We start from the raw sequence: 112,166 nt of genomic DNA, 5'->3' as shown, positions 1-112,166 counted from the left end.
GCCCGGCTGCCGCCGTCAGCATGACGTAGTAGACCGGCGCCAGCGCGAAGACCAGGCCCACCGCCACCAGCAGGGCAAAGAACACTCCCTGGAACAGACCGATGTACAACCGGTCGTGGTGGCCCCACAACACGGCGGTGGATTTCACACCGATGCGAAGATCGTCATCACGATCGACCATCGCGTAGATGGTGTCGTAGACCAGTGCCCACACCAGCACCGCCGCGAACAACAGCCAGGCACCGCCGGGCACCGCGCCCGTCTGCGCCGCGAATGCCATCGGCACCGCCCAGGCGAAGGCCGCGCCCAGCGCCGCCTGCGGCCAGTGGGTATAGCGCTTGGTGAAGGGATAGGCCGCCGCCAGCCCCAAGCCGCCGAACGACAGCGCGATGGTCAGCGGACTCAGCAGCAGCACCAGGCCGAATGCCGCCAGCGCCAGTGCAGCGAACAGCGCCAGCGCCCCGGCCTCGGACACCTCGCCGGTGGCCAGCGGCCGTTCGCGGGTGCGTTTGACGTGGCCGTCGATGCCGCGATCGGCGTAATCGTTGATCACGCAGCCGGCCGAGCGCATCAGGATGCAGCCGAACACGAACACCATCAGCACGCGGATATCCGGCAATCCGTCCGCTGCCAGCCACAGCGCCCACAGCATCGGCCAACCCACAAGGAAGATGCCGATCGGCCGGTTCAGCCGGGTCAGCCGCCAGTAGGCGGTCACCCGCGGCGGCAAAGCAGAATCCGCCTGCATGGTCACTCTGTCCCGTCAGCCTGCTCGATCGCCTGCACCAGCGTATCCAGCAGCTTGCGGCCCCGCTCGCCGGCCAGTTCCACGTACTCGTCCCGCACCGGCAGTGAGCGTTCGCGGAAGGCCGCCCGCTGGCTGTCGTCGAGTTCGATGATCTCGATATCGCTGCTGTCCTCGATCATCGCCAGGCGCTTGTCGTTGAGTTCGCGCTGCTTGTCGAAGATGAAACCAGCCAGCTCGCCCCGGATCTCGTCGAGCATGGCGCGACGTTCCGCCGACAGCCCGTCGATGAAGCCGGGCGCCGAGGCCACGGTGGCGATGAACTGCGCGTGCCGGGCCCGGGTCATGGCGTCCTGGACCTCGTGAAAGCTCATCTCCTGAATGGCGAACACCGGATTGACCTGGGCATCGATCATGTCCATCTGCAGGGCGCCGTAAACCTCACCGTAAGGCATCGGTGACGGCTTGGCCCCATAGGCCTTGTACGAGGACAGCAGCAACGGCGACACCATGGTCCGGATCTTGACCCCATCGAAATCCGCCGGATTGCGCAGCGGCTTGCCCGCGGTCCACACCATCCAGCCCTCGGGCACGATCGAGTACAGCGTCAGCCCGCGCTCGCGATAGGCCTCGTCGAGCAGCTCGTTGAAGCGCTGGTTGCCGGTAAGCACCTCATGGTTGACGCGGTTGTCGTCGGACAGAATGAAATGCAGCGTGAGTAACTGTACCTCCGGCACCACCGAGCCCAGATGCCCCGGGGACGCGAATGTGAACTGCAACGCTCCCTGCCGCACCTGCTGGGTGAGGTCGGCGGAGGTGCCGAGGCTGCCGTAGGGGTGAATCCGGACCGTGACCTCGCCATCGGTACGCGCCTCCACCATCGACTTGAATTCGCGGGCATAGGCCCACTGCACGCTGCCCTCGACTTCCTCGAGCGCGAAGCGCCAGACTTCGCCAGCGTCACCGCCATCGCCGCAGCCGGCCAGGCCTGCCAGCAACAGCAGCGTCACGCATCGAAACCGCATAGCCAGGCTCCCGGTGATCATTGAATGGATGGCCCTGCCACAGCACTGCCGGACCGACGAAAACGTTAGCACGAGCTGCCGGGGCACGGCAGCGCCGCACCCTGCGCCGGCCGGTTTCGGCAACGTCGATTACCTTAGGCCGGACCCGGGAAACCATGCTAGTTTCTGCGCTCCGTCAATCCCGGAGTGCGCGATGTCCGCACCCTCACAGTCCGGCGGCGAGCCGATCACCGACCGCCGCCAGCTGATCGAATACTTCGAGGCCGCCTGCAAGCCGCGGGATAACTGGCGCCTGGGCACCGAGCACGAAAAATTCGTGTTCCGACTGGCGGATCACGCCGCAGTGCCCTACGAGGGCGAACAGGGCATCGGCGCGTTCCTGGCCGGTCTGCAACGCTTCGGCTGGTCGCCCATCGAGGAGGACGGCCACACCGTGGCGCTGGCCTCCAACGGCTGCCACATCACGCTGGAACCCGGCGGCCAACTGGAACTGGCGGGGGAACCGCTATTCACCATCCACGAAGCCTGCAACGAGGTGCACGAGCATCTGCGGCAGGTCAAGGCGGTGGCCGCCGAACTGGGGCTCGGCATGCTGGGCCTGGGTTTCGTGCCCACCGGCCGGCGCGAGGACATGCCCTGGATGCCCAAGTCCCGCTACCGGATCATGCGCGAGTACATGCCCAAGCGCGGCAATCTCGGCCTGGACATGATGCTGCGCACCGCCACCGTCCAGGTGAATCTGGACTACGGCGACGAAGCGCACATGGTGAAGAAGCTGCGGGTGGGATTGGCGCTGCAGCCCATCGCCACCGCCCTGTTTGCCAACTCGCCGTTCACCGAGGGCCGGCCCAACGGCTATCTGTCCTACCGCAGCCAGATATGGACCGATACCGATCCCGACCGCAGCGGCATGCTGCCCTGGGTGTTCGCCGACGGCATGGGCTTCGAGCGCTATGCCGACTACGCCCTCGATGTGCCCATGTACTTCGTCGTTCGCGACGGCCGCTATATCGACGCCTCGGGTCAGTCATTCCGTGATTTCCTCGCCGGCAAGCTGCCGGCGCTGCCCGGCGAGATTCCCACCATCGGCGACTGGGACGACCACCTGACCACCATCTTCCCCGAGGTGCGGGTGAAGAAGTTCATGGAAATGCGCGGCGCCGACGGCGGCCCCTGGCGCCGGCTGTGCGCCCTGCCCGCGCTGTGGGCCGGGCTGTGCTACGACGACGCCGCGCTGGAAGCGGCCTGGTCGCTGGTGCGGGACTGGACCAACGAGGAACGTCAGCGCCTGCGGGATGAAGTGCCGCGTACCGCCCTGAAGACCCCGTTTCGCAACACCACGCTCCAGAGCCTGGCCAAGGACGTGGTGGCCATCGCCACCGACGGGCTGCGGGCCCGCGGCTACCTCGACGCCAACGGGGATGACGAAACCGGCTATCTCGACCAGATCGCGGAAATCGCCGAAACCGGGCGCACGCCGGCGGAGGAACTGCTGGAACGCTACCACGGCCGCTGGCATCAGTCGGTGGCGCCGGTTTACACCGATTTCGCCTATTAGCGGCCCACCCGCTCGTCCGATTCAGTCAACCACATGCCGACCGTAGTCGGGCGGCAGCAACTGGATCTCAAGCCGCCGGTTTTCCGCCCGGCCCTCGGCTGTGTCGTTGTCGGCGACCGGCTCGTAATGACTGCGGCCGACCACGTGAATGCGCGCCGGGTCGATGCCGGCCTCGTCGATCAGGAAACGGGCCGCACTCGCCGCCCGAGCCGATGACAACTCCCAGTTGCTGGGAAACCGCCAGCGCAGCCATTTGCTAATGCCCAGATCGTCGCTGTGGCCGACGATCCGGATGATGCGTTCCGGGTAGTTCTCGAAGATGTAGGCGATCCGGCCCAGGGTCTCGGCGCCGCTGTCCTTGAGCCGCGCGGCACCGGAACTGAACAGCAGGTCCGCGCCCAGGCGCACCACCGTGAGCCGTTCCTGCAGCCGGTCGATGGTGACATCCCGGCGTTCCAGTTCCGCCTTGAGTTCCCGACGCTGGCGATCGAAACGAACCTTCTCGGCTTCGCGCTCCTCCCGCAGGGTCTCGATACGCTGTTCCAGCGAGGTGACCGACTGGTTCGCCGAATCCAGTTCGCTTTCCAGCGAGGCGGCCCGTTCACGGACCTGTGCCACCTCGTCCTCCTTGGTGCGGATCGCCTCGTCGGTTGCCGCCACCTCGTCGCGCAACTTCGACCGGGCCTGCTCGGCGGTTGTCAGCTCCGCTGCCAGGGCCTCGCGTTCCTCGGCCAGCGCGGCGCGCTCCGCCTCGGTGATTTCGAGTTCCGACGACTGGTTGTCGATGCGCTCGTTGACCGCCGCCAGCCGCTCGGACAGCGAGGTCCGCGCCTCGCGGTTGCTTTCCAGCTGGTCGGCCAGTTCGGCGCGTTCGGCCACGATGGTGTCCAGCTCCATGCGCAGCTGTTCGCGCACGTCCAGCACGTCGCTGAGTTCGCTCTGGAATTCGTCACGCTGCTCGCTGACGGTGTCGAGTTCATCAGCGAGCTCGCGGCTGCGGGCTGCCAGCGCCTCGTACTCCTGCTCCAGCCGGGTATTGAGATCTCGCTGAACCTCGAGCTCCCGTTCGCGTTCGCTGGCCACGGACGTCACCTCGTTCAGCCGCTCGTCGCGGTTGTCCAGCCGGGAACGCAGACGTTCCTGACGCCACTCGGCGGCCTCGAGTTCCTCGTCCACCGTGCGAAGCGTCCGGGTGCGCTCTTTCAGGGTCGCCTCGCGTTCGGCCAACTCCTGCTCGACGCGATCGATGGTCGCCTGCCGCTCCTGCAGCGCCTGTTCGCGCGCGGTCAGCGATGCCTCGAGTTCGGCCTGCCGGGCCTGGGCCTGCGACCGGGTGTCCTGGAGTGATTCGCGCTCGAAATGGAAGAACGTCCAGCCGGCCACCGCCATGGCCGCCATCACCCCGGTCAGCCCCCACGGAATCAGTCCCCGCATACCTCGCCTCCGCACGTCGTCACCGCATTCGCGATTGTGGTCGGATGGTTGCCCCGGCCCCGTTGTTACCGAAATAAGACAGCCGGGTCCAGTAATCCAGCGAACCGATCGTCATGCCGGGCCGCGAGACGATGATGCAGGTGCCGGTCCCCTAGAGACCGCGCAAACCGGAAACGCATGATGAAACGATCACTCCCCCTAATACTGGCCCTGACCCTGCTTGGCGCCACCGCCAGCGCGGCGGTACACGCCGCACCCGCGGCCGGCACCGACCGGTATTCGCCCGCCCCGGCCTTCACCCACACCGCACCCCGCGACTGGCTCAACAGCGACCCGCTGACCTGGGCGGACCTGCGGGGCCGGGTGGTGCTGCTGGATTTCTGGACCTTCATGTGCTGGAACTGCTACCGCTCCTTTCCCTGGCTGACCGCGCTGGAGAAAGCGCTTTCCGATCGGCCGTTCACGGTAATCGGGGTGCACACCCCCGAGTTCGAGGCGGAAAAGGACCGGGCACGCATCCGGGAGCGGGCCGATCACTTCGGGCTGCACCACCCGATCATGATCGACAACGATCACTCCTACTGGCAGGCCATGAACAACCGCTACTGGCCCGCGTACTATCTGATCGACAAACAGGGGCGGTTACAGGCGCTCTATATCGGCGAAACCCACGCCGGTTCCGCCCAGGCCCGCAAGATCCGGCATCGCATCGAGCGGCTGCTTGACGAGCCCGCGCCCGAGTAACCTACTGCGACAGGTTGTGGGCGCAGTATTCCTCGGCGTCCTTGTAGCCGTCGTAGTCGCCGTGTTTCGAACGCGGCGCCCGGCCATCGCCGAAGCGCGGGGTGTGGTCGTCGGTATCCGCGGTATCCAACTGGTCAGCGTTGGCGCGCGGTGGCGGTATCTCTTCCACCGCGAACAATGGCGTGGCCGCGGTCGCCGCAACCGTGAGGCCGGCCAGCGTGAGACGGCCGAGCAGGCGGGAACTGGAACGAGTCATGGTGTGGCTCCGGAAATCGTGTAACGACCCGGAGTTGACCGACCGCGAGGCGCTCCGCTTGCGCGGCGAATCCGGTGCTAGCGAAACAGCGGACGAATGGCGCGCACGCCGGGCACTTCCCGGGCAACGGCCGCGAAGCGGCTGCGCACCATGGCCACGCTACCCACCAGCTCCACCTGTTCGAAGGGCAGCAGCACTTCGACGTCGACCGCATCGTTGAGATAGTGCAGCGTCACCCGCTCGATGTGGCCAGCGATCGGCAGGTCAGCCCAGGCCGCGCGCAGCCCCGTCATCAATTCGGTGCGCAGGGGCAGATCGAACGCGGCCGGGGCATCCTCGTGGCCATCGGGCTCGATATGGATGCAGATGTCGGCGATCTCGTCGACATGGGAAACCAGCCGATCGCTGATCTCCTCACTGATGCGGTGGGCCTCGCTCAGGCTGATGTACGGGTCCACCATCACGCCCACATCGGCATAGGCGGCGTGGCCACCCATCGTTCGGGTGCGCAGGCGGCGCATCCGCCGTACGCCGGGGACGTCACCGATGTGATCCCGCACCACCGACAGCCGATCCGGGGCCAGGCCGGTATCCACCAGTTCGCGCAGGCTCTGCCAGCCGTAGCGCCAGCCGAACGCCGCCAGCATGGTGGCAATCAGCACCGCTCCGACCGCATCCAGCAACGGCATCCCGGCCATGCTGCCGGCCACCGCTACCACCGCGACCACCGACGACGCCGCGTCCGACCGGTGATGCCAGGCATTAGCCTCCAGCAGCAGCGAACGTGTCCGGCGGGCCTGATGACGCGTGTACCAGAACAGGGCTTCCTTGAGGATCAGCGAGGCAATGGCCGCGGCCAGCGCCGGCCAGCCCGGCACCACGGGTGTGGCGCCACCCAGCAACACCACACCCGCGTTCCAGGCAATGAATCCGGCGGTGACGATCAGCAGCATGCCCACGAACGCCGTGGCCACCGTTTCGATGCGGGCGTGACCGTAGGGGTGGTCATGGTCGGCCGACTTGGCGCCGACCCGAATGGCCGCCAGCACCACCGCGTCGCTGACCAGATCGGACAGCGAGTGAACGCCGTCGGCAATCAGCGCCTCCGAGCGGCCGAAGTAACCCGCTACCAGCTTGAGCAGCCCCAGCGGCAGGTTGACCGCCGCGCCTACCAGCGTGGCCCGCTGCTTGCGGCGCACTTCCAGACGCAAACCGCCACGCGCCGGGCGGCGTTCGCCCTCGGCCAGGGACTCACTCATGTCCGGAGGTTAAAAAAGACCATGACGGTACCGATTATACCGTCAGCCCGGGCTGGCCGTGTGAGCAGCTGTCCGATTCGGCGTTCGCGTGCTAGCCGGGGTCGTCGACGGTACTGATGACCGCGTCCCGCGCTTCCGCCGACGGGACCGCCTGCGGCCCGGCCGCTGGCGCGGGTGCCGCACCAGCCGGCGTCGGCTGATCCGGCCCCGCCACCTGGATGGGTCGGGTCGACGACGGCCGACGCGAGTTAACCGCCAGGGTGGTGAGTCCGGCGACGTCCTGTTCGCCCACCAGCGCGTATTGCTCGCCGGCCGACTGCCAGGTGACGACGTTCAGCCCCTCGCCCCGGAGCACGCGGTAGGCGGCCGCGTCGACATTGTCACGCGGTGCCACATACAGCCCGACCCGCTGACCCGAGGCGTTGCGGAAGCGATACTCGGTGACACTGGCGGCACCCAGCATCCGGGCTCCCGCGAACTCGAAACCGATGGGTTCGAAATCCGGCCGCGGGCCGGCATCTGCCGACACCGAGGGCGACTCCCGGAACGAATCCAGCGCTACCTGCGTGAGCGCCGGCTGCCCGGACTCCGACAGCGACCAGAAGACCACCGTCGCGGTCAGCAACAGCAATGCGGCCGCGGCCAGCCCGGACCTCGGCAAGCGGCGTTTGTCACCAACCGGGCCGGCCGGCTGCATCCGGGCCGGCACCGGCGCCTCGAGGGCGTCGGCGAACGACCGGGCGATCAGCCGGTCCTGGTCGATATAGGCATTGACCTGCGCCTGCGCCGAGGGATCCCGGCGCAGATAGGCCGCAACCTCTGCTGCCCGCCGCTGCGGCAGATGGCCGTCGGCAAAGGCGCTGAGCTCCTCGTCGCTGATGTTGTCCCTGGTACGCATCACTTGACCCTCCGCAGTGCGCGAGGTGCCTCGCGCTGATCCTGCATGTCGCGCAGCGCTTCCCGGCCCCGCGCCAGGCGCGACCGCAGCGTGCCCACGCGGATGCCCAGAATCCTGGCCGCATCCCGATAACTGGGCTGTTCCAGCGCCATCAGCAGCAGGGCATCGCGCTGCGGTGCCGGCAGCCGATCCACCAGCGCCAGAACCTGGCGGCAACGCACGTCCATCTCACCGGTTGGCCAGACCTGCTGGTCACGGGCCGGGTCCGGGTGCGTGCTTTCGCGACGCGCGGTCGCGGTCTGGCGGCTGTTGAGATAGAGCCGGTACAACAGCTTGAACAGCCAGGACCGCAGGCGACCGATCGGCTGCCAGAGATGGCCCTTGCGCATGGCCCGCTCCAGGCAATCCTGGACCAGGTCGTCCGCGGCCGATGGATCCCCGCACAGGCCGCGCGCATAGCGGCGCAGGTGCGGGATCTCGGTCGCCAGTCGTTGCTCGAATGTCACGGCCCTGCATTTCCTGTGGCGAACACTGTGCGTAACAACAGTCATGGGGCCGGTTGGGTTCCATTTAAATCACCGGGAACCGATCCGGCATCCGTCCTGTTGTTCTCGTGACCACGCCTCGTGGCGGGTCGCAATTTTCAACTGGAGAGTTAATCCATGACTTCCAACAATCGCATGATCCGCAATATGGCACTGGCCACCGCCCTCGGCCTGGGTGTGAGCGGTATCGCCGTGGCACAGCAGGAGCCGGCGCAGCAGCAGGCGCCCCAGGCCAAGGACTTCGAAAAGGCTGAACTCGAGTCCTTCGTGGAGGCCCAGTCCGAAGTGAGCACCATCAGCCAGGATTACCAGAAGAAGATGCAGAACGCGGACGACCCTGAAGCCCAGGCCAGCATGCGCCAGGAGGCCAATCAGGAGATGGTCCAGGCCGTGAATGATGCCGGCCTCGACCCGTCCACCTACAACGCGATTGCCCAGGCGGCGCAGAGCGATCCGCAGCTGGCGCAGAAGATCGAGGGTATGCGCTAAACGCGCCACCTGGATGCCGGTGCGCGGCGCCTGCCGCAGCCGGCATTCACCGACTTACCTGTCTGTCCCTCGCTCGCCCGCGGTCGCCTATTGGTCGCGGGCTCTTTTTTGCGCGTTTGTAACGCCGGCCAACCCGCCCGTCATCAAGGCGGCTCCGCCTCAGTTGCGGCCGATCTCGTCGCGACCGTAGAACTTCACCCCTTTCTGGATGCGCTCGCGCCCCGATGCCAGCCGGTGGCGGTTGGTGTCGCGCAGGGAGTACACGCAGCCGCAGTATTCCTGCTGATAGAACGCCTCGCGCTTGGCGATCTCGATCATGCGCTGCGACCCACCCTTCTTGCGCCAGTTGAAGGTCCAGTAGTCCACCTGGCCGTAGCGCGAGGCTGCCCGTACGCCTGACTGGTTGATCTGCTGCATGTTCTTCCAGCGTGAAATACCCAGGGTGCTGGAGATCAGCGGAAAGCCGTGCTCGTGGGCATACAGGGCGGTGCGTTCGAAGCGCATGTCGAAGCAGACGGTACAGCGCCGGCCCCGTTCCGGTTCCTGCTCCAGGCCCTGGATGCGGTCGAACCAGTTGTCGGTGTCGTAGTCACCATCCACGAAGGGCACGTCGAGGGCCTCGCAGAAGCGGATGTTCTCGTCCTTGCGCTGCTCGTACTCGCTGCGGGGATGGATGTTCGGGTTGTAGAAATACACGGTGAAATCGATGCCCGACGCCTTCACCGCCTCCATCACTTCGCCGGCGCAGGGGGCACAGCAGGAATGTAGCAACAGCTGGCGGGCGTCATCCGGCGTGTCCAGGGCGGGACGCTGATAATCCTTTTCGTTATAGGGGTTCATGCACGTTGTTCGAGCCGCGAATTGGCGACAATGATGCCAGTAGGCCGGCACGCGGAAAAGCGCTGGCACCCCGTCAGGCAACCGGCTAAGGTGCCCGGGCTGAATAAATTGCGAAGGAGACAGCGACATGGCGGACAACGAAGGCAGCATCCTCATGGGCATGATCTGGATGGCAGTGATTTCGCTCCTGCTGTTCTGGCTGCCCCTGCTCGGCCCGCTGCTGGCGGGCATCGTCGGCGGCCGCACGGCCGGTGGTGTCGGCGCCGGGCTACTGGCCGCGGTGCTTCCGGCGCTGGCGCTGTCCGGCCTGCTGTTCCTGATGGGCACGGCGCTGACCGGCCTGCCGGTCATCGGGCTGATCGCCGGGGCCGGGGTGTTCGTGCTGATCGCGGTCCAGATGGTGCCGTTGCTGATCGGTGCCTTCATCGGCGGGCTGCTGACATGAACGACAACACCGGCCGCATCGATCCGCTGATCGACGAGATCCTGGATGCCTGGCGGCCGGCTCTGGGGGACGCCTTTACGGCCTACCGCAACCATGCGCAGCGGGTGCTGGCCCTGACCCTCCGGCTGGATGAGTTCGACGACGACCAGCGCCGCAGCCTGGCGGTTGCGGCCGCCTTCCATGACCTGGGCATCTGGAGCGACGGCACGCTGGATTACCTGGAGCCGTCCGTCGACCGGGCCCGGGCGTGGCTGGCGGATCATGACGACAGCCAGCGCGGCGATGCCGTGGCCGCGGTGATCCGCAATCACCACCGGGTGCGCGGCTGCCGCGACAAACACGCCACCCTGACCGAGCCGTTCCGGCGGGCGGACCTGATCGACGTCAGCCTCGGCCTGATCCGTTTCGGCATTCCCCGTCGCGACTACCGGGCACTGGTTGCCGAACTGCCCTATCACCGCTTCCATCGCCGGTTGATCCGCCTGTTCGGGGCTCACATCGTGCGCCATCCGCTGCAGCCGGCCCCGATGTTCAAATGGTAAGGACACCACCATGACCCGATACGCCTTCGTCACCGGCGGCAGCGGCTTCATCGGCCGCAATCTGATCCGTGCCCTGATCGATGCGGGCTGTTCCGTGCGCGCCCTGGCGCGCTCGGATACCGCCGCGGACGCGGTCACGGCGGCAGGGGCCGAACCCGTGCGCGGCGATCTGCACGACCGGGCCGCGATGACACGTGGCATGACCGGCTGCGACTGGGTGTTCCATGCCGCCGCCAAGGTGGAGGAATGGGGCGATCCCGCCCACTACGAGTACATCAATGTGGACGGCACGAAGGCGGTTCTGGCCGCGGCGGCGGAGGCCGGCGTCAGGCGGCTGATTCATGTTTCCACCGAGGCCGTGCTCGCCGACGGCAGTCATCTGCACAACGCCGATGAAACCTGGCCGCGGCCGGACAACCCCCTGCCCCGCTATCCGCGCACCAAGGCCCGGGCCGAGGCGGCGGTGGAAGCTGCCAATGCAGACCACGGGCTGGAAACCGTGATCGTGCGGCCCACCTCGGTGTGGGGCGCCGGAGATACCTCGGTGCTGCCCAAGATCGCGGCCGCGGTGGCCAGCGGGCGCTTCATGTGGATTGGCGGCGGCGACTATCCGCGCGCCACCACCCACGTGCGCAATCTCTGCGAAGTCCTGCTGCTGGCCGCGGAAAAAGGCCGCCCGGGCGGCTGCTACTTCGCCACCGACGGCGAGCCGGCCCGCTATCGCGATTTTCTCACCGCGGAACTGGCGACCCTGGGCGTCGCACCGCCCGCCCGTTCCATCCCGCGGCCGGTGGCGAAAGCGGCAGCCAATGCCTGCGACACCATCTGGAACACGCTGGGCCTGGCCAGTCCCCCGCCGGTCAGCCGGCTGCTGGTGACGCTTTTCGGCTCGCCGGTGACCATCGATGACTCGCTGGCCCGCCGCGAACTCGGCTACGTCGGCCGGGTCACCCGGGAAGCCGGTCTGGCGGAAATGGCGAATCAGTCCACGGGCGGGGCGTAAACCGCCAGCAACCCCGGATGCACGCGAAAGCTGGCCGGCGTCTTGCCGCCCGGTTCGCCGTCCACCGCGATGGTCTTCGGTTGCCGCGTGCGCACTTCGATGCGGGTGGCGGCCAGGGTTTCGATCTGGTCGTGGCCGCGGGTGCGCCCGACCCGCAGGGCCGGAATCATCGCCAGCAGGGATCCGTCCCGGTGGGCGGGAATGGCGTAGAGATCGAGCCGGCCATCATCGATGGCGGCGTCCTCGGCGATCGGAATGCCGCCGCCATAGAATCGTCCGTTACCCACGGATACCTGAATGGCTTTCAGCCGTCGCCAGGGGCCGTCGTCGCCGCGGATTTCCACCCTGAAGCGCCGTCGGGTGCGAAACGCGGTCCAGGCGGCATAGGGATAGGCCAGCGGTCCCATCAGTTTCTTGGTGTCACCGTCGGAGCGGCGCGCAACCTCCACCGCGAACCCGATATGGGCCACGTTGACGAAGTAGCGGCCGTTGCACTCACCCAGGTCGATGCGGCGGACGTGATCCGCGGCAATCACGTCGCAGGCGGCGGCCGGGTCAAGCGGTACGCCCAGCGAGCGGGCGAAGTCGTTGGCGGTGCCCAGCGGCAGCACGCCCATGGGCAGCTCGCTGGCCGCAATGCCGGGCAGCGCGGCGTTGATGGTGCCGTCGCCGCCGCCGACAATCACCCGGTCGACGCGGCCCTGATGCTCACGGATCACGGCGGCAATATGATCCGGCCCGTCCGGCGTAACCCGGGTCACTCCCAGCCCCGCCTGCTGCAGACGCGTGATTAAAGTCTCGGCATCTTGCGAGCCGCTGCGGCTGTGGGGGTTGATCAGGAGAAGCGCCTGTCGCTGGGTCACGCGGGTTCCTTGTCGGCGCGGGCACGGCCGCAGGTAAAGCGGCGCACAGTCAACCCCACCCAGCATCCGGCGTCAATCCGGGCGCCGGATTTGCGCAAACCGGTCCCCGGCCGGTTAGGCTTGTGCGGTAACCCATCACGACGAGCCCGATGACAACATCCGCGCGGGGATTCGCCCCGCTCCGCCTGCTCGACCGTGCCGTGGAGCGCCTGGAACAGGGCATTCTGGTGGGCGGCATCCTGGCGATGGCCCTGCTCAACATCGCCAACGTGATCAGCCGCAACCTGCTGGGCGGCAGCATGTCGTTCGCCGAGGAAGCCAATCAGGGGCTGATCGTGCTGGTGACCTTCATGGGACTGGGCTACGGCGTGCGCCGGGCCCGCCACATCCGCATGTCGGCGTTTTATGACCAGCTCGGCGGACGGGCGCGCAAGACCCTGATGGTAGTGATCGCGGCGGGAACCGCAGTCCTGCTGCTGATGCTTGCCTGGTTCGCCGTCGCCCACGTGCAGCAGCTTTATCAATCCGGCACGGTCACCCCGGCCCTGCGGGTGCCACTGTTCCTGATCCAGCTATCGGTGCCGATCGGCTTGTTGCTGGGCGCCGTGCAGTATCTGCTAACGGTCTGGCGCAACCTGACCACCGAAGGCACCTGGCTGTCGTTCACCGAGCCGGATGTCTATCACGAGGCGGAACCGGAGTCCGCGTCATGCTGATTCTGGTGGTCACGGTGATGCTGGTGCTGCTGGCGCTGGGTTTTCCGATGATGGTGCCGCTGGCCGGGGCGGCGCTGGCGCTGCTGTTCGGGTTCTTTTCCGGTATTCAGCCGGCGCTGCTGGTGCAGCAGATGGTGGGCGGCGTGCAGCCGGTGGTGCTCACCGCGGTGCCGATGTTCATTCTCGCCGCCGACATCATGACCAAGGGCCATACCGCCAATCGCCTGCTGGATCTGGTGGATACCTTCGTTCGCCACCTGCGCGGGGGGTTGCCGATCACCACCGCCGCCAGCTGCACCCTGTTCGGCGCGGTCTCCGGGTCGACTCAGGCCACCGTGGTCGCCATGGGCGCACCGCTGCGGCCGCGGCTGCTCAAGGCCGGCTATCGCGACAGCTTCGTGATGGCGCTGATCATCAACAGCTCGGACATTGCCCTGCTGATTCCGCCCTCGATCGGCATGATCATCTACGGGGTGGTGGCCGGGGTGTCGGTGGGCGAGTTGTTCATCGCCGGCATCGGACCGGGCCTGCTGGTGCTGGCATTGTTCTCGCTCTACTGCTGGTTGGCCGCTCGCCGACAGAACATTCCCCGCGAACCCCGGGCCGGCTGGGGCGACCGGCTGCGGGCGCTGCGCTGGGCCAGTCTGCCGCTGGGGTTTCCGGTGATCGTGGTCGGCGGCATCTATTCCGGATACTTTTCCCCCACCGAGGCTGCGGCGGTGTCGGTGCTGTACGCGCTTATTCTGGAGGTGGGCGTGTTCCGGGCAGTGCGCCTGTCCGAGATTCCCGGCATTGCCCTGTCCACCGGGCTGATCACCTCGGTGGTATTCATCCTGGTGGCGGCGGGGGCGGCGTTTTCCTGGATGATCTCCTTCGCCGGCATTCCGGACATGGTGCTCGGGGATTTCATCAGCGCGGCCGGCGACAGCCCGTGGCTGGCGCTGGCGGTGATCTGTCTGGCCTATTTCGTGGGTTGCATGTTCGTGGACCCGATCGTGGTGATTCTGGTGCTCACGCCGATTTTCGCGCCGCTGATCGCCGCATCCGGGCTGGACCCGGTCCACGTAGGCACCCTGGTTGTATTGCAGGCGGCCATCGGGTCGGCAACGCCACCCTTCGGTTGCGACATCTTCACCGCCATCGCGATCTTCCGGCGACCCTATCTGGACGTGATCCGGGGCACGCCGCCGTTCATCGCGATCCTGGCCATGGCCACGGTGCTGCTGATCGCGTTTCCGTCGATTGCGCTGTTCCTGCCCAACCTGCTGTATTGACCACGCTCGGAGGCCTGTCCGTCATGCGCATTCCCGGTTGTTGTCTGCTTTTCGTCTGCTGTCTGCCGATGGCGGCATTCGCGGAGGGCTACGTGTTCAGCTACGGCTTCGATGGCGCCGACGCGCCCGAACCCCGCGGCGGCACCACCCGCGGCGCGCCGGTGGACATGGCCGCCGCGCCCGACCCGCGCTTTGATGCCGTGCGGGCCGCGGACCTGACCGCCAAACAGCGCGACCGGCGTGCCATTCTGGCCCTGGCCGGCGAATTCAAGACTACCTTCGAGTTCGTGGAAACGGCCACGCTGGTGCCTGACCTGGCGCGCGACGACCAGCCCTATCGGTCCTGGGCCACGGAATACGTATTCGTGCTGGAGGATTCCCCCGATCGGATCCGCCTGCAGCACGTCCTGGTGATGCGGTTCGTCGACGACGACGGCGACATCAGCGACCCGATGGTCACCAAGCACTGGCGCCAGGACTGGCACTGGCAGCCCGAGCGGATCTGGCGGTATCAGGGCGACCGGCGCTGGGTCAGTGAGCCGGTGGATGACCCCGAGGGCGTCTGGAAACAGGCGGTGTATCAAGTGGACGATGCCCCGCGTTACGAGGCCCTGGGCCGCTGGCAGCACGAGGCCGGCGCCTCGTACTGGCAGAGCGACTCATTCGCCCGCCCCCTCCCCCGGCGCGAGCACAGCGTGCGCGACGACTACGACATCCTCGCCGGCCGGCACCGCATTACCCTGACGCCCACCGGCTGGCTGCACGCCCAGGAGAATCACAAACTGCGCCGCGACGACAACGGCGATCGGCAGGCGATTGCCGCCGAAACCGGACTGAACCGCTATCAGCGAATCGAGGGATTCGACATGACACCCGGCCGCGAGCTCTGGGACCGCCAGTCGGCGGTCTGGGCGGCGATCCGAGCCGAGTGGCGCCGTCTGCAACAACAGCACGAGGTGCTCGAGATTCGGCGGGAGGTAGACGGCCAGTCGCGCTTTGCGCGGCTGTTCGGCCTGGCCGAGGAGATCGCGGAGGCCGACGACGAAACCATCGCCAGGCGGGTGCGCGATGCGATCCGGCCTTACATTACCCCCGGGGACTAATCCGTGTCGGGCAGGTAGGCCCCATCCTCGTCGTGAATCTCGCGCCCGGACACGGGCGGATTGAAGGTGCACACCAGCTTGAGTTCCTCGATCGCCTTGAGCGTGTGGCGATCGTGGTTGTCCAGGGCGTAGAGCGTGCCCGGCACGATGTCGAACTGTTCGCCGGTATCCCGGTTGGTCAGGATGCCGCGGCCCTGGTAGCAGTACACCGCTTCAAGGTGGTGCTTGTACCACATGTCGAACTCGAGGCCCGGCGGGAAGGTGGTCTCGTGCATGGAAAAGCCCATGCCGTCCTTCTTCAGGATGAACCGAACGCTGGTCCAGCCGGCGGGACTGACCACTTCCTGGTCGGTGCCTTTGAGGTCTTCGAGGCGCACGATCTTCATCGGCAAGACTCCTGAATGTCGAGGGCAGTCGAGGTCACCGGCCGCCCGTCACGGGCAGCCGGCGAGATGAGGTTGGCGATCAGGCCACGCCCTGCAGCAGGCCGTGATCCTGCAGCGCGGCATCCACCGCCTGTTCCAGCAGGTCGAGCCCGCGCGCGAGGTTGTCGTCGCTGATGATCAGCGGCGGCATCACCTTGAGTACGTTGTCGTCCGGGCCGGCGGTCTCGGCGATCAGGCCTAGCTGGAAGCAGTGTTCGCCGATGGCATCGGCCAGGCCCTCGGTCTTGCAGTCCATGCCGATGAACAGGCCGCGTCCGCGCACCTCGGCATCCAGCCCGGGCCGCGCCTTCACGATGGCGCGCAGTCGCTCCTGCACCCGTTCGCCCTTGGCCAGCACGCTCTTCTCCAGCGCATCATCGCGCCAGTAGTGGTTGAGCGCGGCCGAGGACGTGATGAAGGCGTGGCAGTTGCCGCGGAAAGTGCCGTTGTGCTCGCCCGGCTTCCAGATGTCCAGGTCCGGACGGATCATGGTCAGCGCCAGCGGCAGCCCGAAGCCGGACAGCGACTTGGAAATGGTGATGATGTCGGGCTTGATACCCGAGGGCTCGAACGAGAACAGCGGCCCGGTACGGCCGATGCCGGCCTGGATGTCGTCCACGATCAACAGCATGTCGTGCTCGTGGCAGAGGGCCTCGATCTTCTGCAGCCACTCGTTGCTGGCCACGTTGATACCGCCCTCGCCCTGCACCGTTTCCAGAATGATCGCGGCCGGCTTGTCGAAGCCGCTGGAGCTGTTTTCCAGCAGCATGCGCAGATCGTCCGCGGTGTCGCGTCCCGCGCCGAAATACTCGCAGAACGGCAGCGGCGAGGAATTGTTCAACGGCACCCCGGCGCCGCCGCGCTTGGAACTGTTGCCGGTGACGGCCAGCGCGCCCAGCGTCATGCCGTGGTACGCGTTGGTGAAGAACAGCACCCGGTCGCGGCCCTTGACCTTGCGGGCCAGCTTGAGGGCCGCTTCCACCGCGTTGGTGCCCGTGGGCCCCGGGAACTGGAGCTTGTACTCCATGTTGCGCGGCTTCATCACCACTTCTTCGAAGGTGGCGATGAAATCTTCCTTGGCCTGCGAGGCCATGTCCAGCGAGTGGGTAATGGCATCCGAGTGGATGTACTCCAGCAGCGCCGCCTTCATGACCTCGTCGTTGTGCCCGTAGTTGAGCGCGCCCGCCCCGCTGAAGAAATCGATGTACTGCCGGCCCTCGGCATCGTCGAGCAGCTCGCCCTTGGCGGTGGTGAATACCGTGGGAAACGAGCGGACGTAGCCGCGAACTTCGGATTCGAGACGATTGATGTATTCCATGATGACTCCTGGGCGTGACGCCGATCAGGCTTGGGCGGCCTCGCGATCGAACGGGCCGATGCGGAAGAGGATTTCGGGTTCGTGCTCGCCATCGCCGGGGAATGCCGCGGCCGGGAACAGTTCGGTTTCGTTGACGTCGGCATTCATGCGCCGGGCAAAACCGCGGAACAGCGCCATCGAAGCGTCGTTGCTCGGGCCGATCGTGGTGTCGAGATACGACACGCCGTCACAGGCCGGACGCAGCACGATGTCCTGCAGCATGCGGGTGGCGATGCCGCGCCCGCGTCCGGCTTCGGCCACACCGACCTGCCACACGAACACGGTATCCGTCTTGTCCGGCGGGCAGTAGGCGGAGATGAAGCCGACGACGCGGCCGTCGAGTTCGGCCACCACGCTGGTAGCAGCGAAATGCTCGGCGACCAGGAGGTAGGCGTACGGCGAGTTGGCGTCGAGAACGCCGGTGTCGACGACCAGCTGCCAGATGGCGGCACCGTCGTCGAGGGCCGGGGAACGGAAGATGACCCCGTCGTTCTCAGATTGCTCTATCGGATTGGAAATGGCGTTGAAAAGCGCTTAAAACCGATGCGCAGTATAACGGTTTTGCCTAGGCCGTGCCCGCCGGGCGCAGCGACGCGTGCAGCGACCGCAATGGGTGAACCGACATATTTTCGAGATATGTCAATGCGTTACACGACGCTTTTGCACCCGCGATGGTGGTGAAATACGCCACCTTGTAACGCAGGGCGGTGGTGCGGATGGATTGGGACTCCTCGATCGCACGCTTGCCTTCGGTAGTGTTGACGATGAACTGGATTTCGTCGTTCTTGATCATGTCCACGATGTGCGGCCGCCCTTCCTTGACCTTGTTCACCGTCCGCACCTCGATGCCGGCCGCCTGCAGCGTGGCCGCCGTGCCGCGGGTCGCCACCAGACTGAATCCGGCTTCCGCCAGCTGGGCCGCCAGCGCGGCCACATGGGCCTTGTCGGCCTCGCGCACGGTGATCAGTGCGGTACCGCTGCGCGGCAGGCCGGCGCCGGCCGCGAGCTGGGACTTGGCAAACGCCTCGCCGAAGGAGTAACCCACCCCCATCACCTCGCCGGTGGATTTCATTTCCGGCCCCAGCAACGGATCCACGCTGGGGAACTTGGTGAACGGGAACACCGCTTCCTTCACCGAGAAGTAGTCCGGTATGCGCTCCTCGCCAATGCCCTGATCATCCAGCGACCGGCCGGCCATGCAGCGGGCGGCGATCTTGGCCAGCGGCAGGCCGGTGGCCTTGGACACGAACGGCACCGTGCGCGAGGCGCGCGGGTTCACCTCCAGCAGATAGACGTCACCGTTCTTCACCGCGAACTGCACGTTCATTAGCCCTACCACTTCCAGCCCGCGGGCCAGGGCCGCGGTCTGGGCGCGTATCTCGTCGAGCACTTCGCCCGACAGGCTGTAGGGCGGCAGGGAACAGGCGGAATCACCGGAATGCACCCCGGCCTGCTCGATGTGCTCCATCACCCCGCCGATGAAGGTGCGGTGGCCGTCGCAGATGGCGTCCACATCCAGTTCGATGGCGTCGTCTAGGAAACGGTCCAGCAGCACCGGCGCATCTTCGGACACATGTACGGCGACCGCCATGTAACGCGCCAGATCCTCGGGACCAAACACGATCTCCATGGCCCGGCCGCCCAGCACGTAGGAGGGCCGCACCACCATCGGGTAACCGACTTCCTCGGCCAGTTCCATCGCCTCGGCTTCCGAACGCGCGGTGCGGTTGGCCGGCTGCTTGAGCCCGAGCTTGTTGACCAGATTGAGGAACCGGTCGCGGTCCTCGGCCAGGTCGATGGAATCCGGTGTGGTGCCGATGATGGGCGCCCCGGCCGCCTCCAGGCGGCGCGCCAGTTTCAGCGGCGTCTGCCCGCCGTACTGCACGATCACGCCTTCGGGCTTCTCGACATCGATCACGGACATGACGTCCTCGAACGTCAGCGGCTCGAAGTAGAGCCGGTCCGAGGTGTCGTAATCGGTGGACACGGTTTCCGGATTGCAGTTGACCATGATGGTCTCGTAACCATCCTCGCGCATCGCGAGCGCGGCATGCACGCAGCAATAGTCGAATTCGATGCCCTGCCCGATCCGGTTCGGGCCGCCGCCCAGGACCATGATCTTCTTTCTATCCGAGGGGTTGGCCTCGCATTCTTCATCGTAGGATGAATACTGATAGGCGGTGGCGGTGGGAAATTCCGCGGCGCAGGAATCCACCCGCTTGAACACCGGGGTCACCCCGTGGGCCAGCCGCGCGTCGCGCACCGCGAACTCCCCGCTATCCAGCAACCGCGCCAGACGCCGATCGGAAAAGCCGGCCCGCTTGTAGCGGCGCAGCTCGCCGGCGTCCAGGTCGCTCAGGGCGCGGCCGGCAAGTTCGCCTTCCATCTCGATCAGTTCGGCGATCTGGTCTAGGAACCAGGGATCGATCCAGGTGAGTTCGAATACCTCCGCCACCGTCATCCCGGCGCGAAAGGCCTCGCCCACGTACCACAGACGATCGGCACGCGGGGTGGTGAGTTCGTTGCGAAGGGTGGTCAGCGCTTCGGCGGAATCATAATCCGCCAGCTTCTGCTCGAACCCGTCGGAGCCGATCTCCAGGCTGCGCATGGCCTTGTGCAGCGATTCCTGGAAATTGCGGCCGATGGCCATGGCCTCGCCCACGGATTTCATCTGGGTGGTGAGGCGGTCGTCGGCGGTGGGGAATTTCTCGAAGGTGAAGCGCGGAATCTTGGTGACCACGTAATCGATGCTGGGCTCGAACGAAGCCGGGCTGAGTCCGCCGGTGATCTCGTTGCGCAGTTCGTCCAGCGTGTAGCCCACCGCCAGCTTGGCGGCCACCTTGGCAATGGGGAAGCCAGTGGCCTTGGACGCCAGCGCGGACGAGCGCGACACCCGCGGGTTCATCTCGATCACCACCATCCGGCCGGTAGCCGGATCGACCCCGAACTGGACGTTGGAACCACCGGTATCCACCCCGATCTTGCGCAGGCAGGCCAGCGAGGCATCCCGCATGCGCTGGTATTCCTTGTCGGTCAGCGTCTGGGCCGGGGCCACGGTGATCGAGTCACCGGTGTGCACGCCCATGGGATCGAAGTTCTCGATCGAGCAGACGATGATGCAGTTGTCCGCGTGGTCGCGGATCACCTCCATCTCGTATTCCTTCCAGCCCAGCACCGATTCTTCGAGCAATACTTCATTAGTCGGTGACAACTCGATGCCACGGCTGACAATATCGTCGAATTCCTCACGGTTGTACGCGATCCCGCCGCCGGTCCCGCCCATGGTGAACGAGGGCCGCACGATGATGGGAAAGCCGAGCCTGGCCTGGGCCGCCGTGGCTTCTTCCATGCTGTGTGCCAGCGCGGAATCCGGGGTATCCAGGCCGATCTCGTGCATCGCTTCGCGGAAGCGTTCGCGATCCTCGGCCATGTCGATGGCGTCCTGCGACGCACCGATCAGCTCCACCCCGTGCTTGTCGAGCACGCCCTCGCGCCACAGGTCCAGGGCACAATTGAGTGCCGTCTGTCCGCCCATCGTGGGCAACAGCGCATCGGGCTTTTCCTCCTCGATGATCCGCGCCACGGTCTGCCACTGGATCGGCTCGATGTAGACCGTATCCGCGGAATCCGGATCGGTCATGATCGTGGCCGGGTTCGAATTCACCAGGATGACCCGGAAGCCCTCCTCGGTGAGCGCCTTGCAGGCCTGGGCGCCAGAGTAATCGAACTCGCAGGCCTGCCCGATCACGATCGGGCCGGCGCCGATGATGAGGATGCTCTTGATGTCGGTGCGTTTGGGCATTCGTTGGAACTATCCGCAGATTACGCAGATTACGCAGATTGCGCTGATTGGTCAGAGACGGAATAACGGTTAATACCGGGATTCAGCCCACTTGTGTCTACCACTGGTGTCGCCCGTCGGCACCAGCCAGGTATACCGAAAACTGCATTTCGCCCGCCGAACCGTGATTCATGCAGCCACCCGAATCTGTGCAATCTGCGAAATCTGCGGATCATGACTTCGCGGTTTCCATCAGACGAATGAATTTTCCGAATAGCGGCGCGACATCATGCGGCCCGGGGCTGGCCTCGGGGTGGCCCTGGAAGGAGAATGCCGGGGCATCGGCCAGCGCGATGCCCTGCAGGCTGTGGTCAAACAGGGAGCGGTAGCTGGCGCGCACGCCCTCGGGCAGGCTGGCCTCGTCCACCGCGAACCCGTGGTTCTGGCTGGAGATCATCACCGCGCCGGTTTCCAGGTCCTGAACGGGATGGTTGGCGCCGTGGTGGCCGAACTTCATTTTCACGGTACGCGCACCGGCGGCCAGGCCCAGGATCTGATGGCCCAGGCAGATGCCGAGGGTGGGAATCCGGCGTTCGATCAGGGTTCGCGCGCTGGCGATGGCGTAGTCGCAGGGGTCCGGATCACCCGGCCCGTTGGAAAGCACCACCCCGTCGATGTCCAGCGCCAGCACTTCGTCCACCGGCATGCGCGGCGGCACCACCGTGACGCGGCAGCCGTAATCGACCAGCCGGCGCAGGATGTTGTGCTTCACGCCGTAATCGTAGACGGCGACGTGATGGGCTGCCGCCGGAGCGCTCCGGGTCCAGCTCGGTTCCGACCAGGCGTAGGTGCTGGCGGTACCGGCTTCCGCCGCCAGGTCCATGCCCTTGAGCCCGGGGAATTCGCGCGCCACGCGCAGCGCCTCGTCGGCGTCCACGTCGCCGGCCATGATGCAGCCGTTCTGGGCGCCCTTCTCCCGCAGCAGCCGGGTCAGACGGCGGGTGTCGATATCGCCGATGGCGACCAGCCCCTTCGCTTCCAGGTAGTCGATCAGGCTGCCCTGGCTGCGCCAGTTGCTGGGCGCGCGCGGTACTTCGCGCAGGATCAGGCCGGCCGCCTGAACGTTCCCGGATTCGGTGTCGTCGGCATTCACGCCGACGTTCCCGACATGGGGATAGGTCAGAGTCACCATCTGACGGCGGTACGAGGGGTCCGTGAGGATTTCCTGGTAGCCGGTCATCGCGGTATTGAAGACCACCTCACCACTGGAAATGCCTTGTGAACCGATGGCAAGCCCGTGGAAAAGGCTGCCGTCCGCGAGTGCGAGCAGTGCCGGTGGACGCAAGCAGATCTCCCGATGGCGCTTCAGGGGACTCGCGGGTCGGGCCGGTGACGGCCTCAGAGCGAGCGGCGCGGATTATAGCGGGCGAGCCGGCCAGCGTCTAACTGTCTGCCGGATAGCGCCCGGAATCAGGGCTGCAGACAGAGGCCGTCCTCGGCGACCAGGGTCGCGCCATCGTAGTGTTCGGCGATGGCGGCGCGACTGGCCGCCAGGTGATCGAGGCTGCGCCGCATCAGATGGGACAGCACCAGCTTGCCGACGCCGGCATCGCGGGCGAGTTCGCCGATGGCGGATGGCGTGGCGTGCAGATTGCGCGCAACCCGGCCGGCGTCCTCGGGGATGGCGTGGTGCATGACCAGCAGGTCGACGCCCTCGATCATCGCCGCGAATGCGGGATTGTCGCTGTTCTGGTCGCCGCTGAAGGCAATCGTGCGATCACCGACGCTTACCCGATACCCGAGCGCCGGTACCGGCCCGTGCGTCACGCCGATCGCGTCCACCCGCAGGCGATCGTTCTTCCACACCGTCCGGGGCTCGCGCAGGCCATGATCCACTTCGATCCGGTCCAGCGGAAACAGCCGGCCGCCGTCGTCCTCGAGATAGGCCGAGAGGTAGCGGTAGGGCCCGTCGGTGTCGTCCAGCAGGCTTTGCGTGAACGCCCGAAGGCCCGGAAACCCGTCGTTGCCGTCGGGGCCGATCAGTGCCAGTGCCCGCCCGCGCTCGCTGAAGGAGGCGGTCTTGAGGTAGGCCGGCAGATCATTGCTGTGATCGGTATGCAGATGGGTCAGCGCGATCACATCGAGATCATCCATGCTCGCCCCGGCCAGACCGAACTGGCGGGCGGTGCCGCTGCCGGCATCCACCAGCAGGCGGGCTCGGCCCTCGATCCAGACCAGATAACCGCTGGAAGCCCGGCCGTCGTCGGCAATCGGCCCGCCGGAGCCCAGAACCTGCACCGCCACGGGCCCGGGACAGACCGCCGCCGCGGTGCCCGACAGGGTCAGCGCCAGCAGAATGGCGACGAATCGCATGGGCATGGTTATGGCCTCCCCTTTTCCGACTTTTACCGATGGCAGACCGGATACCGGCCCGATCTATCTCAGACCGAGCACATCCGGCATGTCGTAACGGCCCGGTGCGCGGCCCGCCACCCAGGCGGCCGCCCGCATTGCCCCACTGGCAAAGGTGGTCCGGCTGGAGGCCTTGTGGCTGATCTCCAGGCGCTCGCCGTCGCCGGCGAACAGCACCGTGTGCTCGCCCACGATGTCGCCGGCGCGGATGGTCTCGAAACCGATGGTCTTGCGATCCCGTTCACCGGTATGACCCTCGCGGCCGTACACCGCACAGTCATCGAGCTTCCGACCCAGGGCCTCCGCAACCACTTCGCCCATCTTCAGCGCGGTGCCGGAGGGGGCATCGACCTTGTGGCGGTGATGGGCCTCGATGATCTCGATGTCGACCGTGTCACCCAGCGCCCGAGCGGCCATCTCGAGCAGCTTCAGGGTCAGATTGACCCCGGCACTCATGTTCGGGGCGAATACCAGCGGGATGTCGCCGGCGGCGGCGTCGATCTCGGCGATCTGGGCCTCGTCGAAGCCGGTGGTGCCGATCACCATCGCCGCCCCCATGGCACGGCAATCCGCCAGCGCGATCAGCGACGGCTCAGGCCGGGTGAAATCCACCAGCACGTCGAAGGCATGATCACGCCGGGTATCGGCCGCGGCAATCGCCACGTCCAGGGCCTGCTCGCCCGCCAGACTCCCGGCGTCGGTCCCGATGAAGGGCGAATCCGCGGCCTCGAACGCCGCGCTCAGGCTCAGCCCGTCGGCCGCCACACAGGCGCTCACCAGATTGCGGCCCATGCGGCCGCCGGCGCCATTGATCGCGACTTTAATGTGACTCATTCGGGCATTCCAGACAGGTAAATGGGGAAGACAGGAACCGCAGATTTCGCAGATTTACACAGATTTCTGATTGCGTCAGTGGCAGTCGCCACGCCCCGGCAACCGGAGGCGGAAAACCCGCGGAAGCAATAGGCGTCAAGTTCAGGCATTTCCCGCCATCCAATCTGCGTCCATCTGCGAAATCTGCGGTTACCTCTTCATCTTCTACCCCAGGTGCTCTTCGAAGAAGCGCTTGGCCTTGTCCAGCCAGGAGCTGGATTCCGGGTTGTGGCGGGAGCCGCCCTTGTCGAGGCTGGCGGCCAGCTCTTCCATCAGCTCCTTCTGGTGCTTGGTGAGGTTCACCGGCGTTTCCACCGCCACCTTGCACAACAGGTCGCCCGGGGCCGAAGCCCGCACCGATTTCACGCCCTTGCTCTTGAGCCGGAATACCCGGCCGCTCTGGGTTTCCGGCGGAATCCGCAGGCTGACCTTGCCCGCCAGCGTCGGCACATCGATTTCGCCGCCCAGCGCCGCGGTAACCATGTTCAGCGGGACGGTACAACGCAGGTCGTTGCCGTCGCGGGTGAACAGATCATGCGGCTTGACGTTGATCTGCACGTAAAGATCGCCCGGCGGGCCGCCCATGTCGCCGGGTTCGCCCTCGCCGGACAGGCGGATGCGATCGCCGTTGTCCACGCCGGGCGGTACTTTCACCGACAGGTTCTTCTGACTCTGGGTGCGCCCTTCCCCGCGGCAGCGCATGCAGGGGTTGTTGATCACCGTGCCGCGGCCGCGGCAATCCGGGCAGGGCTGCTGAATCGACAGGAAGCCCTGCTGCAACCGCACCTGACCCACGCCGCCACAGGTGCCACAGCGCAGCTTGTCGGAGCCGGGTTCCGCCCCGTCCCCGTCACAGTGCTCGCACTCTTCAAGGGTGGGAATGCGGATCTTGACCTCGTCGCCAGCCACGGCGGTTTCCAGATCCAGACTCAGGTCATAGCGCAGATCGGCGCCGCGCGCCGCGCGCGACCGGCCGCCGCCCATGCCGCCGCCGAAGATATCAGAGAAGATATCGCCGAAGATGTCGCCGAAGCCGCCGCCGGCACCGCCGCCCCCGGCCGCGCCGCCCAGGCCGGCGTGGCCGAACTGGTCATAGGCCTGACGCTTGCTGGCATCCGAGAGCACTTCGTAGGCTTCGGAGGCTTCCTTGAATCGGGCTTCGGCTTCCGCGTCATCCGGATTGCGATCCGGATGATTCTTCATCGCCAGCCGGCGATAGGCCTTCTTGATGTCGGCTTCGGAAGCATCCCGGGAGACCCCGAGAACCTCGTAGTAGTCGCGTTTGCTCATTGTCGGGCCGTGGTCGGTAATGGGTTTCTAACAACGAAGTCGGCAGCCGTTGCCGGCTGCCGACTCGATCCGGGCTATCCGCCCGGAGGGCACCGATTCGCGGTTTGCCCCGACCACCCGGGATGCGGGCGACCGGTGGGCAATCGCGAATCCCGAATCACATCAGTTGTTGGTGCCGGATTTCTTTTCCTCGTCCACTTCCTCGAACTCGGCATCGACGACGTCCTCGGAATCGGAGGAGCCGGTCTTGCCGGCCTCGGCGTCCTGTCCCTCGGCCTGCTCGCCGCCGGCGGCCTCGGCATAGGCCTTTTCCAGCACCGAGCTCGAGGCCTCGGAGAGCTTCTGCGTCTTCTCGTCGATGGCGTCCTTGTCATCGCCGTCGAGCACTTCACGCAGCTCGCTGATGGCCTCCTCGATCGGCTTCTTCTCGTCGTCGGTGACCTTGTCGCCGAGATCCTTGAGGCTCTTCTCGACGCCGTGGATCAGACCGTCGGCCTGGTTGCGGGCGTTGATCAGCTCGTTGAACTTGCGATCGTCCTCGGCATGCTCCTCGGCATCCTTGACCATCTTCTCGATTTCCTCGTCCGACAGGCCCGAGGACGCCTTGATCACGATCGACTGTTCCTTGCCGGTGGCCTTGTCCTTGGCCGACACGTTGAGGATACCGTTGGCGTCGATATCGAAGGTCACCTCGATCTGTGGCGTGCCGCGCGGCGCGGACGGGATGTCCGCCAGGTCGAAGCGGCCCAGCGACTTGTTGGCGCTGGACATCTCGCGCTCGCCCTGCAGCACGTGCACGGTCACCGCCTGCTGGTTGTCGTCAGCGGTGGTGAACGTTTCCGACTTGCGGGTCGGAATGGTCGAATTCTTCTCGATCAGCTTGGTCATCTTGCCGCCGAGCGTTTCGATACCCAGGCTCAGCGGGGTCACGTCGAGCAGCAGCACGTCCTTGGTGTCGCCCGAGAGCACCGAACCCTGAATCGCGGCACCCACGGCCACCGCCTCGTCCGGGTTGACGTCCTTGCGGGCTTCCTTACCGAAGATCTTGGTCACGGCTTCCTGCACCGCGGGCATGCGGGTCTGGCCGCCGACCAGGATCACCTCGTCGATGTCGGAGGCCGACATGCCGGAATCCTTGAGGGCGGTCTTGCAGGGGCCGACGGTGCGCTGGATGAGATCGTCGACCAGCGATTCGAGCTTGGCCCGGGTCATCTTCATGTTGAGATGCTTGGGGCCGGCCTGGTCGGCCGTGACATACGGAAGGTTGATCTCGGTCTGCTGGGTCGAGGACAGCTCGATCTTCGCCTTCTCGGCGGCCTCCTTGAGGCGCTGCAGGGCCAGCTTGTCCTTGCGCAGGTCCACGCCCTGCTCCTTCTGGAACTCGTCGGCGATGTGGTCGATCACCGCCATGTCGAAGTCCTCGCCACCCAGGAAGGTGTCGCCGTTGGTGGCATGCACCTCGAACTGGTGCTCACCGTCGACTTCCGCCACCTCGATGATGGAGATGTCGAAGGTGCCGCCGCCCAGGTCGTAGACCGCGATCTTCTTGTCGCCCTTCTTGTCCATGCCGTAGGCCAGCGCGGCCGCGGTCGGCTCGTTGATGATGCGCTTGACCTCGAGCCCGGCGATGCGGCCGGCGTCCTTGGTCGCCTGGCGCTGCGAGTCATTGAAGTAGGCCGGGACCGTGATCACGGCCTCGGTCACCTTCTCGCCGAGATAGTCCTCGGCGGTGGACTTCATCTTCTGCAGCACCTTGGCCGAGACTTCCGGCGGCGCCATCTTGTTGCCGCGGGCCTCGACCCAGGCATCGCCGTTGTCGGCCTTGACGATGTTGTAGGGCACGATGTCGATGTCCCGCTGGGTGGTGGGGTCATCGAAGGTGCGGCCGATCAGACGCTTGATCGCGTACAACGTGTCGGTGGGGTTGGTGACCGCCTGACGCTTGGCCGGACGGCCCACGATAATCTGGTCGTCATCGGTGTACGCCACCACGCTCGGCGTGGTGCGCTCGCCCTCGGCGTTCTCGATGACCTTCGCCTTGTCGCCCTCGAGCACGGCAACGCATGAGTTGGTCGTGCCCAGGTCGATGCCAATAATCTTGCCCATGATGTCTACCTGTTTGATCCGTTATGAGTCGAATGGCGCAAATTGCTGATTAACCGCAATGGTTGGGGCCGCGGCGGGCTTTTCAAGCACCCTGCCCGGCATCGCCGTCGGCGGCCTTGCTGACCACCACCATCGCCGGCCGCAGCACCCGGCCGTTGAGCAGGTAACCGCGCTGGACCACCTGCACCACGGTGTTGGGTGCCACATCACTGGTCGGCTGGGTGGAAATGGCTTCGTGGAAATCGGGGTTGAAGGCTTCGCCCTCGGGATTCACCGCCTCGACGCCGAACTTCTCCATCGCCTGCGCCAGCATGCGACGGGTGAGCTCCATGCCCTCGTGCAGCTTGGTCGCGTCGGCGCCGTCGTCCTCGGCCGCCGACAGGCCCATCTCCAGGCTGTCGCGCACGCCGAGCAACTCGCCGGCAAAGCGCTCCAGCGCGAACTTGTGTGCATTGGCCACGTCGCGTTCGGCCCGCTTGCGCACGTTTTCCAGCTCGGCATGGGCGCGCAGAGCCTGTTCCCGGCAACGCTCGGCTTCCTCGCGGAGTTCGTGCAGGGTCGCATCGTCGTCTGCGGGTGCCTGGCCGGCGTCGGCGGCCTGCTCGTTTTCCGGTGGCGTCGGCTGTGCCGGCTCGTCGTCCGGCTGCGGGCCGGACTGGCGTTGCTGTTCGCTCATGCTGCTCCTAGCGCCTTGGATGGTGGATTGGGCGGGCGGTGTGTCGCCCGTTACTCGGCGCTAGATAGGGGTCAGTTGGCTCTTTTCAAGGCCGTGCCCAGCAGGCTGGCCGTGGCGTCCACCAGCGGGATGATGCGGTTGTAGGCCATGCGGGTGGGGCCGATCACCCCCAGCGTGCCCACCACGTCGCCGTCCACGGTGTAGGCCGCCGACACCACGCTGCACTCATCCAGCACCCGGTAGCCGGATTCATCACCGATGAATATCCGCACGCCGTCCGCCGACAGGCAGTCATCGAACAGCGACAGCAGATCCCGTTTGCGTTCGAAAGCGTCGAACAGCCGCCGCAAGCGATCGACCTCGGCGAACTCCGGGAAGCCCATGAGATTGCTTTCCCCGGCCATCCGGTAGTCACCGCGATCGGCGGTGCTGCCGCCGAAGGCACTCTGCGCGATGTTCAGGGCATTGAGCAGGCCCTGGTTCACGTCATCCTGGGCCTCGTGCATGTCCCGCATCAGGGCCCGCCGGATCTGCAGCAGCGGCTTGCCGGCATAGCGTTCATTGAGAATCGCCGCCGCCCGTTCGAGCTCGCGGCGCGAGTAGTCGCGTTCGGTCTGCAGGATGCGGTTCTGTACCTCGCGCTGGTTGATCACCAGAATCGCCAGCACCCGCCGGTCCGACAGCGGCAGAAACTCGATCTGCCGCAGGCTGGCGGTGTCGGTGCGCGGCACGGTGACGATGCCGGTCATGTCCGACAGCGACGACAGCAGACGCGAGGCCGAGGCCAGCACGTCGTCGCCGTCCCGGACATGGGTACGCAACTGCTGTTCGATGTCATCGAGTTCGCGCTCGGCCAGCGGCTCGGGCGCCAGCAGCGCGTCGACGAACAACCGATAGCCGCGGACCGTGGGAATGCGGCCGGCGGAGGTATGGGGCGAGGCCACGAAGCCCATGTCCTCGAGATCGGCCATCACGTTGCGCACCGTGGCCGCGCTGACCTGAAGGCCGGAGGAGCGTGCCAGCAGCCGGGAACCCACCGGCTGACCGTCGTGGATATAGCGCTCGACCAGCGTCTTGAGCAATGCCCGGGCGCGGTCGTCAAGCTGTTCGTGTTCCGTTTCGCCGGTCATGCAGGCAGAATGCGCTCCGGGTATCAATCGGGTCAGGCGGGCACGACTGGAGACTGCAGCCGCCCCCGTGGGCTGTCAAGGCGCGCGGCCGGCCGGTCCGGTCCGCCGCCGAGGAAACTGCATGGCGCAACCATTTCCGGTCATCGGCATTGTCGGCAAACGCGGTGACCCAGGCGTTGCCGATACCGTGCGGCGGGTTGCGCAGGCGATCCGCGACCGCGACCGCCAGGTGGTGGTAGATGCCGCCACCGCCCATCACCTGCCCGACTGGTCCGGCGACGTGGTGGACCGCCATGCCATCGGCGAAGCCTGCGACCTGGTCATGGTGGTCGGCGGCGACGGCACCCTGCTCGACGCCGGCCGTGCCGTGGCGCTGCACGACACGCCGCTGCTGGGCATCAATCTCGGCCGGCTGGGATTTCTGGTGGACATCCTGCCGGAACAGATGGAACGCACCCTGGATCAGGTGATGGCGGGCGATTTCGTGCGGGATCGCCGGCTGCTGCTCACCGCCCGGGTCGAACATACAGACGGTTCGTGCGCCGGTCCGTTCCTAGCGCTCAACGACGTGGTCATCCGCAACGCCGAGTTCGCCCGGGTGCTGGAATTCGACACCTTCATGGACGGCAACTTCATCAGCCGTCACCGCGCGGATGGGCTGATCGTGGCCACGCCCACCGGCTCCACCGCCTACGCGCTGTCCGGCGGCGGGCCCGTGCTGCACCCCGGTCTGAACGCCCTGGCGCTGGTACCGATCTGTCCGCACACCCTGTCGGACCGGCCACTGGTGATTGACGGGCAACACGAGGTCGGCATCGTGATCGGCGCCACCAACCGCTCCCAGGCGCTGTTTACCGTCGACGGCCAGGAAAGCGAAACGCTGGTGCCCGGGGACCGGGTAACCGTGGCCCGGGCCGATCGCGAACTCACCCTGATCCACCCGCCCGACTACGATTACTACAATATCCTGCGCAACAAGCTGCAATGGGGCCGCGGCCAGCGCGATCCCCTGCCCGGCCACTGACCCGCCACCATGCTCAGCGAGCTGGCGATACGCGACTTCGCGATCATCGATGACCTGCAACTCAGCCTGGGCGCGGGCATGACCGTCCTCTCCGGCGAAACCGGGGCCGGCAAGTCAATTCTAATAGACGCCCTGGGCCTGCTCCTGGGCGACCGCGCCGACGCCAGCGCCGTGCGCGACGGCCGCGAACGGGCCGAGATCAGCGCCATCTTCGATCTGGCCGACGCCCCGGCCGCACGGGCCTGGCTGGCCGAACGCGAACTCGCCGATGAATCCGACTGCCTGATCCGGCGCGTGGTCTCCCGGGAAGGCCGCAGCCGCCACTGGATCAACGGCTCCCCCGCCGCCGGGCGTGACCTGCGCGAACTGGGCGAGCACCTCGTCGACATCCACGGTCAGCACGCCCACCAGAGCCTGCTGCGGCCCGGCGCACAGCGCGATCTGCTGGACGAGCATGGCCGCCTCGCCCCGCAACTGTCGGCGCTGGGTGAGCTGGTGCGCGACCTTCAGGCCTGCGAGCGCGACATCCGCGAGCTGGACGCCACCGACGATGCCGGCCAGTCGCGACTGGAGTTGCTGCAGTTCCAGGTAGATGAATTGCAGGCACTGGCGCCTATGCCGGATGAATGGGAGACGCTCACCGCCGAACACAAACGCCTGGCCAACGCCGAACAATTGCTGCGCGACGGCCAGTCGCTGCTGGCACTACTGACCGACGACGATACCGCCAGCGCCATCGACCGGCTCGGTCAGGCCGAACGCCAGCTGGGCGACCTGGCCGCGCTGGACGAAGGCTTCGCCGGCCCGACCGAACTGATCTCGGGGGCCCGCATCCAGGCGCAGGAAGCCGCCGACGACCTGCGCCGCCAGCTGGACAGCATCGCCCTCGACCCCGAACGCCTGGCCACCGTGGAGGCCCGGATGGAGGCAATCCAGGACCTGGCCCGCAAGCATCATTGCCGACCGGCGGAACTGCCGGCCCAGCTCGACGAACTGACCAACGCACTCGAACGACTCGAAGGCGGCCGGGCCCGGCTGGCCGAGTTGCAGACCCGGCGGGATCAGCTACAGGCGGAGTACGCCGACGCCGCCGGCCAGCTGCACCAGGCCCGCACCGAGGCTGCCGGCACGCTCGCCGCGGCCGTCACCGACGGTCTGCGGGATCTGGGCATGCCGGCCGGCCGGTTCGAGATCGACGTGGAAGCCCGGCCGGAGGCAGCAGTGTCGGCCCACGGTCACGATCGTATCCAGTTCCGGGTCAGCGCCAACCCCGGCCAGGCGCCACGGCCGCTGGAGCGGGTTGCATCGGGTGGCGAGCTGTCCCGCATCAGCCTGGCCATCCAGATGGCCGCGGTGGGCGGCACCCCCATTCCCACGCTGGTGTTCGACGAGGTCGACGCCGGTATCGGCGGCGGCGTGGCGGAAATCGTGGGACGCTGCCTGCGCCGGCTGGCGGACCAGGGGCAGGTTCTTTGTGTCACACACTTGCCGCAGGTGGCGGCTCAGGCCCGGCATCATCTGCAGGTGGCCAAGCAGGTGATCGACGGACACACCCGCACGGACATCGGCCTGCTGGACGACGATGCCCGCATCGACGAGCTGGCCCGCATGCTCGGTGGTCTGGAAATTACCGAGCGCACCCTCGAGCATGCGCGGGAAATGCGCGATAACGCGGAGTCCTGAGGGCGTGGATTGCTGCACCGGCAACGGTGACTTATAGTGCCGGCGTTTTCCTGTTGCGGATAATCATGAAACGCGTCCTGATCCTGCTCGCCCTTGTGTCGCTGGCCGGCTGCTCCCTGCCGAGCTATTACCGAGTGCCCGTCCTGCAGGGCAACGTGGTGACGCAGGACAAGGTGCAGCAGCTGGAACTCGGCATGACGCCACCGCAGGTCCGCTACCTGCTGGGCACGCCGCTGGTGGTCAGCAACTTCGAGCCAAATCGCTGGGACTACCTTTTCTACTACCGCAACACCCGCGGCAAGGCCCGTGAAAGCAAGCTGAGCCTGCAGTTCAGCGATGGCGCCCTTGCCAGCATCGACGGCGACGAAAGCTACGAAGCACTGCTGCCGGAAGAGCAGCAGCAGATCGACGAGGATCCGGACGATCTCGAAGAGCCACCGCTCATCGATAACAGCGGCGGCCAGCAGACGCCACGGGCGCCCTAGCGGCTACCGCCCGGCCCGCCGCCGGCGCTGTTCCTTGGGATCAGCCGTGAGCGGCCGGTAAATCTCCACCCGATCGCCGTCGCGCAGCGGCTGATCTGCTGCCACCCGACGCCCGAATACGCCCAGCGGGGCCCCCGGCCAGTCGATTTCCGGGTGCATTTCGAGAATCCCCGAGGCTTCCACCGCCTCCGCCGCGGTGCGGCCGGCCGGCAGTCGAACGGCGCGCAGGGTCTGCACGCCGGGGCGCGCGAACGCGACCTCGACGTTCAGTTCGTGCTCCACAGCCGCTCCAGAAATTCGAACACCCCCAGGGAATGCAGCAGCACCGCGATCAGGCCGATACGGGTCGGGTAGCGCAGCAACCAGTGCCAGAGTCCGAACCAGGGCTTACCCGCCCAGGCCTCGCGCAGCGCGGTGATCGGCAGGAACCGGCCGATGAACACGCACAGCAGCAGCCCGAAGGCCGGCAACAGGAAACGCGAACTGATCATCGACAGCCAGTCGAACAGCGTGCGATCCAGCAGCCGGATATCCGCCAGCACGTTGAACGACAGCAGCGTGCCCAGGCCGATGAACCACACCACCATCCCCGCGCCGCAGGCAGCGACCACCCGCGATACCTGCAGGCGCGCCATCAGCCAGACCACCAGCGGCTCCAGCAGTCCGACCGCGCTGGTCAGCGTGACCAGCATCAGCATGAAAAAGAACAGGGTCACGCTCCAGCCACCGCCGCCCGCCGCCGGCAGCAGTTCGAACACCAGCGGCAGACCGCTTTCCGGCGCCATGCCGGCACCCAGTATCAGTGACACGATCGCCAGCCCAGCAATCAGCGCGAACGCGGTATCCAGCAGCATCACCGCCAGACTGACCCGGACCAGCGACGAGCCGTCGGGCAGATAGGCCCCGTAGGCCAGCATCACCCCGACCCCGAGGCTCAGGCTGAAGAAGGCCTGATGAAAGGCATCGATGACCCCGCGCCAGCCCAGAGCCGCGAAATCGGGCCGGAACAGATACTCGACCGCGGCCGGGAACCCCTCCCCGGCCGCCATGGCCAGCAATGCCAGCAGCGCCAGCACCGCGGCGATCAGCATCCAGCGGGCGGTAGATTCAATCCCCCGGCGCAAACCCTGCGCCACGCACACGGCCGCCGCCACCATGAACAGCGTGTGCCAACCCAGCCCCTTTTCCGGATCACCCGCCAGTTCAACGAAACCGGCCCGCAGACCGCTGCGGTCCAGGCCTTCCAGCAGCCCCGCGGCGGACCGCAACAGGTAGGCCATACTCCAGCCGGCGATCACGCTGTAATAGGACAACACCATCACCGCCCCGAGCAGCGCCAGGTAACCCATCACGCCCCAGCGCCGGGAAAGCCCCGACACCTGCGCCCAGCGGCCGATCATGCCCACCAGATCGGTGCGGGCGCCGCGGCCCAGCATCAGCTCGCCCACCAGCAGCGGCAGCGCCATGGCGCCCAGCGCCAGTCCGTAGACCAGCAGAAAGGCGCCGCCGCCGTATTCGCCGGCCAGGAACGGCAGCCGCCACACATTGCCCAGGCCGATCACGGCCGCGGCCGCCGCCATCACGAATGTGGCGGGCGACGACCAGCGCGTCGGGTTAACTTCCAAGGGACTCACGCAAAACTCGGACTTTCAATCACTTATACTACGACACATGAGCAAGGCGAAATCCCCCAAACAGCCCTCCTCGACCATCGCGCTCAACCGCAAGGCCAAGCACGATTTCTTTCTGGAGGACCGCTACGAGGCCGGACTGGTTCTTGCCGGCTGGGAGGTCAAGGCCCTGCGCGCGGGCAAGGGGCGCATCACCGAAGCCTACGTCATCCTCAAGGATGCGGAGGCATGGTTGCTGGGCTCGCACATCCATCCGCTGCCCGACGCCTCCACCCACATCGACCCGGACCCTACCCGCACGCGCAAGCTGCTGCTGCACGAGCGGGAACTGGCCCAGTTGATCGGCGCCACCGAGCAGCGCGGCTACACCCTGATCCCCACCGCCCTCTACTGGAAGCGCGGCCGGGCCAAGCTGGAAATCGCCCTGGCCAAGGGCAAGGCCAAGTACGACAAGCGCCAGGACAAGAAGGATCAGGACTGGCAGCGCCGCAAGGCGCAGATCATGCGGAGCTGACCCTCCCCGAGCCTCGTCATCTGCGGCAGAGCCGATCCCTTGCGTCGCCGCCAATCGACCCCACGATTACTGCACATCGATGACGGCAAGCTGCTATCATCTTCGGTGCTCACGGGGGCGACATGGCTTCGACGCAGGTGTCAAAACCCAAGGTGCATGCCGAGGTTGCAATCCACCTCGATAAACCGGTTGCAACAAAGATAGTTGCCAACGACGACAACTACGCTCTGGCGGCCTAAAACCCGCTAGCGTTCGACCCGGCAAGTGCCTGTGCTTCCGGACTCGAACGTCATACCTCACAGGATCGCGGTTGAAGCCCCGTCCCGGGCGGACCCGTTAAGAGTAAACGGGACTAAGCGATTGTTTTCCCCGTCTGCCGGGTAGCATTCGCCGACAACCAAAGGCGGAATAAGCATGTAGATCCGAGGGTGGAGTTCCTGCGGACGCGGGTTCGATTCCCGCCGCCTCCACCAAATACCCCCGCTCCGGCGGGGTTTTTTGTGCCTGCATGAAGCTAGCGCCCCAGTAAACCCAACGGAATACCTTGAAGCGAAGACTGGCTGACCTCCCGGGAAACCATGATTCGGCACTTCGGCCCCAACGACCTGCTGATCGCGGCGCAGGCAGTCAGCCTCAGGCTTACGGTGGTCACGGCCAACCTGTCGGCGTTTGCGCGTGTTCCGGGCCTGGCTGTGGAGCACTGGCTGGAAGCCTGAAATTCGGCGTACCGCAGACGCCTGTCTGCTACGCCCAGCCCACCGATCCCATGCCGGGCACTCGCGTCACGGCATCGAAGCGGCGATAATCGCGTCATGCCCGGCACCCGATTTCCCTCCCGCTGAGGCATGGCCACTGCCCTGCATCAGGCGCGCTTCAACGCCGTCATCCGCGAGCTGCTTGCCGACGGCGCCCGACACGTTGCCGATCTCGGCTGCGGTCGCGGTGAACTGCTGCAACGGCTGCGCGAACACCGGCAATTCACCCGCCTGATCGGCGTCGACACGGATATCCGGGCGCTGGCCCGGGCCAGAATGGTTCTCGGCATTGACCTGCTGCGACCGGATCCGGACCTGCACGTGTGCCTGCATTCGTTCACCGATGCCATGTGGCCGATTCCGCGCGTCGACGCCGGCGTGATGCTGGAAACCATCGAACACGTCGACCCTGGTCACCTGCCGCAGGTCGAGCAGGCAGTGTTCGGGCGGTTGCGGCCCCGGATGCTGGTGATGACCACCCCCAACCGCGAATACAACCGGCTGCATGGCCTGTCACCCGGCCAGCGCCGGCGCCCGGACCATCGCTTCGAGTGGACGCGTGCCCAGTTCCAGCAATGGTGCACCGGCGTGGCGCAGCGCCAGCGCTACGACGTGCGGTTCGCCGACATCGGGCCGTCCCACCCCGCCTTCGGAAGTTCCAGCCAGCTGGCACGCTTTTCCCTCGCGGCCTGAACGGCTGTCAGAACATTCGATTCGACCGGGCGGGCGAACGCCTGCCGCTAGAATGTCGGCATGGATGCGATAAACACCCTGCTGCTGTTTGCCGGCCTGCTGCTGTTCCTGAGCGTGGTGGCCACGCCCCTGTCCCGTTTCGGTTTCCCGCTGCTTCTCATCTTTCTTGGCGTGGGCATGCTCGCCGGGGAGGATGGTCCCGGCCAGATCGATTTCGACGATTTCAGCGTCGCGTTTCTGGTGGGCAATCTGGCGCTGGCGGTGATTCTGCTGGATGGCGGGCTACGCACGCGTTACGACACCTTTCGCGTGGCGCTGCGACCTGCGCTGTCCCTGGCTACGGTCGGCGTGATGGCCTCTGCCGGGCTGACGGGGATGTTCATCACCTGGCTGCTGGGGGTGGACTGGCGATACGGTCTGCTACTGGGCGGCATTGTCGGCAGCACCGACGCTGCGGCCGTGTTCTCGCAGCTGCGCCAGGGCCAGGTTTCTCTGAACCAGCGCGTGACCGCCACCCTGGAAATCGAATCGGGCACCAATGACCCGATGGCGATATTCATGGTCCTGTTCCTGCTGGAAGTGCTGACCAGTACCCAGCCCTTCAGTTGGCAAAGTCTGGGCGTCCAGTTGCTGCTGCAGTTCGGCATCGGGGCGGCCGGCGGTGTAGCGCTTGGGTATGCCCTTTCCTGGCTGGTGACCCGGATTGCCCTGGTCGAGGGTCTGTACGCACTGCTGATTCTGTCCGGCGGGCTGATTACGTTCGCCGCGATCAACAAGCTCGGCGGCAGCGGCTTTCTCGGCGTGTATCTGCTCGGCCTCGTGGTCGGCAACCGGCCCAATCACGCGACCGAGCACGTGTTCCGCGTAATGGACGGGCTCGCCTGGCTTGCGCAGGCCGGCATGTTCCTGATTCTGGGGCTGCTGGTGACGCCTAGCGAGCTCTGGAACAACGCCCTGCCGGCGTCGCTGATCGCGCTGTTCCTGATATTCGTGGCGCGTCCGGCCGCGGTGTTCCTGTCCCTGTTGCCGTTTCACTTTCCGTGGCGGGAGCGGCTTTTCATCGCCTGGGTGGGCCTGCGCGGCGCGGTGCCCATTATCCTGTCGATCTTTCCGCTGATCGCGTCGCTCAGCGGCGCCCGCTTTCTGTTCGACATCACCTTTGCGGTGGTGATCGTGTCCCTGTTGCTGCAGGGCACGACCATCTCGGCCGCCGCGCGACTGCTGGGGCTGCGAATACCGGACCAGGGCCGGGCGCTGGATCAGTACGAGCTGGAAGGCGGCGGCCGGCTTCGCTTCATGCTGTCGCTGTTCCGCGTCGAGCCGCATTGCCGGGTCGAAGGCCACGACGCCGGCGCCCTGCCGCGCGGCAGACAGGTTCGTTGTATCGCCGTGCTGCGCGGCAGGCGGTTTCTCTATCCCGGCGCCGGATTCCGCTTTCAGGCGGGTGATCGGCTGTATCTCATCCACCCGGCCCGGCATGCGGATAAGCTGGCTACCTATTTCCGCATGGAACGCGGCCAGGGCCGGCTCAGCCCACGGCGGTTCTACGGCAATTTCATGCTGCGCGGCGATTCGCCCATGCACGAACTGGAGACCATTTACGCGCTGCAGCTCGATCCGGCGGACCGGACGCGAACACTCGACGAGTTCATTCGCGCCAGGCTCAATCGACCACCCGTGGCGGGCGATACGGTCAGCGTCGACCGAATCCTGCTGCGAGTTCGCGCGCTGGAAGCCAGCGGACGCATCGAGCGAGTAGGTTTGCGATTCCGCAGCGGCGACGACAAGCCACCCGGATCCGGCTGACGCCCCGAAAGAGGGATTAGATCGGCCGGCGCGGCCGATTGACGGCCGCGAACCCGTGCCCGTGCTGGATCAGAAACGCCAGCCACTTGTTGAGTAGCAGATTGCGTGGCCACTGAGCGTGCAGGGCTCGCTCGTTCTCCAGGTCCAGGCCGGGTAACGCGGCATAGCGGGACTGCGCCTCGCAGTGCACGGCCTCGGCCAGGCCCGCATCGCGGTACAGACGAATGTGCAGATCGGGGTCGGCCTGCGGCGCGCCGTCCTCGAACCAGTAGGTCAGATGCACGGTGGTGGTGTACTTGCAGCGCTCGAGCACCCGCAGGTGCAGGTCCCGGTCGGTAGGACTGCGCGAACGGGCCTGCTCGAAAGGCAAATCGGTTTCCGGGACCAGCCGCACGAAGCGACGGAAGTTGCTTTCATACAGCGCCATCAGCCCCGCGAAGCTGCGCGGCGTGGCGGCCCGGACCAGATGCTGTCGTGTTTTAAGACTCATGCCACGACTATAAGCGAGGTGGGAAGGGGGACCAAGTGCCGAACCCACGAGAAATCGGCATTCGACGCGGTATCGACCGACATCGTTGTCGCGTCCGGGGCTGGAAACACGAAACCGGAAACGACTGCCGTCGGTCGCGCTAGAACGTGCGCCGCCGAATGCCCTTCTCCTGCATGATCATGGTGGCGATTTCCTCGATCGACATGTTGGTAGTGTCGCTGGAAGGAATGCGTTGCCGCTTGTACAGGCTTTCCGCCTGGCGCAACTCGAAGCTCACCTGAGGCAGCGAGGCGTACTGGCTCCCCCGCCGCCGCTCGCTGCGGATGTGGTGCAGCCGGTCGGGCTCGATCGACAAGCCGTAGAGCTTGTCGCGATGCGGCTCCAGGATGCGGGGCAGGCGTTGGTTCTCGAGGTCCTCCGGGGTCAGCGGATAATTGGCCGCGAACACGCCGTGCTGCATGGCGAGGTAGATGCTGGCCGGCGTCTTGCCGCAACGGGACGGGGCGATCAGGATCACCTGGGCATCCTCGTAGCCGTCCTCGCCCACGCCGTCGTCATGGTTCAGGGCGTAGTTCATGGCATCGATGCGGATCTGGTAGGTATCGCGATCGGCGATGCCGTGTGCCCGGCCTTCCCGGTGCATCGACTTGACGTTGAGTTCGCCCTCCAGCTGCGGCACGAACAGATCGAAAAGGTCCAGGAACAACGCATTGGCACCCCGCAGGATCACCCGCACCTCGTCGCTGACCGTGGTCGAGAACACGATCGGCTTCATGCCGCTGCTGCCGGCTACCTGATCGATGTATTCGACCGCCGCACGCGCCTTGTCCTCGGAGTTGATGAAGGGCAGCGTCGACTGCTTGAACTCGGCTTCATCGAACTGGGTGAGCAGCGTGGCGCCGAGAGTTTCGGCCGTGATCCCGGTGCGATCCGACAGGAAGAACACCCAGCGTTTGCCGGCCGCCTCGCTCATCGCGCCGTACCGGCCGGACGCGCCGGACGCCGACCATGTAAAATGCGCGCCTTTCGACCACATCGCGACCCGCGGAGGGTGGAGTTTTGAGTCAGCGTCACGTTGTTTGGTTTTCGCAGCTGGGAATGGGCGACGTCGAGTCCGTCGGCGGCAAGAATGCCTCGCTGGGCGAGATGATCAGTCACCTCAAGGAGGCCGGGGTCAACGTGCCGGGCGGGTTTGCCACGACGGCAGCAGCCTACCGGGAGTTTCTCGCCCATGACAAGCTCGACGAACGCATCAACGCCGCACTGGCCGAGCTGGATACCGACGACGTCGACGCCCTGGCCGAAACCGGCGAGCGCATCCGTCGCTGGGTAATCGACCACCCTTTCCCGCCGGGCCTGGCCGAGCAGATCGAAACCGCCTACGAGGAGCTGGCCGGCGACGACGAGTCGATGTCGGTGGCGGTGCGTTCCTCGGCCACTGCGGAGGATCTGCCCGATGCCTCCTTTGCCGGCCAGCAGGAAACCTTCCTGAACGTGCGCGGGATGGACAACGTGATGCTGGCGATCAAGGACGTGTTCGCCTCGCTGTTCAACGACCGCGCCATCTCTTACCGCGTGCATCAGGGCTTCGCCCACGATCAGGTCGCGCTGTCCGCCGGCATCCAGCGGATGGTGCGCTCCGACACCGGTGCCTCCGGCGTGATGTTCACCATCGATACCGAATCCGGTTTCGACAAGGTGGTGTTCATCACCAGTTCCTTCGGCCTGGGCGAGGCCGTGGTCCAGGGGGCCGTGAACCCGGACGAGTTCTACGTCTACAAGCCCAATCTGGAAGCCGGCCGCCCTGCCCTGCTGCGGCGCATCCTCGGCGGCAAGGCGCTGAAGATGGTGTACACGGACGACACCAGCCACGGCAAAAGCACGGAATTCGTCGACGTGAACGAGGCCGATCGGCAGCGGTTCTCGCTGACCGACGCCGACGCGGAAGATCTGGCCCGCCAGGCGGTGATCATCGAAAAGCACTACGGCCGCCCGATGGACATCGAGTGGGGCAAGGACGGCGAAACCGGCGAGCTCTACATCCTGCAGGCGCGGCCAGAGACGGTACGCAGCCGCCAGGGCGCGAGCACCCTGGAACGCTACCGGCTCAAGGCGACCGGCCCGGTGCTGGCCGAAGGGCGCTCGATCGGCCAGCGCATCGGCGCCGGCCGGGTGCGCAACGTCAGTTCCATCCGCGAGATGAGTCGCGTGCAGCCCGGCGACGTGCTGGTCACCGACATGACCGATCCGGACTGGGAACCGGTGATGAAGCGGGCCGCCGCCATCGTCACCAACCGCGGCGGCCGCACCTGCCATGCCGCCATCATCGCGCGCGAGCTGGGCATTCCCGCGGTGGTGGGCACCGGTGATGCCACCGAAGTCCTGGCCGACGGCACGCCGGTCACCGTGTCCTGCGCCGAGGGTGACACTGGGTTCGTCTACGACGGCGAGCTGGACTTCGACATCAACGAGGTCCAGCTCGACGAGATGCCGGACATCGGCGTCAAGATCATGATGAACGTGGGCAACCCGGACCGGGCCTTCGACTTCGCCATGACACCGAACCGCGGCGTGGGTCTGGCGCGGCTGGAATTCATCATCAACCGCATGATCGGCGTGCACCCCCGTGCCCTGCTGGAATTCGACCAGCAGACGCCGGCCCTGCAGAAGACCATCACCGCCCACATCGCCGGCTATGAAGACCCGGTGGCGTTCTATGTGGACCGGCTGGCCGAGGGCATTGCCACCATCGGCGCGGCCTTCGCGCCGGAGCCGGTGATCGTGCGGCTGTCGGATTTCAAGTCCAACGAGTACGCCAACCTGATCGGCGGCGAGGCCTATGAACCCGGCGAGGAAAACCCGATGCTGGGCTTTCGCGGCGCCTCGCGCTATCTCTCCGACGACTTCCGCCCCTGCTTCGAGCTGGAACTGGCCGCGGTCAAGCGGGTGCGCGGCGACATGGGCCTGACCAATGTGCAGGTGATGATTCCCTTCGTGCGCACGGTGGGCGAAGCCGAGGGCGTCACCCGCCTGCTGGCCGAGCATGGGCTGGAGCGCGGCAAGGATGATCTGAAGCTGATCATGATGTGCGAGCTTCCCTCGAACGCGGTCATGGCCGAACAGTTCCTGGAACACTTCGACGGGTTCTCCATCGGCTCCAACGACATGACTCAGCTTACCCTCGGGCTGGACCGGGATTCCGGGCTGATCTCGCACCTGTTCGACGAGCGCGACCCGGCGGTCAAGTTCATGCTGGAGCGGGCCATCCGCGCCTGCCGTGATGCCGGCAAGTACATCGGCATCTGCGGCCAGGGTCCATCCGATTATCCCGACCTGGCCCGCTGGCTGCTGGATCAGGGCATCGAGAGCATGTCGCTCAACCCGGATACCGTGGTCGGCACCTGGCTGTATCTGGCCGGCGAAAACAGGCAGTAACCGGGACGGGCGGCCGGCTCGCCCCGACCTTCATGCGCCAGAACCTGCAGCACGGCGCCATTTATGCGGTGGCCGGTGCCGCGGCCTTCGCCACCATGGGCGCGCTGGTCAAGCTGGCGGCAGCCGAGTTACCCAACCCCATGGTGGTGTTCCTGCGCAACGCTTTCGGGTTGCTGATCCTGCTGCCGTGGCTGTTGCAGCCGGGCCTCACGGGTCTGGCTACCCGCCGGCCCTGGGCGCATCTGCTGCGCGCCGCCGCGGGACTTACCGCGATGTACTGCTTCTTCTTTGCCATTTCGCGTATGCAGCTGGCCAACGCGGTGCTGCTCAACTACAGCCAACCGCTGTTCATTCCCTTCATTGCCTGGCTGTGGCTGGGCGAACGCCCGGCCCGGCGTATTGCCCCCGCCGTACTGATCGGCTTTGTCGGGGTAGCGCTGATTCTCAAGCCCGACGCCGGGCTGGTGTCGCCGGTGGGCCTGATCGGGCTGGCCGCTGGCGTCCTCGCGGCGGTGGCGATGGTGGCCATCCGCGCCCTGAGCACCACCGAGCCGGCCACCCGCATCGTGTTCTACTTCACTACCCTGGGCACGCTGATTTCGCTGGGGCCGGCCGTCTATCTCTGGCAGTCGCCCTCACCCGGCGCCTGGCTGGCCATGCTGGGAGCCGGCGGCTTTGCCACCCTGGGCCAGATTCTGCTTACCCGGGCCTACAGCGTGGCGCCGGCCGCGCATGTGGGATCGCTGATCTATGCGGCGGTCATTTTCGCCGGACTCTGGGGCTGGTGGATCTGGGCGGAGATTCCCGATATTTTCAGCCTGGCGGGCACCGTGCTGGTGATCGCCGCGGCCTGTCTGGTGGTGTTCGCGCGGCGGCCTCAGCTTGCCGGCAAGTAGGACCGCTCCGTTTTCTCGATCCATGCCCTGAATGCGTCGAACGGCATCGGCCGGCCGATCAGATACCCCTGCAACAGATCGCAGCCAAGGCTCTCCAGCACCTGTGCCTGATCTTCCTGCTCGACACCCTCGGCCACGACCTGGATGCCCAGCGCGTGCGCCAGTTCCACCAGCGCGCGCACGATGGCCAAATCCGTGGGCGAGGTGGTCACGTCCCTGACGAAGGATTTGTCGATCTTGATCTGCCCTACCGGCAGCGACTTGAGGTAGGCCAGTTGGGAATACCCGGTACCGAAATCATCGATCGCCACGCCGATGCCGGCGTGGCGCAACTGCTGCATCACGGCGCGGCTCCCCGGTTCGTCCAGCATCAGGGTTTCCTCCGTAATCTCCAGCAACAGCCGGTCGACAGGCAGGCTATGCGCGGCCAGATAGCGGGAAACCGCGTCGGCGAACCCGGGTTCGACCATCGCGCGCCGGGATACGTTGACCGACAAACGTAGCGGGTGTCCGGCCCCCTGCAGGCTGGCGGCTATCGCAAGCGCCTCGCGCATCACCCAATCAGACAGGGGCACGATCAGGCCGCTGCGTTCTGCCCGGGGAACGAAGTCACCCGGTGGCAACAGGCCGCGTCGCGGATGCCGCCAGCGGACCAGGCACTCCGCCCCCACGAGCTGCCGGGTATCGCACTTGACGATCGGCTGCAGGAACAACATCAGTTCATCGCGATCGATGGCCGAACGCAACTCCGCGGTGAGACTGAGCATCTGCGGGTCAACGGGCTCGCACCGGGCTTCATGCAGCAGGAAATGTCCGCCGGACCGCTTGGCCTGATACATGGCCGCCATGGCATGACTTAGCAGCGATTGCGCATCCAGACTGTCGTCCGGATAGCTGGCCGCTCCCATGCTGGCGAACAGATTAAGGCGACTCTCACCGACGGCACAGGGATCGGCCAGCGCGCGGGCGGCCGCGGCGGCAAGATCGCCAAGTTGCGCGCGGTCCGGCACGCCGGGCCACATCACCGCGAAACAATCCCCGTCCAGCCGCGCCGGCGTCGCCCCATCCGGCACCACATGGCGCAGTCGGCGTGTCACGACCCGCAGCACCTCGTCGCCCGCGGCCGCCCCATACGCATTGTTGATCTCCTGGAACCCATCCAGGTCCAGCACCAGCAGGCCAACGGTTGTGCGGTCGTGATCGGGGCCAGCCAGCCGTTGCTCGAGCGCCGTCAGCAACCCGTTGCGGCTGGCCAGACCGGTAAGTCCGTCGTGAAGGGATGACGGCGCGACATGGCTTTCCAGGTACTGGGTTCGGGCGCGCAGGGACTCCGTCTGATCCATGACCATGGCGCCAGCCTCGCTGGCCATCACCACGCTGACGTACTGGCCCCAGAAGGCGAATATCAGGGGCATGAGGTCGAGCAGCCAGAGGACCGGCGACTGCAGCTGCGCCGCCATCAGAGTGGCCGGCGTAACCCGTCCGGATTCGAGCCATGCGGTCAGCAACGTTGCCACCAGCACCGCCAGACCGGCGATCACCAGCCCCACATAGGCCGTGCGTGACACCCGCGCCCGCAACACCGCGCGATTGCGTGCGAATAACCCGCTGTTGCTACCCATCGGCCGACGGCTCCCGCGCCGTGTCGCGGCGTTTATGCCTCGATGTTACGCGAACCAGCGTCGGGGCATGCACCGGGTGGGGTCAGCGCCACCCAGACGACGCCCAGGGCATCCAGGTGCGCCGAAAACCGGTGGTACGCCGTTGCCGCATTTCCCGGTGTTCCGCGCAGTCCGAACTCGATGCTCCGTCGGCCACTGGCATTGGGCAGGCAGGACAGGCGCAGGTCCGGATGGGCCGCGATGACATCATTCATCGCTTCGATCAGGTCGCTCTCCGCCACATCACGAGCCTCCAGCCGGAATTCGACCTGGCGCTCGACCGGCGTTTCCCCCGCGTAGCGCGTGTCCAGCACCCATTCGACCATGGGCCAGGCCATGCTGGGGAAACCCGGCACGAAATGGTGACCACGGAAGGAAAACCCCGGCACCCGGTTGACTGGATTGGGGATCGGCGTGGCGCCCTCGGGCCAGTTCACCATCTCGATGCGCTGGGGATAGGTTCGCTCGCCGAACACCGCTTCCAGTTCGGCCCGCCCCTCGGAGTGGATGACCGTCGGCACACCGGCCGCGGCGGCGGCACACTGGCGCGTGCGATCGTCCGGCGTCGCACCGATGCCGCCGAAGGAAAACACCACATCGCCACGATCCAGCGTCCAGCGCAGGATGTCCGTCAGCCGTTCGGGATCGTCGCCAACCGTCAGCGACCAGGCCAGCTCGAGACCCCGCGTATCGAGCAGTTCGATCACCTTCGCCTGGTGCTTGTCGCTGCGCTTGCCGCTAAGCAGTTCGTCGCCGATCAGCAGGACGCCGAACGCCGACTGCTGGGCTGAGGCACTTGAATCAGACATCTGCCTTAACCGCGAAGGACGCAAAACAATTCAATTGTTTTCCCTTTGCGAGCCTTGGCGTCCTTTGTGGTTTGCGCGCTCCTACTCGGGCTCGGGGATCCACCCGAACTGCTCGATCGCGCCGAAGATATCGGTCTCGGTGGTGATGCCGACCATCTCGCCGTCCTTTTCCACCAGCAGGCGGCTGACGTTCTTTTCCGAGATCACGTTGGCGGCCTCGTGCAGATGGGTCTGCGGCGGTACCGTGATCACCGGCCGAGTGGCGATCTGCCCTACCGTCAGGTCGACCGGCGACTTATTCTCCTTGACGATCTTGGTGACGATGTCACGCCGGGTCATGATGCCCCACACCCCATCGGCGTTGGGCTCCACCACCAGCGAGCTGACATTGCTCTGGCGCATCTGGTGCATGGCGTCATGCACGGTGGTGGCGTCGTCGGTGGTGATCAGGGTGCGGGTCATCACGTCGCCCACCGTGTGCGGCGTGCGGCCGGAGGCGATCATCTCCTCCAGCGGCTGCAGCAGGCGCCGGATCTCGCGCTGCTTGCGCTCGCGGGCGAGCTTTTCGGCCCGCTGCTTACGCTTGGTTTCCAGGTCGATGCCACCCTTGATCTGCTCGATCAGGGCATCCGCGAATTCACTGGTGCCGACCTCGGTGGCGCCTTCCATGTTGCGGGCGAAGTCGTAGGTGACGATGCCGTCCGCCAGCACTTCCGGGTAGGCCAGGCTGATCAGGTCGGCGGCCTCCTGCCAGCCGATGTACTCGAGCATGTTCACGCCCGAGAACAGCAGCGACCCGGGGTTGACCTTGTTCTGGCCCGCGTACTTGGGCGCGGTGCCGTGGGTAGCCTCGAACACCGCGATGTTGTCGGACATGTTGGCGCCCGGCGCGATGCCGATGCCGCCAACTTCCGCCGCACAGGCGTCGGAAAGATAGTCGCCATTCAGATTCATGGTGGCGAGCACGTCGAAATCATCCGGGCGCAGCAGCATCAGCTGGAAGATGATATCGGCGATGCGATCCTTGATGACGATCTTGCCTTCCGGCTGACGGCCGCCGTACTCGGAGTAGAGCTCGTCCTCGGTGATGGTGCAGTGGGGGTACTCCTCGCGCGCCACCTCGTAACCCCAGGAGCGGAACGCCCCCTCGGTGAACTTCATGATGTTGCCCTTGTGGACAAGCGTCACGGATTCACGACCATTGTCGATGGCGTACTGGATGGCCTTGCGCACCAGCCGTTTGGTACCGAACTCGGAGATCGGCTTGATGCCGATACCGGCCTTGTCGAAGAAGCTGGCGCCCATTTCCTCACGCAGGAATTTGGCCAGCTTCTCGTTTTCCTCGGTACCGGACTGGTACTCGATGCCGCAGTAGACGTCCTCGGTATTCTCGCGAAAGATCACCACGTCGACCTTGCCGGGGTCCTTCAGCGGGCTGGGCACGCCGGCGTAGTGGCGCACCGGGCGCACACAGGCGTATAGATCCAGGGCCTGGCGCAGGGAGACGTTGAGCGAGCGGAAGCCCTCGCCCACCGGAGTGGTCAGCGGACCCTTGATGGCAACCCAGAGATCGCGGATCGCATCCAGCGTTTCCGCCGGGAAATAGTCGCCGTCATACAGGCGGGCGGCCTTCTCTCCCATGAAGAGTTCGGCCCAGTGCACCTTGCGCTTGCCGCCATAGGCCTTTTCCACCGCAGCATCCCAGATGCGCAGACAGGCCTTGGTGATGTCCGGACCGATGCCGTCACCCTCGACATAACCCAGAATCGGGTTGTCGGGAATCTGCATCTGCCCGTTTTCCACGGTGATCTTGTGTCCGGACTCGGGGTAGCGGATGTGCTTGTAGGCCATGCGTGCGCACTCCTCCTGGCGTTTATGAATCGTCGCGCGGGGTTGTTGTGCGCCATTCTAACACCCGCGCCATGACCGCCGGGTGTCGGCTAAGCCGGGATGCATTCACGAAAAAACCCGCCGGGCACGTGGCCGGGCGGGTTTCGGTAACCTCGAGAAGTGCGAAATCAGGCCGCGTCGGCGGCCTCCTGCAGCATGGTCTGCAGTTCGCCGGACTTGTACAGGTCGATGATGATGTCCGAACCGCCCACGAGTTCGCCCTTGACGAACAGCTGCGGAATCGTCGGCCAGTTGGAGTAGAGCTTCACCCCCTGGCGATAGATTTCCTCATCCTCGAACACGTTCACCGCCTTGAACGGCACGCCGCAGATTTTCAGGGCCTCGGCGGCCTGCGCGGAAAAACCGCACTGCGGGAAATCCGGGCTGCCCTTCATGTAGAGCACCACCGGGTTGTTCTCGACTTCCTGTCGAATGATTTCGAGCGCGTCGCCAGTCATGGGTTGTCGTTTCCGTATCGTGGGACCAACGCCACTATTGTACGCCACCGTCCGGGCAAGCGTGGTCATCCGGGCCCCAGCCGCCGCCACCCGGCGAGGCCACGACCAGCCGGTCACCCGCCCCCACTCGGCCCTGACATTTGCCCGGGAGCGCCTGACCGTTGAGGCAATTGTCACCCACGGCGCCATCGCTACCGCCGGCCAGGCCCCAGGGGGCGCGCCGGCGCCGCTCGGTCAGCAGGGTGTAACGGGCCGGGCCCAGGAATTCGAGTTCCCGCAGCAGCCCGTCGCCGCCGGGGTGCCGCCCATCACCGCCCGTGCCGCGGCGGATTTCGTAGCGGCGCACGCGCACCGGGAAATGCCGTTCCAGCACTTCCACCGGCGTATTGCGGGTGTTGGTCATGTGCGCCTGTACTGCCGAGGCGCCCGTGCGAACCGGGCCGCCGCCGAGGCCGCCGCCCATGGTTTCGTAATAGTCCCAGGGCCGCTCGCCCTCGTGCCAGCCCATCGCAAGGTTATTCATGCCGCCGTGGCTGGCGGCGGGAATGCGCTCGGGCAGCGCTTCGGCCAGCGCCCCCAGTACCGCATCGACGATGCGCTGGCTGGTCTCCACATTACCGGCCGCCACCGCCGCCGGCCGCTGCGCATTGAGCAGGCTGCCAGCCGGTGCCGAGATATCGATATCGTGAAACGCGCCGGCGCAACCGGGCAGATCCGCCGGCATCAGGCAGCGAAAGACATACAGGGTGGCGGCAGCCGTAACCGAGATGGGGCAGTTGACGTTGCCCGCGGTCTGGCCCGCGCTGCCGGTGAAATCCACCTGCATCGCGCCCTGCCGGGCCCGGATGCGACAGGCAATGGCCAGGTCGCGGTTGCCCTGGCCATCGTCGTCGAGATGATCGGTGAAGCGGTAGTCGCCGTCCGGAATCGCCGCCAGCGCGCTGGCCGCCAGCCGGCGGGCGTACTCGTTGTAATCGGTCAGCGCCTGCAGGAAGCCGTCCGCCCCCTGGGCGTCGATGAGCGCCTGCAGACGCTGCAATCCCACCCGGTTGGCGCTGATCTGGGCGGAAAAGTCACCGCGCGAGATGGTGGCATCGCGTAGCGGCGCCACCAGTCGCTCGAACACGCCCGCATCTATCGTGTCATCGCACAGCAGCCGGGTCGGGGCAATCACCAGCCCCTCCTCGTCCAGCGACGAGGAAAGCGGCATGGAACCGGGGGATTCGGCGCCGATGTCGGCGTGATGGGCGCGATTGGCGACAAATGCGATCAGCCGGCCGCGGTCGAACAGCGGCGCGATCATGGTCACGTCCGGCAGATGCGTGCCGCCCAGAAATGGATCGTTGAGCACCAGCATGTCGCCGGGCGCCCAGTCGCGGTCGCTGACGATGCCCCGCATGGCATAGGCCATGCTCCCGAGATGCACCGGGATATGCGCGGCCTGGGCGGAGAGATAGCCGCTGGCGTCGAATACTGCGCAGGAGAAGTCCAGCCGGTCGCGGATGTTGGGCGAAAAGGCGGCACGCTGGAGCACCGCCCCCATTTCCTCGCATACGGCCCGGATGCGGTGCGCGAACAGGCTGAGCTCGATCGCCGTCACGTCAGTGGGTCCCGACCCGGGGGTGGCTCATGTCATAATCCTGTGTCTGACCCGGCGCACCATTGAAATCCCTGCGTTCACCCATAGCATTGTGGGCGCAGTCGAGACATTCTGTCGATCAAACCAAAGGGGAATTACATGGCCTTTGAGCTACCCGATCTGCCCTATGACTACGATTCGCTCGAGCCGCACATCGACGGTCGGACCATGGAAATCCATTACAACAAGCACCACAACGCCTACCTGACCAAGTTCAAGGCGGCTGTGGACAACACCCCGCTGGCCGATCAGAAGCTCGAGGATATCCTCGCCAAGGCCGGCCAGCACGGCGACGCGGTTCGCAACCAGGGCGGTGGTTACTACAACCACATCGTCTACTGGGACAGCATGTCGCCCAGCGGCGGCGGCAAGCCCGACGGCAAGCTGGCCAGCGCCATCGACGATTCCTTCGGTTCCTTCGACGAGTTCAAGGACCAGTTCACCACTGCCGCCACCGGCCTGTTCGGTTCCGGCTTCGTGTGGCTGGTACCCACCGGCGGCAAGCTGGAGATCGTCAAGACCCCGAATCAGGACAACCCCCTGATGGACGTTGCGCCCGTCCAGGGCACGCCGCTGATGGGGCTGGACGTGTGGGAGCACGCCTTCTACCTCAAGTACCAGAATCGCAAGCCGGAGTACGTCGAAGCCTGGTGGAACGTCGTCAACTGGGACGGCATTGCCAGGAAGTTCGAACAGGTCGGCTAACGCCGGCGCCGAGGCTTCCGACGATAATCGGCCCCGTCGCTGGTGCGGCGGGGCCTTTGCGTTTAAAGACACCGTGAACGAACCCGATCACCTCATCCCGACCTACGCCCGCCAGCCCCTGGCATTCAGCCATGGCGAGGGCGTGTGGCTGACCGATACCGCGGGCAACCGCTATCTGGACGCCCTGGCCGGCATCGCGGTCAGCGCCCTGGGCCATGCCCATCCGGCCATGGTGCAGGCGCTGCAGGATCAGGCCGCCGGCATTCTGCACACGTCCAATCTCTACCGGATTCCGCATCAGGAAACGCTGGCCGACCGCCTGTGCGATCTGGCCGGTATGGAAGCAGTGTTCTTCTGCAACAGCGGTGCCGAAGCCAACGAGGCCGCGATCAAGCTGGCCCGGCTGCACGGCCACCGCCAGGGCATCGAGGAACCGCGCATCCTGGTCATGGAGGGCGCGTTTCACGGCCGGACACTGGCCAGCCTGGCCGCCACCGGCAACCCGAAGGCGCAAAAGGGATTCGGCCCCATGCCGGCGGGCTTCGTGCGGGTGCCCTACGGCGACGCGGACGCCGTTGCGGCTCACGCCGACGATCCGAACGTGGTCGCGGTGCTGGTCGAGCCCATCCAGGGCGAAGGCGGCATCCGCGTGCCGCCGCCCGGTTACCTGCCGACCCTGCGCCGGTTATGCGACCAACAGGGCTGGCTGCTGATGGCCGACGAGGTCCAGACCGGCGTGGGCCGCACCGGCAACTGGTTCGCCTATCAGCACGACGCGGTGCAGCCGGATGTCGTGAGTCTGGCCAAGGGGCTGGGCGGCGGCGTGCCCATCGGCGCCACCCTGGTGGCCGGCCGGGCGACGGCCCTGTTCGGGCCTGGTAGCCACGGCTCCACCTTCGGCGGCAATCCGCTGGCCTGCCGCGCCGCCCTGGCGGTGATCTCGACCATCGAGACAGAGGGTCTGACCGCCAACGCCGCCGCCCGAGGCGAGCAGCTGGCCACGGCCTTCCGTGACGGGCTGGCGGACTGCGAGGGCTTGATCAGCGTGCGCGGTCGCGGCCTGATGATCGGCATCGAGCTGGACCGGCCCTGCGCGGTCCTGGTCGAACGGGCGCGCAAGGCCGGCGTGCTGCTCAACGTCACCGCCGAACGGGTGGTGCGCCTGCTGCCGCCGCTGATTCTCACCGCCGCGGAGGCCGATGACCTCGCCGACCGCGTCACCCAACTGATCCGCTCCTTTCTCGCGGAGTAACCCCATGTCGGTACGTCATTTCCTCACCCTCAACGACTTCCGGCCGGAGGAACTCCAGCGGATCATCGAACGGGCGGTGGAACTCAAGGATGCCCATCGCAACGGGCAGCTCACGCCCACGCTGCAGGGCCGCACCCTGGCGATGCTGTTCGAGAAGGCCTCGACCCGCACCCGGGTGTCATTCGAGGCCGGCATGGCGCAGCTGGGCGGCCACGCCCTGTTCCTGGCGCCGGGCGACACCCAGCTGGGCCGCGGCGAAACCATCGAGGACACCGCGCGGGTGATCTCGCGCATGGTGGACGCGGTGATGATCCGCAATCACTCGCAGACCCTGCTGGAGCGTTTTGCCGAGCACTCGCGCGTGCCGGTGATCAACGCCCTGACCGACCGCTTCCACCCCTGCCAGCTGATGGCGGACATGCAGACCTGGATCGAGGCCCGCGGCCGCATCGCCGGCTGCACCGCCGCCTGGATCGGCGACGGGAACAACATGTGCCAGTCCTACATCCACGCGGCCCGACAGTTCGGTTTTTCGCTGCGCATTGCCACGCCGCCCGGTTACGAGCCGGACGCCGACATCGTCGAACGCGGCGGCGCGGCCGTGCGGCTGGGCAATGATCCGGCGGCCGCCGTGGATGGCGTCGACCTGGTGATTACCGACACCTGGACCAGCATGGGCGGCGACCATGAACGCGACCAGCGACTGACCGATTTCGCCGGTTTCCAGGTCAACGCCGCCCTGATGGCCCGGGCCGCGCCCGACGCCCTGTTCATGCACTGCCTGCCCGCCCATCGCGGCGAGGAGGTCACCGACGAGGTAATCGACGGCCCCCAGAGCCTGGTGTGGGAGGAAGCCGAGAACCGTCTGCACGTGCAGAAGGCGTTACTGGAGGTTCTGATCCGGCCGGTGACGGATCGGGGCTGATTCGGTAGCCGCCGAAGCCTGTGGTGGCCGGTTAGTGGTTTCGAGTTTCAAGTTTCGCGTTTCAGGCTCAAGAACCAATGGCAACATTCGGATCGTTGCCCGCGCCTGTCCTCTGAGGCGTTGCTGAAAAAGGCCATCCTGGCCTTGTTTCAGCGTCGCTGCACGCAAACGCGGTTTGCGCTTGCTCCCAAAATCAAGCGCTTCCAGCGCATGGTCTTGGCGGTACGTCCTTGTACCGCACGGGACCTGCCGAAAAACGGGGTTTTCAGCAGCCCCCTAACCGCAAACTTGAAACCCGCAACTCGAAACTGTCCCTGCAATCCGCCGTCAACGGCGAACCGCAAGGACCAGTGAATACATGCCGCCCTCGGCCTCGAAATGCGCGGTCTCGGCCAATCCGGCCGCCGCCAGCAGATCCCCGAAGGACGCCGGCGTGAACTTGCGGCTGATCTCGGTGAGTATTTCCTCGCCGGCCGCCATGTCGATCGCGGTATCCAGCTGCCCGAATGTCACCCGGTGCGCATGATCCGCCCGCAGCCGCATCTCCACCCGTTGCAGTTCGGGGTCGTAGACCGACCGATGCCGGTACGCGTCCACCGGAAAATCCGCGTCCAGTGACCGGTTGAGCACCGAGAGTACGTTGCGGTTGAACCGGGCGGTCATTCCGGCGGCATCGTCATAGGCCGCTTCCAGCACCGCCGGATCCTTGACCCGATCGAAACCGATCAGCACGTGATCACCGTCCCGCAGAAGATCGGCGATCTCGCCCAGCATCGCCTCTGCCTCACCCGGATGGAAATTGCCGATGGTGCCGCCCAGGAACGCTACCAGGCGGCGCCCTTCCGCCGGCAGAGGCAGGCAGGACAGGCCACCGTGATAGTCGCCTTCCAGCCCCCGCACCACCAGATCGGGATAATCGTCGATCAGCGCCCGGCCGCTGCTGGCAACCATTTCGGCGCAGACATCGAACGGCCAGTAGGTTCCGGCCGGCGCCGGCCACGCGTCGAGCAGCAGGCGGGTCTTGCGGCTGCTGCCACTGCCCAGTTCGAGCAGATGCCGCGGCGCGGTCAGCGCCATGATCTCGCCGGCGTGCTCCGCCAGCAGCGCCGCCTCGGTGCGCGAGGGGTAGTATTCCGGCGTGTCACAGATCGCCTCGAACAGCAGCGAACCGGTTTCGTCATAGAAGTATTTGGGCGGCAGCCAGCGCGGCGGCGACAGCAGCCCGGCGCGCACATCATCGATCATCGAGGGGACGCGGCGGGCCGGCGGAACGCTGGTACAGGACAGCCGCGCCGTCGAGCTTGACTCGGTGGTCATGGACTCATGCTTGGGTGGGCGTTCCGGCTAGGCTACCATCCGGTCATTGAATCGCCCATGACGCACCATGTGCCGGATTGCCGCCTATCTGGGCCCCCCGCTGGGCCTGGCCGATTTCCTGCAGCGCCCGCCGCACAGCCTTTATCGCCAGTCCTGGGCCCCCCGGGAAATGCTCACGGCGACGGTGAATGCCGACGGCTGGGGTGTGGCCTGGCGCTGCGAGGACGGCCGTCCCGGCGTGTACCGCCATCCGCTGCCGATCTGGGCCGACATCAATCTCGACAGCCTGGGTCGTAGCCTGGTCAGCCGCGAGTGGGTGGGCAACGTCCGCAGCGCCACCACCGGCCTGGGCACCAGCGACGTCAACACCCAGCCCTTCGCCGCTGACAACTGGCTGTTCACCCACAACGGCTACATCGCCGATTTCGCCGCCGGACTGCGTCGGGAATTGCGCGCCGGCCTCTCGCCCGCCTTCGAGGCCGACATCCAGGGCAATACCGATTCCGAATACCTGTTCGCCTGGCTCCGTGAACAGCAGACCCAGCCGGCCGACGCCCTGCGACAAACCGTCGCCTGGCTGCGCACCCGTCTCGACGGCGATGACGACCGCGCCCTGCTCAACCTGCTGATCAGCGACGGCGAGATGCTGCACGCCACCCGCGCCGCCATCGGCGCCGACTGCCCCAGCCTGTACTTCCACCAGGCCCATCCGGATTTCGGCGACGGCTGCCTGATTGCCTCGGAGAACCTCGACGACCATCCCGGCTGGCAACCGGTGCCGCCGCAGCACCAGATCAGCCTTGCGCCCGGCCGCGCACCGACGGTCGAACCATGCTGACCCCGACGCGGGAACAACGGCTGGGTGAGCTGCGCGCCCAGTGCCGAACCATGCTGGTCAAGGCCGAACGCGACGGCATCTCGACCCGCGCCCAGCCCCATCCGGCGCTGAGCCCCCTGGCCTGGCACCTCGGCCACGTCTTCTTCGTCGAGACCTACTGGCTGCGCGAAGTACTGTTCGGCGACACCAAAGCCACCGCAGACTGGCAGGATCTGTACTTTCCCGAATTCTGTCCCAAGGACCAGCGCACGGCCCGGCTGCCGTCGACCGAGGCCATTCTCGACTGGACCCGAACGCTGGAGCACGACAACCACGCCTGGTGGGCGCAGGCGCATAGAAGCGGGCATCGTCTGATGGCGGACAATTACCTGCCGTATTTCCTGATCCAGCACTACGCCCAGCATCTGGAAACCATGACCATGGCCGACTATCAGGCGCGGGCGCAGGCCACGCCCGAAGGCGCGGTGTTACGCGACGCGGCCGATCCGACACCCGCGATGGTCGCGGTCGCGGGCGGCGAGTCCCCGGTCGGCACCGACAGCATCGCCGCCTACGACAACGAGCAGCCCGCCCATACGGTTTATCTCGCTGCCTTCCGCATCGCGCGCCACGCGGTGACCAACGCCCAGTGGCTGGCCTTCATGCAGGACGGCGGGTACCACCAGAATCGGCACTGGACCGCGGATGGTCTTGCATGGCGGGACCATGCCGGCACCGGTTGCCCCCAGCACTGGCGCCCGCATCCCGACGGCGGCTGGGTCAGCGCGAACCCGGCGGACCCCCTGTTGCCGGCGGCGCCGGTTCACGGGCTGTGTGCCCACGAGGCGGATGCCTTCGCCAGCTGGATGAACGCCCGGCTGCCACACGAACACGAATGGGAGACCGCCCGGCAGAGCGATCACCTGGCTGATGTCGCGCAGGTGTGGGAATGGAGCGCCAACCCGCTGTTTGCCTATCCGGGTTTCCGCAGCTTTCCCTACGAGGGCTACTCCACCCCCTGGTTCGACGGGGCCCACCGGGTGTTGCGCGGAGCCAGCCGCCATACCCGGCCCGACATTCACCGGCCTAGCTTCCGCAATTTCTACCCGGCCACCCACCGGCACGTATTCGCCGGTCTCAGGCTGACTATCTGACCTCGGCAGACGCCACCGAGGCCTCTATACTGCAGCGCGGGATGACCCGCAGCGGGCAACCGTTTCATTTCTGACAAACCTGAATGGATGCCGGATTTCATGACTTCCGCCGAGCCAGACGACGCACTCACCCCGCCGGACGACATCACCGAAACGGTGGCCACCGCCCTGGCCGAGGATATCGGCGACGGCGATCGCAATGCCGTAGTTGTCGACGAGGACCGCACCGCCACCGCCCGGGTGGTGGCGCGGGAGGCCTGCGTACTCGCCGGCGCGGCCTGGTTCGAGGCGGTGTTCACCCAGCTGGACGATCGCTGCCGGGTCACCTGGCATTACCGCGACGGCGATTCCCTGAAACCCGACACCATTCTCTGCGAAGTCCGCGGGCCGGCCCGTAGCCTGCTCACCGGCGAGCGTACAGCGCTGAATTTCCTGCAACTGCTGTCCGGCGTGGCCAGCGATACCCGGCGTTTCGTGGACCGCGTCAAGGGTACCCGGGTCCATATTCTGGATACCCGCAAGACCCTGCCCGGCCTGCGCAGCGCGCAGAAATACGCCGTGCGCTGCGGCGGCGGCATCAACCACCGCTTCGGACTGTTCGACGGCATCCTGATCAAGGAAAACCACATCGCCGCGGCCGGTTCGATTGCCGAGGCCGTCAGCCGCGCGCGGGAAGCCCATCCGGAACTGATGCTTCAGGTGGAGGTGGAAAATCTCAACGAGCTGGACGAAGCGCTGGCCGCCGATGCCGATTCGGTGCTGCTGGACAACTTCCCCAGCCACATCCTGTCGCGGGCGGTGAACAAGTGCCGCCGCCATCTGCTACCCAACCGGCGCAGCGTAATCTCCGAGGCCTCCGGCGATATCAGCCTGCGCAATATCCGCGACTACGCCGACACCGAGGTGGACCGCATCTCCATCGGCGGGCTGACCAAGAACGTCACCGCCACCGATTTCTCCATGCGGCTGCAGATGGACTGACTAGGTCGCCGATGCCAGCCGGTCGAACCCGGCCTTCAGGTCCGCGATCAAATCATCCGCCGATTCGAGCCCGGCATGCAGACGCAGCAGCGGACCCTCGTGGGTCCATTCGGTGGCGCTGCGGGCCCCGGTCAGATTGACCGGCAGCACCAGGCTTTCGAAGCCGCCCCAGGAAAAACCCATGCCGAAGAGTTCCAGCCCGTCCAGCATCGCGGTCAGAGCGTGGCGGGAACAGGGCTTCAACTGCACCCCGAACAGGCCGCAGGCAGCGCGGAAATCCCGCCGCCAGATGGCGTGGCCGGGGTCGCCGGGCAGCGGCGGGTAGAGCAATCCTTCCACCTCCGGGCGGCCGGCCAGCCAGTCGCATAGCCGCAATGCGTTGTCGGCGTGGCGGGCCAGGCGCACGTCCAGCGTGCGCAGGCCACGCAGTCCCAGATAGACGTCGTCGGGCCCGGCGCAATAGCCCATCTCGACCGCCGTGCGGCGCACGGTTGCATACCAGCTCTCGTTGGCCGTGACCGCCCCCAGCATGGCGTCGGCGTGGCCGACCACGTACTTGGTAGCCGCCTGGATGCTGATGTCCACCCCGTGCTCGAAAGCAGGGAAACCGATCGGCGTGGCCCAGGTGTTGTCGGCAATCACCGCCACATCGCGCGCCCGCGCCACCGCAGTCAGGGCGGGCACATCCGGCATCTCGAAGGTCAGCGAGCCCGGCGCCTCCAGCACCAGCGCCACGGTCTCCGGCCGCATCAACTCGGCCAGCGCCGCCGGGGTAATCCGCGGATCGAAGAAGCTGGTGGTCATGCCCAGGCGCGCCAGCATGCCGGCGCAGAGCTTGCGGGTGGGCAGATAGATATTGTCCGCCACCAGTAGATGCCCGCCCGCTTCTGCCACGCTCATCAGCGCCACGGTAATGGCGGCCAGTCCGGAGCAGGTGGTCACGCAACCGGCACCGCCCTCGAGTTCGGCCAGCAGCCCCTCGAGCTCGAAATGGATGGGGGTGCCGAAGCGTCCGTAATAGACCCCCTCGAACGGATTGGCGGCCGCCGACTCCAGCGCGTCGACGGTCGGGAAGATAACGGTGGACGCGTGATAAACGGGCGGATTGACCATGCCGTGCTGACGGCGCGGTTCGCGGCCGCCATGCACCAGGCGGGTGGGCTTGTCCATGACAATACTCTCCAGGCTGTCCACGCCGCAGGATACAGGCGGCGACGGGTTCGTCCGTATACTGCCGGGATGAGTCGACCCTGCCCAGACATGCCGTGGCGCCCCTTTCCGACACCCTGCTAAACGCCGCCGAAATTGCCCTGGCGACCCTGCCGCGACGCCCCTGCACCGACGCCGAACGGGCCGGGCTACGGGTGATCTCGCATCGCGGCGAGCGCGGCGATCCGGGGATTGCCGAAAACACCCTCGCCGCGTTCGCGCCGCTGCCGGATCACGGTGTCTGGGGCCTGGAATGCGACGTTCGCTGGACCCGGGACGGCGAGCCGATACTGATGCATGACCCCGATACCGCGCGGGTCTTCGCCACGCCGCTGCAGGTTGCCGATACCGATTTTCGCTGTCTTCGCCAGGCCTGCCCGGGGCTGACCCACCTGGATGAACTGATCGAGCGATTCGCCGGCCGGCTGCACCTGATGATCGAGCTCAAAACCGCGCCGCGGCCGGCGATCGACAAACCGCTCTCCGCGTCGCTGGGAGGCCTCGAGCCAGCCCGGGACTTCCACCTACTGTCGCTGGCGCCCGCCCTGTTCGATCACGCCGACGGCGTTCCGCCGTCCGCCTGGCTGCCGGTGGCCCGCACCAATGTCGCGGCCATCAGCCGCTTCGCCCTGACCCGGGGCTGTGCCGGCATGGCCGGCCCGTTCGCGCTGATCGGGCGCCGCCGGCTGGCGCATCATCACGCCAGCGGCCAGCGCGTCGGCGTGGGATTTCCCCGCCGCGCCGGGCTGGTGACAAGGGAAGCCATGCGCGGGGTGGACTGGTTGTTCACCAATCACGCCGTGGCCGTGGCGGGCATGCTGCGCCATGCCTGACACCGGCGTCAGGCGCTTTGCACCCGCCCCGGAATGACGCACAATGCGATAAGACTGCTTTCCAGAAACCGGAGTGACCATGTCCAGCACCGAACGACTCCTGCCGGCCCTGCTCGGCGCCTGTCTGCTGGCCGCGTGCGGCGGCGGGGGCAGTGGCGGGCCCAGTCTGGCCGGTCCCGGCCAGCCGGACGCCGGCGCCGGCGCCGGCACGGTGGATACCAGCAACGACCCGCCGCTGCGCACGGCGCAGGCCGATCTCGACGCGGCGTTGAACTGCACCCCGTTCGAGAATCCGGACAAGCCGCCGGTGCTGCTGATCCACGGCACCACCGTCACCGGCACCGAGCAGTACACCGCCTTTTATGCCCCGAAACTGGTCAGCCGCGGCTTCGACGTGTGCATCGTCACCTATCCCGACCGGGGCCTGATCGACCAGCAGATATCCGCGGAATACGTGGTCAACGCCCTGCGCCGCATTCATGGCGAAACCGGCCGCGAGGTGGCCATGATCGGGCACAGTCAGGGCGCCTCCATGCCCCGCTGGGCGCTGCGCTTCTTCCCCTCGGCCCGGGACGCGGTGGCCGATTTCGTGCTGATTGCCGGCCCCAATCACGGTACGACCGTGTCGCTGCCGGCCGCGCTGGGTGAGCAGCTGTTCGATCTGACGGGACTAGGCAGCCTGCCGATCGGGCTGGTCCCGGAGGCCATCTACCAGTTCGCGCCGGGCTCGGATTTCGTTGCCGCCGTGAACAGCGGCGACGAGACGCCCGGCGATGTCGATTACACCAGCGTCTACACGCTGTTTGACGAGCTGGTCCAACCCGCCGCGCCCGTACCCACGGCGGCGCTCGATTTCGACCAGGACAATCCGCGCGTGGCGAACATCCTGTTGCAGGACGTCTGCCCCGGACACCTGGCGGAGCATTTCAGCATCGGCACCACCGATACCCTGACCTTCGCGCTGGCACTGGACGCTATCAGCAATCCGGGGCCGGCCGATGTGACTCGCGCCGGCGGGGCGTCGGAACTGTGCGGGCTACTGCCGCTGGATCTTGCCGAACTGGCCATGCCGCAACGCGCGGCCGATCTGCTGACGATCGTGGCCAGCACGGTCGGCAACGGGCCGCCCGACCCGCATCTGGCGGCCGGCGAGCCGCCGCTGATGGATTACGCGCAGGCGGCCGTCGACTGACCCGCCGCGCCGGGGTCACGCATCCTGGCGTTGGAGAAAATCCAGCACCAGCGCATTGAAGCGGTCCGGCGAATCGATCGGCGTGGCATGACGGCTGTTGTCCACCACCGACAGTTCGCCGCGCGGCAGGGCGTCCACCGCGACCTGTTTCTCGGCCACCGGGGTGTAGTCATTGGCCGCGGCAACCATCAGCGCCGGACAGTCGATACGGCTAAGGCGATCCGTCACCGACCAGCCGGGCAGCGATCGCAGCGACCACAGGTACTCGCGCTTCCGGTTCGCGCCGTAACGCTGCACGAACGTCTCCCGGAGCTCGGCCTGATCGGCATCCGGAAACAGCCGGTCGCCAATCATCGCGGCCATGCGCGGCATGCCCAGGCATTGCACCACCGCCAGCCGCATGGCCACCTCCAGCAGCTTGCGCAGCGAGGTGATCGCGAAATCCGGCGGACAGTTGACCACCACCAGCGCGGTCGTGCGCTGCGGCTGGCTGGCTGCCATCTCGAAGGCGGTGGCCCCGCCCATGGACAGGCCGACCAGCCGTGCGGATTCGATATCGAGCGCGTCCAGCAACTGCCAGATGTCATCGGCGAAGCGGGAAATCCGGTACGGCCCCCGTGGCTTGTCGCTGTCACCGGAGCCGCGCAGATCGGGGACGATCACCCGGTAATGCTCGGCGAAGGCCGGAATCTGGTACTCCCAGTCGGCGCCGCTGGAACCCAGGCCGTGCAGCAGGACCAGCGGCTCGCCCTGCCCGGCCTCGCGGTAGTGCAGCCGCACGCCGTCGGCGAGTGTCACCGACGGCATGTCAGGGCCGCCCGTCCGCGGGCGCCAGTTCGCAGAAGCAGTGTGCGTAAAACCCGCGCGGGTCGGTCAGCCCGTGACGCAGCCAGTCGAAGGCCGGGTCCGTCGGGAGCCGCGTGATCCAGTCCGGCAGGAAACCCATACCCGCCCGGGATGACAGCAACTGACGCATCAGCGCCTGCCAGTTGCTCGGCGGGCGGATGGGTTTCAGACCGTAGTCACCCGGCTGCAGGCCGGCGAGTTCGGCGGTCGCGGTCAGGGCCTGGTCGAACCCGCCCAGCGAGTCCACCAGCCCGATGCGCTGGGCGTCGGCGCCGCTCCAGACGCGGCCCTGGGCGATCTCGTCCACCGCCGTCTTCTGCATGTCCCGGGCCTCGGCCACACGGCCGATGAACTGGTCGTAGGTATGCTCGATGCCGCTCTGGATGATGCGCTTGACCATCGGGCTGAGCGGTCGGTCCCCCCGCAGGGCCCCGGACAGCGGCGTGGTACCAACGCCATCCGTGTGAATGCCGAGCTCGGCCAGCGGCTTGCCGTAGGTGGGGATGATGCCGAACACGCCGATCGAACCGGTGATGGTGGCCGGCTGGGCCCAGATCTGGTCCGCATTCATGCTGATCCAGTAGCCGCCTGAAGCCGCCGTACCCGCCATCGACACCACCACCGGTTTGCCGGCCTCGCGGGTTAGCGCCACCTCGCGCCGAATCCGCTCCGAGGCGTAGACCGACCCGCCCGGGCTGTTCACCCGCAGCAACAGGGCGGCCACCGAGTCGTCGCGTCGGGCGTCGGCCACCAGCTTGGCCACGGTCTCGCCGCCAGCGGCCCCGCGCATGCTCTCGCCGTCCACGATCGGACCCTCCACCACCACCAGGCCGATGCGGTTCTCGGTACGCGGTTCGGGCTGGGCCGATTCGGTGGCACTCAGATACTGGAAGTGGTTTATCTGACGGAAACTGCCGTGATCGTCGTCGGCACCCACGATCTCGCGCATGGCGTCGCGGGTGGCCTCGAGCGAGGCGATCTCGTCCACCAGGCCGGCGGCCTGGGCCATGGCCGCGGCATCGCCGCCGGACTCGGCGAGATTGCTGTCGAACTTCGCGACATAGCCTTCGATATCAGACGATGTCAGCTCGCGGACGCCGGTGATCTCGTCCAGATACACGTCCCACAGCGACTCCAGCCAGGCCCGGTTCGCGGCCCGGGCCGGCGGCGACATGTCGTTACGCAGGAACGGCTCCACGAAGGACTTGTACTCGCCCACGCGGAACACGTTGATATCCACGCCCAGCTTGTCGAGGCCTTCCGCGAAATACTTGCGGTAAACCGCATAGCCCTCGACGAACACATAGCCCATCGGGTCCAGATAAACGTGATCGGCGTGGGCGGCCAGCTCGTACTGGGCCTGGTTGTAGCTCGGCGACCAGGCCACCACCCGCTTGCCGGATTCACGGAAACGGTCGATGGCGTCGGTCAGGTCCTGCAGCTGGCCGGCGCTGGCCGCGCCGAGTTGGTCGAGCTTGAGAAAGGCCAGCGCGATACGGTCATCCTCGGCAGCCCGGTCGAGCGCCTCCACCAGGTCCCGGACCACCGTCTGCGGCTCGGGACCGCTGAGCAGATCACGCACCAGGGCATCCGGCGCGGGCATGTCGCTCTGCTCGATCAGATCGCCGGTGGGCGCCCAGACCAGGGCGACATTGTCCTCGACCGTGACCCCGCTGCCTCCGAAGAACAACAGATAGGCCGACACCGGCGCCGCCAGCAGGAAAACCAGAATGAGCAGTGCGTAGATGCCGGCGGCAACCCGCCAGATCAGGCGGAAGAAACCGCCGAGGATGCCTTGTCGCTTGGCCAAGTCGATCACCGTTGGGAATGCAGCCGTTATGGTACGCCAAGGCTCTCGGGCCGCCCAAGCCACCCGGGCGGATGCGGCTCTAGTAGAATCATCGTCATCAATGCTGCCGCCCACGGCGACGGCTCCGTTTCCCAATCTGCAGACCCGACCATGAATGACACCACGGCGGACACGCCCCACCACAAGCTGATCATCCTGGGCTCGGGCCCGGCCGGGTACACCGCGGCCGTCTATGCGGCCCGCGCGAACCTCGACCCGGTACTCATTACCGGCATCGAACAGGGCGGTCAGCTGATGACGACCACCGATGTCGACAACTGGCCCGGGGATGTCGAGGGCCTGCAGGGCCCGGACCTGATGTCACGCATGCTGGCGCATGCCGAGCGCTTCGACACCCGCGTGCTGTTCGACCACATCAACGCGGTGGATTTCAGCCAGCGCCCGCTGCGCCTGACTGGCGACCGCGGCGGGTATACCTGCGATGCCCTGATCATCGCCACCGGCGCCACCGCCAAGTACCTGGGTCTGCCCTCCGAGGAAGCCTTTGCCGGCAAGGGCGTATCGGCCTGCGCGACCTGCGACGGCTTCTTCTACAAGAATCGCAACGTGGCGGTGATCGGCGGCGGCAATACCGCGGTGGAGGAAGCGCTGTACCTGTCCAACATCGCGGCGAAAGTCACCGTGGTGCACCGGCGCGATCAGTTCCGCTCGGAGAAGATTCTGGCCGACAAGCTGCGCGACAAGGCCGAGAACGGCAACGTCGAGATCATCTGGAACCACGTTCTCGATGAAATCCTGGGCGACGACATGGGCGTCAACGGCGCCCGCATCAAGTCGGTGGCCGACGACACGCCCCGCCAGCTGGATGTCGACGGCGTGTTCATCGCCATCGGGCACAAGCCCAACACCGACATCTTTACCGGCCAGCTGGACATGGAAGGCGGCTATATCCAGGTCAACAGCGGAACCCGGGGCAACCACACCGCCACCAGCGTGCCGGGCGTGTTCGCCGCCGGCGACGTGATGGATCACGTCTACCGCCAGGCCATCACCTCCGCCGGCACCGGCTGCATGGCCGCGCTGGATGCCGAGAAGTATCTCGACCAGCTGGCCGAGGAAACCGCCGGCACCGCTGCCGCCGCAGCGTCCTGATAGGCCGATGCGTCATACGCGACAGCCAGCGTTCGTCCTGATTGCCGCGACGGCACTGCTGGCCGCCTGCGCCTTCCGGCTGCCGGGTACCAGTGCGGTCGACCCGACACTGTCCGAGGCCCGCAAGACGGTGGTGACCAGCGCCACGGCCCAGATCAGCGCGCCGTATCGCTATGGCGGTACCGACCGCAAGGGCTTCGGCAACGCCGGCCTGATGCATTTCGCCTACGCCGCGGCCGGCATCGGGATCCCGACCCGCACGCCGGGCCAGCTACGCGCGGGCAAGCCGATCGCGTTCGACGAGGCGCTGCCGGGCGATCTGCTGTTCTATCGACTGAGTGGCGACGACGCCGATCCGCATGTCGGCATGTTCATCGGCTCGGGCGAGATGGTGCACGCCAGCGTCGATCGCGACGAGGTAGCGCTGGCCACGGTGGACAACGCCTTCTGGCGGAAACGCCTGGCCGCGGTCATCCGCATCCTGCCCTGACCCGACGCCCACGAAAAAGGCGCCCCGGAGGGCGCCTTGTCGCCGGCAATGCCGAACGCGGATTCCGATCGATTCAGAGCTTCTCGCGGATACGGGCGGACTTGCCGCTGCGCTCGCGCAGGAAGTAGAGCTTGGCGCGACGCACGTCACCCCGGCGCTTGACCTTGATCTCCGCCAGCTGCGGGGAGAAGGTCTGGAACACGCGTTCCACACCTTCGCCGTGCGACACCTTGCGCACGGTGAACGCCGAATTCAGGCCGCGGTTGCGCATGGCGATGACCACGCCGTCGAAGGCCTGCAACCGCTCGCGGTCGCCTTCCTTGACGCGCACCTGCACGCTCACTTCGTCGCCGGGCCCGAATGCCGGGATCTGCTTGCCCTGCTGCTGTTCTGCCTCGAGTTCCCGGATGATATCGCTCATTGTTCGCTGGCCTGTCGCTGTAAGGGTCGGCTGAGAAAGCCGCGCATTGTACCTGAAATTCCGGCGATGTACCGCCACCGATCGGGAATTTTCACTGGCCGGTGCCGGTTTCCGCCACGAACTCCGCCAGCAGCGCCCGTTGCTCATCGCTAAGCGTCAGCGAATCGAGCAGATCGGGACGGTGCAGCCAGGTTCGACCCAGGGCCTGTTTCAGCCGCCAGCGACGGATGGCGGCATGATCACCGGACAACAGCACCGGCGGCACCGGTTCATCGCCGCCCTCGCCCGGGGGCCGGGTGTAATGGGGATGATCCAGCAACCCGCGGGCGAATGAATCATCCGCGGCCGATTCGTCGTCGCCCAGCGCGCCCGGCAACAGCCGGATCACGGCATCCAGTACCAGCATTGCCGGCAGTTCGCCGCCCGACACCACGAAGTCGCCCAGCGATATCTCCGCATCGATGTCGGTATCCAGCACCCGCTGGTCAATGCCCTCGTAGCGGCCACAGACCAGCACCAGATGCGGGGCCTGCGCCAGCCGGCGGGCCCAGGCATCGCTGAAACGCTCGCCCTGAGGCGTGAGCGCCAGCACCGGACCACAGTCATCGCGTGATTCGCGGATATCGGACAGCGTCTCGCGCAGCGGGGCGACCTGCATCACCATGCCGGGGCCGCCACCATAGGCGCGGTCGTCCACGCGACCCTGGCGGTTGCCGGCCCGGTCACGGGGATTCCAGGTCCGCAGCCGGGCCAGACCCCGTTGCGTCGCACGTCCGGTCACCCCGTGACGCTCGACCTCGCGGATCAGTTCGGGAAACAGGGTAACGACGTCGATGTCCACGGCGGGCTCAGAATTCCGGGTCCCAGTCCACCACGATACGTCCCTCGCCGGTATCGACGGAATCGACCACCGGGCCCCGCACGAAGGGAATCAGGCGTTGCCGGCCGTTTTCCACCACCAGCACCGGATGTTCGCCGGTATCCATCAGGCCGTCGACACGACCCAGGTCCACCCCGTCGCGGGTAACGACCCGGCAGCCGAGCAGATCCGCCCAGTAGACCTGGTCGTCGGGCAATGACGGGAGTGCTTCGCGCGCTACCCGGACGTCGAGTCCGACCAGTGCGGCGGCGACGTCGCGATCCTCGATCGGGGGGGCATCGTCCGCCGCCAGCTGGACCACGAGGCCGCGGCCCTGCTTGCGGTGATGGCACACGCGCATGGGCGACGCGTTGTCGCCGAGATACCAGAGGGCGTAGTCGAAGATCGCGGCGGGTGGCTCGGTGTACGAATACACCTTGAGCCACCCGCGAACGCCGAACAGGCCGCTGATGCGGCCCAGCAGGACCGTGTCGGTCCCGCTCGACACGACAGACTACTTCTGCTCGTCCGACTCGCTGCCGGCGTCTTCGGCCGGTGCTTCGTCGGCGGCCGGTGCCGCGTCTTCCGCCGGGGCGGCTTCTTCGGCCGGCGCAGCGCCCTCTGCGGGAGTCGATTCCTCGGCCGGTGCCGCTTCCTCTGCAGGCGCGGCTTCCTCGGTGGCTTCCGCCTTGGGCGCCACCGGCTTGGGCTTCGGCTTGCTCTTGGGCGGTGCCGCGCGGGACGGTGCCTCTTCGATGCCGTTCTTGTCGAAGTGCTTGATCAGGTGGGTGACACGCTCGGAGGCCACCGCACCCTGGCCGCGCCAGTAGTCGATGCGATCGCGATCAAGCTTGAGCGGTGTCTCACCGCCGATCGCAATCGGGTTGAAGAAACCCAGACGCTCGATGTAGCGACCGTCGCGCTGATTGCGCTTGTCGGTCACGACAATGTGATAGAACGGGCGCTTCTTGGCGCCGCCGCGGGCAAGCCGAATCCTGACCATATGCTTTCCGGTAATTGATTGCCATTGGCCGCCGGGCGGCGGCTGCAAACCGCGCATTGTACGCATTTTGGCGTAAATGCCAACTGTCGTCGGCAATGCGTGTCCGGGCAAGGCGATTGGGCCCTGGTGCCCGGCGAAACCCGCCGGATGAATCCGGTCCCGCAACGGCGCCCGAGCCCGCCGACGCAGCGCCCGCCTGGGGGGCTGCTCAAAAAGCAGCCCGCTAGAGCGGGACAGGGATGTCCCGCCGGCGATCAAGCATGTAAGTGCTTGATCGATCGAAGCCGAGTCCGGACCTGGGCCGGACTCGGCGTGCTGGAAAAGGACAGGACAGTCCTTTTTCAGCAACGCCCTAAAACGGCGGCCGTCCGCCCGGACCGCCACCCATGCCGCCCATGCCACCACCCTGCATGCCGCGCATCATCTTCTGCATACCGCCCTTGGAAAACTTCTTCATCATCTTCTGCATCTGCATGTGCTGTTTGAGCAGGCGGTTCACGTCCTGCACCTGGGTGCCGGAACCGGCGGCGATGCGGCGCTTGCGCGAGGCGCGAACCACATCCGGGAAGCGCCGCTCCTGCGCGGTCATGGAGTCCATGATCGCCAGCATCCGCTTGACCTGGGTCTCGTCGGCCGCCCCGGCCATGCCCTTGGGCATACCGCCGCCGCCCGGCATCTTTTCCATCAGCGCGCTCAAGCCGCCCATCTGCTGCATCTGGCGCAACTGCTCGCCGAGGTCGTCCAGGTCGAACCCCTTGCCCTTCTTGAGCTTGCGGGCCAGCTTGTCGGCCTTGTCGCGGTCGACCTTCTGCTCCGCTTCCTCGACCAGGCTGAGCACGTCGCCCATGCCCAGAATGCGCGAGGCGATGCGGTCGGGGTGAAACGGTTCCAGCGCATCGAGTTTCTCGCCGGTGCCCAGGAACTTGATCGGCTTGCCGGTGACCTGCCGGGCGGACAGGGCCGCGCCGCCGCGGGCGTCGCCGTCGACCTTGGTGAGTATCACGCCGGTCAGCGGCAGTGCCTCGCCGAAGGCGGCAGCAGTACGGGCGGCATCCTGGCCGGTCATGGCATCGACCACGAACAGGGTCTCTACCGGGTCGATCGCGGCATGCAGCCGGCCGATCTCGTCCATCATCGCCTCGTCTATACCCAGCCGGCCGGCGGTATCCACGATCAGCACATCCTTGAAGCCCTTGCGGGCCGCATTCAGGGCGGCCCTGGCGATGGCGACCGGCTCGTCTTCCGCCCGGCTGGGAAAGAATTCGGCACCGACCTCGCCGCTGACCCGTTCCAGCTGATCAATGGCGGCGGGACGATAGACGTCGCAGGACACCGTCATCACCGATTTCTTCTCGCGCTCGCGCAGCGTGCGGGCGAGTTTGGCCACGGTGGTGGTCTTGCCCGAGCCCTGCAGACCGGCCATCAGGATCACCGCCGGCGGCTGGGACTTGAGCGCCAGCACCGATTGCTCGCTGCCCAGCACGGTCACCAGTTCGTCGTGGACCACCCGGACCATGGCCTGACCCGGGGTCAGGCTGCTGGACACCTCGGTGCCCACCGCCCGTTCGCGCACGCGTTCGATGAAATCCTTGACCACCGGCAGGGCAACGTCGGCCTCGAGCAGGGCCATGCGCACTTCCCGGAGGGTGGCCTTGATGTTGTCCTCGGTCAGCCGGCCGCGTCCGCGGATGGTCTGCAGGCTGCGATTGAGGCGTTCGGAAAGACTGTCGAACATGGCGTCTCGGCGGGGTTCGGAATCGGCGGCCATTGTACCGGCCCTGCTTTCCCGTGCGCAGGGGCTGTGCGACCATTCCACCATCGGTCGGGCGCCGCGGCGCCGGCCTCCATCGCGGCATCCACCGGGTAATCGTGACCACGTTGACGATAACGCTTCTCATTCTGGCCTGTGCCGGCTACGCCGCGGCGGGCCTGCTGTGCTGGCGGCACCTGCGCGGCGCGCCGGTTTGGCCGGTGCATGCCGCGGCGGGAATTGCCGTTGCGACCCATCTGGCCGTGCTGGTACTGACCATGCTCGAGGTCCGCAGTGTGGTGATCGGCGTGGGCGGGGCGCTGTCGCTGTTCGCCTGGCAGGCCGCGGTGCTGCTGTTTCTGGCGGCCTGGCGCCAGCCGGTGGCCTCGCTGGGGCTGGTGGTCTACCCGGTAGCGCTGCTCTGCGCGCTGGCCATGCCACTGCTGCCGGGCGGCGCCGAAGCGCCGACGCCGCTGGACTGGTCACTGCAACTGCATGTGCTGCTGTCGCTGGTGGCCTACGGTTTTCTCACTCTGGCCGCGGTGCAGGCCGCGCTGCTGTCATTCCAGGATCACCGCCTGCACAACCACCGCACGGCCGGCCTGAATACCGGCCTGCCGCCGCTGCAGACCATGGAACGGCTGATGTTCCGCCTGATCGGCATCGGCTTCGCGCTGCTCAGCTTGGCGATCGTTACCGGGGCGGTATTTTTGGACAATCCGCTGGCCCAGCATCTGGCCCACAAGACGGTGCTGTCGTTCATCGCCTGGGCGTTCTTCGGCATTCTGTTGTGGGGCCACTGGCGTCAGGGCTGGCGGGGCCGCACCGCAATCCGCTGGACCGCCGGCGGCTATGCCCTGCTGATTGCCGCCTATTTCGGCAGCAAGATGGTGCTGGAGCTGGTGCTGGGCCGGCACTGGTAGCGCGGCAGAGCCCGGCTGACGGGCTTCAGCCAACTTGACACCGGTCGTCGGCGCCACGTACACACCTTCATAGATACTCAGGAGACCGCCCGCTTTTGGACCAAATACCCCTGCCGATTCTTTTCGGCACCCTGGCATTGCTACTGGTCCTGTCGGCCTTCTTCTCCGGTTCCGAAACGGGTCTGATGACCCTGAACCGGTACCGGCTGCGGCATCTCGCCAAGACCGGTCACCGCGGTGCCCGCCGGGCCTCCTCGCTGCTGGAGCGTCCCGACCGTCTGATCGGCGTCATCCTGCTGGGCAACAACCTGGTCAACATCGCGGCCTCCGCGGTGGCCACGGTGATCGGTATCCGGCTGTACGGCGATATCGGCGTGCTCGGGGCCACCATGGCCCTGACGGTGCTGATCCTGATCTTCTCCGAGGTGACCCCCAAGACGCTGGCCGCCCTGCATCCGGAACGGATCGCCTTCCCCGCCTCGTTCGTCTACGGCCCGCTGCTGCGGCTGTTCTCGCCGGTGGTCGCGGTGATCAACCTGATCGCCAACGGCATTCTGCGGCTGTTCAAGGTGTCGCCGGAGGATGCCGCTGCGCACAGCCTGTCCACCGAGGAACTGCGCACGGTGGTGGCGGAAGCCGGCGCGATGATCCCGCGGCGACACCAGCAGATGCTGCTGTCGATCCTGGATCTGGAGAACTCCACGGTCGAGGACATCATGGTGCCGCGCAACGAGATCGTGGGTATCGACATGGCCCAGGACTGGGCGGCGATTCTGGCGCAACTGGTGCACAACCAGCATACCCGCCTGCCGCTCTACGACGGCTCGATCGACGATCTGCGGGGCATCGTCCACCTGCGCCGGGTGCTGGCGCTGCAGGCGGATAACAACCTCACCAAGGAGAACATGCTGGCGCTGGCCAAGGAGCCCTATTTCGTACCCGAGAACACACCGCTGACCCAGCAGCTGCTGAATTTCCAGACCCAGCGGCGGCGTATCGGCTTCGTGGTGGACGAATACGGCGATCTCCAGGGCCTTATCACGCTGGAAGACATCCTCGAGGAGATCGTCGGCGAGTTCACCACCGATCCGGCCACCCGCCTCAAGAACGTACGCCAGCAGCCGGACGGCAGTTTCCTGGTGGACGGCACCGCCAGCGTACGGTCGCTCAACCGGGCCATGGGCTGGACCCTGCCCACCGACGGACCCAAGACCATCAACGGGGTGGTGCTGGAGCATCTGGAGACCATCCCGCAAGCCGGGGTCAGCATGAAACTGGCCGGCTATGCGATCGAGATCACCGCCACCCAGGCCAACGTGGTCAAGACGGTTACGGTCCGGCCGCTGCCGGCCGCCGCGCGGCCGCGTCACTGATCCGAGCCGGGACGCCCTGGACGCGCCTTACGGCAACGCGTCCAGCGCCTCGGCCAGGCGACCGACGCCGGTCACCGTCAAACCGGCAATGCCGCGGCCACCCTTCGGCGCATTTCCCTGCGGCACGATCGCCTGGGTAAAGCCATGCTTGGCTGCCTCGCGCAGCCGCTCCTCGCCGCCCGGTACCGGGCGGATCTCCCCGGCCAGGCCGAGTTCGCCGAATACCACCAGATCGGTGGGCAGCGGCCGGTCGCGAAAGCTCGACAGCACCGCCAGCAGCACCGCCAGATCGATGCCGGTCTCGTTGACCCGCATGCCGCCGACCACGTTCACGAACACATCCTGATCGCCCAGCGTAATGCCGCCGTGGCGGTGCAGCACCGCCAGCAGCATCGCCAGCCGGTTGGCGTCGGGCCCCAGCGTGAGCCGGCGCGGATTGTGCAGATGCGAGGCATCGACCAGCGCCTGCACCTCCACCAGCAGCGGCCGGTTGCCCTCGCGGGTGACGGTCACCACGCTGCCGGGCACCGGCTTTTCGTGACGGGACAGGAAGATGGCGGACGGGTTGGCCACTTCGCGCAGCCCGCGGTCGGTCATGGCGAACACGCCCAGTTCGTTGACCGCGCCGAAACGGTTCTTCACCGCACGGATCACCCGGTAGCGGCTGGTCTGCTCGTCCTGGAAATAGAGCACCGTGTCCACCATGTGCTCCAGCACCCGAGGGCCGGCGATCACGCCTTCCTTGGTGACATGCCCGACCAGGACCAGGGCGGTGCTGCTTGCCTTGGCGTGACGCACGAGCATCGCCGCCGACTCGCGCAACTGGGAGACCGAACCCGGCGCCGAGGTCAGTTGTTCCGAAAACACCGTCTGCACCGAGTCGACCACGATCAGACCGGGCGAGTGACTGGCCGCCAGCGCCAATACCCGTTCGACACAGGTTTCGGCGAGCACCGCCAGATCGCCCGCCGCCAGCCCCAGACGCTGGGCGCGCATGTGGACCTGCTCCAGGGATTCCTCGCCGCTGACGTACAGCCCCGGCAGGCGCGGCAGCAGGGCCGCCAGCATCTGAAGTAGAAGCGTCGATTTGCCGATGCCGGGGTCGCCGCCGATCAGGATCACCGACCCCGGCACCAGACCCCCGCCCAGCACCCGGTCGAGTTCGGACATGCCGGTAGTGGTGCGCGGCGTATCTTCCAGCGACACATCGTCGAGACGGCGCACGCGGGCATCGCCAACCGGCGACGTCGAACCACGCCCGGTCGCCCTGGCCGGTGCCGCGCTTTCGCGCAGCGTGTTCCATTCGCCGCAATCCGGGCACTGCCCCGCCCACTTGGGCTGCTGGGCGCCGCAGGCATCACAGGTGAATTGCGTCCGGGCCCGGCTCATGCGCCCATGGTAACGCCATCCGGCAGGCGCGGCCCTGCGTATGCAACACTGCCGGCCAATCGACCATCACGGATGAGTGATGATCCGACGATCTGCACAACCGCGTCGCGCGCTGGCCGCCCTCCTGCTGACCGGCCTGCTCGGCGCCTGTGGCAACGCCCCCGAGGATCCGAGCCTGCGCGGCCAGGTCCTGACGCTGGGCGCGGGCAGCGCCGATGCCCGCGCGGCGGCACTGGCCTGGATCGACGCCCACTGGCGCCCGGATTACGCGGCGCCGATGATCGACGCCCTGCCGTTTGCCGGTGACGCCCGCACCCGCGGCGCCATGATGGACCTGTTGCGCCGCCGCAGCGACGCGCAGCCCGGGGATACCCCGGCTGACTGGCAGCAATGGCGGCAGCAGGCCGAGCTGCCGCTGCACCCGGATTACGCCCGCATCAGGGCCAGCCTGCTGGGGCTGGTGGACCGCCAGCTCTATCAGGACCTGCGCGAGGTCGAGCCAAGGGTATTCCAGCATCTGCAGTGGACCGGGCTGCGGCGCACCGACCGCCCCGAACCCGCGGCGCAGGCCGACATGGCCGATGCCGGCGACGTGACGCTGCAGGACGACGAACTGGTGATCGGACTGGTCATGGACGGCCGGGCCCGCGCCTATCCCCGCCGCCTGCTGGCCGATCACATCGCGCTGCGTGACCGCACCACGGCGGGCGACGCGCTGGTCGTTCACGATGCCCTGAGCGGCACCACCGCCGCCTACCGACTGCGCGGCGACCAATTGGCCGATCTGCGCGACAGCGTATTCCTGTTCAAGGGCGACACCGTGCTGCACGACGCCGGTAGCGCCTCCTTCTGGCGCGCGCTCGAAGGCGAACGCCTCGGGTCCGATGCCGGCGACGATACTGGACAGCTGACCACCATGGCCCAGGTCACGACCACCTGGCGGGCCTGGCGCCAGCTTCATCCCGACAGCCTGGTACTGGCCGGCGATCCGGACCGGACCACGTTCCGCCGCGACAAGGCGGCATTCCGGCAGTATCGCGCCGACCGGCGCCTGGCCCGGCCGACGGCGCCCGGGCCACTGGCCGCCGAGCAGACCGTGCTCGGGATGTCGGAGGACGGCGACGCGCTGGCGATGGCCGCCGATGCGATGGTGGGCGAGGCGGTTCAGCAGGTCCAGCTGGCCGGGCGAACGATGTCGATCCTGCATACCGACCGCGCACTGCGGGTGTACGACACCGGCGATATCCGCCTGAGCGGGCGCGGTTCGCCGGGTACCTGGCGGGATGGGCGGGATCGCCGCTGGCGGCAGACCGAATCCGCGCTGATCGGCCCCGGCGGCCGGCAGTTGCCACGGGTGCCGACCCGGGAAACGAGCTGGCGTGTCTGGCAGGGCGCCCATCCCCACAGCCGGGTGGCGCCGTGAGCACGCCGATCCGGTTCGCCGGGCTGATCATGCTTGGCCTGATCGCGGGCTGCGGCGATGCGTCAGCCCCATTGCCCGCTTATGACAGCCGCACCGCTTTCATACTGGCGGGCCTGGAAGTGCCGCCCGAGCATCGCGATTTCCTGTTCTTCGATCTCGATCCCGCCGAAGGCGAGGCCGCCGCCGAAAATCTGGCGAACGGCCTGCGCGAGGCCGCGTCCGGGGACGAGTATCTGGTGGTCCTGGGACCCGATGCGGCCTTCAACCGGACCACGCTGAACGCCGCGCTTGCCCGGCAATCGGGACGCAGCCTCGCCGGCATGACCCTGGTGTACCTGGGTCCGGCGGCGCATCGCGACAGTGTTGGCAACCATCTGGCCGGTCGCGAGTTGTCGCTTCGGTACGTGGTCTATCCCTGATCGACCCGGAAATTCACCCGGGCAGTGAGTCGGCAGAAAAGTTCGTAGGCGATGGTGCCGGCGGCCCGGGCCACCGTATCGGCGGGCACGTCGGTGCCCCATAACTCGACCCGGTCACCTACCCGCGCATCGGGTGCACGGCGCAGGTCGACGGTGAGCATGTCCATGGACACCCGCCCGACCAGCGGCGTGGGCGCCCCATCCAGGCTGGCCGGCGTGCCGCTGGGGGCGTGGCGGGGATACCCGTCGCCGTAGCCGATTGCCACCACCCCGACCGGCATGGTTTCCGGCGCCCGCCAGGTGGCGCCATAGCCCACCGGCTCGCCCGCCGCAATCTCGGTACAGCTGATCAGCGGCGCGGTCAGGGTCATCGCCGGCTTCAGTCCCAGATCGGCCGCGGAACGGTCAAGCAATGGCGAGCCACCGTAGAGCATGATCCCCGGTCGCACGAGGTCGGCATGGGTCCGGGGCCAGGCGCAGATGCCGGCGGAGTTTGCGATCGAGCGGTGTCCGGGCAACGACGCCAGGGCGGAGTCGAAAAACGTCACTTGCTGGGTCGTCATGGGGTCGTCCGGATCGTCCGCGCAGCCCAGATGGGTCATCCAGCCGGCCAGCGTCAGACCGGGCGTGGCCGCTACTCGCTGGTGCAGGCCGGCGGCCTGCTCCGGCGCGAAGCCCAGGCGATGCATGCCGGTATCCAGCTTGATCCACACCCGCCGTGGATACTCGGCGGCGATGGCGGCCAGCCGGTCGAACTGGGCGGTGCTGAAGATCAGCGGCTCCGCCTCGGGGTCGGCCGTCAGCGCCGACAGGTCGCCGTCGAGCACATCGGACAGCAGCACCGTCGGCTGGGTCAGCCCGGCGGTGCGCAACGCCTGCAGTTCCGCGAGGCTGGCCACGGCCAGGCCGTCGGCGTCAGCCAGCGCCCCGGCAAGGCGGGCCACGCCGTGGCCATAGGCATCGGCCTTGACCGCCGCATAGACCCGGCGACCCGGCGCCAGACGTCGCACCACCGTCAGGTTGTGCCGCAGCGCGGCCGGATGAATCTCGGCGCGGGCCCGCTCGCTCAAGCCGGGCACCCCATCAGCCGAAATCGTCTTCGTAGTGATCCTGCAGGTTCTCGAACCGGGTGAAGTGGCCCAGGAAGGCCGCGCGGCAGGTCCCCAACGGACCGTTGCGCTGCTTGGCCAGGAGAATCTCGGCCACGCCCTTGTCGTCACTGTCCTCGTTGTAGACCTCGTCGCGGTAGATGAACACGATCAGATCGGCATCCTGCTCGATGCCGCCGGATTCGCGCAGGTCGGACATGCGGGGCCGCTTGTTGTCACGCTGTTCAACGCTGCGGTTGAGCTGGGACAGGGCAATCACCGGAACATCCAGTTCCTTGGCCAGGGCCTTGAGATTACGGGAGATTTCCGAAATCTCGTTGGTGCGATTCTCCTTCGTGCCCGGCACCTGCATGAGCTGCATGTAGTCGACCATGATCAGCCCGATGTCGTGCTCGCGCTTGAGCCGGCGCGCCCGGGCCCGCAGTTCCGAGGGCGACAGCGCCGGGGTGTCGTCGATGAACAGGTTGGCATTCTCGTTCATGATGCCGATGGCCGAGGTGATGCGCGGCCAGTCCTCATCCTCGAGGTGACCACTGCGCAGGCGGCTCTGGTCCACGCGACCCCAGGACGAGATCATCCGCATGACCAGTTGCTCGGCCGACATTTCCATGGAGAACACGGCCGCCGGCTGGCGCAGCTTGAGCGTGACGTGCTCCACCATGTTCATCGCCAGCGAGGTCTTGCCCATGGAGGGCCGCGCCGCGAGGATGATCAGGTCGGAGTTCTGCAGACCATTGGTGAGCTGATCGAACTGGTTGAGTCCCGTGGCCAGGCCGGTAAACGCCCCCTGGTTCTCGTGCAGGTATTCGATGCGCTCCACCACCTGTGGCAGCACCTGCTTGAGCGACAGCGCCCCCTTGCCGTTCTGCCGACTCTGGTCGGCGATGGCGAAGATGCGCTTCTCCGCCTCGTCCAGCAGGTCGGGCACGCTGCGCCCCTCGGCGGCGAAGCCCAGTTCGGCGATTTCGCTGCCGGCAGCAATCAGCTGGCGCGTTACCGAGCGCTCGCGCACGATGTCGGCGTAGGCGGTGATGTTGGCCGCACTCGGGGTATCGGCAGCCAGATTGCCGACGTAACCGGTGCCGCCGGCCCGGTCGACCAGATCGTGGGAGCGCAGCCACTCGGCGATGGTGACCACGTCGCGCGGCTTGCCGGCGTCGGCCAGCGACTCGATGCCACGGAACAACAGCCGGTGGTCCTCGCGGTAAAAGTCCGATTCGGATATCCGCCCCGCGATGCGGTCCCAGGCATCGTTATCCAGCAGCAGCCCGCCGATCACGGCCTGTTCGGCTTCCAGCGAATGCGGCGGCAGCTTGAGCTCGGCGGACATGGCGGCGATACGGCGAGTGGTCGGCGGGACCCGAGGCGGGCAGTTTAACGCAGTGGCAGAAACAACAACGCCGCCGGAGTCGGCGGCGTTGTCAGTTGCCGGATTGCGACACGGGATCAGGCGGTATCGGTACTCGCCTTGTCCTCATCCTCGCCTTCGCCGGCGGCCACGTCATCCGCGGCACCTTCGGCTTCCTCGGCGTACTCGTCGTCGTCCTCATCCTCGTCGGAGGGCAGCTGCGCCGCGGCCGACGTGGTCTCGTCCTCGGCCACCGGCATGTTGGGCATGTTCACGCCCATGTCGGTGAGCTGCGCCACCACCAGTTCGACCTGCACCTCGACTTCCGCGTGCAACTGCAGCGTGGCTTCGAAGTAGCCGGTCTGGCGGATCGCGCCCTCGGCCAGAATCACTTCGCTGGCATCGAGTTCGGCGCCGGTCTCGGCGGTGACGACATCCACGATTTCCTGCGGGCCGACGGAGCCGTAGAGCTTGCCCTCGTCACTGGCCCGCATGGGCACGGTGAAGGACTTGCCGCGGAACGACTCGGCACGGCCCTGGGCGCGGGCCATGCGGTCCTCGGAGGCCTTGAGCAGCTCGTCCTTGCGGGATTCGAAGGTCTTGCGGTTGGCGACCGTGGCCATCAGGGCCACGCCCCGGGGAATGAGGAAGTTGCGTCCGTAACCGGCCCGCACCTTCACTTCGTCGCCGATGTCCCCCAGGTTGCGAACCTTCTGCAACAGAATGACTTGCATCGTGTTCTCCTGGGTTAGCCGGAATGCCGGTCGGTGTAGGGCAACAGGGCCAGATACCGGGCCTGCTTGATGGACGTGGACAGCTGGCGCTGGTAGCGCGCCGCGGTGCCGGTAATGCGGCTGGGCACGACCTTGCCGGTTTCGGTGATGTACTGCTTGAGCGTGTCGAGATCCTTGTAATCGATCTCTTCGACGCCTTCGGCGGTGAAGCGGCAGAAGCGCTTGCGACGGAAGAATCGGGACATGATTGATATTCCTCAGGTAGCGATCAGGCGGCCGACTTGTCGTCGTCGCTCTTCTTGGCCAGGGGGGACGGCGCGGTATCGGCCTTGGGCCGACGCATGCACAGGTAGCGCAGCACGGCGTCGTTGAAACGGAAGATGCCTTCCAGTTCCTCGCGCACCTCGCCGCCGCACTCCACGTTCATGAGCACGTAGTGGGCCTTGTGGATCTTGTTGATCGGATAGGCGAGCTGCCGGCGACCCCAGTCTTCCAGGCGATGCACGGTGCCGCCGGAGTCCTCAATCATGCCGCGATACTTGTCGATCATCGCGGGCACCTGCTCGCTCTGGTCCGGATGGACCAGAAACACGATTTCATAATGTCTCATTGTCACTCCTCGTGGGACATGCCCCCGGATGGTCCGGTTTGACCACCGTGGAGCAAGGAGAGCAGACAGCCGAGCCGGCGTCTGCGCGGCGCGGAGTCTACCAGCTTCCGGCTTGCGGTTGCCAGTACCGGCGACGCCACTCAGACCGTGCCGGACGCACCGCGCTGGCGCAGGGCCTCGAACAGGCAGATGCCGGCGGCCACGGACACATTCAGGCTGGCCACGCCGCCGGCCATGGGAATGGCCGCCAGGTGATCGCAGGTGCGGGCGGTCAGACGACGCAGCCCCCCGCCCTCGCCGCCAAGCACCAGGGCCAGCGGCCCGGTGAGCGGGGTTTCGTGAATGCTGCGCGGGGCCTCGGCGGCGGTACCCACCACCCACACGCCGGCGGCCTGCAGGTTGCGCAGCGTGCGCGCCAGATTGGTCACCTGGACCAGCGGCACACAGTCGGCGCCGCCGGCCGCGGTCTTGCGGACCACGGTACTCAATCCGGCCGCCCGGTCACGCGGCGTGATCACCGCGTCGGCGCCGGCCGCGGCGGCGCTGCGCAGGCAGGCCCCCAGGTTGTGGGGGTCCTGTACGCCATCGAGCACCAGCAGCAACGGCGATGCCACGACGGACAGGATGTCATCCAGACCGGCCTCGCCCAGTGCCGCCAGCGGCGCGCACAGCGCCACGCAGCCTTGGTGATTGATGCCCGGCAGCCGCGCATCCAGCTCGGCGCGGGTCATCTGCCGGCAAGCCACGCCGAGGTCCGCCGCCAGTTCGCCGGCCTCCCGCGCCCGGGCATCGTCCCGGTCCTGCAGCAGCCACAGCTCGAACACTCGCCGGCCGCTGCGCATGGCGGCAATGACCGCATGCCAGCCACCCACCGGCACGGCCTGGTCACGGTCCGTCATCAGTGCTGATCCGTGTCATGCCGGAAGACCAAAAAAACGGGAGGGTGCCGAACACCCTCCCGCTGACTGCCGGGGATCATCGCTGGTATCAGGAACCCAGGTAGGGCGGCGCGCTGAACGCGGCCTTTTCCTGGCCCTCGACGATCGGCTTGATCACGATGTCCACGCGACGGTTGCGCGAACGACCGGCTTCGGTGTCGTTGGTGGCGATGGGTTCGCTCTCGCCGCGGCCCCAGGTCGCCATGCGCGAGGAGTTCACGCCCTTGCTCGAGAGATAGGAGGCCACCGCGCTGGCACGACGCTCGGAAAGCTTCTGGTTGTAGCTGTCCGAACCCGAGCTGTCGGTGTGGCCAACCAGATGCACGGCGGTCTTCTCGTAGTCCTTGAAGACATTGGCGATCTTGTCGAAGGTGCTCTGGGCCTCGAAGTTGAGCTCGGCACTGTCGACTTCGAACGACGCATCGGAAGCCACGCCCACGCGCAGGGTGTCACCGCCCATACGGGTGATGTAGAGCTCCTCGCGCGCCTGCTCGGCCGCCAGACGCTCCTGCAGTTCGGCGTGCTGGTTGTCCATGTACCGACCCACCGCGCCGCCGGCCAGCGCACCCAGTACCGCACCCGCGGCAATGTTGGAGTTGCTCTCGTCACCGACTTCGCTGCCGATCAGGCCGCCGAGCACGGCGCCCACGCCGGCGCCGGCCTTGGTGCGGCGGTTGGGATCCCCGGCACAGCCGGCCGCGAACACGGATGCCGCCAGCAGCGCGATAAGACTGAATCGAATCATGAACAGTTACCTCCTTTTGGTCCGGCGCCGGCCCTTGCGAGCCTTGGGCTCGGCAGCGGCTGATGCCGGTTCGAAATCGATCTTGCGTTCGTCCAGGTCCACCCGGACGACCTTGACGCGCACCCTATCAGCGAGTCGATGAACGGTACCTGAACGTTCACCGCGCAGACAGTGCGCCGTCGCGTCGTAGTGATAATAGTCGTTGCTGAGACTGGAGACATGGATCAGCCCGCTGGCGTAGATGTGGTCGAGCTCCACGAACAGCCCGAACGCGGTGACGCCGGTGATCATGCCGTTCCATTCGTCCCCCACATGATCCCGCAGATACTCGCACTTCAGCCAGTCATCCACGTCGCGGGTGGCATCGTCGGCGCGCTGTTCGGCCGCCGAGCAGCCCGCGCCCAGGGTCACCATGTCCCCGTGCGTGTAATCGAAGGTGGCAGGCTTGCCGCCGGCCTCCACGTGCTTGATGGCACGGTGCACCAGCAGATCCGGATACCGGCGGATGGGCGAGGTGAAGTGGGCATACTCCGCCAGCGCCAGGCCGAAATGGCCATTATTGTCCGGACTGTAGACCGCCCGGGTGAGCGAGCGCAGCAGCACCGTCTGGATCAACCGGGCGTCGTCGCGCTCCGCCGCCTGTTTCAGCAGACGCGCGAAGTGCTCCGCCTCGGGCTGGTCGCCCCCACCCAGACCCAGGCCGCGCTCCGCCAGGAATTCCCGCAGATCGGTGAGCCGGTCGGTATCGGGTCCCGAATGCACGCGGTAGAGCAGCGGCATGCGGTGCTTGCCCAGGAACCGGGCGGCCGCCACATTGGCGGCGATCATGCATTCCTCGATCAACCGATGGGCGTCGGTACGCGACACCGGTTCGATGCGATCGATCTTGCGATCCTTGTTGAAGATGATCTGCGTTTCGGTGGTCTCGAAATCGATCGCCCCGCGCTGCTGGCGCGCCTGCAACAGGGCCTCGTACACGTCGTACAGGGCCTGCAGTTCGGGCAGCAGGTCGCCATCGGGATCATCATCCGCCGATGCCGGGTCGGCCAGCAGGTCGGCCACCCGCTCGTAGGTAAACCGCGCATGCGAACGCATCACCGCGGAATAGAACTTCGGCCGGCTCACTTCGCCCTTGCGCGACACCCGCATTTCGCAGACCAGGCACAGCCGGTCGACGTCGGGGTTGAGCGAACACAGGCCGTTGGACAGGGCCTCGGGCAGCATCGGCACCACGTGGCCGGGGAAATACACCGAAGTACCGCGGTTGACCGCTTCCGTATCCAGGCCGGAGCCCGGCTTCACGTAGGCGGATACATCGGCGATTGCCACCGTCAGCTGCCAGCCGCTGCGCGTGGGGCGGCAGTGGACGGCGTCATCGAAATCCTTGGCGTCGGCGCCGTCGATGGTCACCAGCGGCAGATCACGCAGGTCCTCGCGCCCCTTGTAGTGCTGCTTGGGCACCACGTCCCCTATCGACTCGGCCTCGTCGACCACCCCCTCGGGCCACTCGAACGGAATCCCGTGCGAGCGCACCGCGATGTCGATTTCCATGCCGGGATCGAGATGCTCGCCCAGCACCTCGACCACCCGGCCGATTGCCTGCCCCCGCTTGCCCGGCGGCTCCACCAGCTCGGCGCTGACGATCTGGCCGGCTCTGGCGCCGCCGCGGGCATCCTCCGGAATCAAGATATCGTGCTGAATACGGGCGTTGTCGGGCACCACATGGCCCACGCCGTGTTCCAGATTGAAGCGGCCGACCACGCGGGTGTTGGCCCGCTCGAGCACATCGACCACGCGGCCTTCCGGCTTGCCGCGGCGATCGCGCCCGACGATGCGCGCGGTGGCGCGATCCCCGTGCATCAGCAACCGCATCTGCCGGGGGTTCAGGAACACGTCCTCCCCGCCCTCGTCCGGGATCAGGAAGCCGAAGCCGTCCCGGTGGCCCTGGACGCGGCCGCGCACGAGATCCATGCGCCGGATCGAGCCCAGTGCGCCCTTGCGGTTCTCCACCAGCTGGCCGTCGCGCAGCATCGCGCGCAGACGATGCTCGAAGGCCTCGCGCTGCGCCTCGTCACGCAACTCGTAGTGCTTTTCCAGTTCGACCCGGGTCATCGGCTGCCCGAGGGCGTCGAGATCATCCAGGACGAGTTCGCGGCTGGGTACCGGCTGGCGGTAACTGGACTGCTCGCGCGAGAACGCGGGATCGCGATCGCGCCAGTCCGACCCTGATTTTTGCTTTTGACTCAATCGTCGCTCCGACGTTGTGAAGTTGGCGTCACGGCGTTGACAAAACCGTAACGCGTCTATAGATTGCACGCGCCTTGCCGAGGTGGCGGAATTGGTAGACGCGCTAGCTTCAGGTGCTAGTGAGCGAAAGCTCGTGGAGGTTCAAGTCCTCTCCTCGGCACCATCTCGATATCCGAGATGGTTCTGACCGTTTGCTTCCAGCAGAGCCTCCACGTCGTGGCGGTTGCTCGCCCCGTCCCTGGGGCTCGGCCTTCGGCCCCGCCTGCGGCGGTCCGATTTCGTTCCGGACGAAATCGTCAAGTCCTCTTCCCGGCACCATCAAGAGATCACGTTCGCGCTGAGCGCGAATGTTCTCCCTCCTCTCTCCCCTTATGGGAGAGACCGAGAGAGGGCCGGGCCCGATCCGACGCCGGCCAGACACCGGTCCTTCCGTGTCGAACACCCCAGACCCGAACCTCGGTCGCCGCATCCCGCGAACGATACACCCTCACCCGAATGGGTGCCGCAGCATGATCGTGTGCTCGCGATCCGCGCCGGTGGAGATGATGTCGACCGGGGTTTCGGTGATCTCTTCCAGCCGCTGCAGATAGTTGCGGGCGGCGTCCGGCAGTTCCTCAAGCTTGCGCACCCCGGCGGTGGATTCCGACCAGCCCGGCATTTCCTCGTAAATCGGCTCGCATTCGGCCAGCGCCTCGGCGCCGACCGGCGGCATGGCCAGATCCCGCCCCTGGCTGCGATAGCCTACGCAGATGCGCACCGAGTCCAGGCCGTCCAGGACATCCAGTTTGGTAATACACAGCCCGGAAAGGCTGTTGTTGAATACCGACCGGCGCAGGCTGACCGCGTCGAACCAGCCGCAGCGCCGCGCCCGCCCGGTGGTGGCACCGAACTCGGCGCCCCGGGAGGCCAGATGCTGGCCGTGCTCGTCATCCAGTTCGGTGGGGAACGGGCCCGATCCCACGCGGGTGGTATAGGCCTTGACCACGCCGAGCACGTAATCGAAATAGCCGGGGCCCACCCCGGTACCGGTGGCGGCGCCGCCGGCGGTGGTGTTCGACGAGGTCACGTAGGGATAGGTGCCGTGGTCAATGTCCAGCAGTGCGCCCTGGGCCCCCTCGAACAGCACCGACTGGCCGTCGCGGCGCGCCTGGCGCAGGTGTTCGGTCACGTCGGTGACCATCGGTGCGATGGTTTCGGCCTGGGCCAGGCAGGTATCCAGGGTCTCCTGGAAGTCCACCGTTTCGGTGTTGAAGTACCGCTTGAGCACGAAGTTGTGGTAGTCGAGCACCTCGCCGAGCTTGGCGGCGAACAGTTCCCGGGCGAACAGGTCACCCACCCGCACCGCGCGGCGGGCGGCCTTGTCCTCGTAGGCCGGGCCGATACCCCGTCCGGTGGTGCCGATGCGGGCATTGCCGCGGGCCAGTTCCCGCGCCTGATCCAGCGCCACATGGCAGGGCAGGATCAGCGGGCAGGCAGGGCTGATATGCAGCCGCTGCTCGACCGGAACCCCGCGCGCCTGCAGCGCCGCCATCTCTTCCAGCAGGGCGCTCATCGACAGGACCACGCCATTGCCGATCAGACAGGCCACGCCATCATGCAGGATGCCCGAGGGGATCAGGTGCAACACCGTCTTCTCGCCGCCGATCACCAGCGTGTGGCCGGCGTTGTGCCCGCCCTGGAACCGCACGACGGAATGACAGTGGTCGGTCAGCAGATCGACGATCTTGCCCTTGCCCTCGTCGCCCCACTGGCTGCCGATCACGACAACGCTACGCCCCATCGGTTGTGCTCCCGTTTGCCTCATTGATTTTCCGTTCGCGGCCGGCAGACCCAGTCGCCGTCGCTTTCCACCAGGTCGTGGGTGGCGCGCTCGTCCGCATGGCCGGCCGGTTCGCCCGGCAGTGCCACGATCACCCGCCAGCCCTCGCCACGCAGGCGGCGGATCGCGGCCAGCAGGTCCGGATCGTCCCCGGCCGGCGCGGCCACCGCCTGCGCCGCAACCGCCGGCGGCGCCCCCAGTGCGGCCAGCACGTTCAGGTCCGCCGAGAAGCCGGTGGCCGGCCGTGCCCGGCCGAAGGCCGCGCCGACGTCGTCGTAGCGCCCGCCGCGGGCCAGTTCGCGGCCCAGCCCGGGAGCAAAGGCGGCGAATACCACCCCGGTCTTGTAGCGATAGCCGCGCAACTCGGCCAGATCCAGGTGCAGCGGTACCGATGGATAGTGGCGCTGCAGCCGGGTCACCAGCATGTCCAGGGTTTCCAGCGCCGCGGCGATGCGCGTGTCCAGTCGGCCCAGCGACTGCGCCTGGGCCAGCACTTCGGTGCCGCCGTTGAGCCCAATCAGCTGCCGGAAGCCGTCCGCGGCCTCGGCGGCCAGCTCGCCGGCGTCGACCAGGCGCTGCAGGTCCGGCACCGACTTGCGCTGCATGATGTCGAACAGGCGGGCCTCGATGTCGTCGCTTACCCCCGCCCGTTCCACCAGACAGCGGTAGATGGCGACGTGACCGAGGTCCAGGAACGCCCCGTCGATGCCCATCTCGTGCAGGGTTTCCAGCATCAGCGACAGCACTTCCAGGTCGCTTTCGATGCCGGCGTGGCCGAACAGCTCGACCCCGATCTGCAGCGGCGAACGCGACCCGCCCGGCTCTTCCGGCCGCGTGCGCAGCACGCTGCCGATGTAGCAGTAGCGCGCGGGGCCCTCGGTCACCATGCGATGGGCGTCGATGCGCGCTGCCTGGGTGGTCATGTCCGAGCGTACGCCCAGCATGCGCCCGGACAGCTGATCCGTGAGCTTGAAAGTTTGCAGTTCCAGATTCCGACCCGCCCCGGTCAGCAGCGAGGCCAGATACTCGATCATCGGCGGCCGGACCAGTTCGAACCCCCAGCGCCAGTACAGCGCCAGCAGCCGCGCGCGCGCCGCTTCCAGACGCCAGGATTCCGGCGGCAGGACTTCCTGCACCCCGTCGGGCAGCAACCAGCGGTTGGCGTGCATCAATTGACCCAATTCAGCAGAAACAGACCGATCGCGATCATCACGCCCCCGAACACCCGCAGGGTCCGGGCGTCAATGGTCACGATCTGCAGCAGCCATTCACGCCAGCACTCCGGCGCCAGAAATGGCATCAAACCCTCGATGACCATCACCAGCGCCAGCGCGCCGAGCAGATCCGACCACACGGGCGGACCCCGGGACTACTGCGAAACGTCCGGATTGAAGTAGCGGAACAGTTCGCCCTGCGGCTCCAGCACCAGAACGTCCTTGCCGCCGACCGAGTTGCGATACATCTCCAGACTGCGCATGAAGGCGTAGAAATCACCGTCGCGGCCGTAGGCATCGGCGTAGATTTCCGCCGCCCTGGCATCGCCTTCACCACGGATTTCCTGCGACTCACGGTAGGCCTCGGCCAGGATGATGGTGCGTTCGCGCTCGGCGTCGGCCCGTATCTCCTGCGCGGCGGCGTCACCCTGGGCGCGCAGGGTCTTGATCACTTCCTGGCGCTCGGAACGCATCCGGTCATAGACCGACTCGCTGACCTCGTCGGGCAGGTCCAGGCGCATGATGCGGACGTCGAGAATCTCGATGCCCAGATCGACGGCATCCTGGTCGGACTGCACCTGCACCGCCGCCACGATCTCGTTGCGGTCGTCGTCGATCGCCTGGCGAATGGTGCGCTTGGAGAACTCGGCCAGCAGGTCGTTCTCGACGATTTCCGTGAGCAGACTGCGGGCACGGGCCTCGCTGCCCTGGTTGGACAGGTAGAAGTCCACGGTGTCGGCGATGCGCCACTTGACGAAGAAGTCCACCGAGAGGTTCTTGTTCTCGGACGTCAGAACCCGCTCGATTTCCTCGGTCAGATTCAGGATGCGGTCGTCGAACCGCACCACGCTCTGAATGAAGGGCATCTTGAAGTGCAGACCCGCGGGATAGTTCTGCCCCACGATTTCACCCAGCTGCACCACCACCACGCGCTCGCGCTCGTCGACGGTGAACACGCTGTCCAGCGCCACGTAGGCGCCCAGGATCAGCACGAACAGCGCAATCATCAACTTGCCATTCATGGCCTATCGCTCCCGGCTGCGCAATGGATCACCGACGGTGCTGCCACTGCTGCTGTTGTTGCTGCTGCTGGTGTCGATCATCGGCGGTGGATTATCACTGCTGATTTCACTGCTCTTGCCCTTGTTCGGCTTGCCCTTGAGCATTTCCTGCAACGGCATGTAGAGCAGCGGCGACGACTGGTCGCCCCCGGTGATGATCAGGTTGGAACCGGACAGCACGTCACCCATGCTTTCCAGGTACAGACGCTGGCGGGTGATTGCCGGGGCCCGCGTGTACTCGTCGAGCAACGCGGTGAACCGCACCGTCTCACCCTGGGCCCGGGCGACCTTCTGTTCGCGGTAACCCTGGGCCTCGAGCAGGACGCTGGCGGCCTCACCCTCGGCCCGGGCGACGATGTCGCGGGCATAGGCGCGGGCCAGGTTCTTCTTGCGTTCTTCCTCCTCGCGGGCCTTGATCGCCTCCTCGAAGGCACCCTGCACCGGCTCCGGCGGCTGGGAATACTGCACGTTGACCGCCAGCACCCGCATGCCGGACTCGTACTCGTCGAGCATCGACTGCAGGATGCTCTCGATGTTCTGCGGCAACATCGCCCGCGAGCGGTTGGTGATTTCCGGATAGCTGTCCTGCTGATCCTGGATGCGATCCACCAGCTCCTGCTCGATGTCGCTGAGCGCGTCAACGCTTTCCGGCTCGACCTTGCGTTCCTTGAGGTCGACGTTGTCCAGCGCCTGCTGTTCCAGTTCGGAAACCTTCACGCCTTCCTGGATGACCTGATTCATGCGGCTGGTGCCCACGATTTCGCGGACCGCGCTCTTGAGCGCCTGTTCCACGGTCTCGTCCGGCGCCCGCACGTTGAACAGGAAGTTGCCCGGATCGAACACGCGGTACTGCACCGCCACCCGCACGTCGACGATGTTCTCGTCCTTGGTGAGCATGACGGCGCTGTTCTGGACCGAGCGCACCTGTTCCACGTCCACCCGGATCACGGTGGCGATGGGATACGGCATGTGCCAGTGCCAGCCCGGGCCGGTGGTGGTCTGCAGATCACCGAAGCGCAGCACCACGCCCTGCTCGCCCGGCTGCACGATGTACAGCCCGGTCGCCAGCCAGATGGCCGCGATGACCGGGATGGCGATCAGCAGCAGCTTGGGATCGGGCGCGCCGACACCGGGGCCGCCGCCGCTGCTCCCGCGGCCACCGCCGCCGAAACGCTGCTTGAGCCGGCGCCAGATCTCGTCCAGATCGGGCGGACCACCACCCCCGCCACCGCTGCCATTGCCGCGGTTGCCGTTATTGCCGCCCCAGGGGTCTTGCCCCTTGCCAGGCTCGTTCCAGGCCATTGTCGCCTTCATGAATAGAATAGACCCGCGGATTCTAGTGGATGAGGCCGCCGGGTTCCATGCGGAATCCCGACGCCGAGGTTATTCGGCTTGCGCCAGTGCCCGTGGCGGCGTCTGCCAGAGGCCTGCCGCGTCCATGCCTTCCTGTCGGCAGAGACGGTCCAGGTCACTACGCGTCACCGTCACGGTCAGGACGCACTGGCCGGCGTTGTCATACTGCTCGCCCTGGACCGCACCCAGATCGAACAGCCGTGCGCGCAGCCGACCGGCCGCCGGGGGAACGCTGAGCACGCCCGCCAGCACATCGGGCCGGCAGACTTCGGTAAGCACCTCACGCAGCAGTTCCAGACCGCGCCCGTCCATGGCCGACAGCCACACCCGGATGACCCGGCCTTCGCCATCGCGCTCCAGCCGGGGCGATTCGCCGGGCACCGCGTCGATCTTGTTGAACACTTCGATCTGGCGCACGCGATCGGCCCCGATGTCGGCAAGCACCGCGTTGACCTCCGCGGCATGGTCGCGCCGCTCGGGATCGGCCGCATCGATCACGTGCAGCAGCAGTTCCGCCTCCAGCGTTTCTTCCAGCGTGGCGTTGAACGCCGCCACCAGTTCCGGCGGCAGATCGCGGATGAAGCCTACCGTATCGGCCAGGATAAGCGGATCGCCCACCGGCATCGGCAGTTGCCGCAGGGTGGGGTCAAGCGTGGCGAACAGCTGGTCGGCCGCGTAGATATCGCTGCCGGTCAGGCGGTTGAACAGGGTCGACTTGCCGGCATTGGTATAACCCACCAGGGAAATGGTCGGGGTTTCCGCCCGGCGCCGGGCGGCCCGGCCCTGTTCCCGGCGGGCGCGCACCTTCTCCAGCCGACCGCGCAGTCGCGTGATGCGATCACCGATGAGGCGCCGGTCGGTCTCCAGCTGGGTTTCGCCCGGCCCGCGCAGTCCGATGCCGCCCTTCTGCCGTTCCAGATGCGACCAGCCCCGGACCAGCCGGGTGGACAGATGACGCAGCTGCGCCAGCTCCACCTGGAGCTTGCCTTCATGGGAGCGCGCCCGGGCGGCGAAGATATCCAGAATCAGACCCGCCCGGCCCAGCACCCGGCATTTCAGCCGGGCCTCGAGGTTGCGTTCCTGGCTGGGCGACAGGTCGTGATTGAACACCACCACTTCGGCGCCCAGCTCGGCCGCCAGTTCGGCAAGTTCGTCGGCCTTGCCGCCCCCGACGAAGAATCGCGGGTCCGGTGACCGCCGGCTGCCGCCCACCACGTCGAGCACCTCGGCGCCGGCCGAGCGCACCAGTTCCACGAACTCCACCCGGGCGTGTTCGTATTCCTCGAGGGGAAACTGCAAGTGGACGAGCAGCGCTCGCTGCCCGCTACGGGGGCGCTCAAACAAGCGGGTGGCTCAACGACAGGCCGAGGGTGGCCGGGCGATGCCGACTATTCGTTGCCAGGGGTTTCCTCATCCTGCTCCGAATCCGGCTCCGAGCCGACCGACGACTTGATGTTGCGCGACGGCACGATGGTGGAGATGGCATGTTTGTAAACCATCTGTGACACCGCGTTGCGCAGCAGCACCACGAACTGATCAAAGGATTCGATCTGGCCCTGCAGCTTGATGCCGTTCACCAGATAGATGGAAACGGGCACACGCTCTTTTCGCAATGCATTGAGAAATGGTTCTTGTAGTGTCTGGCCCTTCGCCATTTTTTGGTCTCCGTCGTTTTCGGGCATGGGAGGCGTGTTGTCATCCATAGTTTGAAACTTTAGCACGAGTCATGCCAGTTCGAGCGCCCTGGCAAGCGTGTCGTGAATGTCGTCAATAATCGTCGCCGTGTCCGCATCGAACCAGCGCGGCCGGTGGTCCCGGCGCAGCCAGGTCAGCTGCCGTTTGGCCAGCTGCCGGCTGGCAAATATGCCGCGCTGCACGGCTTCCTCGTAGGACCATTCGCCGGCCAGGTAGTGCCATAGCTGGCGGTATCCAACCGCGCGCATCGCCGGCATTTCCCGATTTAAGTCGGGGCGGCGCTGCAGGTTTTCAACCTCCTCGATGAAGCCCTGGTCCAGCATCGCGTGAAAGCGCGATTCGATGCGCTGATGCAGCCTTGCCCGGTCCCCCGGTACCAGCGCCAGCCGCACCGCGCCGGCGGCCACCGCGTCGGTTTGTCGGTCGCCCTGGATATCGCTGGCTGGCCGGCCGGTCAGGGAAACGATCTCCAGCGCCCGCTGGATGCGCTGACCGTCGTTGGGATGCAGCCGCCGGGCCGTCACCGGATCCTGCTTCACCAGCCGCGCATGCAGCTGCGGCCAGCCGTGGCGTTCGGCATCGGCGGTCAGCTCGGCGCGGATGGCAGCATCCGCCGGCGGCAGGGGCGACAGGCCCTCGGACAGCGCCCGGAAGTAGAGCATCGTGCCCCCCACCAGCAGCGGCACGCGGCCGGCGGCGTGGCTGCGGTCGATCTCGCGGCGGGCATCGGTGGCGAAATCGGCGGCGGAATAACCCTCGGCCGGGTCGCGAATGTCCACCAGTCGATGCGGCACCCGCCGGCGAACCTCGCTGGACGGCTTGGCGGTGCCGATATCCATGCCGCGGTAGACCATCGCCGAATCAACGCTGATCAGGTCCACCGGCAACCGCTCCGCCAGCGCCAGGGCCGCGTCGGTCTTGCCCGACGCGGTGGGGCCCATGAGGAAAACCACCGGTTTTTCGGTTTCGGGTTGCGAGTTTCGGGTTTCGGGTTTTGTCATCGCCTCTGGCGTTTCGGTCCTGAAACGCGAAACGCGCAGCCTGCCTACTGGCCGCGCATGAAGATACGGTCGAGATCGGCGATATCCACCTGCACCCAGGTCGGCCGCCCGTGATTGCAGTGACCGGCCCGCTCGGTGCCCTCCATGTCCCGCAACAGCGCGTTCATCTCGGCCAGGCTGAGCCGGCGCCCGGCCTTGATCGCCGCCCGGCAGCCCATGTCCGCGAGCAGCTCATCCTGCATCCGGGCGATACGGCCCGGCCCGTCCTCGGCCGCCAGGTCCGACAGCAAATCGTGCACCAGTGCCGCGGCATCCACTTCGCCCAGCAGAGTCGGCAGCGCGCGAACAGTGACCCGGTTGGGGTCCTGGCGATCCAGTTCCACCCCCAGCGCCGCCAGCTCCGTGGCCGCCTGCTCGGCGACATCGGCTGCGGCCTCGCCCACGTCCACCACTTCCGGCACCAGCAGCGGCTGACTGATCAGCCGGCCCTCGCCCAGCGCCGTCTTCAGGCGCTCGTAAAGCACCCGTTCGTGGCCGGCATGCATATCCACCAGCACCAGCCCCTGGGCATTCTCGGCCAGGATGTAGATGCCGCGCAGCTGGGCCAGCGCATAGCCCAGCCGGGGCGTGGCCGGCGCCTCGTCGGGCGACGCGGCGGCCACCGCGGTAGCCCGTGTCGAGGCCGGCTGCTGGAACGCATACGTGGCGGCCGCCTCGCTCAGGCCCAGGCCCCGCTGACGGATCGGCGCCGAGCCGGCGGTCCCGGCTTCATGGCGAGGCGCCGGCGCCGGGTCGAACGAGGTCGGTAGCGGCACGTAGTGGGCCTGATCGTGCCCACCCTGCGCCCGGAGCGCCTGCTTGAGGCTCTGGTGAACGAAATCATGCACCTGCCGCGACGCCCGGAAGCGCACCTCGGCCTTGGCCGGATGCGCGTTAACGTCGACCCCGGCCGGATCCATCGACAGATACAACAGATACGCCGGAAACCGCTGGTTGTGCAGCACATCCTGATAGGCGGCACGTACGGCGTGGTTGAACAGCCGGTCCTGGATCAGCCGCTGGTTGACGTAGCTGTACTGCAGATCGGCCCGGGAGCGGGAGAACCCGGGGGTGGCGATCCAGCCGGTCAACTGCATGCCGGCGGCGGTTTCCGAGAGCGCCACCGCGTGGGCGAGAAAGTCCTGGCCGAACAGGCGAGCCACCCGGTCCTCGCGCTCGGCCGCGGCGGTCGCCGGCGCCAGCTCCAGCACGGTCTTGCCGTTGTGACGAAGCGTGAACGCCACATCGAACCGGCTGGCCGCGATACGGCGAACCACTTGATGGGCATGCCGGAATTCGGTGGCCTCGGTGCGCAGGAACTTGCGCCGCGCCGGTACCCGGGCGAACAGATCCCGTACCTCGACCGTGGTGCCCGGCGGATGCGCAGCAGGACGCACCGGCGGCGGGTCATCGTCGCCCACCCCCACCGCGCTGAAAGCTTCGTCCGCGTCATGCGGCCGGCTGGTCAGGATCAGATCCGACACGGACGCGATGCTGGGCAGGGCCTCGCCCCGAAAACCGAGACTGGCCACCCGTTCTAGTTCGTCCAGGCTGGCGATCTTGCTGGTGGCGTGGCGGGCCAGCGCCAGCGGTAGCTCCTCGCGGCCCATGCCGCGGCCATCATCCCGGATCCGGATCAGCCGCAGGCCGCCGCATTCCAGATCGACGCGGATATGGCCGGCCCCGGCATCCAGGCTGTTCTCCAGCAGCTCCTTGACCACGGACGCCGGCCGCTCGACCACCTCGCCGGCGGCGATCTGGCTGATCAGTTGCGGGGGCAGGACGCGAATGCTCATGAACGGGCTTCCGGGGCTCGGCGATCGGTATGACACGGCAGTGCGCGGGCCGCCGCGTGAACATCGCCGAGTATGCCATCCCGGCGGCTGTCGCCTGCCTCGCCTGGGGGACCCGCAATCGGTCAGTCGGTGTCGTTTCCCAGTTCCCGCAACAGCCGTGTCAGCGACAGCCAGAAGGCCTCGTCATCGCGATAGCCGGTGATGCGCCCGAGTTCGCGGCGATCCCGGATCAGCACGAAGGTGGGTGCGACTTCGACATCGGCTTCCAGTGCCAGGTCCTCGGGCGGCGGTTCATCCAACGGCAACCGCTGGATCGGCGCGCGGCGACCCTCCTCCGTGTTGTCGTAGATACGGCCGACGTCCCGCTCGAACTGGATGCAGGGCTGGCAGTCGGGCAGCTCGAACATCAGCAGTCGCGGCTCCGCCGCGGGGGCCGCCGACCGCCAGGCCAGACCGGTCGCCAGCACCGCCAGGCCGCCGGCGGCGGCCAGCCACGACAGGATCGGTCGCAGCCTCATGGACGGATGTAGGCGAAGCCGCGCTCGTTCTGCAGGCGGGCGATTTCCGCCACCCCGGAGGCCACCACCTCGACGCCGAAGTGCAGATCAGCGGGATCGATATCAAGCGCTTCCAGGGTATTACCGCAGGCCAGGAAGCGGATGTCCTTGAAGCTCAGCGACTCCACCAAAGCACTGTAATCATTGCCGTTATCGTCTTTCGCGCCGCTGCGCAGGAAATCGACGCCACCAGCCAGCGCCACCACCGCGATCTCGATGCCGTCATCGGCCGCGCGATGGTTCTCCAGATTACGGATCGCCCCGGTCGCCCGGGCGCTGTCGCTGAGGTGATAGACCACGCCCGCCCGGGAGTCGGCCGCCGCGGCCACGCCACCGGCGCCGAGCAACAGTCCCGCAGGCAACAGGCCACCGAGCAGGCGGCGGCGGGTGGGATGGACCGAAATCGCTTTCATGACGGGGCTCCGCAAGGCTGAACGTATGTTCGACCACGGCGCCGGAAAATTGACGCCGCGAAATCGACTGTGATAACAGTACGGATACTCGCACGGGTATTACAAGCAACCCGGCGCGACGATCCCGGGTGATCGAAACCCGGGCATCGTCCCGGCACCCGCCGGATGCATCGCAGGAGGAGAGATTGCATGCAGACTGCACCCAAGCCGTACTGGAATCCCTATATCGCCGGCGGCCTGCTCGGCCTCGGCCTGTTGCTGACGTTCGTGCTCACGGGGCACGGGCTGGGGGCCAGCGGCGCCACCACCGCCATCGCGGCCAAGACCAGTCAGACCGTGGCCGGCAACGCGGCCGAATCCAACGCCTACTTCGGACGCATGCTGTCCGACGGCTACAACCCGCTCAATTTCTGGATTACCTGGCAGTTGATCGGCCTCGCCGTGGGCGCATTGATCGGCGCGCTGACCGCCGGCCGCTTCCGTCTGCAGTTCGGCGGCCCGGATAAACTCGGCCGCGCCAAGCGCGGCGGTCTCGCCCTGCTCGGAGGCATGCTCGCCGGTTTCGGCGCCCGTCTGTCGCTGGGCTGCACCAGTGGGCTGGGGCTGTCCGGCAGCGCCACCCTGGGGGTGGCCGGCTTTCTGTTCCTGATCGGTTTCTTTGCCACCGGCGCCGGCGTCGGCCTGTTCATGAAGAGGTACTGGGCATGAGCTTCACCATCGGTATGTATAGCGTGGCCACCGCACTGGTCTGTGGCCTGATCTTCGGATTTGCGCTGGAGCGGGCCGGCTTTGCCAGCGCCTGCAAGCTGACCGCCCAGTTGCGTTTCCGCGACTGGACGGTGTTCAACGTGATGTTCACCGCTATCCTGGTGTGCGCCTTCGGGCTGTTCATCCTGGAGATGACCGGGTTCATCTCGAAGAACGAGATCTACATCCCCTCCGCCTTCATCTACGCCACCCTGCTCGGCGGCGCGGGCGTGGGGGCCGGCATGGCCGTGGGCGGCTTCTGCCCGGGCACTTCCGTGGTCGGTATTTTTTCCGGTCACATGGACGGCGTGGTGTTCTTTCTGGGCCTGATTCTGGGCACCGTGGTGTTCGCGGGCGTCTACAACGCGGTCGAACCCATGCTGACCGCCCTGCCCGCCCCGGAAGCCCAGACGGTGCCGGAACTGCTGGGGCTGCCCACCATCGTGGTCCTGCTGATGCTGACCGCCGTGGCGGCCGGCGTGGGCTACTTCACCACGCGCACACCCAAGCCGAAGCAGCGCGCCACCGACACCGGCGGCCAGACGGCCGAGCCCGGCAACGCCTGATCCCATTCGTACCGACTCGAGGACACTGACGATGAAACAGTCTGGCAATAATGCCGGTCGCCTGACGGCACAACTCTCGGCCCTGGCCCTGGCTCTGGGCAGCGTGGCGCCCATGGCCGGCTGCTCCTCGGAGCAGGGCGATGCATCCAGCGCGGATTCGCAGAAGACCGCGTCGGAGAAACCCGCCAATCCCTGCGCCGGCGCCACCGGTCAGCGGCCGAGCAACCCCTGCGCGGGCGGCTGATCCGGCATTGACGGTCGCGGTGGCGGACAAGCGGCGTCGGCAGACCGCGGCGCGCACCGCGATCGACCGCATGACCACGCTGGCCCGTGACGGTGCCAGCGTGGTGTCCGCCGTCATGGGGGACGCCGCCGAGCCCGGCGAGTGGACCCACTACCCGCCCCGGGACGCTCGCGATACCGCCTCCGGGTACCGGTTCTTCTACCATTGCCACCGGGACATGCCAGCCGCCTGGGGCGAACACGGCCACTTCCATCTGTTTGTGCGGGCCGGCGCCGCCGACGCGGACGAACGCGAACCGTTGACGCATCTGGTGGCCCTGTCGGTGGACGCCCGCGGACTGCCGTTGCGGGTTTTCACCACCAATCGCTGGGTGACCGACGAGGTCTGGCAGCCGGCCCCCGACGTACTGGACGCGCTCGACGGCTTCCGTGTCGCTCCGCCCACCGCCGAACTGCTCGCGGTGGCCGACTGGCTGGCGGCAACGACAGTATTGTTGCGGCCACAGATCGAGCGCGTCATCAAGGCCCGCGACCAGCGACTGACAGACCTGGCCAGCCGGGGGCCGCGGCCCAATCTGCTCGACGACCGCCGCCTGCATGTGCTGACGTCCGAGCCCGTCTCGCTGGCAGACAGCGTGGCGGCACTGGATACCTGACCACGCCCGACCCATGGTGAACCCGATGAAACAGCCGTTGATCACGCTTGCCGCCGCCATGCTGCTGAGCGCCTGCGCGCCCACGCAGGCGGCCACGCTGCCCGGTCCGCTGGTCGACGCCCAGTGGCTGCAGGCGCACCGCGACGGCGTCACCGTCGTGGATGTCCGCAACTGGCTGGACGGTTTCACCCAGCCACCGGAGTACGACACCACCGAGGACGGTCAGCGCTACGTGACGCAGGTGGGCGGCCACATCCCCGGCGCACGGTTGCTCGATTACGCCCGCGTGCGGGTCGAGCGGGACGTCCGGGGTCACAAGATCGGCGGCCGGGTCCCGGAGGCAAGCGCATTTCAGGCGCTGATGCGCGAGGCCGGCGTCGATGGCGACCGTCCCATCGTGATCACCAATCCCGGGCAGAGTACGGCCGAGATGGATGGGGCCGCCCGGGTTTACTGGACGCTGAAGTATTTCGGCGAGGACGAGGTTGCCATCCTCAACGGCGGTAACGCCGCCTGGCTGGCCGCCGGTTTCGAGGCCAGCACCGACGCCGCGGCCACCAGCGGCGGCGACTGGACAGCGGATGAACCCCGCGCCGAACTGATTGCCGAGTACGAAGATGTGGCCGGGGCGCTGGAGGACGGCGCCACGCTGGTCGACGCGCGTACCGCCCAGCAGTTCCTCGGGGTATCGAAGAAATCTTCGGTCAAGGCCGCCGGCCATCTGCGCGGCGCCCACAACCTGCCGCTGGATCTGCGCACCCGCAGCCAGGGCCCGGCCGCGATGTTTCTCGGCGCGGACGAGTATCGCCAAATTTTCCGGAAGACGGGCATCGACGCGAAGCCCGGCACCATTACCTACTGCAATACCGGTCATCTGGCATCGGGCGCCTGGTTCATCGTCAGCGAGATCATGGGCGTAGACAACACCCGTCTCTATGACGGGTCGATGCTGGAGTGGACCACGCTGGGCGGCAAGGATGTGGTCGGCCTGAGCGACTAAAGCCCACCGCGGCTATTCCAGAACCGCCTGCTCCATCTCCAGGTAGACGCTGTAGGCATTACCGCGATTGGCGGCCTCGAATGCCGGCTGGTCGGCGAAGCGCGACCAGTCGGTGTTGGCATAGGCCTGCTCGAACGGCACAAAATTCTCTACCGCCGCGCGCATTCGCTCACGCAGGAAGCGGATGTAGTCACGGGTCAGGCGGATATCCTCATCCAGGTCACGCGACACCCGGCCGTGGCCGGGCACCACGATTGTCGGCGCGGCGTCCTCCATCTGCTGCATCGCGGTCAGCCAGCCCCGGGTATCCCCATCCTCGACGAACGGAATGCGTCCGGCCGCGTAGATATCGCCGGCAAACATCAGCTGTTCGTCCGGCACCAGCAGCATCAGGTCGTCGCGGGCATGAGCGAAACCGGCGCTGATCAGCACGAACTCGACCCCGCCCATGCGGAACGACATGCGCTCGCCCCGCGGCAGCGCCAGCCAGCGGTCGGCCGGCACCAGCGGCGACTGATCACCCATCCAGGGACCCAGCATGTCCCGACGCTGATCCAGCCGGCGCCGGGCGCCATCGGAGGCCAGATAACGCCTTCCCTCGCCGCGCGCCCAAATGTCGGCGCCGATGTCGCGGAAGGCGCTCAGCCCGTACATGTGATCGGCATGGTAGTGACTGACGATCACGCGGCGAATGGGCTGCTCCGTCACCTCGCGAACGGCCTCGATCATCGCACGCCCCAGCGCCGGGGTACCCAGGGCGTCGAATACGACCACCCCGTCGTCGGTGACCACGAAACCGGCATTGCTCATGAAGCCGCGGTTGGCCCGGGAAACGGCGTCCAGTGCCCCGCGGAAGAACCAGGCCCGGTCGGTCAGGCGAACCGGCGTCAGGTCGATCGCCGCGGACGACGAACCGCTCGCCCCCGTTTGCCAGGACGCCGCCCACACAAGGGCTCCGATTGTGGTGAACAGCAGGCGTCGCGGGGTTTGCATCGATGGCTTCGTTGTGAGATACACTAGGGGGTATGAGTACATCGAGTGAGTGTCGTTCCGCAAGCGTTGCGGCAGTCGCTGGGTAAAGCAAGACAAGGCGCACGCGACAGGCGCCGCGAGCCATGGCGATAGGAGGCTGGAACATGGATCGAAGCAAGGTCCGACCGGGACGCATCCGGCCGGCACCGGAGAATTTTCTCGATGCCGACAGCCTCGACGCCATCCGGCGGGGCCAGATCGACGAGGATCGCCGGTCATTCATCCGCAAGAGCTTTCTGGCCGCCACCGCGGCCATGGCGGCGCCGGCGGCGATGGCAGCCGGTGACGGCGACGAGCACATCCTGAATCTGCCGCCCTGGAGCAAGAAACTCGGCTATCCCGTGGCCCACAATCCTTACGGGCAGCCCTCCAAATACGAATCCAATCTGGTGCGCCGCACCAGTCCCGGCCTGGCGGCCACCGATCAGGCCAACGTGGCCTTCAGCCCGTTGCAAGGCATGTTCGGCATCATCACCGCCAGCGGCCTGCATTTCGAACGCCACCATCAGGGCTGGGTGGATATCGATCCCGCAAAACACCGGCTGATGATCAACGGCCTGGTGGACAAGCCACGTGTTTACACCATGGACGATCTGATGCGCCTGCCCTCGGTATCGCGCATCCACTTCGTCGAATGCGGCGCCAATTCCGCCATGGAATGGGGCAACGCCGCGGTGCCCACCGTGCAGTACACCCACGGCATGCTCTCGGGCAACGAATACACCGGCGTGCTTCTGTCCACCCTACTCGAGGACGCCGGCTTCGACGAAAAGAAGGCGAAGTATCTGCTGGCCGAGGGCGCCGACGGATCCAGCATGACCCGCACCATCGACATCGAGCGGGCGCTGGACGATGCCATGGTGGCCTATGGCTCCAACGGCGAGATGCTGCGACCGGAAAACGGCTATCCCCTGCGCTTGGTGGTGCCGGGAGTCCAGGGCGTGTCCTGGGTCAAGTGGCTGCGGCGGCTGGAAGTTGGCGATCAGCCCTATGCCACCAAGGATGAAACCTCGCACTACGTCGACCTGATGCCGGACGGCATGCAGCGCCAGTACACCTCCATCCACGAGGCCAAGTCGGTTATCACTACCCCGTCCGGCGGCCAGAAGCTGCTGACACAGGGTTATTACAACGTATCCGGTCTGGCCTGGACCGGCCGCGGCCATATCAAGCGGGTGGATGTATCCGTCGATGGCGGCAGGAACTGGCATACCGCGCGCCTGGAAGAGCCGGTGCTGCCCAAGGCGCTGACGCGCTTCAACATCGACTGGGTCTGGGACGGCGGGCCCGCCATCCTGCAGAGCCGCGCCATCGACAGCACGGGTTTCGTGCAGCCCACTTACAGCCAGCTGCGGGACGCGCGCGGCTCGCGGTCGATCTATCACAACAATGCCATCCAGTCCTGGCAGGTCTCGGAGAACGGGGAGGTGGCCAATGTGCACGTGGGTTAATCGTCTCGCGCTGCTCGGTCTGTTGGCGGCCCTGGCCGGCTGTGGGGCCGACACGGCACCAGTAGCCGAGGCGGAGGCCGCTCAAACAGGCAACGACAACAAGCCGGACATGGCGGCCACCGAACCCTCGCCCAGCCCTTGGCAGGGCAAGTACGGCGATGTAGGCCGCGCCGCCACGGCGGCCGAGATCGACGCCTGGGACATCGACGTGCGCCCCGACTTCAAGGGCCTGCCACCCGGATCGGGCTCGGTCGAGGAAGGCGAGGAAGTCTGGCTTGCCCAGTGCAGCAGCTGCCACGGCGACTTCGGCGATTCCAACGAGGTCTTCACCCCGCTGGTGCTGGGCAACGTCACCGAGGAAGACATCGAAACCGGCCGGGTGGAAGCGCTCAATGATCCGGCACGGGTTCGCACCACCTTCATGAAGGTCAGTACCGTCTCGACCCTGTGGGACTATATCCACAGGGCCATGCCCTGGAACAATCCCAAGTCGCTGTCGGATGACCAAGTGTATGCGGTGCTCGCCTATCTTCTTAATCTGGCCTACATCGTCGATTACGAGTTTACGCTGTCGCACGAGAACATCGACGACATCCAGGCGAAGATGCCCAACCGCAACGGCATGACCCGCGATCACGGCCTCTGGAAAATCGACGGCGAGCCGGATACCGCCAACGTGGCCTGCATGACGGACTGTGACGACGAGGTCGAAATCCTGTCGTCGATCCCCGACTACGCCAAGGGGGCCAACGGCAATCTGGCGCAGCAGATGCGTCCCTACACCGCCACGCCCGGCATCGATACCGTCGAGGAAGCCGAAGAGGCCGGCGTGGAACCGGCATCAGCCGGCAACGAGCAGACCGCGACCGGCGACACCGCGCCCGCCCCGGCGGATGACGGCATGACCGCCGATACCGCCATGGCGCTGGCCGGCGAGTACGGCTGTACCGGCTGCCATCAGATGGACGGCAAGCTGGTGGGACCCGGTTTTGCCGCCATCAGCGACAAGTACGCCGACCGCGACGACGCCGCGGCCTATCTGGCGGACAAGATTCGCAACGGTGGCAAGGGGGTATGGGGCCAGATACCCATGCCGCCGCAATCCGATATTCCGGATGAGGACATCGCCGCCCTGGCCGAATGGCTGGCGAGCGGCGATTCGAATTAGTCTGGACTCACGAATACCGACAACGGAGTGATCAACATGGATTTCAAGCGACGAGTCATATTGAAGGCCGGCGGTGCGCTGGGCGTGCTGGCGGCCGCCGGCACCTGGCCATTGCAGGCCCTCGCGAAGTTCGCCCGCCCCGAGGACGCGTTCAAGGCCGAAGCCCTGGATGCCACCTTCGCGGCCCTGGGCGGCAAGCCCGAAAAAAGTGATCAGATCGATCTGGAAACCCCGGATATCGCCGAGAACGGCGCGGTGGTGCCGGTGTCGGTCACCAGCAAGCTGGCCGGCACCGAACAGATCTGGCTGCTGGTGGAAAAGAATCCGAATCCCCTGGCCGGCGGCTTCATGATTCCGGCAAACACCGAGGCTTTCGTGCAGACCCGCGTCAAGGTCGCGCAGACCTGTGACATCTACGCCGTGGTCAAGGCGGACGGCAAGCTCTACATGACCGCCAATGAAACCAAGGTCACGCTGGGCGGCTGCGGCGGCTGATCCCGCCACCGGCAATATCCGCTTAGCCACGTCAACGATTTCAGGAGGCCACCCATGGCTGGACGCATGCGCATTCGAGCCCAGAAGAAGGGCGACAACACCGAAGTGAAGGTCCTGATGCAGCACCCGATGGAGACCGGGCTGCGCAAGGACGATCAGGGCAATCCGATTCCCGCCCACTTCATCACCAATGTCACCGCCACGGTCGGTGATCGCACGGTGATGGAAAGCCAGTGGGGCGCGGCGGTATCGCAGAACCCCTTCCTGTCATTCCGTTTCCAGGGCGCCGAGAAAGGCGACAAGCTCAAGATTGCCTGGAAGGACAACCAGGGCGAAACCGCCGAAACCACCACATCGATTCGCTGAGCGATACGCCACTCGAGCCGGGAGATCGCCATGGCACGCAAGCCGAGACCACTATCCGCCCTGGCAACAGCCCTGTGCGGGCTGACCCTGTCTGCGGCATTCGCCCAGGACGACGGCACCTTCAGCGAATACCGCGAGATGTTCGGGGACGACAACCCGGCCGTATTCGTAATCGACGAAGGCGCCGCCGTCTGGACGGAAAAGCGCGGCCCCAATCAGGTGTCACTGGAACAGTGCGACCTCGGGCTCGGCCCTGGCGTGGTGGATGGCGCCTATGCCCAGCTGCCCCGCTATTTCGAGGACGTCGATCAGGTGATGGACCTGGAAGCCCGCCTTATCCACTGCATGGTGGAACTACAGGGCTTCGACCGGGCCGAGATCACCGCCGACCCCTACTCGGGACGCGGCGAGACCGACAGCACCCTCGAAGCGTTGGCCGCCTATGTCGCCAGCGAATCCGAGGGAGAGACCATCGACATCCCGCAGTCGCACCCGGCCGAGAAGCAGGCCTACAAGGCCGGCAAGGCGCTGTTCTGGCATCGCGCCGGCCCGTACGACTTTGCCTGCGCCACCTGCCACCGGCAGGACGACAAGCGGGTGCGGTTGCAGGACCTGCCCAACCTGACCACGGCCGACGGCGCACGGTCTTCCTATCCCGACTGGCCGGCCTACCGGATTTCGCAGGGCGTGGTGCGGACGATGGAATGGCGCATGCGCAACTGCATGCGTCAGCAGCGGTTGCCAATGCTCAAGGTGGGCTCGGAAGCCGCCGTCAGCATCATCACCTACATGGGCGTCAACGCCAACGGCGGCACCATGGCAGCCCCCGGCCTGAAGCGTTAGGAGCGGTCGCATGCGTACTCGTCAAACAGTTCTATCCGCGCTCGCCGGCCTGACCCTGGCGCTGACCGGCTGCAGCGAGAGCGGGCCCGACACCGCATCGACTGCGGCAGATGCCGACAGCAACGGCGGCAATGCCGCGGCCGAGGATTCCACCAAAGCCGGAACACCCGCGGTCGACGTCACCGCCATGCTCGAATCCTCGCTTGAGCCGCGAAACGGCGTCGGCATGGACCGGCTGGAACAGTCCGAGATGCAGGTCACCTGCAGCGAAGTCGGCGGCGCCAGTCCCGGCGGCGAGCAGGCCGAAGGCATTCGCGCCGCCGCCAAGGCAGGTGTGACCTACCCCGAGGACGGCAACTACCTCGGCGACTGGGAAGCCGGCGAGACCATCGCCCAGACCGGCACCGGCATGCAGTACAGCGACAATCCGGACGAGCCCAACGGCGGCAACTGCTACGCCTGCCACCAGCTCGACCCGGAAGAAGTCGCCTACGGCACGCTCGGCCCGTCCCTGACCAACTACGGTCAGCGCGGCACCAGCGAGCAGATACTCACTTACACCTGGGACAAGCTGTGGAATCCGCACGCGTTCAACGCCTGCTCCCACATGCCGCGGTTCGGCGACGCCGGCATCCTCACCGAGCAGCAGCTCAAGGACGTGATGGCCTATCTGCTGGACCCCGACTCCCCGGTCAACCGCAAGCCATAGGACATTTCCATGCAGCGTCGTGAATTTCTCGGCATGCTGGCGGCGGCTGCCGCAGCCGGCCTGCCCGTCCACAACCTGCGTGCCGCGGCACGTCCCGAAAGCGGCGAGTTCTACCATGTGCCGGCGAAGGGCAATGTGCACTTCCTGCACATGACCGACACGCATGCGCAGTTGCGCCCCGTCTACTTCCGCGAACCCGCGGTCAATATCGGGCTGGGCGGCGCGCGCAACCGCCCACCGCATCTCGTGGGCCAGCATTTCCTGAACGAATTCGGCGTCGAGCCGGGCTCGATCAATGCCCACGCCATGACCTGCCTCGACTTCGCCGAGGCGGCTACCCGGTACGGCCGGGTCGGCGGCTTTTCCCACCTGGCCACGCTGGTCAGGCAGATGCGCAGCGAGCGGCCGGACGCCATGCTGCTGGACGGCGGCGATCTGTGGCAGGGTTCGGCCACCGCGCTCTGGACCAGGGGCCGGGACATGGTCGACGCCAGCCTCGAACTCGGCGTCGACGCCATGACCGGCCACTGGGAATTCACCCTGGGCGACGAGCGGGTGCTGGAGCTGGTCGAGAATGACCTGGACGGGAAGATCGACTTCCTGGCCCAGAACGTGCGCGATTCCGGCTTCGGCGACCCGATCTTCAAAGCCTACACCATGCGCGAGATGAACGGCGTGCCGGTGGCCGTGCTGGGCCAGGCCTTCCCCTACACGCCGATCGCCAATCCCAGTTATTTGATGCCGAACTGGAACTTCGGCATCCGCGAATCCGATCTGCAGGACAACATCAACGCCGCGCGCGAGGAAGGCGCGCAGGTGGTGGTACTGCTGTCGCACAACGGCATGGACGTGGACCTCAAGCTGGCCTCACAGGTGACCGGTCTGGACGCGATCCTTGGCGGCCACACCCACGACGCCGTGCCCCGCCCGCAGGTAGTCGAGAACGACGGTGGCGAAACCATCGTCGCCAACGGCGGCAGCAACGGCAAGTTCCTGGGCGTGCTCGATTTCGACGTCGCCGACGGCAGGATCCGGGACTGGCAGTACCGGCTGCTGCCGGTGTTCGCCGACATGCTGCCGGCCGACCCCGACATGGATGCCTTGATCACGAGAATTCGCGAGCCCTACGCCGACAAACTGGCCGAAGAACTGGCGGTCACCGAGGACGTGCTCTACCGGCGCGGCAACTTCAACGGCACCTTCGACCAGTTGATTGTCGATGCCCTGATGGAGATGAAGGACGCCGACGTGGCGCTGTCCCCCGGTTTCCGCTGGGGTACCTCGCTGCTACCGGGCGATGCCATCACCATGGAACGGCTGATGGATCAGACCGCCATCACCTACCCCACCACCACGCGCAACGACATGACCGGCGAGCGCCTCAAGCTGGTGCTGGAAGACGTGGCCGACAACCTGTTCAACACCGACCCCTACTCCCAGCAGGGCGGCGACATGGTGCGCGTGGGCGGCCTGACCTATGCCATTGCGCCGACCGCCGAAATGGGCAAGCGCATCCGCGACATGCGCATCGACGGCGAGCCGGTGCAGGCGGACCGGAACTACCGGGTAGCCGGCTGGGCCTCGGTCAACGACATTCCCGAAGGCGAGCCCATCTGGGACGTGGTGGGGGACTGGCTGCGGGACAAGAAGACCATCACCGAGCGCGAACCCAATCAGCCGCGGATTATCGGCCTGGAGGGCAACAAGGGCATCGTTTGACCGCCTCTCCCCGTGCGGCGGCCGACAGGCCGCCACCCGGCTTTCCGGGTGGCGGCTTTTTTACGTGTGATCGACGCGCCTATTCCTCGCCGCCGTTGGCCACACTGGTGAGCAGATCGTCAATCGCACCCGGACTGCTGATGAGCTTGCCGAAGGTCAGCATGGTCAGGTCCGGATGCCAGATCGCCATGCGGAAACGCATGTGCAGGGCCTCGGCCTTGTTACCGGTCACGAGGATCTGATACGGCAGATAGGCGGTGGTCTTGGTGTTGAACTTCTCGTCCACCACATCCCGCAGAATCTTCGCGTCATTGGCATTGTCGTCCGCCACGGCGGCCCGCGATACGCCGAACAACGTCTGCTGGGCATCGGGAATATCGACTCGATAAACCAGATCAACCCCGCCGATGTTGGCCTTGATGTTCTTCTCCACCGTGGCCACGGCAGTTTCATAGCTGTCGAACTCGGCCAGTTCGTACGGGTCGTCGAAGTATTCCATGCCGAACATGTAGTGGTACTCGCGCAGGTCTTCCGCCGTTCTCTCCTCGTCGGTACCGAACAGCTTGCCCGCGCCCAAGGATTTCTTGAGCTGGGCCGCCACATCGGCCAGATCCGCGTCCATGCGGTAGGCAGCCGCCATGTATTCGGGATTCAGGTACACCACCTGCGAATACTCGCCGACCCGGGTCACGCTGGCATGCAGCACCGCCCCGTAACCGCCCTTGGCCCCGCTGGCGGCGGCCGCCGACTGCAGCGCCGGGGAGGTGAACCCGATCACGTGCGCGTTTTCGTAGGGGCTGTACTCCCCCACAACCTCGAAATCTCCGTTTCGAAGCTTGTTTTTGACCCGCTGCACTTCATCTTCCACCGAGGTCTTGTCGCCATAGGCCAGCACATAGGGCTGCAGCCCCTGGGCCAGCACCTGGCCACTGCCCAGCAAGCCCAGGCCCGTCATCAGAATGATCATCAAGCGTTTCATGTCTCTCCTCCCTTTGCACCATTGCCATGCTGCCGGCGTTCGCGGCAAACCTCACGCGACTCCGCAGCCATTATTACCCCCGCCTGTATATATCGAGGGAATGCATCGGCCAGCGTTTACGCTGCCGGAAGCCCAAGCCGACGATATACCGGTAGGGGTACAATGCCACGAATTTATGATACTGTTAATCGACCGATAAATATCCCCGATCGAAGTCGATTCTCCGGACGTCGATACGCGGTAAATCAAGACAGGATAACCCCGTCACGACGGGACTCGAGTGTACTTTCAGACCCGGATCGAAGCGGGCGACACGCGAACAATCAATGCAGGAGAGGTGCGATGAGGGAGACATACCAACGGGGACTCCAGGGCGCCATGCTGGCACTGGGCCTGATAACCACCGGCAGCGCGCTGGCCACCAACGGCTACTTCGCCCACGGCTACAGTGCCCAGCAACGCGGCATGGCCGGCGCCGGTACCGCGCTGGGTTCCGATGCCTTCGTCGGCTCGATCAACCCGGCCCTGCTTACCCGCGTGGGCGACCGGATGGATTTCAATTTCAGCCTGTTCAGCCCGATGCGGGACTTCACGGTCAAGAACGAACCGGACATCACGCCGGTCTCGGGTTCCGGCCTGTTCCAGATCAACCGACTGGACGAGGACGGCCGCCCCATGGACGAGGTGCGCAGCAAGCACGAGCTGTTCCCGATTCCGGGCATGGCGTTTTCCTGGCGCATCGACGACAAGTCCGTCTGGGGCATTACGGTCTACGGTAATGGCGGGCTGAATACGGAGTACGACCGCGGCCGGGCCACGTTCGCGGCCGGCGACGCCGCCCAGATCCTGCCGCTGCAGGAAACCTGTGAAGGCTCGTTCGGCGGCGGCGCCAATGTGGGGTCGCCCGGTGTGTTCGGACTCTGCGGCGGCGAGCAGTCCGACCCGGGCGTGGACCTGATCCAGCTGTTCGTGGTGCCCACCTACGCCCGCGAATTCGGCGACCGGCTCAGCCTGGGCATTTCGCCCATCTTCGTCGCCCAGCGTTTCCAGTCCTGGGGGCTGCAGGCGTTCGCCCGTTTTTCGGAGAACCCGGATCGGGTTACCAACAATGGCACCGAATTTTCCTTCGGCGGCGGTGCCCGGGTCGGCATGACCTACGAGCTGGCCTCCTGGCTGCGATTCGGCGCGTCGTACCAGAGCCGCATCGAGATGACGAACTTCGACGAATACCGCGGCCTGTTCCAGAAGGATGGCGCGTTCGACATCCCGTCCACATGGAATGTCGGCATCGCGCTGATTCCCTCGCACAACCACCGCATCGCCATCGACTACCAGCGGATCAACTTCAACGAGGTATCCTCGGTAGGTGATGATCTAAACCCCAACCAGTTCGTCAACGGCTGCGCCCGCCCGATCCTGCTGGGCGGACCGGTTGATTTCGACACCTGCCTCGGCGGTGAGAACGGCCCCGGCTTCGGCTGGCATGACGTGACCACCTACAAGTTCGGCTATGAATACCAGCGCGGTGACTTCACCTACCGGGTCGGTTACAGCAACAACACCCAGCCGATCCAGAGTTCCGAAGTGCTGTTCAACATCCTTGTCCCGGCGGTGCCGGAGCATCACTACACCGCCGGCCTGACCTGGCAGTACAGCAATCGCGTCGGGTTCGACTTCGCCGTGATGTACGCGGCCGACAACACCGTGACCGGCAAGAATCCGCTGAGCAACGTCGAGGGCGGCGCCCTGTCACTGCTTAATGGCGGCCCGAACTTCGGTACTGACCCGAACGACCAGGATATTGAATTGTCCATGTACCAGGTGGAGCTCACCTTCGGCGTGAACTTCCGGTACGACTGACCTCAGACCAACCGGCCCGGCCACCACGGCCCGGCCGAAACGATTCCTCCGTGCTCGCTGTCGGGCGGTTCGCCGCTCGACAGCTCTTTTTCGGCTATCGGGTTCCGGGACTCACCCCGGCCAGGATGCCGAACGGGCCCGTCGCTGACGGCGGCCCGCCGGCGGCTAGTCGTGGGCCTGCTCCCGCCCGGTAATCGCACAGAAGGCCAGATCGGTGGTGAGGTAGGTCCGGTTAGCCACCCGCTCGCCCAGCCGCGAAACTGCCAGCCGGTCCGCCACCGGTCCCTTGACCTCGGCCAGATGCAGAGTCACGTCGGCATGCGAAAGGTCCTCTTCCAGATGCTCCAGCATCTCCAGGCCGCTGGCGTCGATATAGCTCACGGCGGTCATCACCAGCAGCACATGACGGGCCTCGGGCATCGCGGTGAGATGCTGGGCGACGTACTCCTCCACCTGGGCCGCATTGGCGAAGTAGATGTTCTCGTCGATGCGGATCACCACCAGGCTGGGATCAGTCTCGACCACATGCCGGTTGACGTTGCGGAAGTGCTCGGTGCCCGGCACCCGACCCATGACCGCCATGTGCGGCCGGCTGGTTCGCCACAGGTACAGCGCAAGCGACAGGCCTATGCCTACCAGCAGCCCGAGCTCGATACCCAGCACGAATACCGCCACGAAGGTCACGGCCAGCGCCGCCCCGTCCGCGCGGTCATAGGCCCAGGTGCGCCGGGCGGTATCCAGATCGATGAGCTGGGCCACGGCCACCACGATGATCGCGGCCAGCACTGCATTTGGCAGGTAATGGAACCAGGCGGTGAAGAACAGCGCCACCAAGGCCACCAGCACCGCGGTGATGATGGCCGCGAGCTGGGTCTGCGCCCCGGCATCGAAGTTGACCACCGAGCGGGAAAACCCACCCGCCACCGGCATGGTCCCGGCCACCGCCGCGGCCATGTTGGTAATACCCAGGGCGGTCAGTTCCTTGTTGGCATCGATCTTCTGACGCCGCCGGGCCGCCAGCACCTTGGCCACGGACACGCTTTCCACATACCCCACCAGCGCGATCAGCACGGCGGACGGGAACAGTTCGAGCCAGCCCTCGGCGGCGAAGAAGGACAGCGACGGCCACGGCAGCCCGGCCGGGATCGCCCCCACCACCGCCAGATCATGGGCGTTGTCGGCACCGAGCAGCGCCGCAACAACGGTGCTGCCGATCACAACCGCCAGGGGCGCGGTGCGGGACGCCAGGGTCGCCGCGCGGGCCGACAGCCCCAATCGCTGGAGCAGGCGCACCAGCGGCTGACGGCCGAGCACCAGCGCCACGATCGCAACCACGCCGAATACCAGCGTCACCACGTGGAGCTGGTCCAGTTGCTGAACGAAGGCATGCAGCGTTTCCAGCGCATGGCCGCGCTCGAGATCGATGCCGGTCAGGTGCTTGATCTGGCTGGCCATGATCAGCACCGCCGCACCGCTGGTGAAGCCAGAGAGCACCGGGTGGCTGATGAAACTCACCAGCGCGCCCAGCCGGAACAGCCCCAGCACCAGCAGAATCAGGCCGGTCTCGGCGGCCAGGATCATGGCGCCGGTCAGCCACAGCGCCTGATCGCCGCCGGCGTAATGGCCCAGGGCACTGGCCACCATCAGGGCGGCGACCGCCACCGGCCCCACCGCCAGCGCCCGGCTGGTACCGAAGAACGCATAGACGAAGGGCGGCACGATCGAGGCGTACAGCCCCATCTCCGGCGGCAGGCCGGCAAGCAGGGCATAGGCCATGCCCTGAGGCACCAGCAGGATGGCGGTGATCGCCCCGGCGATCAGGTCATCGGTGCGACTGCCCCGGTCGGGCGCCACGAGGTGCTGAAACAGCGGCAGGAAGCGGGCCAGACGCATTACGCCCGACCCGTCATCTCGATAGTGTGACGTCGGCGATCGCTCACCGCCCGCAGGCGAGATTGGCCGGCACCGCCACATCCATCAGTTTCGGATCGGGCAGATCGAGGTTGTTCATGATGGCCGCGTATTCCTCGGCGCTCTTGCCGGCCAGACGCGGATTGTGACGGCGCTCCTCGGCGATCGACGACGCGGTGAAGCCCTTGTAGTCGTGGGCCGGGTAAACCAGGGTCTCGTCACCCAGGGTGAACAGCTTGTTCACGATGGAATCGTAGGACTTGTACGGGTCGCCGCCCTGGAAGTCGGTGCGGCCGGACCCCCGGATCAGCAGCACGTCGCCGGTGAACACGGCATCCTCCCGCTGACCGGCGCCATCCAGCACGAAACTGAAGGATTCATCCGTATGGCCCGGCGTATACAGCGCCTTGAGCCGCACCCCGTCGACATCGACGGTGTCGCCCTCGCGGACATGGTCGCTGACGCACTCGGCTTTGGTGAACTCACCCATCAGCGTCATGCAGTCGGTATGTTCGCGCAGATCGCCGAGAGCGGTAATGTGATCAGCATGGGTGTGGGTGTCGATGGCGCGCACCAGCTTCAGATCGAGCTGCTCGATCAGGCCCAGGTAGGCATCGGTCTGCTCCTTCACCGGATCGATGATCAGCGCTTCGCGGCCGCGGCCCGACGCGATCAGATAGGTGTAGGTGCTGGATTCCTTGTCAAAGAGCTGACGGAAGAGCATGTTCAACCTCCGGTTGATATATGCTTTAAAAGTATATCGATATTCTGTTAGCGTTAAGCTTAAGGATTCAGCCAGCGCAATTCAAGCGGCGAGGAGCGACCATGAGTCAGACAGGCGAACAGAAATCCCATGTCGTGGTGGTGGTCGGCGGCGGCGCCGGCGGCCTCTCGGTGGCCAGCGCCCTGCTGCGGCGGCAGCCCGACCTGGACGTCGCGGTGGTGGAACCGGCCAAGTGGCACTTCTATCAGCCCGGCTGGACGCTGGTAGGCGACGGTTCCATGACCGCCGAGCAGACCAAGCACCCCGAATCCGATCACATGCCGGACAAGGCCACCTGGCTTCGCAGCGCGGTGACCGGCTTTGATCCAGACAACAACCGGGTCACGCTGGAGAACGGCGATACGATCGGCTACAAGTACCTGGTGGTGGCCACCGGTCTGAAGCTGGACTGGAAGGCGGTCGACGGTCTGTGCGACACGCTGGGCGATAACGGCGTCACCTCCAACTACCGCTTCGACCTGGCCCCTTATACCTGCAAGCTGGCCAACGAACTCACCAGCGGCAACGCGCTGTTCACCCAGCCGGCCATGCCGATCAAGTGCGCCGGGGCGCCGCAGAAAGCGCTCTACCTGACCGCCGACACCTTCCGTCGGCGCGGAGTATCCGTGAACCTGGCCTTCTATAATCAGGGCGGCGCCATGTTCGGAGTGCCCGCCTACGCCCAGGCCCTGGACAAGGTGATTGCCAGCTACGGCGCTACCCCGCACTTTCACCATGATCTGATCGCGGTAGATGGCAAGAAGCAGAAAGCGACCTTCACCACGCCGGACGGGGACGTCACCCGCGATTTCGACATGCTGCACGTGGTCCCGCCCCAGTGCGCCCCGGACGTGATCCGCAATAGCCCACTGGCCGGCGACGCGGGCTGGATGACGGTGGACAAGAACAGCCTGCGCCACACGCGTTTCGAAAACGTCTGGGGTCTGGGCGACTGTACCGACACCCCCAATGCCAAGACCGCCGCCGCCGTGCGCCAGCAGTTTCCGGTGGTTACCGGCGGCATCCTGCATGCGCTGGGCCACGGCAACGGCGGCCGTGATTACGACGGCTACGGCGCCTGCCCGTTGACCACGTCCCGCGGCAAGGTCCTGATGGCGGAGTTCCGCTATGGCGGCGAGGTGGTATCCAGCTTCCCGATGGACCCGCGGGTACCCCGCTCCCTGCAATGGGGCGTCAAGCGCTACTTCTTTCCCTGGCTGTACTGGAACGTCATGCTCAAGGGCATCGACCTGAGCTGGCCAGGCCACAAGCCGCAGCCGGCACTGACCGCGATCGGCAAGTGAGGCGACAATCGCTCAGCAACGGCAGACACCAATCATGACCACGGCTAACGCCGACCTGATTCGAACCATGCGGGTGTTCGCGTGGATCGACCTGCCCATCGTGACGGTGATGGCCATTCCCGGCCTGTCGCACGGCTTGGTCAACCTGATCGGCACCATCGATGCCCTACTGGAATTCGGTAACGGCGTGGGCGCGTGGTCGCCCATGGCCTATCTGTTTCTCAACGTGGCCGGGGTTCTGGGCGTGCTGTGGGCGCTGATCCGACTGGGCCAGCCCGACAATCTGTCGCTGGTGCGGCTGGATGCCTGGGGCCGGCTGGCCGTCACCGCGCTGGTGATCGGCTACGTTGCAACCGGCGCGGTAACGCCGGTATTGCTGGTGTTCCTGGTCAGCGAGCTCGTCGGGGCCGCGTTCGAATTCCGCGCGCTGGCGCGGAGCCGGTAGGCCTCAGCCGTAGCGGGACAGCAGGTCGGTAGCGAACTGCAGCCGCTGCTTGGGATCGTCGTCCGGTGACAGATTGGCGCAGTCGAGTTCCCGCTCCATCACGCAGGACAGCATGTTGTAGAAGGAACGGTCAAGCGCGCGGCGGGCTGCCGACATCTGCTGGGCCACCTGCTCGCAATCGGCCTCGCGATCGATCATCGCCTGGATGCCACGCAACTGGCCTTCCACCCGCTTGAGCCGCGAGATCAGGGCCGCTTTCTTGGACGACCACTCCGCCTCGAGTTCCGGCGGGATCGTGGTCGTTGCAACTGAAGACTGCATTTGCACTCCGGTGTATAGGCGCAATACTCCAACGAGTATAACAGCGGCCCGGCCGGCAAGTCATGACATGCCGGTCACGGCCACCAGCACCCCTACCGTCAGAATTCCCAGCCCGGTCAGGCGGTTGAACCATGGCGCAACGCAATAGCCGGACAATCGACGGGCAAATCCGAACCCGGCAACCGCCCCCAGCACCACCTGGCCGATCAGCATGCCGTCACCGATGCGCCCGAAGGCCCAGAACCAGCCCGCCCCGGCCAGGCCGGTGACGATCATCAGGAACAGTGTCGCCGCCAACGTCTGACGGGCCGGCAGTCCGGCTACCCGCGTCACCAGCGGTCGGCTCAGCGCGCCGCTGCCGGCCCCGAACAGTGCGCCCGCCAGCGCCGCCGCCGCGCCGGTGATCAGCAGCTTGATCCGGGCCGCCATCGACAACGCCACGCTGGCCAGCTGCCCGGCCGGCAGCCGCGGCACGTTCAGGAAAAGACCGGCCCGCAGCCAGGGTTTTTCCGCAACCCGGGGCCAGAGCGCCAGGCCGGCCAGACTGGCGGCCAGCGCGAACAGCCCCGACCACAGGGCCGGCGGCAGCTGCGTGAGCAACAGGGCACCCAGCGGCGCGCCAATCAGCGCCCCGCCGCCCAGCCACAGCGACACGCCGGTATCCAGCGCCCGCGAGCGGGCGCCGTCGCCGGCACCCACCGCCCCCACCAGCGCCCCGGCGCAAAGGGCAGCGATCACCGCCATCGGCGGCGACAGCCCGGCCCCCAGCATCAGCAGGCCGACACCGGCCAGGCCGCCGCCGGCGGGCGTCAGCCCCACGGCCAGTCCGAATACAATTCCCCACAACACCGTTATCATGCGCGCTGAATCCTGCTGTCTGCGTCCAACACCGGGTAGCTCATGCCAACCGACATCGTGAATTTCACGCCCTGGTCCGCGCTGGCCGGCGGCGCCCTCATCGGTCTCGCCGCCACGCTGTTCCTGCTGGCCAACGGCCGTATCGCCGGG

Annotated in this window: 112 protein-coding genes, 1 tRNA gene and 1 other RNA gene (2 of these 114 cut by a window edge); 50 read left to right on the top strand and 64 right to left on the bottom strand. The window is 66.5% G+C overall.

Features of this window, described 5'->3' with window-relative positions; genetic code table 11:
- Together ubiA and RM531_RS05140 are read right to left on the bottom strand one after the other, a co-directional pair.
- Positions 1-730, bottom strand: the 5' portion of a protein-coding gene (gene ubiA / locus RM531_RS05145) for a 4-hydroxybenzoate octaprenyltransferase (protein ID WP_349255395.1). It extends 119 nt beyond the left edge of the window; only the first 730 of its 849 coding nucleotides appear in the window; the start codon lies at positions 728-730; the stop codon falls past the left edge of the window.
- Between the two features lie 20 nt (positions 731-750).
- On the bottom strand, positions 751-1,770 hold the full coding sequence (locus RM531_RS05140; RefSeq protein ID WP_311657770.1) for a TRAP transporter substrate-binding protein: 1,020 nt from the start codon (positions 1,768-1,770) through the stop codon (positions 751-753).
- Between the two features lie 193 nt (positions 1,771-1,963).
- Between RM531_RS05140 and RM531_RS05135 the strand changes: the two genes are divergently transcribed.
- Positions 1,964-3,328 (top strand): glutamate--cysteine ligase, encoded by a 1,365-nt coding sequence (locus RM531_RS05135; RefSeq protein ID WP_311657768.1) that lies wholly within the window; start codon positions 1,964-1,966, stop codon positions 3,326-3,328.
- Positions 3,329-3,349: 21 nt separating this feature from the next.
- Here the strand turns inward: RM531_RS05135 and RM531_RS05130 are convergent, their stop codons facing one another.
- Complete coding sequence (locus tag RM531_RS05130; RefSeq protein ID WP_311657766.1) at positions 3,350-4,762, bottom strand: OmpA family protein; 1,413 nt, start codon at positions 4,760-4,762, stop codon at positions 3,350-3,352.
- Between the two features lie 180 nt (positions 4,763-4,942).
- On the opposite strand from RM531_RS05130, the gene RM531_RS05125 reads away from it, so the two are divergent.
- Entirely contained in the window at positions 4,943-5,506 is a 564-nt protein-coding gene (locus tag RM531_RS05125; protein WP_311657765.1) for a redoxin family protein, read from the top strand.
- A gap of 1 nt (position 5,507) precedes the next feature.
- Here the strand turns inward: RM531_RS05125 and RM531_RS05120 are convergent, their stop codons facing one another.
- The 4 genes from RM531_RS05120 to RM531_RS05105 all read right to left on the bottom strand — a co-directional run bounded on the left by RM531_RS05120 (position 5,508) and on the right by RM531_RS05105 (position 8,425).
- Positions 5,508-5,762 carry a hypothetical protein gene (locus tag RM531_RS05120; RefSeq protein ID WP_311657763.1) on the bottom strand — a complete coding sequence of 85 codons (255 nt, stop codon included), beginning with the start codon at positions 5,760-5,762 and terminating at the stop codon, positions 5,508-5,510.
- A 77-nt stretch (positions 5,763-5,839) separates the two neighbouring features.
- Positions 5,840-7,021, bottom strand: a complete 1,182-nt coding sequence (locus tag RM531_RS05115) for a cation diffusion facilitator family transporter (RefSeq protein WP_311657761.1) — start codon at positions 7,019-7,021, stop codon at positions 5,840-5,842.
- A 91-nt stretch (positions 7,022-7,112) separates the two neighbouring features.
- On the bottom strand, positions 7,113-7,922 hold the full coding sequence (locus RM531_RS05110; RefSeq protein WP_311657759.1) for an anti-sigma factor family protein: 810 nt from the start codon (positions 7,920-7,922) through the stop codon (positions 7,113-7,115).
- Positions 7,919-8,425: an RNA polymerase sigma factor gene (locus RM531_RS05105; protein ID WP_311657758.1), complete on the bottom strand. Its 507-nt coding sequence runs from the start codon at positions 8,423-8,425 to the stop codon at positions 7,919-7,921. The genes RM531_RS05110 and RM531_RS05105 overlap by 4 nt, the downstream gene beginning before the upstream one ends.
- Before the next feature lie 156 nt (positions 8,426-8,581).
- On the opposite strand from RM531_RS05105, the gene RM531_RS05100 reads away from it, so the two are divergent.
- Positions 8,582-8,953 (top strand): DUF4168 domain-containing protein, encoded by a 372-nt coding sequence (locus tag RM531_RS05100; protein ID WP_311657756.1) that lies wholly within the window; start codon positions 8,582-8,584, stop codon positions 8,951-8,953.
- A gap of 159 nt (positions 8,954-9,112) precedes the next feature.
- Here RM531_RS05100 and RM531_RS05095 read toward each other — a convergent pair whose 3' ends face one another.
- Positions 9,113-9,793 carry an epoxyqueuosine reductase QueH gene (locus RM531_RS05095; RefSeq protein WP_311657754.1) on the bottom strand — a complete coding sequence of 227 codons (681 nt, stop codon included), beginning with the start codon at positions 9,791-9,793 and terminating at the stop codon, positions 9,113-9,115.
- Between the two features lie 127 nt (positions 9,794-9,920).
- On the opposite strand from RM531_RS05095, the gene RM531_RS05090 reads away from it, so the two are divergent.
- From RM531_RS05090 to RM531_RS05080, 3 genes are read left to right on the top strand one after another with little or no spacing between them, the layout of a single operon-like run.
- Complete coding sequence (locus RM531_RS05090; protein WP_311657753.1) at positions 9,921-10,238, top strand: hypothetical protein; 318 nt, start codon at positions 9,921-9,923, stop codon at positions 10,236-10,238.
- On the top strand, positions 10,235-10,780 hold the full coding sequence (locus RM531_RS05085) for a hypothetical protein (protein WP_311657751.1): 546 nt from the start codon (positions 10,235-10,237) through the stop codon (positions 10,778-10,780). Before RM531_RS05090 ends, RM531_RS05085 begins: the two co-directional genes overlap by 4 nt.
- A 10-nt stretch (positions 10,781-10,790) precedes the next feature.
- Positions 10,791-11,783 (top strand): NAD-dependent epimerase/dehydratase family protein, encoded by a 993-nt coding sequence (locus RM531_RS05080; RefSeq protein ID WP_311657750.1) that lies wholly within the window; start codon positions 10,791-10,793, stop codon positions 11,781-11,783.
- Here RM531_RS05080 and RM531_RS05075 read toward each other — a convergent pair.
- Complete coding sequence (locus tag RM531_RS05075) at positions 11,762-12,646, bottom strand: lipid kinase (RefSeq protein WP_311657748.1); 885 nt, start codon at positions 12,644-12,646, stop codon at positions 11,762-11,764. The two genes, RM531_RS05080 and RM531_RS05075, sit on opposite strands and share 22 nt — an antisense overlap.
- A 149-nt stretch (positions 12,647-12,795) precedes the next feature.
- Between RM531_RS05075 and RM531_RS05070 the strand changes: the two genes are divergently transcribed.
- The 3 genes from RM531_RS05070 to RM531_RS05060 are packed head-to-tail and all read left to right on the top strand — an operon-like array spanning position 12,796 to position 15,739.
- Entirely contained in the window at positions 12,796-13,362 is a 567-nt protein-coding gene (locus RM531_RS05070) for a TRAP transporter small permease (RefSeq protein ID WP_311657746.1), read from the top strand.
- Positions 13,356-14,636 (top strand): TRAP transporter large permease, encoded by a 1,281-nt coding sequence (locus tag RM531_RS05065; RefSeq protein ID WP_311657745.1) that lies wholly within the window; start codon positions 13,356-13,358, stop codon positions 14,634-14,636. The genes RM531_RS05070 and RM531_RS05065 overlap by 7 nt, the downstream gene beginning before the upstream one ends.
- Positions 14,637-14,659: 23 nt before the next feature.
- The gene (locus tag RM531_RS05060; protein ID WP_311657743.1) at positions 14,660-15,739 is read left to right on the top strand and encodes a DUF6607 family protein; all 1,080 of its coding nucleotides are present in this window, start codon (positions 14,660-14,662) and stop codon (positions 15,737-15,739) included.
- Here RM531_RS05060 and RM531_RS05055 read toward each other — a convergent pair.
- From RM531_RS05055 to hrcA, 11 genes are all read right to left on the bottom strand, one after another.
- A complete protein-coding gene (locus RM531_RS05055; RefSeq protein ID WP_311657742.1) occupies positions 15,736-16,125 on the bottom strand; it encodes an ectoine synthase in 390 nt (129 codons plus the stop codon). The genes RM531_RS05060 and RM531_RS05055 overlap by 4 nt on opposite strands.
- Before the next feature lie 79 nt (positions 16,126-16,204).
- The gene (gene ectB / locus RM531_RS05050) at positions 16,205-17,482 is read right to left on the bottom strand and encodes a diaminobutyrate--2-oxoglutarate transaminase (RefSeq protein WP_311657741.1); all 1,278 of its coding nucleotides are present in this window, start codon (positions 17,480-17,482) and stop codon (positions 16,205-16,207) included.
- 24 nt (positions 17,483-17,506) lie between these two features.
- Positions 17,507-18,001, bottom strand: coding sequence for a diaminobutyrate acetyltransferase (gene ectA / locus RM531_RS05045; protein ID WP_311657830.1), 495 nt, complete (start codon positions 17,999-18,001; stop codon positions 17,507-17,509).
- Positions 18,002-18,086: 85 nt separating this feature from the next.
- Complete coding sequence (gene carB / locus RM531_RS05040) at positions 18,087-21,323, bottom strand: carbamoyl-phosphate synthase large subunit (protein WP_311657739.1); 3,237 nt, start codon at positions 21,321-21,323, stop codon at positions 18,087-18,089.
- Between the two features lie 211 nt (positions 21,324-21,534).
- Positions 21,535-22,647 (bottom strand): glutamine-hydrolyzing carbamoyl-phosphate synthase small subunit, encoded by a 1,113-nt coding sequence (gene carA, locus RM531_RS05035; protein WP_311657738.1) that lies wholly within the window; start codon positions 22,645-22,647, stop codon positions 21,535-21,537.
- A gap of 125 nt (positions 22,648-22,772) precedes the next feature.
- On the bottom strand, positions 22,773-23,681 hold the full coding sequence (locus RM531_RS05030) for an MBL fold metallo-hydrolase (RefSeq protein WP_311657737.1): 909 nt from the start codon (positions 23,679-23,681) through the stop codon (positions 22,773-22,775).
- Between the two features lie 57 nt (positions 23,682-23,738).
- Positions 23,739-24,548 (bottom strand): 4-hydroxy-tetrahydrodipicolinate reductase, encoded by an 810-nt coding sequence (gene dapB / locus RM531_RS05025; RefSeq protein WP_311657736.1) that lies wholly within the window; start codon positions 24,546-24,548, stop codon positions 23,739-23,741.
- Between the two features lie 204 nt (positions 24,549-24,752).
- On the bottom strand, positions 24,753-25,877 hold the full coding sequence (gene dnaJ, locus RM531_RS05020; RefSeq protein ID WP_311651747.1) for a molecular chaperone DnaJ: 1,125 nt from the start codon (positions 25,875-25,877) through the stop codon (positions 24,753-24,755).
- A gap of 162 nt (positions 25,878-26,039) precedes the next feature.
- Positions 26,040-27,983, bottom strand: coding sequence for a molecular chaperone DnaK (dnaK, locus tag RM531_RS05015; protein ID WP_311657735.1), 1,944 nt, complete (start codon positions 27,981-27,983; stop codon positions 26,040-26,042).
- Between the two features lie 82 nt (positions 27,984-28,065).
- The gene (gene grpE, locus RM531_RS05010; protein ID WP_311657733.1) at positions 28,066-28,659 is read right to left on the bottom strand and encodes a nucleotide exchange factor GrpE; all 594 of its coding nucleotides are present in this window, start codon (positions 28,657-28,659) and stop codon (positions 28,066-28,068) included.
- A 71-nt stretch (positions 28,660-28,730) separates the two neighbouring features.
- Complete coding sequence (gene hrcA, locus RM531_RS05005; RefSeq protein ID WP_311657732.1) at positions 28,731-29,789, bottom strand: heat-inducible transcriptional repressor HrcA; 1,059 nt, start codon at positions 29,787-29,789, stop codon at positions 28,731-28,733.
- A gap of 121 nt (positions 29,790-29,910) precedes the next feature.
- Here hrcA and RM531_RS05000 point away from each other — a divergent pair, with 121 nt between their 5' ends.
- The 3 genes from RM531_RS05000 (at position 29,911) to RM531_RS04990 (ending at position 32,981) form a co-directional block, all read left to right on the top strand.
- Positions 29,911-30,813: an NAD(+) kinase gene (locus tag RM531_RS05000; protein WP_311657731.1), complete on the top strand. Its 903-nt coding sequence runs from the start codon at positions 29,911-29,913 to the stop codon at positions 30,811-30,813.
- A gap of 9 nt (positions 30,814-30,822) precedes the next feature.
- Positions 30,823-32,496 (top strand): DNA repair protein RecN, encoded by a 1,674-nt coding sequence (recN, locus tag RM531_RS04995; protein ID WP_311657730.1) that lies wholly within the window; start codon positions 30,823-30,825, stop codon positions 32,494-32,496.
- A 65-nt stretch (positions 32,497-32,561) separates the two neighbouring features.
- A complete protein-coding gene (locus RM531_RS04990; protein ID WP_311657728.1) occupies positions 32,562-32,981 on the top strand; it encodes an outer membrane protein assembly factor BamE in 420 nt (139 codons plus the stop codon).
- Positions 32,982-32,984: 3 nt separating this feature from the next.
- Here RM531_RS04990 and RM531_RS04985 read toward each other — a convergent pair whose 3' ends face one another.
- Both RM531_RS04985 and RM531_RS04980 read right to left on the bottom strand, forming a co-directional pair.
- The gene (locus tag RM531_RS04985) at positions 32,985-33,263 is read right to left on the bottom strand and encodes an RnfH family protein (protein WP_311657726.1); all 279 of its coding nucleotides are present in this window, start codon (positions 33,261-33,263) and stop codon (positions 32,985-32,987) included.
- Positions 33,248-34,615: a sodium-dependent transporter gene (locus tag RM531_RS04980; protein WP_311657724.1), complete on the bottom strand. Its 1,368-nt coding sequence runs from the start codon at positions 34,613-34,615 to the stop codon at positions 33,248-33,250. The genes RM531_RS04985 and RM531_RS04980 overlap by 16 nt, the downstream gene beginning before the upstream one ends.
- A 37-nt stretch (positions 34,616-34,652) precedes the next feature.
- On the opposite strand from RM531_RS04980, the gene smpB reads away from it, so the two are divergent.
- The 5 genes from smpB to RM531_RS04955 all read left to right on the top strand — a co-directional run bounded on the left by smpB (position 34,653) and on the right by RM531_RS04955 (position 38,380).
- Positions 34,653-35,126 (top strand): SsrA-binding protein SmpB, encoded by a 474-nt coding sequence (gene smpB, locus RM531_RS04975; protein WP_311657722.1) that lies wholly within the window; start codon positions 34,653-34,655, stop codon positions 35,124-35,126.
- A gap of 113 nt (positions 35,127-35,239) precedes the next feature.
- Positions 35,240-35,599, top strand: a transfer-messenger RNA (tmRNA) gene (gene ssrA, locus RM531_RS04970).
- 105 nt (positions 35,600-35,704) lie between these two features.
- Positions 35,705-35,842 carry a PIN domain-containing protein gene (locus tag RM531_RS04965; protein WP_311657720.1) on the top strand — a complete coding sequence of 46 codons (138 nt, stop codon included), beginning with the start codon at positions 35,705-35,707 and terminating at the stop codon, positions 35,840-35,842.
- Between the two features lie 129 nt (positions 35,843-35,971).
- Positions 35,972-36,574, top strand: a complete 603-nt coding sequence (locus RM531_RS04960; protein ID WP_311657719.1) for a methyltransferase domain-containing protein — start codon at positions 35,972-35,974, stop codon at positions 36,572-36,574.
- 60 nt (positions 36,575-36,634) lie between these two features.
- Positions 36,635-38,380: a potassium/proton antiporter gene (locus RM531_RS04955; RefSeq protein ID WP_311657717.1), complete on the top strand. Its 1,746-nt coding sequence runs from the start codon at positions 36,635-36,637 to the stop codon at positions 38,378-38,380.
- Between the two features lie 16 nt (positions 38,381-38,396).
- Here RM531_RS04955 and RM531_RS04950 read toward each other — a convergent pair whose 3' ends face one another.
- The gene (locus RM531_RS04950; protein WP_311657715.1) at positions 38,397-38,870 is read right to left on the bottom strand and encodes a DUF1249 domain-containing protein; all 474 of its coding nucleotides are present in this window, start codon (positions 38,868-38,870) and stop codon (positions 38,397-38,399) included.
- Between the two features lie 139 nt (positions 38,871-39,009).
- Positions 39,010-39,843, bottom strand: a complete 834-nt coding sequence (gene ppsR / locus RM531_RS04945) for a posphoenolpyruvate synthetase regulatory kinase/phosphorylase PpsR (RefSeq protein WP_311657714.1) — start codon at positions 39,841-39,843, stop codon at positions 39,010-39,012.
- A 125-nt stretch (positions 39,844-39,968) separates the two neighbouring features.
- Here ppsR and ppsA point away from each other — a divergent pair, with 125 nt between their 5' ends.
- Entirely contained in the window at positions 39,969-42,305 is a 2,337-nt protein-coding gene (ppsA, locus tag RM531_RS04940; RefSeq protein WP_432280500.1) for a phosphoenolpyruvate synthase, read from the top strand.
- A 32-nt stretch (positions 42,306-42,337) separates the two neighbouring features.
- Positions 42,338-43,201 (top strand): DMT family transporter, encoded by an 864-nt coding sequence (locus tag RM531_RS04935; RefSeq protein ID WP_311657712.1) that lies wholly within the window; start codon positions 42,338-42,340, stop codon positions 43,199-43,201.
- On the opposite strand, the gene RM531_RS04930 is transcribed toward RM531_RS04935, so the two are convergent.
- The 5 genes from RM531_RS04930 to RM531_RS04905 all read right to left on the bottom strand — a co-directional run bounded on the left by RM531_RS04930 (position 43,183) and on the right by RM531_RS04905 (position 49,619).
- Positions 43,183-44,823 (bottom strand): putative bifunctional diguanylate cyclase/phosphodiesterase, encoded by a 1,641-nt coding sequence (locus RM531_RS04930; RefSeq protein ID WP_311657711.1) that lies wholly within the window; start codon positions 44,821-44,823, stop codon positions 43,183-43,185. The two genes, RM531_RS04935 and RM531_RS04930, sit on opposite strands and share 19 nt — an antisense overlap.
- 32 nt (positions 44,824-44,855) lie before the next feature.
- Positions 44,856-45,671, bottom strand: a complete 816-nt coding sequence (locus tag RM531_RS04925; protein WP_311657710.1) for a competence/damage-inducible protein A — start codon at positions 45,669-45,671, stop codon at positions 44,856-44,858.
- Positions 45,672-45,752: 81 nt separating this feature from the next.
- Positions 45,753-47,522 carry an isocitrate dehydrogenase (NADP(+)) gene (gene icd, locus RM531_RS04915; RefSeq protein WP_349255392.1) on the bottom strand — a complete coding sequence of 590 codons (1,770 nt, stop codon included), beginning with the start codon at positions 47,520-47,522 and terminating at the stop codon, positions 45,753-45,755.
- Between the two features lie 167 nt (positions 47,523-47,689).
- Complete coding sequence (grxD, locus tag RM531_RS04910) at positions 47,690-48,019, bottom strand: Grx4 family monothiol glutaredoxin (RefSeq protein ID WP_311657709.1); 330 nt, start codon at positions 48,017-48,019, stop codon at positions 47,690-47,692.
- 34 nt (positions 48,020-48,053) lie between these two features.
- Positions 48,054-49,619 (bottom strand): hydantoinase B/oxoprolinase family protein, encoded by a 1,566-nt coding sequence (locus RM531_RS04905; RefSeq protein WP_311657708.1) that lies wholly within the window; start codon positions 49,617-49,619, stop codon positions 48,054-48,056.
- 138 nt (positions 49,620-49,757) lie between these two features.
- Here RM531_RS04905 and RM531_RS04900 point away from each other — a divergent pair, with 138 nt between their 5' ends.
- The 3 genes from RM531_RS04900 to argF all read left to right on the top strand — a co-directional run bounded on the left by RM531_RS04900 (position 49,758) and on the right by argF (position 52,540).
- Positions 49,758-50,363 (top strand): superoxide dismutase, encoded by a 606-nt coding sequence (locus RM531_RS04900; RefSeq protein ID WP_311657706.1) that lies wholly within the window; start codon positions 49,758-49,760, stop codon positions 50,361-50,363.
- A gap of 73 nt (positions 50,364-50,436) precedes the next feature.
- Positions 50,437-51,615, top strand: coding sequence for an acetylornithine transaminase (locus RM531_RS04895; RefSeq protein ID WP_311657705.1), 1,179 nt, complete (start codon positions 50,437-50,439; stop codon positions 51,613-51,615).
- A gap of 4 nt (positions 51,616-51,619) precedes the next feature.
- The gene (argF, locus tag RM531_RS04890; RefSeq protein ID WP_311657704.1) at positions 51,620-52,540 is read left to right on the top strand and encodes an ornithine carbamoyltransferase; all 921 of its coding nucleotides are present in this window, start codon (positions 51,620-51,622) and stop codon (positions 52,538-52,540) included.
- Between the two features lie 327 nt (positions 52,541-52,867).
- On the opposite strand, the gene egtD is transcribed toward argF, so the two are convergent.
- Complete coding sequence (egtD, locus tag RM531_RS04885) at positions 52,868-53,857, bottom strand: L-histidine N(alpha)-methyltransferase (protein ID WP_311657703.1); 990 nt, start codon at positions 53,855-53,857, stop codon at positions 52,868-52,870.
- 67 nt (positions 53,858-53,924) lie between these two features.
- Between egtD and egtC the strand changes: the two genes are divergently transcribed.
- The 3 genes from egtC (at position 53,925) to nadC (ending at position 56,809) form a co-directional block, all read left to right on the top strand.
- Positions 53,925-54,695, top strand: coding sequence for an ergothioneine biosynthesis protein EgtC (egtC, locus tag RM531_RS04880; protein WP_311657702.1), 771 nt, complete (start codon positions 53,925-53,927; stop codon positions 54,693-54,695).
- Positions 54,689-55,828 carry an SUMF1/EgtB/PvdO family nonheme iron enzyme gene (locus RM531_RS04875; protein WP_311657701.1) on the top strand — a complete coding sequence of 380 codons (1,140 nt, stop codon included), beginning with the start codon at positions 54,689-54,691 and terminating at the stop codon, positions 55,826-55,828. Before egtC ends, RM531_RS04875 begins: the two co-directional genes overlap by 7 nt.
- 99 nt (positions 55,829-55,927) lie before the next feature.
- Positions 55,928-56,809, top strand: a complete 882-nt coding sequence (gene nadC, locus RM531_RS04870) for a carboxylating nicotinate-nucleotide diphosphorylase (protein WP_311657700.1) — start codon at positions 55,928-55,930, stop codon at positions 56,807-56,809.
- Here the strand turns inward: nadC and metC are convergent, their stop codons facing one another.
- A complete protein-coding gene (metC, locus tag RM531_RS04865; RefSeq protein ID WP_311657698.1) occupies positions 56,810-57,979 on the bottom strand; it encodes a cystathionine beta-lyase in 1,170 nt (389 codons plus the stop codon).
- Positions 57,980-58,074: 95 nt separating this feature from the next.
- Between metC and RM531_RS04860 the strand changes: the two genes are divergently transcribed.
- Both RM531_RS04860 and RM531_RS04855 read left to right on the top strand, forming a co-directional pair.
- The gene (locus RM531_RS04860) at positions 58,075-58,851 is read left to right on the top strand and encodes a glycerophosphodiester phosphodiesterase (RefSeq protein ID WP_311657697.1); all 777 of its coding nucleotides are present in this window, start codon (positions 58,075-58,077) and stop codon (positions 58,849-58,851) included.
- A 79-nt stretch (positions 58,852-58,930) separates the two neighbouring features.
- Positions 58,931-60,043, top strand: a complete 1,113-nt coding sequence (locus RM531_RS04855) for an esterase/lipase family protein (RefSeq protein ID WP_311657695.1) — start codon at positions 58,931-58,933, stop codon at positions 60,041-60,043.
- A gap of 15 nt (positions 60,044-60,058) precedes the next feature.
- Here the strand turns inward: RM531_RS04855 and RM531_RS04850 are convergent, their stop codons facing one another.
- Both RM531_RS04850 and sppA read right to left on the bottom strand, forming a co-directional pair.
- Positions 60,059-60,850 (bottom strand): alpha/beta fold hydrolase, encoded by a 792-nt coding sequence (locus RM531_RS04850; RefSeq protein WP_311657693.1) that lies wholly within the window; start codon positions 60,848-60,850, stop codon positions 60,059-60,061.
- Position 60,851: 1 nt separating this feature from the next.
- Positions 60,852-62,699 carry a signal peptide peptidase SppA gene (sppA, locus tag RM531_RS04845; RefSeq protein ID WP_311657692.1) on the bottom strand — a complete coding sequence of 616 codons (1,848 nt, stop codon included), beginning with the start codon at positions 62,697-62,699 and terminating at the stop codon, positions 60,852-60,854.
- A gap of 150 nt (positions 62,700-62,849) precedes the next feature.
- Here sppA and trxB point away from each other — a divergent pair, with 150 nt between their 5' ends.
- Both trxB and RM531_RS04835 read left to right on the top strand, forming a co-directional pair.
- Positions 62,850-63,851, top strand: coding sequence for a thioredoxin-disulfide reductase (trxB, locus tag RM531_RS04840; RefSeq protein ID WP_311657691.1), 1,002 nt, complete (start codon positions 62,850-62,852; stop codon positions 63,849-63,851).
- 7 nt (positions 63,852-63,858) lie between these two features.
- Complete coding sequence (locus RM531_RS04835) at positions 63,859-64,341, top strand: C40 family peptidase (RefSeq protein WP_311657690.1); 483 nt, start codon at positions 63,859-63,861, stop codon at positions 64,339-64,341.
- 73 nt (positions 64,342-64,414) lie between these two features.
- Here RM531_RS04835 and rplS read toward each other — a convergent pair whose 3' ends face one another.
- From rplS to ffh, 5 genes are all read right to left on the bottom strand, one after another.
- A complete protein-coding gene (gene rplS, locus RM531_RS04830; RefSeq protein WP_311657688.1) occupies positions 64,415-64,762 on the bottom strand; it encodes a 50S ribosomal protein L19 in 348 nt (115 codons plus the stop codon).
- Positions 64,763-64,853: 91 nt separating this feature from the next.
- Complete coding sequence (trmD, locus tag RM531_RS04825) at positions 64,854-65,603, bottom strand: tRNA (guanosine(37)-N1)-methyltransferase TrmD (RefSeq protein WP_311657687.1); 750 nt, start codon at positions 65,601-65,603, stop codon at positions 64,854-64,856.
- A gap of 7 nt (positions 65,604-65,610) precedes the next feature.
- Positions 65,611-66,129 carry a ribosome maturation factor RimM gene (gene rimM, locus RM531_RS04820; RefSeq protein WP_311657686.1) on the bottom strand — a complete coding sequence of 173 codons (519 nt, stop codon included), beginning with the start codon at positions 66,127-66,129 and terminating at the stop codon, positions 65,611-65,613.
- A 6-nt stretch (positions 66,130-66,135) separates the two neighbouring features.
- Positions 66,136-66,624 carry a 30S ribosomal protein S16 gene (gene rpsP / locus RM531_RS16070; protein ID WP_349255391.1) on the bottom strand — a complete coding sequence of 163 codons (489 nt, stop codon included), beginning with the start codon at positions 66,622-66,624 and terminating at the stop codon, positions 66,136-66,138.
- Between the two features lie 352 nt (positions 66,625-66,976).
- On the bottom strand, positions 66,977-68,359 hold the full coding sequence (gene ffh, locus RM531_RS04810; RefSeq protein WP_311657684.1) for a signal recognition particle protein: 1,383 nt from the start codon (positions 68,357-68,359) through the stop codon (positions 66,977-66,979).
- A gap of 134 nt (positions 68,360-68,493) precedes the next feature.
- On the opposite strand from ffh, the gene RM531_RS04805 reads away from it, so the two are divergent.
- Positions 68,494-69,297 (top strand): cytochrome C assembly family protein, encoded by an 804-nt coding sequence (locus tag RM531_RS04805; RefSeq protein WP_432280499.1) that lies wholly within the window; start codon positions 68,494-68,496, stop codon positions 69,295-69,297.
- 95 nt (positions 69,298-69,392) lie between these two features.
- Positions 69,393-70,670, top strand: a complete 1,278-nt coding sequence (locus RM531_RS04800) for an HlyC/CorC family transporter (protein WP_311651792.1) — start codon at positions 69,393-69,395, stop codon at positions 70,668-70,670.
- Positions 70,671-70,697: 27 nt separating this feature from the next.
- Here the strand turns inward: RM531_RS04800 and radA are convergent, their stop codons facing one another.
- Positions 70,698-72,059, bottom strand: coding sequence for a DNA repair protein RadA (gene radA / locus RM531_RS04795; protein WP_311657681.1), 1,362 nt, complete (start codon positions 72,057-72,059; stop codon positions 70,698-70,700).
- Positions 72,060-72,138: 79 nt separating this feature from the next.
- Between radA and RM531_RS04790 the strand changes: the two genes are divergently transcribed.
- Both RM531_RS04790 and RM531_RS04785 read left to right on the top strand, forming a co-directional pair.
- Positions 72,139-73,482: a DUF3179 domain-containing (seleno)protein gene (locus tag RM531_RS04790; RefSeq protein ID WP_311657680.1), complete on the top strand. Its 1,344-nt coding sequence runs from the start codon at positions 72,139-72,141 to the stop codon at positions 73,480-73,482.
- On the top strand, positions 73,479-73,901 hold the full coding sequence (locus RM531_RS04785) for a hypothetical protein (RefSeq protein ID WP_311657679.1): 423 nt from the start codon (positions 73,479-73,481) through the stop codon (positions 73,899-73,901). Before RM531_RS04790 ends, RM531_RS04785 begins: the two co-directional genes overlap by 4 nt.
- Here the strand turns inward: RM531_RS04785 and alr are convergent.
- From alr to rnr, 8 genes are all read right to left on the bottom strand, one after another.
- Complete coding sequence (gene alr, locus RM531_RS04780; RefSeq protein WP_432280498.1) at positions 73,892-74,980, bottom strand: alanine racemase; 1,089 nt, start codon at positions 74,978-74,980, stop codon at positions 73,892-73,894. The two genes, RM531_RS04785 and alr, sit on opposite strands and share 10 nt — an antisense overlap.
- A gap of 4 nt (positions 74,981-74,984) precedes the next feature.
- The gene (gene dnaB, locus RM531_RS04775) at positions 74,985-76,340 is read right to left on the bottom strand and encodes a replicative DNA helicase (protein WP_311657677.1); all 1,356 of its coding nucleotides are present in this window, start codon (positions 76,338-76,340) and stop codon (positions 74,985-74,987) included.
- 116 nt (positions 76,341-76,456) lie between these two features.
- A complete protein-coding gene (gene rplI, locus RM531_RS04770; protein WP_311657676.1) occupies positions 76,457-77,092 on the bottom strand; it encodes a 50S ribosomal protein L9 in 636 nt (211 codons plus the stop codon).
- A gap of 14 nt (positions 77,093-77,106) precedes the next feature.
- Positions 77,107-77,337: a 30S ribosomal protein S18 gene (rpsR, locus tag RM531_RS04765; RefSeq protein WP_311651799.1), complete on the bottom strand. Its 231-nt coding sequence runs from the start codon at positions 77,335-77,337 to the stop codon at positions 77,107-77,109.
- 23 nt (positions 77,338-77,360) lie between these two features.
- Positions 77,361-77,702, bottom strand: a complete 342-nt coding sequence (rpsF, locus tag RM531_RS04760) for a 30S ribosomal protein S6 (RefSeq protein ID WP_311657675.1) — start codon at positions 77,700-77,702, stop codon at positions 77,361-77,363.
- A 140-nt stretch (positions 77,703-77,842) separates the two neighbouring features.
- Complete coding sequence (gene rlmB, locus RM531_RS04755; RefSeq protein ID WP_311657673.1) at positions 77,843-78,601, bottom strand: 23S rRNA (guanosine(2251)-2'-O)-methyltransferase RlmB; 759 nt, start codon at positions 78,599-78,601, stop codon at positions 77,843-77,845.
- An 88-nt stretch (positions 78,602-78,689) separates the two neighbouring features.
- Positions 78,690-79,385 (bottom strand): YiaD family glycine zipper/OmpA-like lipoprotein, encoded by a 696-nt coding sequence (locus RM531_RS04750; protein WP_311657672.1) that lies wholly within the window; start codon positions 79,383-79,385, stop codon positions 78,690-78,692.
- 6 nt (positions 79,386-79,391) lie between these two features.
- Positions 79,392-81,632 carry a ribonuclease R gene (gene rnr / locus RM531_RS04745; RefSeq protein WP_311657671.1) on the bottom strand — a complete coding sequence of 747 codons (2,241 nt, stop codon included), beginning with the start codon at positions 81,630-81,632 and terminating at the stop codon, positions 79,392-79,394.
- A 76-nt stretch (positions 81,633-81,708) separates the two neighbouring features.
- Between rnr and RM531_RS04740 the strand changes: the two genes are divergently transcribed.
- A tRNA-Leu gene (locus RM531_RS04740) sits at positions 81,709-81,795 on the top strand.
- Between the two features lie 324 nt (positions 81,796-82,119).
- Here RM531_RS04740 and RM531_RS04735 read toward each other — a convergent pair.
- The 11 genes from RM531_RS04735 to RM531_RS04685 form a co-directional block, all read right to left on the bottom strand.
- Positions 82,120-83,412: an adenylosuccinate synthase gene (locus RM531_RS04735; protein WP_311657670.1), complete on the bottom strand. Its 1,293-nt coding sequence runs from the start codon at positions 83,410-83,412 to the stop codon at positions 82,120-82,122.
- Positions 83,413-83,432: 20 nt separating this feature from the next.
- Positions 83,433-84,620 (bottom strand): ATP phosphoribosyltransferase regulatory subunit, encoded by a 1,188-nt coding sequence (locus RM531_RS04730; protein WP_311657668.1) that lies wholly within the window; start codon positions 84,618-84,620, stop codon positions 83,433-83,435.
- Positions 84,620-84,805, bottom strand: coding sequence for a DUF2065 domain-containing protein (locus RM531_RS04725; protein ID WP_311657666.1), 186 nt, complete (start codon positions 84,803-84,805; stop codon positions 84,620-84,622). Before RM531_RS04725 ends, RM531_RS04730 begins: the two co-directional genes overlap by 1 nt.
- Before the next feature lie 15 nt (positions 84,806-84,820).
- On the bottom strand, positions 84,821-85,687 hold the full coding sequence (hflC, locus tag RM531_RS04720; protein WP_311657664.1) for a protease modulator HflC: 867 nt from the start codon (positions 85,685-85,687) through the stop codon (positions 84,821-84,823).
- Between the two features lie 3 nt (positions 85,688-85,690).
- On the bottom strand, positions 85,691-87,040 hold the full coding sequence (hflK, locus tag RM531_RS04715; RefSeq protein WP_311657662.1) for a protease modulator HflK: 1,350 nt from the start codon (positions 87,038-87,040) through the stop codon (positions 85,691-85,693).
- A 69-nt stretch (positions 87,041-87,109) separates the two neighbouring features.
- The gene (hflX, locus tag RM531_RS04710) at positions 87,110-88,423 is read right to left on the bottom strand and encodes a ribosome rescue GTPase HflX (protein ID WP_311657661.1); all 1,314 of its coding nucleotides are present in this window, start codon (positions 88,421-88,423) and stop codon (positions 87,110-87,112) included.
- A gap of 44 nt (positions 88,424-88,467) precedes the next feature.
- Complete coding sequence (gene hfq / locus RM531_RS04705) at positions 88,468-88,734, bottom strand: RNA chaperone Hfq (protein WP_311651971.1); 267 nt, start codon at positions 88,732-88,734, stop codon at positions 88,468-88,470.
- A 69-nt stretch (positions 88,735-88,803) separates the two neighbouring features.
- Complete coding sequence (gene miaA / locus RM531_RS04700; protein ID WP_311657659.1) at positions 88,804-89,775, bottom strand: tRNA (adenosine(37)-N6)-dimethylallyltransferase MiaA; 972 nt, start codon at positions 89,773-89,775, stop codon at positions 88,804-88,806.
- A gap of 44 nt (positions 89,776-89,819) precedes the next feature.
- Positions 89,820-91,610 (bottom strand): DNA mismatch repair endonuclease MutL, encoded by a 1,791-nt coding sequence (mutL, locus tag RM531_RS04695; RefSeq protein ID WP_311657658.1) that lies wholly within the window; start codon positions 91,608-91,610, stop codon positions 89,820-89,822.
- A 122-nt stretch (positions 91,611-91,732) separates the two neighbouring features.
- Complete coding sequence (locus tag RM531_RS04690) at positions 91,733-92,128, bottom strand: thioredoxin family protein (protein ID WP_311657657.1); 396 nt, start codon at positions 92,126-92,128, stop codon at positions 91,733-91,735.
- Positions 92,125-92,580, bottom strand: coding sequence for a DsrE family protein (locus tag RM531_RS04685; RefSeq protein WP_311657655.1), 456 nt, complete (start codon positions 92,578-92,580; stop codon positions 92,125-92,127). Before RM531_RS04685 ends, RM531_RS04690 begins: the two co-directional genes overlap by 4 nt.
- Before the next feature lie 189 nt (positions 92,581-92,769).
- Between RM531_RS04685 and RM531_RS04680 the strand changes: the two genes are divergently transcribed.
- From RM531_RS04680 to RM531_RS04660, 5 genes are read left to right on the top strand one after another with little or no spacing between them, the layout of a single operon-like run.
- Positions 92,770-93,288: a YeeE/YedE thiosulfate transporter family protein gene (locus RM531_RS04680; protein WP_311657654.1), complete on the top strand. Its 519-nt coding sequence runs from the start codon at positions 92,770-92,772 to the stop codon at positions 93,286-93,288.
- On the top strand, positions 93,285-93,893 hold the full coding sequence (locus tag RM531_RS04675; protein WP_311657653.1) for a DUF6691 family protein: 609 nt from the start codon (positions 93,285-93,287) through the stop codon (positions 93,891-93,893). The genes RM531_RS04680 and RM531_RS04675 overlap by 4 nt, the downstream gene beginning before the upstream one ends.
- 31 nt (positions 93,894-93,924) lie before the next feature.
- Positions 93,925-94,137 carry a hypothetical protein gene (locus RM531_RS04670; protein WP_311657651.1) on the top strand — a complete coding sequence of 71 codons (213 nt, stop codon included), beginning with the start codon at positions 93,925-93,927 and terminating at the stop codon, positions 94,135-94,137.
- Between the two features lie 7 nt (positions 94,138-94,144).
- Positions 94,145-94,792, top strand: a complete 648-nt coding sequence (locus RM531_RS04665; RefSeq protein ID WP_311657650.1) for a DUF6969 family protein — start codon at positions 94,145-94,147, stop codon at positions 94,790-94,792.
- A 25-nt stretch (positions 94,793-94,817) separates the two neighbouring features.
- Entirely contained in the window at positions 94,818-95,792 is a 975-nt protein-coding gene (locus RM531_RS04660) for a rhodanese-like domain-containing protein (RefSeq protein ID WP_311657649.1), read from the top strand.
- Positions 95,793-95,804: 12 nt separating this feature from the next.
- Here RM531_RS04660 and RM531_RS04655 read toward each other — a convergent pair whose 3' ends face one another.
- A complete protein-coding gene (locus tag RM531_RS04655) occupies positions 95,805-96,785 on the bottom strand; it encodes an MBL fold metallo-hydrolase (protein WP_311657648.1) in 981 nt (326 codons plus the stop codon).
- 143 nt (positions 96,786-96,928) lie between these two features.
- Between RM531_RS04655 and soxC the strand changes: the two genes are divergently transcribed.
- From soxC to soxB, 7 genes are all read left to right on the top strand, one after another.
- Positions 96,929-98,275: a sulfite dehydrogenase gene (soxC, locus tag RM531_RS04650; protein WP_311657645.1), complete on the top strand. Its 1,347-nt coding sequence runs from the start codon at positions 96,929-96,931 to the stop codon at positions 98,273-98,275.
- A gap of 109 nt (positions 98,276-98,384) precedes the next feature.
- Complete coding sequence (locus tag RM531_RS04645; RefSeq protein ID WP_432280501.1) at positions 98,385-99,443, top strand: c-type cytochrome; 1,059 nt, start codon at positions 98,385-98,387, stop codon at positions 99,441-99,443.
- A gap of 36 nt (positions 99,444-99,479) precedes the next feature.
- The gene (gene soxY / locus RM531_RS04640) at positions 99,480-99,938 is read left to right on the top strand and encodes a thiosulfate oxidation carrier protein SoxY (protein ID WP_311657642.1); all 459 of its coding nucleotides are present in this window, start codon (positions 99,480-99,482) and stop codon (positions 99,936-99,938) included.
- Positions 99,939-99,992: 54 nt separating this feature from the next.
- Positions 99,993-100,304: a thiosulfate oxidation carrier complex protein SoxZ gene (gene soxZ, locus RM531_RS04635; protein ID WP_311657640.1), complete on the top strand. Its 312-nt coding sequence runs from the start codon at positions 99,993-99,995 to the stop codon at positions 100,302-100,304.
- A 30-nt stretch (positions 100,305-100,334) separates the two neighbouring features.
- Positions 100,335-101,147 (top strand): sulfur oxidation c-type cytochrome SoxA, encoded by an 813-nt coding sequence (soxA, locus tag RM531_RS04630; protein WP_311657638.1) that lies wholly within the window; start codon positions 100,335-100,337, stop codon positions 101,145-101,147.
- A gap of 10 nt (positions 101,148-101,157) precedes the next feature.
- Entirely contained in the window at positions 101,158-101,856 is a 699-nt protein-coding gene (soxX, locus tag RM531_RS04625) for a sulfur oxidation c-type cytochrome SoxX (protein WP_311657637.1), read from the top strand.
- Between the two features lie 9 nt (positions 101,857-101,865).
- A complete protein-coding gene (soxB, locus tag RM531_RS04620) occupies positions 101,866-103,575 on the top strand; it encodes a thiosulfohydrolase SoxB (RefSeq protein WP_311657635.1) in 1,710 nt (569 codons plus the stop codon).
- 79 nt (positions 103,576-103,654) lie between these two features.
- On the opposite strand, the gene RM531_RS04615 is transcribed toward soxB, so the two are convergent.
- Entirely contained in the window at positions 103,655-104,554 is a 900-nt protein-coding gene (locus RM531_RS04615) for a hypothetical protein (protein ID WP_311657634.1), read from the bottom strand.
- Between the two features lie 342 nt (positions 104,555-104,896).
- Here RM531_RS04615 and RM531_RS04610 point away from each other — a divergent pair, with 342 nt between their 5' ends.
- A complete protein-coding gene (locus tag RM531_RS04610; RefSeq protein ID WP_311657633.1) occupies positions 104,897-106,414 on the top strand; it encodes an OmpP1/FadL family transporter in 1,518 nt (505 codons plus the stop codon).
- 165 nt (positions 106,415-106,579) lie between these two features.
- On the opposite strand, the gene RM531_RS04605 is transcribed toward RM531_RS04610, so the two are convergent.
- Positions 106,580-108,307, bottom strand: a complete 1,728-nt coding sequence (locus RM531_RS04605; RefSeq protein WP_311657632.1) for a SulP family inorganic anion transporter — start codon at positions 108,305-108,307, stop codon at positions 106,580-106,582.
- Positions 108,308-108,350: 43 nt separating this feature from the next.
- The gene (locus RM531_RS04600; RefSeq protein WP_311651837.1) at positions 108,351-109,049 is read right to left on the bottom strand and encodes an MBL fold metallo-hydrolase; all 699 of its coding nucleotides are present in this window, start codon (positions 109,047-109,049) and stop codon (positions 108,351-108,353) included.
- 101 nt (positions 109,050-109,150) lie between these two features.
- Here RM531_RS04600 and RM531_RS04595 point away from each other — a divergent pair, with 101 nt between their 5' ends.
- Both RM531_RS04595 and RM531_RS04590 read left to right on the top strand, forming a co-directional pair.
- Positions 109,151-110,392 carry an NAD(P)/FAD-dependent oxidoreductase gene (locus RM531_RS04595; protein ID WP_311657630.1) on the top strand — a complete coding sequence of 414 codons (1,242 nt, stop codon included), beginning with the start codon at positions 109,151-109,153 and terminating at the stop codon, positions 110,390-110,392.
- A gap of 34 nt (positions 110,393-110,426) precedes the next feature.
- Positions 110,427-110,837, top strand: a complete 411-nt coding sequence (locus RM531_RS04590; protein ID WP_311657629.1) for a hypothetical protein — start codon at positions 110,427-110,429, stop codon at positions 110,835-110,837.
- Between the two features lie 3 nt (positions 110,838-110,840).
- On the opposite strand, the gene RM531_RS04585 is transcribed toward RM531_RS04590, so the two are convergent.
- Complete coding sequence (locus RM531_RS04585) at positions 110,841-111,158, bottom strand: metal-sensing transcriptional repressor (protein ID WP_311651840.1); 318 nt, start codon at positions 111,156-111,158, stop codon at positions 110,841-110,843.
- 60 nt (positions 111,159-111,218) lie between these two features.
- Positions 111,219-112,016, bottom strand: coding sequence for a TSUP family transporter (locus tag RM531_RS04580; protein WP_311657627.1), 798 nt, complete (start codon positions 112,014-112,016; stop codon positions 111,219-111,221).
- A gap of 42 nt (positions 112,017-112,058) precedes the next feature.
- Between RM531_RS04580 and RM531_RS04575 the strand changes: the two genes are divergently transcribed.
- Positions 112,059-112,166, top strand: the beginning of a protein-coding gene (locus RM531_RS04575) for a YeeE/YedE family protein (protein ID WP_311657626.1). It continues 327 nt past the right edge of the window; only the first 108 of its 435 coding nucleotides appear in the window; the start codon lies at positions 112,059-112,061; the stop codon falls past the right edge of the window.

Source organism: Spectribacter acetivorans, assembly GCF_031846305.1.
In the GTDB taxonomy this organism is placed as follows: domain Bacteria; phylum Pseudomonadota; class Gammaproteobacteria; order Nevskiales; family Salinisphaeraceae; genus Spectribacter; species Spectribacter acetivorans.
Note: the sequence above shows the minus strand (reverse complement) of the source record. Positions and strands in the feature narration are given on the sequence as shown.

Excerpts from the sequence above, each read along its gene's own strand:
- RM531_RS05065 (WP_311657745.1), top strand. The coding sequence starts at position 13,356 with ATGCTGATTCTGGTGGTCACGGTGATGCTGGTGCTGCTGGCGCTGGGT.
- RM531_RS05055 (WP_311657742.1), bottom strand. The coding sequence starts at position 16,125 with ATGAAGATCGTGCGCCTCGAAGACCTCAAAGGCACCGACCAGGAAGTG.
- ectB (WP_311657741.1), bottom strand. The coding sequence starts at position 17,482 with ATGGAATACATCAATCGTCTCGAATCCGAAGTTCGCGGCTACGTCCGC.
- RM531_RS04955 (WP_311657717.1), top strand. The coding sequence starts at position 36,635 with ATGGATGCGATAAACACCCTGCTGCTGTTTGCCGGCCTGCTGCTGTTC.
- RM531_RS04595 (WP_311657630.1), top strand. The coding sequence starts at position 109,151 with ATGAGTCAGACAGGCGAACAGAAATCCCATGTCGTGGTGGTGGTCGGC.
- RM531_RS04875 (WP_311657701.1), top strand. The coding sequence starts at position 54,689 with ATGCTGACCCCGACGCGGGAACAACGGCTGGGTGAGCTGCGCGCCCAG.
- dnaJ (WP_311651747.1), bottom strand. The coding sequence starts at position 25,877 with ATGAGCAAACGCGACTACTACGAGGTTCTCGGGGTCTCCCGGGATGCT.
- mutL (WP_311657658.1), bottom strand. The coding sequence starts at position 91,610 with ATGAGCATTCGCGTCCTGCCCCCGCAACTGATCAGCCAGATCGCCGCC.
- ffh (WP_311657684.1), bottom strand. The coding sequence starts at position 68,359 with ATGTTCGACAGTCTTTCCGAACGCCTCAATCGCAGCCTGCAGACCATC.
- soxA (WP_311657638.1), top strand. The coding sequence starts at position 100,335 with ATGGCACGCAAGCCGAGACCACTATCCGCCCTGGCAACAGCCCTGTGC.
- RM531_RS05100 (WP_311657756.1), top strand. The coding sequence starts at position 8,582 with ATGACTTCCAACAATCGCATGATCCGCAATATGGCACTGGCCACCGCC.
- miaA (WP_311657659.1), bottom strand. The coding sequence starts at position 89,775 with ATGACAAAACCCGAAACCCGAAACTCGCAACCCGAAACCGAAAAACCG.
- RM531_RS04990 (WP_311657728.1), top strand. The coding sequence starts at position 32,562 with ATGAAACGCGTCCTGATCCTGCTCGCCCTTGTGTCGCTGGCCGGCTGC.
- RM531_RS04935 (WP_311657712.1), top strand. The coding sequence starts at position 42,338 with ATGCGCCAGAACCTGCAGCACGGCGCCATTTATGCGGTGGCCGGTGCC.
- grxD (WP_311657709.1), bottom strand. The coding sequence starts at position 48,019 with ATGACTGGCGACGCGCTCGAAATCATTCGACAGGAAGTCGAGAACAAC.
- metC (WP_311657698.1), bottom strand. The coding sequence starts at position 57,979 with ATGGACAAGCCCACCCGCCTGGTGCATGGCGGCCGCGAACCGCGCCGT.
- RM531_RS04790 (WP_311657680.1), top strand. The coding sequence starts at position 72,139 with ATGATCCGACGATCTGCACAACCGCGTCGCGCGCTGGCCGCCCTCCTG.
- soxZ (WP_311657640.1), top strand. The coding sequence starts at position 99,993 with ATGGCTGGACGCATGCGCATTCGAGCCCAGAAGAAGGGCGACAACACC.
- rpsP (WP_349255391.1), bottom strand. The coding sequence starts at position 66,624 with ATGGTCAGGATTCGGCTTGCCCGCGGCGGCGCCAAGAAGCGCCCGTTC.
- RM531_RS04960 (WP_311657719.1), top strand. The coding sequence starts at position 35,972 with ATGGCCACTGCCCTGCATCAGGCGCGCTTCAACGCCGTCATCCGCGAG.
- RM531_RS04690 (WP_311657657.1), bottom strand. The coding sequence starts at position 92,128 with ATGAGGCTGCGACCGATCCTGTCGTGGCTGGCCGCCGCCGGCGGCCTG.
- grpE (WP_311657733.1), bottom strand. The coding sequence starts at position 28,659 with ATGAGCGAACAGCAACGCCAGTCCGGCCCGCAGCCGGACGACGAGCCG.
- dapB (WP_311657736.1), bottom strand. The coding sequence starts at position 24,548 with ATGAGTCACATTAAAGTCGCGATCAATGGCGCCGGCGGCCGCATGGGC.
- RM531_RS04750 (WP_311657672.1), bottom strand. The coding sequence starts at position 79,385 with ATGATTCGATTCAGTCTTATCGCGCTGCTGGCGGCATCCGTGTTCGCG.
- RM531_RS04855 (WP_311657695.1), top strand. The coding sequence starts at position 58,931 with ATGTCCAGCACCGAACGACTCCTGCCGGCCCTGCTCGGCGCCTGTCTG.
- soxC (WP_311657645.1), top strand. The coding sequence starts at position 96,929 with ATGGATCGAAGCAAGGTCCGACCGGGACGCATCCGGCCGGCACCGGAG.
- radA (WP_311657681.1), bottom strand. The coding sequence starts at position 72,059 with ATGAGCCGGGCCCGGACGCAATTCACCTGTGATGCCTGCGGCGCCCAG.
- RM531_RS04835 (WP_311657690.1), top strand. The coding sequence starts at position 63,859 with ATGCGTCATACGCGACAGCCAGCGTTCGTCCTGATTGCCGCGACGGCA.
- rpsR (WP_311651799.1), bottom strand. The coding sequence starts at position 77,337 with ATGTCCCGATTCTTCCGTCGCAAGCGCTTCTGCCGCTTCACCGCCGAA.
- RM531_RS04670 (WP_311657651.1), top strand. The coding sequence starts at position 93,925 with ATGAAACAGTCTGGCAATAATGCCGGTCGCCTGACGGCACAACTCTCG.
- RM531_RS05125 (WP_311657765.1), top strand. The coding sequence starts at position 4,943 with ATGAAACGATCACTCCCCCTAATACTGGCCCTGACCCTGCTTGGCGCC.
- RM531_RS04645 (WP_432280501.1), top strand. The coding sequence starts at position 98,385 with ATGGCGGCCACCGAACCCTCGCCCAGCCCTTGGCAGGGCAAGTACGGC.
- RM531_RS05090 (WP_311657753.1), top strand. The coding sequence starts at position 9,921 with ATGGCGGACAACGAAGGCAGCATCCTCATGGGCATGATCTGGATGGCA.
- ppsA (WP_432280500.1), top strand. The coding sequence starts at position 39,969 with ATGGGCGACGTCGAGTCCGTCGGCGGCAAGAATGCCTCGCTGGGCGAG.
- rplS (WP_311657688.1), bottom strand. The coding sequence starts at position 64,762 with ATGAGCGATATCATCCGGGAACTCGAGGCAGAACAGCAGCAGGGCAAG.
- hflC (WP_311657664.1), bottom strand. The coding sequence starts at position 85,687 with ATGAATGGCAAGTTGATGATTGCGCTGTTCGTGCTGATCCTGGGCGCC.
- RM531_RS04850 (WP_311657693.1), bottom strand. The coding sequence starts at position 60,850 with ATGCCGTCGGTGACACTCGCCGACGGCGTGCGGCTGCACTACCGCGAG.
- icd (WP_349255392.1), bottom strand. The coding sequence starts at position 47,522 with ATGGCCTACAAGCACATCCGCTACCCCGAGTCCGGACACAAGATCACC.
- nadC (WP_311657700.1), top strand. The coding sequence starts at position 55,928 with ATGACTTCCGCCGAGCCAGACGACGCACTCACCCCGCCGGACGACATC.
- carB (WP_311657739.1), bottom strand. The coding sequence starts at position 21,323 with ATGCCCAAACGCACCGACATCAAGAGCATCCTCATCATCGGCGCCGGC.
- RM531_RS04730 (WP_311657668.1), bottom strand. The coding sequence starts at position 84,620 with ATGCACGCCAACCGCTGGTTGCTGCCCGACGGGGTGCAGGAAGTCCTG.
- hfq (WP_311651971.1), bottom strand. The coding sequence starts at position 88,734 with ATGGCGAAGGGCCAGACACTACAAGAACCATTTCTCAATGCATTGCGA.
- RM531_RS05130 (WP_311657766.1), bottom strand. The coding sequence starts at position 4,762 with ATGCGGGGACTGATTCCGTGGGGGCTGACCGGGGTGATGGCGGCCATG.
- RM531_RS05140 (WP_311657770.1), bottom strand. The coding sequence starts at position 1,770 with ATGCGGTTTCGATGCGTGACGCTGCTGTTGCTGGCAGGCCTGGCCGGC.
- RM531_RS04600 (WP_311651837.1), bottom strand. The coding sequence starts at position 109,049 with ATGCTCTTCCGTCAGCTCTTTGACAAGGAATCCAGCACCTACACCTAT.
- RM531_RS04660 (WP_311657649.1), top strand. The coding sequence starts at position 94,818 with ATGAAACAGCCGTTGATCACGCTTGCCGCCGCCATGCTGCTGAGCGCC.
- soxY (WP_311657642.1), top strand. The coding sequence starts at position 99,480 with ATGGATTTCAAGCGACGAGTCATATTGAAGGCCGGCGGTGCGCTGGGC.
- RM531_RS05115 (WP_311657761.1), bottom strand. The coding sequence starts at position 7,021 with ATGAGTGAGTCCCTGGCCGAGGGCGAACGCCGCCCGGCGCGTGGCGGT.
- hrcA (WP_311657732.1), bottom strand. The coding sequence starts at position 29,789 with ATGACCGGCGAAACGGAACACGAACAGCTTGACGACCGCGCCCGGGCA.
- RM531_RS05120 (WP_311657763.1), bottom strand. The coding sequence starts at position 5,762 with ATGACTCGTTCCAGTTCCCGCCTGCTCGGCCGTCTCACGCTGGCCGGC.
- soxB (WP_311657635.1), top strand. The coding sequence starts at position 101,866 with ATGCAGCGTCGTGAATTTCTCGGCATGCTGGCGGCGGCTGCCGCAGCC.
- RM531_RS04685 (WP_311657655.1), bottom strand. The coding sequence starts at position 92,580 with ATGAAAGCGATTTCGGTCCATCCCACCCGCCGCCGCCTGCTCGGTGGC.
- RM531_RS05080 (WP_311657750.1), top strand. The coding sequence starts at position 10,791 with ATGACCCGATACGCCTTCGTCACCGGCGGCAGCGGCTTCATCGGCCGC.
- egtD (WP_311657703.1), bottom strand. The coding sequence starts at position 53,857 with ATGACCACCGAGTCAAGCTCGACGGCGCGGCTGTCCTGTACCAGCGTT.
- smpB (WP_311657722.1), top strand. The coding sequence starts at position 34,653 with ATGAGCAAGGCGAAATCCCCCAAACAGCCCTCCTCGACCATCGCGCTC.
- RM531_RS05060 (WP_311657743.1), top strand. The coding sequence starts at position 14,660 with ATGCGCATTCCCGGTTGTTGTCTGCTTTTCGTCTGCTGTCTGCCGATG.
- RM531_RS05070 (WP_311657746.1), top strand. The coding sequence starts at position 12,796 with ATGACAACATCCGCGCGGGGATTCGCCCCGCTCCGCCTGCTCGACCGT.
- RM531_RS04610 (WP_311657633.1), top strand. The coding sequence starts at position 104,897 with ATGAGGGAGACATACCAACGGGGACTCCAGGGCGCCATGCTGGCACTG.
- RM531_RS04580 (WP_311657627.1), bottom strand. The coding sequence starts at position 112,016 with ATGATAACGGTGTTGTGGGGAATTGTATTCGGACTGGCCGTGGGGCTG.
- rplI (WP_311657676.1), bottom strand. The coding sequence starts at position 77,092 with ATGCAAGTCATTCTGTTGCAGAAGGTTCGCAACCTGGGGGACATCGGC.
- recN (WP_311657730.1), top strand. The coding sequence starts at position 30,823 with ATGCTCAGCGAGCTGGCGATACGCGACTTCGCGATCATCGATGACCTG.
- RM531_RS04680 (WP_311657654.1), top strand. The coding sequence starts at position 92,770 with ATGCAGACTGCACCCAAGCCGTACTGGAATCCCTATATCGCCGGCGGC.
- RM531_RS05095 (WP_311657754.1), bottom strand. The coding sequence starts at position 9,793 with ATGAACCCCTATAACGAAAAGGATTATCAGCGTCCCGCCCTGGACACG.
- dnaK (WP_311657735.1), bottom strand. The coding sequence starts at position 27,983 with ATGGGCAAGATTATTGGCATCGACCTGGGCACGACCAACTCATGCGTT.
- RM531_RS04925 (WP_311657710.1), bottom strand. The coding sequence starts at position 45,671 with ATGTCTGATTCAAGTGCCTCAGCCCAGCAGTCGGCGTTCGGCGTCCTG.
- RM531_RS05135 (WP_311657768.1), top strand. The coding sequence starts at position 1,964 with ATGTCCGCACCCTCACAGTCCGGCGGCGAGCCGATCACCGACCGCCGC.
- ppsR (WP_311657714.1), bottom strand. The coding sequence starts at position 39,843 with ATGAGCGAGGCGGCCGGCAAACGCTGGGTGTTCTTCCTGTCGGATCGC.
- RM531_RS04585 (WP_311651840.1), bottom strand. The coding sequence starts at position 111,158 with ATGCAGTCTTCAGTTGCAACGACCACGATCCCGCCGGAACTCGAGGCG.
- trxB (WP_311657691.1), top strand. The coding sequence starts at position 62,850 with ATGAATGACACCACGGCGGACACGCCCCACCACAAGCTGATCATCCTG.
- RM531_RS04965 (WP_311657720.1), top strand. The coding sequence starts at position 35,705 with ATGATTCGGCACTTCGGCCCCAACGACCTGCTGATCGCGGCGCAGGCA.
- RM531_RS04605 (WP_311657632.1), bottom strand. The coding sequence starts at position 108,307 with ATGCGTCTGGCCCGCTTCCTGCCGCTGTTTCAGCACCTCGTGGCGCCC.
- RM531_RS04950 (WP_311657715.1), bottom strand. The coding sequence starts at position 38,870 with ATGAGTCTTAAAACACGACAGCATCTGGTCCGGGCCGCCACGCCGCGC.
- egtC (WP_311657702.1), top strand. The coding sequence starts at position 53,925 with ATGTGCCGGATTGCCGCCTATCTGGGCCCCCCGCTGGGCCTGGCCGAT.
- RM531_RS04900 (WP_311657706.1), top strand. The coding sequence starts at position 49,758 with ATGGCCTTTGAGCTACCCGATCTGCCCTATGACTACGATTCGCTCGAG.
- rlmB (WP_311657673.1), bottom strand. The coding sequence starts at position 78,601 with ATGACGGACCGTGACCAGGCCGTGCCGGTGGGTGGCTGGCATGCGGTC.
- dnaB (WP_311657677.1), bottom strand. The coding sequence starts at position 76,340 with ATGTCCGCCGAGCTCAAGCTGCCGCCGCATTCGCTGGAAGCCGAACAG.
- RM531_RS05085 (WP_311657751.1), top strand. The coding sequence starts at position 10,235 with ATGAACGACAACACCGGCCGCATCGATCCGCTGATCGACGAGATCCTG.
- RM531_RS04735 (WP_311657670.1), bottom strand. The coding sequence starts at position 83,412 with ATGGGGCGTAGCGTTGTCGTGATCGGCAGCCAGTGGGGCGACGAGGGC.
- RM531_RS05000 (WP_311657731.1), top strand. The coding sequence starts at position 29,911 with ATGGCGCAACCATTTCCGGTCATCGGCATTGTCGGCAAACGCGGTGAC.
- rpsF (WP_311657675.1), bottom strand. The coding sequence starts at position 77,702 with ATGAGACATTATGAAATCGTGTTTCTGGTCCATCCGGACCAGAGCGAG.
- RM531_RS04615 (WP_311657634.1), bottom strand. The coding sequence starts at position 104,554 with ATGAAACGCTTGATGATCATTCTGATGACGGGCCTGGGCTTGCTGGGC.
- RM531_RS04655 (WP_311657648.1), bottom strand. The coding sequence starts at position 96,785 with ATGCAAACCCCGCGACGCCTGCTGTTCACCACAATCGGAGCCCTTGTG.
- RM531_RS05030 (WP_311657737.1), bottom strand. The coding sequence starts at position 23,681 with ATGCCCATGCGATTCGTCGCCATTCTGCTGGCGCTGACCCTGTCGGGC.
- RM531_RS04930 (WP_311657711.1), bottom strand. The coding sequence starts at position 44,823 with ATGGGTAGCAACAGCGGGTTATTCGCACGCAATCGCGCGGTGTTGCGG.
- hflK (WP_311657662.1), bottom strand. The coding sequence starts at position 87,040 with ATGAAGGCGACAATGGCCTGGAACGAGCCTGGCAAGGGGCAAGACCCC.
- RM531_RS04675 (WP_311657653.1), top strand. The coding sequence starts at position 93,285 with ATGAGCTTCACCATCGGTATGTATAGCGTGGCCACCGCACTGGTCTGT.
- RM531_RS04590 (WP_311657629.1), top strand. The coding sequence starts at position 110,427 with ATGACCACGGCTAACGCCGACCTGATTCGAACCATGCGGGTGTTCGCG.
- soxX (WP_311657637.1), top strand. The coding sequence starts at position 101,158 with ATGCGTACTCGTCAAACAGTTCTATCCGCGCTCGCCGGCCTGACCCTG.
- argF (WP_311657704.1), top strand. The coding sequence starts at position 51,620 with ATGTCGGTACGTCATTTCCTCACCCTCAACGACTTCCGGCCGGAGGAA.